The following is a 114,511-nucleotide window of genomic DNA, read 5'->3' as shown; positions in this document are numbered from 1 at the left end:
TGACCCGCCGGGAGATGCGCTACGTCGTCGCCGTCGTCACCCGCTACTACGGGGGGATCAAGCTCGGCGCGGGCGGGCTGATCAGGGCCTACGGCGGGGTGGTCGGCGAGGCCATCGACGCGCTCGGCACCGTCACCCGGCACCGGTTCCGGCTCGCCACGATCACCGTGGGCCACCAGCGCGCGGGCAAGCTGGAGAACGACCTCCGTGCCACCGGCCGCTCGGTCCGCGAGGTCCGCTACGCGGAGGCCGTCGTCATCGGGATCGGGCTGCCGGACGCGGACGTGGAGTCCTTCCGGGGCTGGCTGGCCGACGCGACGGCGGGCGAGGCCACGCTGGAGCTGGGCGGCGAGGCGTACGGGGACGCCTGAGCGGAGCGGTTCCCGGACCCCGCGGACACGGCCGGCGGTGATGCGAGACTGTGAGGGGCCGGCCGCGGCGGACGGGCGGCGGAGAAGAGCGATGCGGGTCGGAGCCGGGTCTTGAGAATTCTGCACACGTCGGACTGGCACCTGGGCCGCTCCTTCCACCGGGTCCCGCTGCTCGACGCACAGGCCGCCTTCCTGGACCACCTGGTGGCGACGGTGCGGGAGCGCGAGGTGGACGCGGTCGTCGTCGCGGGTGACGTGTACGACCGGGCGGTGCCGTCGCTGGCCGCCGTCGCACTCTTCGACGACGCGCTGCACCGGCTCGCCGCCGAGGGCGTACCCACCGTGATGATCTCCGGGAACCACGATTCGGCGCGCCGGCTCGGCGTCGGCGCGGGCCTGATCGGACGGGCCGGGATCCACCTGCGCACCGACCCGGCCGACTGCGCCACCCCCGTCGTCCTGCGCGACACCCACGGCGAGGTGGCCTTCTACGGGCTGCCGTACCTGGAGCCGTCCCTGGTGAAGGACGTCCTCGGGGCGGACCGGGCGGGCCACGAGGCCGTGCTGACCGCGGCCATGGAGCGGGTCCGCGCGGATCTGGCGGCCCGGCCGGGGGGCACCCGGTCCGTGGTGCTCGCGCACGCCTTCGTCGCGGGCGGCGAGCCCAGCGACAGCGAGCGCGACATCACCGTCGGCGGGGTGGCCGCCGTGCCCGCCGGGGTCTTCGACGGAATCGACTACGTCGCCCTCGGCCACCTGCACGGCAGCCAGACCCTCACCGAGCGCGTCCGCTACTCGGGCTCGCCGCTCGCGTACTCCTTCTCCGAGGCCGCCCACCGCAAGACCATGTGGCTGATCGAGCTGGACGCCCCGGGCACCGTCACCGCCGAGCGCGTCGACTGCCCGGTGCCCCGCCCGCTCGCCCGTATCCGCGGACACCTCGACCGGCTCCTCGACGACCCCGCCCTGGAGCGGCACCGCGACGCCTGGGTCGAGGCGACGCTCACCGACCCGGTCCGCCCGGACGAGCCGATGGCCCGGCTGGCCGAACGGTTCCCGCACACGCTCAGCCTCGCCTTCGAGCCCGACCGGGCGCCCGACGACCCGCTCGCCTCCTACGCCCAGCGCCTCAGGGGGCGCGACGACCAGCAGATCGCGGAGGACTTCGTGGCCCATGTACGCGGTGGCGCCGCCGACGCGGCGGAACGCGCCGTGCTGCGCGACGCCTTCGACCACGTCCGGGTGACGGACGGCCTGCGCGAGGTGAACCCGTGAGGCTGCACCGGCTCGCCGTCACCGCCTTCGGGCCGTTCGGCGCCACCCAGGAGATCGACTTCGACACGCTCGCCTCGGCCGGGCTCTTCCTGCTGCACGGCCCCACCGGAGCGGGCAAGACCTCGGTACTCGACGCGGTCTGCTACGCCCTCTACGGCGCGGTGCCCGGCGCCCGCCAGAGCCCGGGCACCTCCCTGCGCAGCGACCACGCCCCGGCGGATCTCGCCACCGAGATCAGACTGGAGCTGACCGTCGGCGGCCGCCGCCTGGAGATCACCCGGCGCCCCGCCCAGCCCCGCCCCAAGAAGAAGGGCAGCGGCTTCACCACGGAGCGGGCCCAGAGCTACCTGCGGGAGTACGGTCCCGACGGCGGCTGGCGGCCGCTCAGCCGCTCGCACCAGGAGATAGGCGAGGAGATCACCGGGCTCGTGGGGATGAGCCGGGAGCAGTTCTGCCAGGTGGTGCTGTTGCCGCAGGGTGATTTCGCCCGTTTCCTGAGGGCCGACGCCGAGGCCCGGGGCAAGCTCCTCGGCAGGCTCTTCGACACCCACCGCTTCGCCGCCGTGGAGGACCGGCTGGCCGAGCTGCGCCGTCGCGCCGAGACCAGGGTCAGGGCCGGGGACGAGCGGGTGCTCGCGGTGGCCCAGCGGATCGCCCAGGCCGCCGGACCCGCCGGGCACGAGGTCCCGCTCCCCGAACTCCAGGCCGGTGACCCGGGGCTCACCGACGGCGTACTGGAGTGGGCGGCGACGGCCCGCAGCGCCGCCCGCGAACGGCTCGACATCGCCGGCTGCGTCCTCGCGGCGGCCGAGGGCCGTCAGGCAGCGGCCCGCCGGACCCTCGACCGCACCCGTGAACTCGCCGCACTCCAGCAGCGCCACGCCGAGACGCTCCACCGCTCCGCCGCGCTGGAGACCCGCCGCCCCGAGCACGACCAGCACCGTGAACGCCTCGCCCGGGCCCGCCGGGCCGAACTGGTCGCGCCCGCCCTGGAGCTGTGCGAGGAGGCCGAGCGCGCCCACCGCACCGCCTGCCGGGACCGCGACCACGCCCGCGCCGCACTCCCCGCCGACCTGGCCGAGGCCGGCGCCGAACAACTGGCGGAGCTGGAACGGCGGCTGCGCCAGGAGCTCGGCGCCCTGGACGCGGCCCGGCGCGCCGAACGGCGCAGCGCCCGGATCGACACCGAGCGGGCCGCACTGGAACACCAGGCCAGGGCCGACGACGAGCTCATCCGCGAGGCCGAGAACTGGCTGGCCGGCTGGGCCGCCACCCGCGACGCCCTGCACGCCCGCATCGAGGCGGCCCAGGACGCCGCCACCCGGGCCGAACAGCTCGCCGGCCGACTGGAACCGGCCCGCGCCCGGCTGGCCGCCGCCCACCGGCGCGACGCGCTCGCCGCCCGGGTCTCGGACGCCACCGACCGGCTGACCGGGAGCCGGGAACGTGCCGCCGCCGCCCACGAGACGTGGCTGGACCTCCGCGAGCGGCGGCTCCGCGACATCGCGGCGGAGCTGGCCGCCGAGCTGGTGGACGGGGAGGCGTGCAAGGTCTGCGGCTCGGCCGAACATCCCCGGCCGGCCCGTGCCGCAGATGGACATGTCGACAAAATGACCGAGGACCGGGCGCTGGCCGCGTACCGGGACGCCGAGGACGCGCGGACCCGGGCCGACCGCGAGCTCGCGGCCGTGCGCGAACAGCACACGGCGGCCCGCGCGGCGGCGTCGGAACCCGGAACGGCGCCGGGGGAGCGGGCTGCCCGCACCGAGGGCCCGGCCGTACCCGCCGACGACCCGACGACCGCCGAACTCGCCGCTCTCGTCGACCGCCTGACGGCCCTGCACGCCGAGGCCCACCGCACCGCGTCCGGCTCCCACGCCGCACGCGAGGCGCTCGCCGCAGCCGAGCGCGAACAGGCCGAACGCCTCGACGGACGCCGCCTCGCCGAACGCCGTGCCGCGGCCCGCACCTCCCAGCGCGAGGCACTGGACCGCGAACAGGCCGCCCTGGAGGCCGAGCTGGCGACCGCCCGGGGAGACGCCGCCGACGTCGGCGAACGCGCGGCCCGGCTGGAACGCCGGGTCGCGCTGCTCGCCTCGGCCGCCGAGGCGGTGCGCCAGGAGGAGGCGGCCGCACAGCGCCGCAAGGAGGCCGACGGCCGGCTCGCGGACGCCGCGTTCCGGTCCGGGTTCGACACCCCGCGGGAGGCCGCCGGGGCTCTTCTCGACGGGGCCGCGCAGCGCGAGCTCCAGCACCTCGTCGACGCCTGGCAGGCCGAGGAGGCGGCGGTGGCCGACCGTCTGGCCGAGGCGGCGACCCGGGACGCCGCCGACCGCCCGCGGGCCGACGTGGCAGGGGCGCAGGCCGCGTACGACTCGGCCGAGCGCTCGCTGCGGGACGCCGCCGCCGCACTGGCCGCCGCCCGCGAACGCGCCACCGAGCTCGACCGGCTCTCCCGGGAGGCCGAGCGGGAAGTACGTGGACTGGGCCCGCTGCGCGAGGAGTACGACCGGGTGGCCCGGCTGGCCGGGCTCACCGCCGGCACCTCCGCGGACAACGAGCGCAGGATGCGGCTGGAGTCGTACGTGCTCGCCGCCCGGCTCGAACAGGTCGCCGCGGCGGCCACCGTCCGGCTCCGGAGCATGTCGTCCGGGCGCTACACACTGGTCCACTCCGACGCCCGCGCCGGCGGCCGCCGGTCGGGCCTGGGCCTTCATGTCGTCGACGCCTGGACCGGCCGGGAGCGGGACACCGCGACGCTCTCGGGCGGCGAGACCTTCTTCGCCTCGCTCGCCCTGGCCCTCGGTCTCGCCGACGTCGTCACCGACGAGGCCGGCGGCGTACGGCTGGACACCCTCTTCATCGACGAGGGCTTCGGCAGCCTGGACGAACAGACCCTCGACGACGTGCTCGACGTACTGGACTCGCTGCGCGAACGGGACCGCAGCGTGGGCATCGTCAGCCATGTCGCCGATCTGCGCCGCCGCGTCCCCGTCCAGCTCGAAGTGGTCAAGGAGCGGCAGGGCTCGGTGGTGCGGCACCACACCGCCGGGGTACGGACCGGCTGACGACGGCGTGCGGGGCGGCCGGGCCGAGGTCCGGTGCGGACCCGGAGCCCGGCCGCCCCCGGGGCGGTCAGAGCCGGGACAGCTCCTCGACGAGGTCGTCGAGCCCGAGCGGACCCTGCGACAGCGCCGCCATGTGCCAGGACTTGGCGTCGAAGGCGTCGCCGTGCGCCTTGCGGGCGTTCTCCCGGCCCAGCAGCCAGGCCCGCTCGCCCAGCTTGTAGCCGATGGCCTGCCCCGGCATCGAGAGGTAGCGGGTCAGCTCGCTCTCCACGAAGTCGGCGGGGCGTCCGCTGTGGCTGCCGAAGAACTCCTGCGCCAGCTCCGGGGTCCAGCGCTCGCCCGGGTGGAAGGGGGAGTCCGCCGGGATCTCCATCCCCGCGTGCATGCCGATGTCCACGATCACCCGGCAGGCCCGCATCATCTGCGCGTCCAGGTAACCGAGCCGGCGCTCCGCGTCCGGCAGGAAGCCCAGCTCGTCCATCAGCCGCTCCGCGTAGAGCGCCCAGCCCTCGCAGTTGGCGCTGACCCCGCCGATCGACGCCTGGTAGCGGGAGAGGCTGTCGGCCACGTGCACCCACTGCGCGATCTGGAGATGGTGACCGGGCACCCCCTCGTGGTACCAGGTCGACACCAGGTCGTACACCGGGAACCGGGTCTCGCCCATCGTGGGGAGCCAGGTGCGCCCGGGACGGGAGAAGTCCTCGGAGGGGCCCGTGTAGTAGGGGGCGGCCGCGCCGCCGGGCGGGGCGATCCGGGACTCCACCTTCCGTACCCGCTCGGCGAGTTCGAAGTGGGTGCCGTCGAGTGCCTCGATCGCCTCGTCCATCAGCTTCTGCAGCCAGGCCTGCACCTCGTCCACCCCCTCGATGTGCGTGCCGTGCACATCGAGGTGGGCCAGCGCCTCCCACGGGCCGGCACCGGGCAGCACCTTCTCGGCCTCGGTCCGCATCTCGCCGAGCAGCCGGTGGTACTCGGACCAGCCGTACGCGTACGCCTCGTCGAGATCCAGGTCGGTGCCGTTGAAGTACCGCACCCAGCGCGCGTAGCGCTCGCGGCCCACCGTGTCGGGCGCGCCCTCGACCGCCGGGGCGTAGACGTCGCGCATCCAGTCGCGGAGGGACGCGACCGCCTCCGTGGCCCGATCGGCGCCCTTGTCCAGGTCGGCGCGCAGCGCCTGCGGGCCCTCGGCCACGAATTCCTGGAAGAAGCCGTCACGGCCCTGGCCCGCCCACTCGTCGAGCTGGCCGATGAACGTGGCCGTGGCGCGCGGACCGCCGTACAGCCCGCGCTCCAGACCGAGCGCCAGCGAGGCGCGGTAGCCCTCCAGGGAGGCGGGCACCGCGTTGAGCCGGTCCACGATCGCGGCCCAGTCCTCGTCGGTGTCGGTCGGCGTCACCGTGAACACCTCACGGACGCTGTGTGCCGGGGAGGACAGGTTGGAGACGGTGCACAGCCCTTCACCGGCCTCGTGAACGGCGAGTTCCGCCGTGAGGCGCTCGCGCAGCAGCCGGCCACAGCGGCGCTCGACCTCGCTGTCCGCGCCGGGCAGTTGTTCGGCGGCGTCGAGCTTCGCCAGGGTGGTCCGGGCGAGCTCGGCGAGGGCCTCCTGCCCGGCGGGGGAGAAGTCGGGAAGGCGGCGCGAACTCTCCGCGACACCCAGATATGTTCCGGAGACCGGATCGAGTTCGATGAACGCGTCGACGTAGGCGTCGGCGACCTGACGGGGCAGCGCGCTGCTGGGAGTGTCTGACATGCGGACATCCTCGTACGGCGACGGCCTCCGCGTCACATCGTTACGCCGCCGCGTCACATGGCCGGGCCGCCGCTTCGCGTCGTTGGGCCCCGGCGGCCCGGCGGCCCGGCGGTCCGGTTGTGCGGCCGTTCGGCCCCCGCGTCATGTTTTTGTCCGGTCCTGCGTCACGTCGTCCGGTCCCTGCGGTCCGGTTCCGGTGGCTCCGCGGCCGGTGGCAGCAGCGGACCGCACTCCCACTGCTGGAATATCAGCCTCGTCTCGACCCGCGCCACCTCGCGGCGGGAGGTGAACTCGTCCAGCACCAGACGCTGCAGATCGGCCGTGCCGGTGACCGCGACATGGACCAGATAGTCGTCGGGGCCGGTCAGATGGAACAGTGCGCGGGACTCCGGCAGTGCCCTGATGCGCTCGACGAACGGGCCGATGAGCTCCCTGCGGTGCGGCCGGACCTGTACGGAGAGCAGCGCCTCCAGACTCCGGCCGAGCCGTGCCGGGTCCAGCCGCAGCTGGTGGCCGAGAATGACGCCCGAGCGGCGCAGTCTGGCCACCCGGTCCAGACAGGTCGACGGAGCCACCCCGACCTCGGCGGCCAGTTCTCGGTACGTGGTCCGGGCATCGTTCTGCAGCAGCCGCAGAATGTGCAGGTCCACCGGGTCGAGAGCGACAGAATCGGCCATTGGCCGAACGTAGCACGGGCGTTGCGCCGGACCGGCCGGTACATGTTCAGAGTGGGGGCATGGACACCGAAACCCCGACGGCGCCCCCGGTTCCCGACCGGTCCCGGGCGCTCGCCACCGAAGCCGTGCACGCGGGCCGCGACGACCTCGCCGCCCTCGGACTGCACACCCCGCCGATCGATCTGTCCACCACCTACCCGTCGTACGACTCCCGGGCCGAGGCGGAGCGGATCGACACCTTCGCCACGACCGGCGCCCGGCTCGAAGGACCGCCCGTCTACGCGCGGCTGGACAACCCGACGACGGCCCGGTTCGAGACCGCCCTCGCCCGGCTCGAAGGAACGGAGAGCGCCGTCGCGTTCGCCAGCGGAATGGCGGCCCTGACCGCCGTGCTGCTGGCCCGCGCGAGCATGGGACTGCGTCATGTGGTCGCCGTCCGCCCGCTCTACGGATGCAGCGACCACCTGCTCGGCGCGGGGCTGCTGGGTACGGAGGTGACCTGGACCGACCCGGCGGGCATCGCCGAGGCGATCCGCCCGGAGACCGGGCTGGTGGTGGTGGAGACCCCCGCCAATCCGACGCTCGCCGAGGTGGACATCCGGGCGGTCGCCCACTCCTGCGGTTCGGTGCCGCTGCTCGTCGACAACACCTTCGCCACGCCGGTGCTCCAGCGGCCCGTCGAGCACGGCGCCCGGATCGTGCTGCACAGCGCCACCAAGTACCTCGGTGGGCACGGCGATGTGATGGGCGGTGTGGTGGCCTGCGACGAGGAGTTCGCGGCCCGGCTGCGACAGGTGCGCTTCGCCACCGGGGGAGTGCTGCACCCGATGGCCGGATTCCTGCTGCTGCGGGGCCTGGCCACCCTTCCGGTACGGGTACGGGCGGCGTCCGCGACCGCCGCCGAACTCTCCCGCAGGCTGACCGCCGATCCGCGTGTCGCCCGGGTCCACTACCCGGAACTGGGCGGTGCGATGGTCTCGTTCGAGGTGCACGGCGATCCGCACCGGGTGATCTCGGCCGTACGGCTCGTCACACCGGCGGTCAGCCTCGGCAGCGTGGACACCCTGATCCAGCACCCGGCCTCCATCAGCCACCGCATCGTGGACGAGGGGGACCGGCACGCCTCCGGCGTCGGGGACCGGCTGCTGCGGATGTCGGTCGGCCTGGAGGACGTGGAGGACCTGTGGGCCGACCTCGACCAGGCGCTCGGCGCGCAGTACGCCGAGCACCCGGTGGCCGCGACCGGCCAGTCAGCGACCGGTCAGTCAGCGGCCGGCCTGCTCGTACGGGGGCAGTGAACGGACCGGCGTCGCGTCCAGCCGGGCCGTGACGACCAGGGTGCCCTCCTCGATCTGGTAGTCCAGCGGAAGGGCGAGCGAGCGCATGGCCGCGACCATTCCGGTGTTCGATGCCTGGGTGACGGCGTAGACGCTCTCGCAACCGGCCTCGATCGCGAGTGCGACCAGTCGGCGCAGGAGCTCGGAGCCGATGCCGCGGCGCTGCCAGTCGTCCTCGACGAGGAGGGCCACCTCGGTCTCGTCACCGTCCCAGAGCAGGTGGCCGAGCGCGACCAGCCGGCCCGAGGCGGTCTGTACGGCGAGGGTGCGGCCGAAGCGGGGGCCGAGGAGGTGGTCGAGGTAGCGGTCGGCGTCCTGGACCGGACCGTGGTAGCGCATCCGCAGCGTCTGGTCGGAGCAGCGGTCGTGCATCGCGCGTGCGGCCGGGAGGTCGGTCGGGTCGGCACGGCGTACGGTGATCTCGTTGCCCTCGGGCAGGGTGAGCACCTGCGCGCCGCGTGGGACACGGGGGCCGAGCCTGGCATCGAGTTCGACCAGGGCACGTGCCCGGGCGAACTCGGTCGGAGTGAACGGAAGATGCGGTCGCTCGACCGTGAGGGCGCCTCCCGAGGGGTCGTGCAGCCGCATCACCGTTTCCTCCAGCACTCCTTCGACGGGGGTGACCGCGCCGGTCCTCCGGCCGGTGGCCGAGACGGCGGGCAGCGAGCGAATGGTGCACCGGCCGAGCAACTGCCGCAGGGCCAAGGGGAGTTCGGCGGCATCGAGTGCTGTACGGGTGGCGAGGCCCAGGACGCGGGTCGGGGCGTCGACCAGATCGTGGGCGTCGGCCCGCTCGATCCAGGTCGAACTGCCCCCGGCCGTGGAGACCGCCCGGCCGAGCTCCCGCGCGGGAAGCCGTGCGGGGGCGCGCAGCAGGAACTCGTCCACCGTGCCCCGGGCCAGCGGGTGGGTCTGGAGGGTGAGGATGTCCACCCGGTGCCGGGCGAGGGCGGCGCACACCACGGCCAGGCTGCCGGGGACATCCCGGACCGTGGTCCGCATCCGCCACAGCGCTGTGCCCTCGACGGTCTGTGCCCGGCCCGCACCGGCCACCGCCCGCGCCCCGGTGCCGGTGTCGGTGCCGGCGCCGGATTCAACCTCGGCACCGGTGTCCGTGTCGGACGGGGACGGGAATGTGGCCGGGGCCGGGGCCGGACTTGCGCCGGTGGTGTCGTGCGGTGGCGGGGCGTGGCTGTGGCGGCGGGCCCACCAGGTGTGGAACCCGGCCGTCACCGCCAGCGCCAGCGCCGAGACGATCAACAGGTACGGCCCGCCCGGCTGGTGACCGATCAGGTTCGCGACGGCGTCGGCCACCGCGACCGCGGTGAAGACCGCGGCCAGCTCGATCACGTCCCGCCGCCAGTGGTGGCGGCGATGGGCGGTCTTCGCGGATGTCGTGTCAGTCATGCACTCACTCTGACCGAGAGTTGTTGCCTGACCACGAACACGCTGTGACCGATGGGTTACATGTGCGCCTGATCCCTTTCAGGTCGATTTCGTCCCTGGGTTCCGAACGTTCCTGGGCCCGAATTTTTCTGGGGCCGAACCTTTCTGGGGCCGAACCTATCTGGGGCCCGGATGCCCGTGGGCTCCGAGCGGCCACCACGGGCATCCGGGGGCGGCCGTCGGCTCCGGGCGCCCCCGGGTTCCGGGCAGTCATCGATCCCGGGTGCACCCGTTCCGAAGATCGCCCTTCCGGAGGCCGCCCTCCCGGGGGCCGCCCCTTCCGAGGGGCGGGGCCGTCACTTCCCCGCGACACCGGCCTTCCACGCCTCCGCCAGCCGCTTGGCCTGCCGGACCAGCTGCGAGGACCCGCCACGCGCGGCGGTCTCCGCGAGCCCCGGTATGTCTCCGGCCCCCGTCGTACCGCAGTGCTCGACGCACTCCGCCGCCACGCCGAGCAGGTCGCCCGCCCCGCGTGGAGCCTTCTCGTGCGCCAGCACCCCGGGCAGCACTCCGATCAGGACGGAGAGCACCGTCCGGTACGCGCCGGTGAGGGCGGCGGTGCGGACGGAGTCCGCGAGACGGTTGGGCTTGATCAGCCCGTGGCCGAGCAGGACCGAGATCCGGTCGCCGAGCAGCGCCGCGTCGAGCCGCTGCTGGGTGGCGAGAATCAGCAGGGCGTCCACCGCGGCCAGACGGTCCTCGGGATACCGGGCACCCAGCTCATAAGCCAGCGTCAGATGAAGGGCCTCGCCCGCCGGGCCGTCGAGCTCGGTGAGCAGTGTCAGCGACCGTATGTCGTTCTCGATCTCCTCGACCACGTCGTTCGCCGCGTGCGGCAGCAGCCAGGCGGCCAGGGTCTCGGCGTCCTCCGGCAGGACGGCGGTCCAGATCTCCTGACGCGCGTCCCAGTGGTAGCACGGGCTGTGCGTCGGGATCCGCGCCTGCCCGAGCCAGTGGAAGGAGCGCGGGAGCACCTCCTTGACGAACGGGCGCTCCTTGGTGGCCAGCAGGATCCGGTGCGACCGCTCGACCGTCTGCCCCCTCCTGATCTTCTTCTCCAGATCGAAACGGTGCACCTCGGCGAGCGGCTCGTCGGCCCGCAGCCAGGCGGTCAGCCGCTCGCCCTCGGACGTTCCCAGCGACTCGGCCTCCGCCGCTGCCCCGTCCTGCCCACGACGCCGCACCCGCAGCAGGGCCTGGGCGAAGTCGGTCTGGCCGGGCCGCAGGCCGAGCCGCCGGTACTCCCGCAGCCGTTCGACCAGTACCGCGGGGTCCAGCGAGCCGGTGTGCCGGGTCGGGGTCGCCACCAGGAACGGGCGATCGCCGGTCAGCACGGCATCGGCGGCATCCCACACCCGGGTCCGCGAAACCCCCTGCAGGGAGTCGTGGATGCAGGACCCCGTACCCGTCCAGGCCGCGAGCTCGTCCGCCACGACCTGGGGTGAGAGATACCCGAGCAGTACGGCCAGGACCGGCTCGATCCCCTCCGCCGCGCGGAACTGCCGTACGGACCAGTGCGGCAGATCGCCCTCCCCCGATCCGCCGGTCATCCACCATTGGCCCGTCAGCGCGTCGCGCAACGCCCCGACCAGTGCCGACCGGTCGGTGTGGGCATGGCGCACCAGGCCGTCCAGTACCCGCTCGAAGACCGGGACCTCCGGCGCGGACGCGCGGCCCAGCACCACCACGTCCTCGACCAGCTCGGGAAGCGACACGGGCGCCGGGTCGAGGCGCCGGGCGACCGGCGCCGGGGGCAGCACCTCCTCGTACTCCTCCGCCTCCGGCTCCCCGACCGCCGAGGTGCCGAACACCTCGGCCACCAGCGCGCGGTGTGCCGGGCCGAGCAGCGATGCCGACAGGGCGAGCTCCTCCCGCACCCCGGCTCCCGTGGCCGGCAGATGACGGCCCACGAGCTTGAGCGCCCGCTCCCGTACGTCGATGTCCTCGTGCTCGAAGGCGCCCACCACCACGGGCAGCAGCTCGTCGGCGGCCGACGGATCACGGCGCAGCGCCTTACCGAGCAGCACGAGCTGGGACCGGACCAGCTTCTTCTCGGTGCGGAACAGCACGGCGCCCGACATCTCCGCCAGCGTCCGCACGGAGAGCCTGCCGCACTCGTCCAGCCGGCCGAGCACCTGCTGGGCATGGGCGGCGACGGTGGACATCGCGTCCGAGGCCATCCCGACCCAGTCCGGGATCCGCTCCGCCTCCTCCTGCTCGGTCAGGGCGAGAAGACGCAGCGTACTGAGGAAGAAGCGCTGCTCACCCGGCTTTCCGCCACGGAGCAGCCGGGTCACGCAGCCGTCGACGAGCGCCGGGCGCTCCAGCAGACCCGCCTCGGGGAGCGAAGCGAGGGTGACGTCCCAGCGGCGCTCGTCATCGGTCTCGTAGGCCCAGAGCATCTGCGGCGGCAGCTCCTGTACCTCGAAGATCCGCGGCAGCAGCACCGGTGCGAACGGGTCGGCCCGGAGCATGTCGATGAACGGCTCCCTCTTCTTCCGCTGCCACTGGTGGGACGACACCGTCTGGAGCCAGCCCCGCACGAAGCCCTCCGTCGTGGGCACCGCGCACTGGGACTTCCGTACCAGCCGGGAGATCAGGTCGTAGGTGATCTCCGCCGTCGTGGGCCGGGCCGCCAGCCGGTGCGCGACATCGCCGAGCCACTCCGGGTCACGGTCCGCCATGGCCGCGACGACCAGGGCGAAGGGAGGGCGGTCCCAGCCCAGCAGGTCCCGGCCCGCGATCCAGGTGGCACAGGCCGCCGCTCCGGTGTGACAGCCCGCACCGGCCACGAGCAGCGGCTTGATGACCTTTCTCTGACTGTCCCAGCTCCAGCCCCGCTTCTCCTTGCGGAGGGCCTTCAACTCGACCAGTGCCGCACGGCGTTGCGCCGTGTCCATCCTGGCCAGCAGAGTCGGCAGCTCGTGTGCGCGCGACTCCCGTACGGCGGTCATCAGCTCGCTCATCGCGCACCTCCGGCGACCAGCGCCCCGCGCCGGACCATCCGGACGGCCAGCGCGTGCTTGCACGGGCCGCGCCGCCCGCGGTAGTCCGCCCACCATGTGCAGGTACAACTCAGCACGCCGTCCTTCTCCCTCACCTGGTACCGATGATCACCCGATGTCACGGCCGCCGTGTCCGCGTCGAGCACCACCGCGCCCGAACCGGCCAGCTGCCGGGCCGCCACGAGACGCGGATTGTGCCGCTCGGCCCGGTCCGCGTCGTACGGCAGCTCCCGGTGGAAGTACGCCGCGTCCGCGAGGTCGTAGCCGACCCGGCCCGCCGTCCCCAGCCGGGTCAGCGCCGCCCGGACCCGCTCCACCGTGAGGCCGGACTGGGCCGCCAGGTCCGCGGTGTCGATCCGGGGCTCCCAGGCCAGCAGCACGGACACCAGCTCGGCGTCGGCCGCCGCGTCGTCGGTGGCCAGCGCCTCCAGCACCCCGCCCTCACCGGAGAACCCGCGCGAGACGTCCGGCGAGAGCGTCAGCGTGAGCCGCATCCCCGGCAGTACGGCCTCCCAGGCGCTCGCGGTCGCGGCCCCGCCGCCGGCCGGCCCGTACACCCGCAGGGAGGTGGCGTGGCGCAGCACCCGCTGCAGTGCGCCCAGCCGCTCGGGGCCCGGCAGGCACACGGCCCCCGCCACCGGCCGGGTCGTCGGCCGGAGCGTCTTTCCGGCGGGCACCACCCACCGGGCCCCGCGCGAGGAGTTCCCCGACGAACGGGGCAGCGAGCGCAGGAACCGCACGGCCTCGGCGGCCGGCAGCTCGGCCCGCAGGTCGAACCCGGCGGAGGCCACCTGCGCCTCCGCGAATCCGCGCAGCCACCGGTCGGGCAACGGCACCTTCTTCTCCACGACCGGACCGTCCAGCGTGGTCACGGCCATCTCCTCCGGGCCCACCCGCAGATGCAGCGGATCGTCCCCCGATATCCGCGAAAGCGCCTCCCGCAACGGATTGTTGACATCCACATTGGTGGTGCCGTGGTCCGTCCGCCCGCCGTCCAGACCCTCCTGGAGCACATCGAGGCGCGCGTACACGCCGCAGCAGCCGGAGAACGACTCGAAGCGCAGACGGTCCCCGTTGCCCGTCACGACCGGGTCGAGCGAGGACGGCAGCGTGCGCTGGTAGTACCGCGCGGACGCGACGTCCGCCACGGCGAGCAACCCCCGGGCCGCGATCGCCGGAGAGGTGAGGAAACCGGAGAAGAACCGCGGGTGGGGCTCGGCGCCCCGGGGGGTGAGGCCCCCGGCGGTCTCCAGCCCGAGGAGCGGCCCGGCCTGCGAGGACTCCAGGGCGGACGAGCGTGCGTAGGCCAGTGCCTGAACGGATCGGGTCATGGGAAAACCGTAGAACCCACCACTGACAATCGACCCCCGGCCGGGGGCCGAACGCCGTTCGTCCGCCGGCGGATCACTGCCCGACGCGCCCCGGCTGCAGCACCTTGGTGAACAGCACGGAACCACCCTGGGCCCGCAGTCGTACGGTCAACTCACCGCTGCCGCCGTCGATGTCGACCTCGCCGAAGTACTGCGGCGCCTCCATCGGCGACACGTTCGGCCGGTCGGGCGCGCGCACGAACACCCGGTCGGGGCCGAAGGTCGCGTCAAGGTCGTTGGCCTGGAACTGGCCGGCCGCGAGCGGCCCCGAGACGAACTCCCAGAACGGTGCGAAGTCCTTGAACGCCGCGCGCTCCGGCGCGTAGTGCTGTGCCGAGGTGTAGTGCACGTCGGCCGTCAGCCAGACCGTTCCGGTGATCCGACGGTGCTTGATGAACCGCAGCAGCTCCGCGATCTGCAACTCGCGCCCGAGCGGCTTTCCGGGGTCGCCCTGGGCCACCGCCTCGAAGTCCGTGGCGCCGTCGGTGACCACCAGTCCGAGCGGCATGTCGGCGGCGATCACCTTCCACACCGCGCGGGACCGGGACAGCTCGTTCTTGAGCCACCTGAGCTGCTCCGCGCCCAGGATGCCCGTCGTGTCGTCGGGCTGCCGGCCGGGGGAGTTGGCGTTGCGGAACGAGCGCATGTCGAGGACGAACACGTCGAGCAGCGGACCGTGCCGGACGACCCGGTGCACCCGTCCGTCCCCGGACCGGGAGTGCAGCGTGGACACCGGGAAGTACTCGCGGAAGGCCCGCATCGAACGGGCCGCGAGCACGTCCACGTTCTTCTCGGTGTACCGGGCGTCGTCGAGGATCTGCCCGGGGTACCAGTTGTTGCGCACCTCGTGGTCGTCCCACTGCACGATCGAGGGCACCTGGGCGTTGAACGCGCGCAGATTGTGGTCGAGCAGGTTGTAGCGGAAGTTCCCGCGGTACTCGGCGAGGGTCTCGGCGACCTTGGCCTTCTCCTCGGTGGTGACATTGCGCCAGACCCGTCCGTCGGGCAGCGTCACGCTCGGTTCGATCACCCCGTCCGCGTAGATGTTGTCACCGCTGCAGAGGAAGAAGTCCGGGGCGAGGCGGCGCATCTCGTCGTACACCACATAGCCGCCGATGTCCGGATTGATGCCCCAGCCCTGCCCCGCGATATCCCCCGACCAGAGGAAACGCACCCCGTCCCGGCGTCGGGCGGGCGCCGTCCGGAAGGTCCCGTGCACCGGCTTCCCGGTGCGCCGGGGGTCGTGGGGGTCGGCGAGGGTCACCCGGTAGTGCACCTGCTCGCCCGGCGGCAGCCCGTACAGCGGTGTCGTCCCGGTGAAGTCGGTGCCGGGGCCGACGAGCGGGCCGTGCCAGGTGCGGGAACGCCGGAACGACTCCGTGGCCGAGGTCTCCACGATCATCCGGGCCGGCCGGTCCGACCGCACCCAGACCAGCGCGGACGAGGAGGTGACATCGCCCACCTGCACACCCCACTCCGCGCGCGGTCGACCGGACAGCGCGAAGGCGGGGGCGGCGGCGCCCACCGCGGGGAGTGCGAGCGCGGCCGACGCGGCGAGCGAACCACGCAGCACACTGCGACGGGCAGGGGACGGGAACGGGGGGCGGTTCGGCATCGGGGCGCCTTTCGGGCAGCGGTCGGCGGAACGAACGGGTGGCTCGTCGGACGCTCCCACCTTCGTGCCCCTCGGCAGCGGGCACGCCAACCTCAGATGAACTCCCGGCGCCGTCGAGAATCGGCCAGTAGCCGTACCCCTGTCCCGATCTCCTGCGGAGACAGATGGGCGTAGCCGACGACCAGCCGGACGGCCCCCTGCCCGGGCGCCGCGGTGCCGCAGGTACTGAGCGGCCGCAGGGCGATTCCGGCCCCGGACGCCCGCGCCAGGAAGAGCGGCTCGGGCCCGTACCGCTCCGGCAGATCGACGATGACGTGGAGACCGGCGGCGATCCCGCTGACCTCGGCCCCGGGGAAGTGTTCCGCCAGCGCCGACGTGAGCGCGTCCCGGCGCTCGCGGTAGGCGCGCTGGCAGCGGCGCAACTGCCGGTCGTAGCCGCCCCGGACGATGAAGTCGGCGAGCACCGCCTGGTCGAGGGAGGGGTTGCCCAGGTCCATGGTGCGTTTACGGGCGACGATCTCCTCGGTCATGGCCGCGGGCGCGAGCAGCCAGCCCAGCCGCAGCCCGGGGGCCAGCGATTTACTGACCGATCCGGTGTAGGCGACATGCTCCGGGTCGAGCCCCTGGAGCGCGCCGACGGCCGCCCGGTCGTAGCGGAAGTCGCCGTCGTAGTCGTCCTCGACGATCAGCCCGTCCACCTCGCGGGCCCACTCCAGAAGCCTGCCGCGACGCTGCGCGGAGTAGGCGATTCCGGTGGGGAACTGGTGGGCTGGCGTGGTGACGACCGCGCGTACGCCCGAGCGCACGAGGGGCTCGACCGCGAGCCCCTCGTCGTCGAGCGGCAGGCCGACGGCGGTGATCCCCGCCGACGCGAACAGGTCGGCGTGCTCGGGGCTTCCGGGGTCCTCCACGCCGACGCTCCGTGCACCCCGTCCGTGCAGGACGAACCCCAGCAGGGTCGTCGCCTGGGCCACGCCTGAGCACACCACCAGGCGCTCCGGATCGGCGACCACCCCGCGGCGCCTGGACAACAGGGCCGCCAGGGCGTCCCGCAGCGCGGGCAGACCGCGCGGGTCGGGGTAGCCGAGCGCGTCGTGCGGCAACCGGCCGAGCACCGAACGGTGGGCGGCGGCCCAGGCGCCGCGCGGGAACAGCGACAGATCGGGAGTGCCCGGCCGGAAGTCCACGCGTACGCCCGGGGCGCGCGGCGCCAGATCACGAGCCCCGGGCGCCGGGGCACGGACCGCGCCACTCACCCATGTTCCCGCGCCGCGTCCACTGCGCAGATAGCCCTCGGCCGTCAACTGCTCGTACGCCTCGGTCACCAGCCCGCGCGAAACCCGCAGATCAGTGGCGAGCGCACGGCTGGACGGCAGCCGGGTGCCCGGCGCGAGACGGCCGGAACGCACGGCCTCACGCAGGGCCGACTGCAGAGCGCGGCCACGTCGGCGAACCGGTGCGTCGGCGGCCGGAAGCAGCAGCTCCCAGGCGGCGGAGCCGAACCCGCCGGCCCGTGTGCCGTCCGTCCGTGGGCCGGTGACGCGTGCACCGGCCGCCTGCGGGCCGGACGCCGAATTGGTCCCCGAAGACGTCATGGAAGTGGACCTTAACCCGGTCCGCCCGGCTGCCTAACGTCGGTCCCATGAAAGCCAGCTCACTGCGCGGGGCCCTCCTCGCGGCCCTCGCCTGCGTCCTCGTGGGCGCCTCCTTCACCGCCAACAGCGTCCTCGGCGACTACCCGTACGCGGGCGGCCAGGCGCTGCGCTACGGCCTGGCGGCACTGCTGCTCCTACCGGTCCTGGCCCGCGACGGCGGCCGCCGGCCGACCGCCGTGCTGCGCACCCTCACCCCACGTCAGTGGGGACGGCTCGCACTGCTGGCCGCCATCGGGATGGTCGGCTTCAACCTGGCCGTGCTCGGCGCGGAACGGTCGGCGGAACCGGCCGTTCCAGGAGTCTTCGTCGGATGCGCGCCGATCGTCGTCGCCGTACTCGTACCCCTCCTGGAGGGGCGTCGGCCCACGCGTACGGTGCTCTGCGCGGCGGGGCTGGTCGCCGCCGGGGCCTTCACCGTCCAGGGGTGGGGCCGCACGGACCTGGCGGGCATCCTCTGCTCGTCCGGAGCGCTGGCGGGCGAGGTCGGCTTCGCGGTCCTGGCGGGGCCGGTGCTGCGTCCGCTCGGGCCACGACTGCTCTCGGCCGTCGTATGCGGCATCGCGGCCGTCGAATCGGCGTTGCTCGGTGTGCTCCTGGACGGCGGTGGAGCGCTGCGCATACCCACCGGGGCCGAGACGGCCGCGCTGTTGTGGCAGGCGGCCGTGGTCACCGTCGTCGGATTCGTCTGCTGGTACACGGGCATGCAGCACATCGGCACCGAGCGCGCGACCCTCTTCTCCGGCCTGATCCCGGTCTCCGCCGCACTCACCGCGCCGGTCGTCGGCACGGGTTCCTACGGTTCCGCCCAGATCTGCGGCAGCCTGCTCGTCGGGCTCGGCGTCGCCCTCGGGGCGGGGACCCTGTCCCGGCGCGCGGCCGCCCGTGGTGCGAATACGCGCATCGGTGCGGATTCAGCGGCTGGTGTCGAGGATGACGCGTGCCACCAGCGCGGGATCGTCGTTCATCGGCACATGGCCGCATCCGGGCAGGCGGACCAGCCGGGCGTCCGGGATGGTGTGCTTCGCCCTGACCCCTTGCCGGCGCAGCAGTATCCGGTCCCGGGTGCCCCAGGCGACGGTCACGGGCAGCCCCGGCACATCACGGGTGAACGCTGCGCTCCGCCCGGCGGCGAGCGTCTGGTCGAATCCGGTGGCCTGCCGCAGGGCGAAGGTCTCCGCGACGACGGCCTCGGGTGAACGGCGGCCGGGCCGGGCGTAGATGCTGCTGGTCAGCGCCGTGCGCCCGGCCGCGCTGCGCGAGAGCCGCTCGATCAGCGGGACCGGCATGGACCGTGCCGCGTGCCTCATGGCCCGCAGCGTGCCGAACGCCAGACGCCGCTCGCCCTCGGTCCAGAATCCGCCGGGCGAGAGTGCGGTCACCGACCGCACCCGCTTCTGCCGCCCGAGCTCCAGCGCCAGCATTCCGCCCAGGGAATTACCCGCCACATGCGGCCGGTCCAGACCGATCTCCGCACAGAACGCGTCGAGTACCGAGACCACGGTCGGCAGGTCGTACGGCAGCCCCTCGGGGAGCTCCGGCGACTCGCCGAAGCCGGGCAGGTCGACGGCTATGACATCCCGCTCCGCGGAGAGCGGGGACAGCACGGGGGTCCACGCCTGGTGATGGTGACCTATGCCATGGAGCAGCAGCAACGGATCGCCGGTACCGGTCCGCTCGTACGCCACGGACACGGTCCGGGGCCCATGGGGCGATTCGACGCTGAACGAGACCGTGCTGGCCATGCTGGGCTCCTGGGGTGATCAGGCATGAACGGGCCATGCCCGAAGGCGACTTAGACGTCTCGTCAACAACAATTACCGCCGAGTAGCCCGCAGTTCAAGGGGGGCGGCCGGTTCGTGCTGGACAGGGTGGGGCGGGTGGGCTGGGATGGGGGAGTGACAGCCGACACCGCGACCGATGTCTTCGAGAACCACCGCCCCGTCCTCACCGGCGTCGCGTATCGCATGCTGGGCCGGATCGCCGACGCCGAGGACGTGGTGCAGGAGGCATGGCTCCGCTGGTCCTCCGCGCCGCGCGAGGACGTACGCGAGCCGCGCGCCTTCCTGGTGAGGGTCGTCACCCGCCTCGCCGTCGACCGGCTGAGGCAGGCGCGGTCACGCCGTGAGACGTATGTCGGGCCGTGGCTGCCGGAGCCGGTCGTCACCGATTTCGGCCCCGCCGCGCCCGACAGTGCGGAGCGGGTCGTCCTGGCCGACTCCGTGTCGATCGCCGTGCTCGTCGTCCTGGAGTCCCTGTCGCCGCTGGAACGGGCCGTCTTCGTGCTGCGCGAGGCGTTCGGACTCCCGTATGCGGAGATCGCCGACACCCTGGACCGGAGCGAGGCGGCCGTGCGCCAGCTGGCGGGACGCGCGCGGCGCCATGTGGAGGAGCGCAAGCCGCGGTACGACGTCGATCCGGCCCAACGCCGTGACCTCACGGAGCGCTTTCTCGCCGCGGCGGCGGGCGGGGACCTCCAGGCACTGGTGGCGCTCCTCGCGCCCGACGTGCGGCTCGTCGGGGACGGCGGCGGGAAGTCCAAGGCGCCGCTGCGGATCATCGACAGCGCCGACAAGGTCGGCCGCTTCCTGCTCGCGGTCGCCCGCGAGCAGGCCGGACGTCTGGACTCCCGGCTCCTGGAACTCAACGGAGGTCCGGCGCTCCTGGTGCTCGTGGGCGGCGAGGTCGACTCCGTCGTCCAGCTGGACGTCAGGGACGGGGCCGTCCAGTGCGTGTACATCGTGCGCAACCCCGACAAGCTTCAGCACTTCTCCGCCCTCCCGTAGCCGTACGCCCCTCGCGTCGCTGCGGACGAAGCCCCATGGCCTCGCCGGCCGTGGGGCTTTGTGCTGCGCGCGTCCCACGGCATCACGAACGTCCTGTGAACGCTCTGCGGCAAGGGTTCGTTCCACTGCGTGACCGACGCAGGATTGGTCTTGACCAAGGGTGTCTACCGTCCTATGGTCTCACCGTTAAGGCAGGAACCTTTAATAAATAACGTCGCGGAATAGCCGCTGGGCGATTGCGGAGGACAGGGTGGGGACCACGCAGCTGGAATCGGTGCAGGAGCCGAAGTACTGGCACCTCAAGACCGTGCTCAGTGAGGCACTCGACTCGGACTTTGCGGTGGGCGAGATCCTGCCCAACGAGCGTGAGCTCGCCGCTCGCTTCGGAGTCGCCCGGGCCACGCTCCGGCAGGCCCTGGAGCAGCTCGAACTCGAAGGAAGGCTCCAGCGCCGCCGCGGCGTCGGGACGACCGTCGCCCCGCCGCGCGTCGGTGTGGCCGTCTCCACGGCCCAGCGGGACTGGACCGGCGGTGGCGCCGCGGAGGCATGGCAGCCCGTGGACGCCACGACGGCCCCCGCCCCGCCCGCGGTCGCCTCCGCGCTCGGGGCGGACGCCGCCGAGCCGGTGCACGTCGTACGCAGGATCCGGACGACCCACGGCCAGACGGTCGCGGCGGAGTTCCTCTACGTCCCGGCGTCCTCGGTACCCGAACTCTCCGCGATCGACGCCCCGTCCGGGCCCGCCCGGGCCCGTGCCGTCCTGCGCGAGCTGCACCGTCTCGGCCTCGACGGGCAGGACCGCTCCGTCGAGCTGGGCTCGGCGCGGGCGGACGACGCCAAGGAGCTCGACCGGCTTCCCGGCGCTCCCGTGCTGGTCGTCACCACCCGCTACCTGGTGGCGGGCGGCACCGCCGCGCTCTCCGTCGCCACGTACCGGGCCGACACCTGCCGGCTCACCTTCGGCGACGCGGGCGATGTCGAGATCAGCCACCACGGCCCGGAGCGCCAGGCCTCCTGAGCCGCTCCGGACGTACGGCAGGAGCGGCCGGAACAGTGACGGCCCGTCGCCCTCAGCGGCGGGCCGTCACCGTTCCCTCCACCGCGAACAACTGCTCCTCCACATGGTCGAGAGCCAGCCGCAGCGCGCCGGTGGCCACGGCCGCCTCACCGAGCATCGACAAGGCGACCCGTGGCGGCCGGAGACAGTAGCGGGCCAGCTCACTGCGGAGGGGATCGAGCAGGTCGTCGAGGCCGGTGGCCCAGCCGCCCACCACGACGAGCTCGGGATCCAGCGCCAGGACCAAGGCGGCGACATCGTGCACCAGCCGCTGGATGAACCGCTCGACCGCCGCCTGGGCCCGGTCGTCTCCTTGCCGGGCCTGCGCGAACACATGGGCCACGGCCGGCTCGTCCAACGGGTCCAGCGGAGTGTCCGTCGTGGACAGCAGCCGCTCCGGAGTCGCCTCCCGCCCGAGCAGATGCAGTGCTCCGATCTCGCCCGCCGCACCGCCGAAACCGCGATGCAGCCGTCCGCCGATCAACGATCCGGCCCCGGGGCTCAGCCCCGCCAGGACGAACACGACGTCGTCGGACTCGGTGGCCACACCCTTCCAGTGCTCCGCGACCGCCGCCGCGTTGGCGTCGTTCTCCACCAGGACGGGGCAGCGGAAGGAACGTCTCAGCCGCTCTCCCAGCGCCAGCCCCGTCCAGCCCGGCAGCGCGGTGCCCAGCCGCACCGTCCCGTCCGCCTCCACGATGCCGGGGCTGCCCACGCCCACCGCCCGCAGACTGCTGCGGGCCACCCCCGTTCGCCGCAGCACGTCGGCCACCACGGCCCTGACCTTGTCGAGCCGGTCGTCGGCGGAGGCGGTCTCCGACACCTCACGGGCGCCCGCACCGATGATCCGGCCGTCCAGCCCCGAGAGCAGCGCCGAGACGCGGTGCGGACCGATCTCGACACCGAGCAGATGGCCGGCCTCGGCACGGAACCGGAACCGGCGCGCCGGTCGTCCCTGACGCCGGGCCTCGCCGCCGTCGGGCAGCGACTCGACGACCAGCCCTGCCTCGAAGAGCCCCTCCACGACTCCTTCGACCGTGGGCCGGGACAGGCCGGTGATCCTGGTCAGGTCCGTCAGAGTGGGGGAGTCGGCTCCACGCAGCGCGTGCAGCACCACTGCGGAATTGATGCGTCGCAACAGTGACGGATCTCCGCCGGTCAGCCGGCCCACAGTGTGTCCTCCCAGCTCAAGCGCATGTCAGGCGGATGGTACTCGCTACCAGGGCGCCGGGCGACCACGGGACGCGACGGCTTTCGGGGCGGCTACCTCAGCCCGGGGCGACGAACCCGGATTCGTACGCCGCGATCACCGCCTGGGTCCGGTCCCGCGCGCCCAACTTGGCCAGTACGGAACTGACATGGGTCTTCACCGTCTCGACACCGACCACGAGCCCGGCGGCGATCTCGGCGTTCGACAGGCCACGGGCCATCAGCCGGAGCACCGCGGATTCCCGCTCGGTGAGAGCCGCCCGCTCCATGGCGGCGCGCGCCTTGCTGCTCCCGTACTCGGTGGCCAGCTGCCGGACCGCCGCGGGGAAGAGCAGGGACTCGCCCTCGGCGACCAGGCGCACCGCGTTCACGATCTCGGTCGGCCGGGCCCGCTTGATCAGGAAGCCGTCCGCACCGGCCCGCAACGCCTCATAGACGTACTCGTCGTTCTCGAAGGTCGTCACCACCAGGATCTTCGGCGGGTCCGGCACCGTCCGCAGCATCGTGCGGGTGGCTTCGATCCCGTCCATCAGCGGCATCCTGACATCCATGGCCACCACATCGGGGCGCAACTGACGCACCAGCGGGATCACAGCGGCTCCGTCACCGGCCTCGCCCACGACCTCGATATCGGGCTGAGCATCGAGGATCGCGCGCAACCCCGCGCGGACGAGGGGCTCGTCGTCTACCAGAAGTACGCTGACCGCCATTGGCACAGCCTAAGGGCTGTCCAGCTAAGGGCTTTCCAGACGGTTCCGGCGGGCGCTCGGGGACGGCGGAGCGATCCGCACCCCGTCCAACGGAAGGACCACGTGGACCCGCCATTCCTTCTCGTGCGGGCCCGCCACGGCTCTTCCGCCGAGCAGCGCCGCCCGTTCCCGGATACCACGCAGCCCGCTTCCGCCGCCCGGGGCTACGGAAGAGTCCGCGAGCGGATTGGTGATCTCCAACTCCAGGCGCCCCTCGGCGACGGCGATCCGTACACGGACGGGGACGGCTCCCGAGTGCCTCAGCACATTGGTGAGCGACTCCTGAAGAATGCGGTACCCCTCGCGGGAGACCGCACCAGGAACCTGTCCCAGAGGACCGGACACGTCCGCGTCGACCTCAGCCCCCGAGCCGCGCGCGGATTCCAGGAGCCGGTCCGATTCCGCGAGCGTCGGTCTCTGCCCCACCGGCGCCTCCGGCTCCCGCAGGATCCGTAGGACCCGCTCCAGATCGTCGAGCGCGTCCCGGCCGGTCTCCTCGATCGCGGCGAGGGCGCGCTCGGTGAACGCCGGATCCCCTGCCGCACGAGCCGCTCCGGCCTGTACGACCGCCACCGTCAGCGCGTGGCCGATCGAGTCGTGCAACTCGCGTGCGATGCGATTGCGCTCCAGCAACTGCTCCGTGCGCTCCTCCAGCTCCGTCAGCCGCTGCGTCGGTGAGGGACCGAGAAGCCACCGGGCGATCGCGGTGATCAGGTGGCCGCTCAGCACGACGACGGGGAACAGCAGGAGAAGGGAGAGCGGCGCGAGCAGGCCGAGCCACCAGTGCGACTCCCATCCCCGGGCGAGCCAGTCGTCGCTCGGGTTCTTTCCGAACGAGGCGAGAAACAGATCCACCGCGGTCGCCGACAGCCACACCGTGACGTACCAGACCGGAGCTGCGAGTATCAGGCGCGCCTCCAACCACAGCACCGTTCGCCAGCGGTCGCCCCAGGTGGACGCCGAGGTCGCGGATATGGAGGGATCGGGTCTGCCACGGTCCTCCGGAACGAGCAGCAACTGCGCCTGCACTCCCTCGGCGAGCCGCATCCCGGGCAACAACCCGACCGGTATCGCGAAGAGCACCGGCACCCACGGCGAGTCCGGCGAGATGAAGATCCACACGCTGTAGCCCGCACCCGGGATGAGCAGATGAAGCCATCGGGTGTAGGTGACGGACGAGGCGAGCGGTCGCAGGAGGCGGAACATGCGGTCATCGTGCCAGTCCGCCGGGTCGCAGCGGCTCCCCCGCGAGAGGGAGGAGAACCCCACGCACGAGTGAGGCGAGCAACGGGGCACCGGCGCGAGGCTGAGGACATGACCAGCATCGACGTCCAGACCCTCACCAAACTGTACGGAAACAAACGTGCCGTGGACGACCTCACGTTCAGTGTGCGCCCGGGGCGCATCACGGGATTCCTCGGTCCCAACGGGGCCGGCAAGTCCACGACTATGCGACTCGTTCTCGGTCTCGACAGGCCCACCCGGGGCAGTGCGACGATCGGCGGCCGACGGTATGCCGAGCTCACCGAACCTCTGCGTCGGGTAGGCGCCCTGCTCGACGCCCAGGCCGCCCACGGCTCGCGCACCGCACGGAATCACCTTTCGGCACTCGCGGTCAGTAACCGGATCGGTGCCCGGAGAGTGGAGGAGGTGCTGGAGGAGGCCGGCCTCGCACAGGTCGGCGGCGCCCGCATCAAGACCTTCTCGCTCGGAATGCGTCAGCGGCTGGGCATCGCGGCCGCCCTGCTGGGAGACCCGGAGATAGTGATGCTGGACGAGCCGTCGAACGGTCTCGACCCGGAAGGCATCATCTGGATCCGCGAGCTCATGAAGCGCTTGGCCCGTGAAGGGCGCACGGTCCTGGTGTCGAGCCACTTGATGAACGAGACCTCGTCGTTCGCCGACCACCTGGTGATTCTCGGCCAGGGGCGGCTGCTGGCGGACCTGCCCATGCAGGAGTTCCTGGAATCCCGCAGCAGTCCCAGGACCCGCGTGCGAACGACCGAGCCGACACGGCTGCGCGACCTTCTGGCTCGCAGGGGCCACACCCCGACGCAGGGCGACGATGGCCGTTTGACCATCGAAGGGGTGAAAGCGGAAGAGATAGGGGCGATAGCCGCTGCCGAAGGTATTCCGGTTCTGGAACTCGCGGACGAGCGAACCACATTGGAACAGGCATATCTCGACCTCACCACCAGCACCGCGGAATTCGCGTCCGCGCCGATCCAATCCGACCCTCAGCAGGAGGCCTGAACATGTCGACCACAGCAGTGCTGCGTTCCGAGTGGATCAAGGTGAGATCGCTCCGGTCCACAGCGGGGTCATTGATAGCGGTCCTGGCCGTGACGCTCGCCGTCACCTTGCTGGTCTTCCCGACCGTCGGTCAGGCGGAGGCGGACAACGCGGGGGCCGACCCCGTCTTCGGTGCCTTTTACGCGCTGAACTTCGGCCAGCTCGCCGCCATCAGTTTCGGAGCGACCGCGCTGTCCTGCGAATTCCTCAATGGCGCGCTGCGGATATCGCTCGCCGCCGTACCGCACAGAAACCTCTTCTACACCGCGAAGATCGCGGTCGTCGGAGCGGCGGCGGGCGTCGTCGGCCTGGTCACGAGCTTCACCACCTTCCTGGTGGGTCAGCTGTTCATGGGTGAGTACGCGATCGGCCTGGGAGATCCGGGCGCACTGCGGGCAGCGTTCGGGGGAGGGATCTACCTGACTCTGATGGCACTGTTCGCGGCCGGTCTCACCGCGTTGCTGCGCAGCGCGGTGACCGTCCTCGGCCTGCTCATCCCGTTCGTGCTCATCGTGCCGTTCGTCATCGGTGATGTCGCGGCCGGTGCCGCGGACTATCTGCCGGACCGCGCGGGGCAGATGGTGCTCCACCAGACCCCGCAGGGAAGTCTCGGGCCATGGAGCGGGCTCGCGGTGACGGCGGCGTGGGCGCTGGCCGCCGTGCTGGCCGGCTGGTGGGCGGTACGACGCAGGGACGCGTAGTTCCCCTCAACTGTGGGGCCTGCGCCGCCCCACGACGAATGAAGCCCTCCGGGGCCAGGTGCGGGGAGCGGGATCCATGGGACGGAGCCAATGGCTGATCCCCGAGGGAAGAGCAGCGGAATACGAGGGATCGCCGACAGACGTGTCAGGGAGCTTCGGGGGTGCAGGCGGTGGCCTCGTCGACGCGGGCGAGGAGACGGCCGTACTCCTCCGCCATCGATTGAACGGTCCAGTGGGCGTTGAGCCCGCTGGGGTTGGGCAGGGCCCAGACCTGCGCGCCGCCAATCGTGTGGTCCTGCGGACCGATCCGCGCGGTGCGCCTGCCGAAGGCTGTGCGGTAGGCCGTGACGCCCACGATCGCCAGCCACTGCGGCCGCAGGGTCTTGACCTTGGCCCGGAGGATCTGCCCGCCCTCCCGGTACTCCTCGGCGGACAGTTCGTCCGCACGAGCGGTGGCCCGGGCGACCACATTGGTGATGCCGAGACCGTAGCGCAGCAGTTCGTTCTGCTCAGCTGGATCCAACTGGCGAGGGGTGAAGCCGGACCGATGGAGAACAGGCCAGAAGCGGTTGCCGGGGTGGGCGAAGTGGTGGCCCGTCGCCCCCGTCATGAGGCTGGGATTGATTCCGCAGAACAGTACACGCAGCCCGCCCGTGACCACGTCGGGAACGGTGCGGTCACGGGCGGCCTGGAGCTCTTCGGGCGTCATCCGGCAGGAAGGCCGAGGCCGTCAGAGGATGGAGCCCGGGGCGTACGCGGCGGCCTCGGGGTGCTGCTTGACGATCTCCTCGATGCGAGAGACCACCGAACCGACCTGATCACCGGCCGCACCGGTGAAGGAGAGCTTGTCGGCCATCAGCGCGTCGAGCTGTTCCCTGTCCAGGGGGATGCGCTCGTCGGCGGCCAGCTTGTCGAGCAGCTCGTTACGCTCGGCACCCTGCTCGCGCATGGCCAGGGCCGAGGCGACCGCGTTCTCCTTGATCGCTTCGTGGGCGACCTCGCGGCCGACACCCGCACGCACCGCGCCCATGAGGACCTTGGTCGTGGCAAGGAACGGAAGGTAACGGTCCAGCTCACGGGCGACGACGGCAGGAAACGCACCGAACTCGTCGAGCACCGTCAGGAACGTCTCCACCAGACCGTCGAAGGCGAAGAAAGCGTCCGGAAGGGCCACCCGGCGGACCACGGAGCAGGACACGTCGCCCTCGTTCCACTGGTCGCCGGCCAGTTCGCCGGTCATCGACGCATAGCCGCGGAGGATCACCATGAGGCCATTGACGCGCTCGCAGGACCGGGTGTTCATCTTGTGCGGCATCGCCGACGAGCCGACCTGGCCCGGCTTGAAGCCCTCGGTCACCAGCTCGTGTCCGGCCATCAGCCGGATCGTCTTGGCGACCGAGGAAGGAGCGGCGGCCAGCTGGACCAGCGCGGTCACCACGTCGTAGTCGAGGGAACGGGGGTAGACCTGGCCGACCGAGGTGAAGGCCTGGGAGAATCCGAGGTGCGCCGCGATGCGCTGTTCCAGGTCGGCGAGCTTTCCGGCGTCACCGCCCAGCAGGTCCAGCATGTCCTGCGCCGTGCCCACGGGGCCCTTGATTCCCCGCAGCGGGTAGCGGGTCAGCAGGTCCTCCAGGCGTCCGTATGCCACCAGGAGCTCGTCGGCGGCGGTCGCGAAGCGCTTGCCGAGGGTGGTCGCCTGAGCGGCGACGTTGTGGGAGCGACCGGCCATGACCAGTTCGCGGTACTCGCCCGCCAGCTTCCCGAGCCTGGCCAGGACCGCCACCGTACGGTCCCGCATCAGTTCGAGGGAGAGCCTGATCTGGAGCTGTTCGACGTTCTCGGTGAGGTCCCGAGAGGTCATGCCCTTGTGGACCTGCTCATGGCCGGCGAGGGCGTTGAACTCCTCGATCCGGGCTTTGACGTCGTGCCGGGTGACCTTCTCGCGTTCGGCGATCGAGGCGAGATCGACCTGGTCGAGGACCCGCTCGTAGTCGGCCAGCGCGTCGTCCGGCACCTCGATCCCGAGGTCCTTCTGAGCGCGCAGTACCGCCAGCCACAGCTGGCGCTCCAGCTTCACCTTCTGCTCGGGGGACCAGAGAACGGCCAGCTCCGTGGAGGCATAGCGGCCGGCCAGGACATTGGGGATGCGAGGCTTCGCAGACACAGCAGTCACGTGTCGGGAGTTTACCCGCCGCCCTCAGCGGCTCCCGAGCGCCCACGGACCTTCTTGGTCACCTACCCAACTCGCAAGGCGCAGGTCGGAGAGGCTGGGCGACCGCCTCGCAACCGTTGGGCGGCACCCGCGTAAGGCGCATGACCCCGGTCCGGTGGTTCCGGTACGGCCGGGCCCGAGAAGAAGTCCCTCGATCCAGGGAGCCGAACCGATGCGGGACCGTGATCTGATCACCGCGCCGAGGGCCACTCCGCGGCCGTCCTCGAAGGGCCTGCCACGCCCGCGTCGGCCACGAAGCGGTGTCCGTCCGTTCCGGCCGGTGATGGTGGTGGCACAGCCGGGGACGGGCTCGGAGGTGGTCCGGGTTCGGCGGTCCCGGCCGGTGGGGACCATGATCCGTCGGCTCGCCCCGGCGTGGGCGAGGTGGAGGGAGACGGTACGTCGCACGGATCTTTCGTGGCGAGGCCGCGGCGGACACCGGGCGGCCGCTCCCGGGCACGAGTCGTTACGCGGGCGGGGCCGGATCGACCCGGTGCCAGGTCGCGACCGGGCCGGGGGACCGGTCGTTCCCGGGCGTGACCCAGAACGCCCCGCCCAGCTCGGAGCTGTACTGGGCGCCCGTACGCCCGTCCCCGGAGGAGCGGCCGGTCAGCCGACGTCCGATCCACGGGAGGAGGTGCTCACGGGCGAAGCGGGCGTCCTCGACCCGCCGGGCGGCCCATGCGGGCGGCACGGAGGGCGGCAGCGGCGTCCGCCAGTCGTTCCGGGGCGGCAGCCCGAGCGTCTGCCAGACCGCCTCGGCCACCCTGTCATGGCCGTCGGCCGTCAGATGGAGCCGGTCGACGTCCCACAGCCGGGGGTCGCCCAGTACCGGTGCCCCGTACAGGTCGACGACCACCGCCCCGTGCCGGGCCGCCAAGTCGTCGACCAGGGAGAAGAGCTCCTCCATCCGCGGACGGAACCGCTCCAGCACCGGGCCGGCGCGCCCCGGGCTCCGCATGAGCACCAGCGTTCCGCACGAGGGCGCGAGCCGTTCCACCGCTTCCTCGAGACGTCCGCGGACCATCCCCATGTCGCACTTGGGGCGCAGCGTGTCGTTGAGCCCGCCGACGAGCGTGACGACATCGGCGTGCATGGCCGCGGCCGCGTCGACCTGTTCGTCGACGATCTGGCCGATCAGCTTGCCGCGCACCGCGAGATTCGCGTAGCGGAACCCCGGTGTGCGGGCGGCGAGCCGTCCGGCGAGTACATCGGCCCATCCGCGGTACGACCCGTCGGGCAACAGGTCCGACATGCCCTCGGTGAACGAGTCGCCGACCGCGACAAGACTGGTGTAGGAGGCATTCGTTTCCATGGCGGAGCGATGGTATCGCGGTGGGCCGGCCCCCTCCGGGGCCCGTGGCCGCCCGAGGGACGAAGGGCGCGGCCGGACCCGTGTCCGGCCGCGCCCCGTACTCCGTCAGCGGGCCCCGCTCCTTCGTCAGGCGGCCTTCGGGCGCCCCACCAGCTCGCGCAGGACATCCTCCATGGTGACCATCCCGGCCGGCCGGCCGTCCTCGTCGAGCACCGCCGCCAGGTGCGTACGGCTGCGCCGCAGCGCGGTCAGGGCGTCGTCGAGCGGTGTGTCCGCCCGGACCCGGGCGATGGGCCGCATCGCGGTCACCGGGAAGGGAACGTCGCGAGGAGCGGCGTCGAGGGCGTCCTTCACATGGAGATAGCCGAGTATCCGCCCTTCCCCGTCCATCACGGGGAAGCGGGAGAAGCCGGTCTCGTACGAGAGCCGCTCCAGCTGCTCCGGAGTGGTCCCGATCCTGGCGTACGTGACCCGGTCCACCGGCATCGCCACCTCCCGCACCGGACGGCTGCCCAGTTCGAGGGCGTGGCGCAGCCGCTCGGCCGAGCGGTCGTCGACGAGCCCGGCATCGCCCGCGTCGGTCACCAGCCGGGCCAGTTCGTCGTCGGAGAACGTGGCGGACACCTCGTTCTTCGTCTCGACCCGGAGGAGCTTGAGCAGGGTGTTGGCGAAGGCGTTGATCGCGAAGATCACCGGCCGCAGCGCCTTGGCCAGGGCCACCAGCGGCGGTCCGAGCAGCAGTGCGGCGCGGACCGGCTCGGCGAGCGCGATGTTCTTCGGCACCATCTCACCGAGGAGCATGTGCAGATATGTCGCCACGGTCAGCGCGATCACGAACGAGATGGGATGGATCAGTCCGTCCGGCATCCCCACCGCGTGGAAGACGGGCTCCAGCAGATGCGCGATGGCGGGCTCGGCGACGATACCGAGGACCAACGTGCAGAGCGTGATGCCGAGCTGTGCCGCCGCGAGCAGCGCCGATACGTGCTCGAGGCCCCAGATCACGCTGCGCGCACGCCGGTTCCCGGCCTCGGCAGCGGGTTCGATCTGGCTGCGGCGTACGGAGATCAGCGCGAACTCCGCCCCGACGAAGAAGGCGTTGACGACCAGAGTCAGCAGCCCGATGAGAAGTTGGACGGCGATCATCGTGCGTCCTCCGTCCGCTCGTCGTCACCGGGGAGCGGCGCGTGCAGCAGGGCGCGCGCGGCACGGCGCCCGGACGCGTCGACCACGTCGATCCGCCATCCCGCCAGCTCCACGGTGTCACCCACGGCGGGGATCCGGCCGACCTCGGTGGCGACGAGTCCGGCGAGCGTCTCGTACGGTCCGTCCGGCACCCGCAGTCCGATCGTCTTCAGCTGGTCGATGCGGGCGGCGCCGTCGGCCGACCACAGGTGTCGTCCGTCCGTGTCCTCGCCCGCCGGTACGAGGTCCGCGGTCTCGTGCGGATCGTGTTCGTCGCGCACCTCGCCGACGACCTCCTCGACGATGTCCTCCAGTGTCACGACCCCGGCGGTTCCGCCGTACTCGTCGATGACGACGGCCATGGCGAGCTGGCCGGACAGCCGGTCCAGGAGCCGGTCCACGGTGAGGGTCTCCGGTACGAGCAGGGGGGCGCGGAGCATCTCCGAGACACGGGTACGGGGACGCTGCTCGGCGGGGATCGCGAGCACGTCCTTGATGTGCGCCACTCCGACGACGGTGTCCAGATTGCCGAGGTACACGGGGAAACGGGAGAGGCCCGTCGCCCGGGTCGCGTTCGCGACGTCCTCGGCGGTGGCCTCCGCCTCCAGGGCGGTGACCTGGACCCGGGGCGTCATCACGTTCTCCGCCGTCAGCTCCGAGAGGTTCAGGGTGCGAACGAACAGCTCCGCCGTGTCCGCCTCCAGCGCGCCCTCCTTCGCGCTGTGCCGGGCCAGTGCCGCCAGCTCCTGCGGGCTGCGCGCGGAGGCCAGCTCCTCGGCCGGCTCCAGGCCCATACGGCGCAGGATCCGGTTGGCGGTGTTGTTGAGGTGGCTGATGAAGGGACGGAAGACCGCGGTGAAGATCCGCTGGGGGGTGGCCACGGCCTTCGCCACGGCGAGCGGGGAGGAGATCGCCCAGTTCTTCGGGACGAGCTCGCCGACGATCATCAGGAACACGGTGGACAGCGCCGTGCCCAGGACGAGAGCGACCGACGAGGCCACGCTCGGGGAGAGGCCGACCGCCTCCACCGGGCCGCGGATGAGCTTGGCGATGGACGGCTCGGAGAGCATGCCGACCACGAGGTTGGTGACGGTGATGCCGAGCTGTGCGCCGGAGAGCTGGAAGGTGAGGCTGCGTACGGCCTTCATGGCGCCGGCGGCGCCCCGTTCGCCGCGCTCCACGGCCCGTTCCAGCTGGCCCCGCTCGACGGTCGTCAGCGAGAACTCGGCCGCGACGAAGGCGCCGCAGGCCAGGGAGAGCAGTACGGCCACGAGCAGCAGGAGCACTTCGGTCATCGGTTCACCTCCGTCCCATGATCGGGCAGGGGGAGAAGGATCGCTCGGTACCGGTCGTGTCGACTGGGAGGCTCGCCCATGGGCGGACGCTCACACCTTTCGGAAGGATGCGGACAGTGGAACAACCATAGTAAAGGATCGGCAAAGTCGGCTGATCGTTCCGGGGGCCGCCCGGTTCGGCGCTGTCGCGGCCGGTGGTCGCCGGTGCGGCGGCAGCGGTCCGGGGGGTGTTCAGCCGGTGAGTGGCTTGACCCAGCGCCGCCAGCGGTCCTCGCGGTGGTAGCCGTTCGCGCCCCACGCGCGATGCGCGCGTCCGTTGGCTTCCAGGACCATGGCGTCGACGCGTCGTCCGCCGAGGGCGAGGAAGCGTTGTTCCGCTGCCCGGGTCAGGGCGGTGCCGATGCCCTCGCGGCGGTGGTCGGGGTGTACGGCCAGTCGGTAGGCCGAGCACCGCCAGCCGTCGAAGCCCGCTATGACGGTTCCCACGAGCCGCCCGTCGCGCTCCGCGAGGAGCAGGGCCTCGGGGTCCCGGCCGATGAGCCGGGTCACCCCGTCGTGGTCGTCGCTGATGCTCGTTCCCTCAGCGGCTTCGCGCCAGAAGTCCAGTACGGCGTCGATGTCACCGAGGTCGGCGTGGCGGATGTGGAGATCGCTCATGGGCCGAGCCAAGCAGAGTGGGATCGGCCGGGCGAGCGTGTTTCGCGCTGTGGACGGTCCGCCGTGGTGCGGACGCCGCGTGGCGTGTGCCGGTACGTACGGCCGGATCAGTACGCCGAGTTGACGTTGTCGATGGAGCCGTAGCGGGCGGCGGCGTAGTTGGCGGCGGCGGTGATGTTGGCCACCGGGTCGGTGAGGCTGTGGGCCGTGCCGGCGACGTGGTAGGCGTTGAAGGTCGGCTGGATGACCTGCAGCAGGCCCTTGGAGGGGGTGCCGTTCTGGGCGTTGACGTCCCAGCCGTTCTCGGCGTTGGGGTTGCCGCTGGACTCACGCATGATGTTGCGGTGCAGGCCCTCGTAGGTGCCGGGGATGCCCTTGGACTTCATGATGTCCAGGGACTCCTTGATCCAGCCGTCCAGGTTGTTCGCGTAGGCATTGCCGGTCTGCCCCGTGTCACCGGCGGTGACCGCGGCGGCGGTCTGCTTGACCTCCGCGGCGTGTGCGGAGGAGGGGACCAGGGTGAGGGCGGCGGCCGCGGCGGCGGTGGTGGTGAGGGCGGTGATGGCCAGGTTGCGGATGCGGCCGGTGCTGGTCAGGGTGCGAGCGGTCATGCGGAAGTAACTCCTGTGGGGTGGGACGAGGCCGCCCGGGTGCCGGTGTCGGCGGTGGGGCGGGGCCCGCGGGATGCGGGACGGGGTGGCGGGTCCGGTGGTGTCGCGTCCGGGCCGTTCGTGGCTCCCCGTGATGACAACCATGGTTAGCGGCGGTCCGTCCAGGGGTCAACGATGTGACGTACTACCCCAATACGGAGCAATGTCCGAAATGGTGCATTTAAGGCTGTTTATCTCGCGCGTCTGCGGCTCCGACGCCTACTACCCCTCTTCGTATGTGATCTGGCCCCTATGGGTGGCATCACATCCTCGGGGCGTTCCCGGGCCCGTCCGGGGCGGGATTCGAGGCCGATGGAAGGTCGGCGCGAGGGTCGTCCCGGACCCGGTTCCCCGTCCCCCGACCCGTGTACGGAGCACCCGGGGCCTTCTCTTGTCGGTGCTAGCGCCCCGGCGCTAGCGTGGTGGGGTGCCCAAGACTCAGCTGAACGTGAGAGTGGACGAGGCCACCGCCGAGGCCGCGCGGCAGCGCGCGCTGCAGAGGGGGATGAGCGTGAACCGCTATATAGAGGAGCTCGTACGTCAGGACGCCGGCGAGGTGGGACACACCTTCGTCGAGGCGGCGGCCGATTTCATGAAGCAGTACGGGTCGGTGTTCGCCGAGGAGTTCGGCCCGGAGCGCGAAGGCAAGCGTTGAACCTGAAGATCGACCTCGCCTGGCTGCTCATGGTGGCCGAGCACAAGACCCCCGGCGATCCGCAGGTCGTCGACTGGGGCGCGCTGGTGGCGGCAGTGGCCCGTCACGAGGCCGAGATCTTCGGCAGCCCCGTGTACAGCGACCCGCACTCCCGGGCCGCCTCGCTCCTCCAGTTGCTGCTGCACGTCCCCGCGCTCGAACACTCCAACGCGATGTTCTCCTCGGCCGTCGCCTACGGATATCTCGTGGCCTCCGGCCTCAAGGTCATCACCTCGCCCGAGCAGGTCCGCGACCTGGCCAGGCTGGTGAAGGAGGGCAAGGCCGACGTACGGGCCATCGCCGACGAACTCCGCCAGTGGAGTCTGTGACCCGGACGGGAGCCGCACGGTTCGTGTGGGCCGCGTCCGCGTGATGCGGACGGGCGGCCCGCACGGCCCCGCGCGCCGAGGTCAGCGGTCCCCGCCCAGCTCCGCCGTGAGCCAGCCCCGGGCCCGCCCCCGGAAGGCGGCCGGCTCCAACGCGCCCGCACCGGCCGGTACCGCACCCAGCAGCGGGGCGCCCGTCACCACCGGCAGATCCGTCAGATTGCAGCGCGCCGCGAGGTCCGGCTCGGCGGGCATGCTGCCCACCACGACCCCCCGGCACTCCAGCCCCCGGGACCGCAGGGCCTCCGAGGTCAGCGCCGCGGTGTTGAGCGTGCCCAGCCCCGCGGCCACCACGACCAGCACCGGGGCGGCCAGCAGCCGTGCGGCGTCGGCGAGGGTCGAGCCCTCGTCGTCGAACCGGACGAGCAGCCCGCCCGCACCCTCGACCAGCACCAGGTCGTGCTCGGTCGCCAGTTTCCGTGCCGCGTCGGCGACATCGTCCGGCCGTACCGGCGGGAGTCCGGACCTGCGGGCGGCGGTCGCGGGAGCCAGGGGCTCGGGGAAGCGGGCCAGCTCGACCGCCGTGACGTGGTTCCCGGCCAGTCGCGCCACCTCGGCGGCGTCGCCCGGCTCGCCGGGGGCGAGGCCGGTCTGCGCCGGTTTGAGCACCGCGACGCGGCGGCCCGCGTGGGCCGCCGCCACGGCCGCCGTCACGATCGTCTTGCCGATCTCGGTGCCCGTACCGGTCACCACCAGGATCGTCATCTCATCCCTCCCGCGCCGCCGCGCGCACGGCCCGGCAGATCCGCGCCACGTCCTCGTCGTCCGTCACGTACGGCGGCATCGTGTAGATCAGGTCGCGGAACGGCCGCAGCCACACCCCTTCCCGTACCGCGGCCCGGGTCGCGGCCGCCATGTCCACCGCGTGGTCCAGTTGTACGACGCCGATCGCGCCCAGCACCCGTACGTCCCGCACCCCGGGCAGTTCGGACGCCGGGGCGAGCCCCTTCCGCAGCCCCGCCCCGACGCGCTCCACCTCGCGCTCCCAGTCCTGGCCGAGCAGCAGATCGATCGAGGCGCACGCCACCGCGGCGGCGAGCGGATTGCCCATGAACGTCGGGCCGTGCGCGAGCACCGGCACCTCGCCGCGCGAGATGCCCTCCGCCACCCGGGAGGTGCACAGCGTCGCCGCCATCGTCAGATAGCCGCCGGTCAGCGCCTTGCCCACACACATCACATCGGGCGAGACACCGGCGTGCCCGGCGGCGAACAGCTTTCCGGTCCGGCCGAACCCGGTGGCGATCTCGTCGAACACCAGCAGCACGTCGTTCGCGTCGCACGCCTCGCGCAGCACCCGCAGATACGCGGGGGAGTGGAAACGCATTCCGCCCGCGCCCTGCACCACCGGCTCCACGATCACCGCCGCCAACTCCTCGGCGTACTCGGCGATCAGTTCCCGCAGCTGTCGCTCATAGGCGGCGTCCGGCTTCGCGTCGAAGCCGGCCGGCGGCTCGTCGGCGAAGACCTGACGGGGCAGGACGCCCGACCACAGCTCGTGCATCCCGCCCTCGGGGTCGCAGACCGACATCGGCTGCCAGGTGTCCCCGTGATAGCCGCCGCGCCAGGTCAGCAGCCGTCGCTTGGCGGGCCGACCGGCCGAACGCCAGTACTGCAGGCACATCTTGACCGCGACCTCGACCGCGACCGACCCCGAGTCGGAGAGGAAGACGTGCCGCAGCGGCTCCGGGGTGATTTCGACCAGCCGGGAGGCCAGTCGCACGGCGGGCTCATGGGTGAGCCCGCCGAACATCACATGGCTCATCCGGTCCAGCTGCCCGCGGGCCGCCTCGTTGAGGACCGGGTGGTTGTAGCCGTGCACCGCGGACCACCAGGAGGACATGCCGTCCACCAACTCGGTCCGTCCGTGGGCAGGTTCGGCCAGTCCGAGCCGTACCCCGGACGCGGACGCCACGACCAGCGGATCCTGACGCCCCGGCATCGGGCCGTACGGATGCCAGACATGGGCCCGGTCCAGGGACCTCAGCTCGGCCGGGGAGAGCGGCTCAGGCATTGGGGGCGAGATCCGTCCCCGCGCCGCGTCGGCGGACCGCCACCAGATCGGTGCGGGCGGCCGGCACCTCGGTGGGGGCGGCCTGATCCGCCTCGGGCGTCCCCTCGCAGGGGGCGCATCCACCGGCGTGCGAGCCGCATCCGCCGCCCTGCTCCGACCGGTGCGCGGGCAGCGTCGTCGTGCCCGCGCCCTCCACCTCGAAACCGGCGTCCGCGATCATGTCCAGATCCGTCTGGCCCGCCTGGCCCTCGCTGGTCAGGTAGTCGCCCAGGAAGATCGAGTTCACCAGGTGCAGGGCCAGCGGCTGCATCGAGCGCAGATGCACCTCGCGCCCGCCGGAGAGCCGCACCTCCACGTCCGGGCAGACGAACCGGACCATGGCCAGGATGCGCAGGCAGTGCTGCGGGGTGAGGTTCCACTCCTTGGCCAGCGGCGTCCCCTCGAACGGGATCAGGAAGTTCACCGGCACCGAGTCCGGGTCCAGCTCACGCAGCGAGAAGACGACGTCCACCAGATCGGCGTCGCTCTCTCCCATGCCCGCGATCAGCCCGGAACACGCCGAGAGCCCGGCGGACTGGGCCTGACGCACCGTCGCCACCCGGTCCGCGTAGGTGTGGGTGGTGGTGATGTCCCCGTACGTCGCCTCGGACGTGTTGAGGTTGTGGTTGTACGCGTCGGCGCCGGCCGACCGCAGCCGCTCGGCCTGGCCGTCGGAGAGCAGACCCAGGCAGGCGCACACCTCGACGCCCTCGTTCTGCTCCTTGATCGCCTCGATGGTCTCCGAGACCCGGTCGACGTCGCGGTCCGTGGGACCGCGGCCGCTCGCTACCAGGCACACCCGCTTGGCCCCGCCCGCCACTCCGGCCGCGGCGACCTTCGACGCCTCGTCCGGCTTCAGCCAGGTGTACTTGAGGATCCCGGCCTTGGAGCCGAGCCGCTGCGAGCAGTACGAGCAGTCCTCGGGGCACAGCCCCGACTTGAGGTTGACCAGGTAGTTGAGTTTCACGCGCCGCCCGAACCACTGACGGCGTACCTTCCCGGCCGCGGCCACCACTTCGAGCAGATCGTCGTCCGAGGTCGCCAGCACGGCGAGGGCTTCTTCACGGGTCGGCAGCTCACGCCGCAGGCCCTTGTCCACCAGTGTGGTCAGGAGGTCCATGGCGAAGATCCTGTCCTACCGGCGTCCCGCAGCCAAGGAGGAACCGGACAACAGTGCCTGTCGAGGGTGTGTGTATTGCCACACCATGACCGGCGGTTCCCACGGTTAGGGTCTGTGAGCTGCCTACAAAAGGGACCGCTCATGCCCTTCGACCCGTTCGGCTGGATCGACGCCGAGGCACGCCGTCGTGCCGATGCCGGACTCGTCCGTGTCCTCCGCCCCCGGCCCGCCGCCTCCGGGCTCCTGGACCTCGCGAGCAACGACTACCTGGGGCTGGCCAGACACCCCGACGTCACGGCGGCCGCGGCGGCCGCCGCACACGAATGGGGCGCGGGTGCGACCGGTTCACGGCTGGTCACCGGCTCCACCGCGCTCCACGCCGAACTCGAACGGGAACTGGCCGAGTTCTGCGGCTTCGAGGCGGCCCTGGTGCTGTCGTCCGGCTACGCGGCCAACCTCGCCGCCGTCACGGCGCTCACCGGACACGGCTCGCTGATCGTCTCCGACGCGGGCAACCATGCCTCGATCGTGGACGGCTGCCGGCTCTCCCGCGCCCGGACCGCCGTCGTCCCGCACGCCGACCCCGAGGCCGTACGCAAGGCCCTGCGGACACGGGACGGGCGGGCGCTCGCCGTCACGGACTCCGTCTTCTCGGTCGACGGCGACGCGGCCCCGCTGGCCGAACTGGCCGAGGTCTGCCGCGCGGAGGACGCCGCCCTGCTCGTCGACGACGCACACGGCCTGGGCGTGCTCGGGCCCGGCGGCCGGGGGGCGCCGGCCGCCGCCTCGCTCGCGGGCACCGCCGGGACCGTGACCACCCTCACCCTCTCCAAATCCCTGGGCAGCCAGGGCGGGGCCGTCCTCGGACCGGCCCGTGTCATCGAACACCTCGTCAACACGGGCCGGACGTTCATCTTCGACACCGGTCTCGCACCGGCCGCGGCGGGCGCCGCCCTGGCGAGCCTGCGGCTGCTGCGCCGCGAACCGGAACGGCCCGGCCGGGCCCGCGCGGTGGCCGCCACGCTCCACGAACGGCTGACCGGGGCCGGGCTGACCGCCGTACGCCCCGACGCGGCCGTGGTGTCGGTGCGCGCCCCCTCCGCGGACGCGGCGGTGCGCTGGGCGGCCGACTGCCGCGCCGCCGGGGTCGCCGTCGGCTGCTTCAGGCCCCCGTCGGTGCCGGACGGGGTGTCCCGGCTCCGGCTGACCGCGCGCGCCGACCTGACCGAGGAGGAGATCGCCACTGCTGTGTCGACCGTCCTGCGCACCGCGCCCGCCGGCTGACCGCACTCGCCCCGTACGTGTCCGTCGGCCGGGGTGCGACGGCGTGCCGCGCGGTCCGGTGAGGACCGCGCGGCCCCTCCCTTCCGTCGGGCCGGACGGGCCGGAGCCGATCAGGGAGGGGGCCGCGCCGGACGGTCCGGCGCCGAACGCGATACGCGGCCGCGACCGCGTGGCGGGCCGGCCGGGGCTCAGCCGACCCGGCCGTAGTAGACGCTCCTGCTCCAGATCTTCTCCAGCCTCACCACGGCGCCGGCCTTCGGGGAGTGCCAGATCCGGTTCTCCCCGGCGTAGATCCCGACGTGGTAGACGCTGCGGCCGGAGTGGAAGAAGACCAGGTCGCCCCGGCGCCGGTCCGAGGACCGGACGTGCTTGGCCCGGTTGTACTGCTGCTGGGCCGTGCGGGGGAGCGTCCTGCCCGCCTTCTTGAACGCGTAGAGCGTCAGGCCCGAGCAGTCGAAGCGGTGGGGGCCCGCGGCGCCCCAGCGGTACGGTGAGCCCTTCTTCGACGCCGCGATGTCGAGCGCCTTCATCGATACGGTCGCGGCCTGGGCCTCCGTAGGGGCGCCCGGCGCGAACATGGTGCCGCCGACGGCGGCGAGAGTGAGGACCGAGGCCGTGCCGGCCCGGGCGAGCAAGGACGGGACATGAACCTGCGCAGACATGCGCAACCCTTCGTCAGCCGCCTGTGAAGGGTGACCTGTCGGGTTCGGGCCTGCGAAGTCGCCCGGCCGCGTGGTGCGGCTTCACCCCGAGGGTCGTCCGGTGTGCCCGGGCCGACCCGTTGTGCTCGGGTCCTCCACTCCTGCCGATCCACTTTCGTCGACCAGGCATCCGGACGGCGGCAGGACTCGGCGTCCACCCGGACCGCCCCGCCGCGGTGGCGGGGGCTTGTCGTCCCAGGGATCTTGACCCACGGGCCGGTGGATTTCCGAGCTGAAAAACGGATATGTGAGGCTCCTCACGGCTGATCCATTCGGGTGGACATCTGTCCTTCCGGACCGTCGCCGGATGATCGGACCGGCGCGGTACCAGCGGCGGAAGCGCTGGTTCCAGCCGTGGTCCACGCGAAACGCGCAAGTCGAGCGGTCTCTTGCGCAGGGGACTTCCTACGCCGAACGAGCGAGGAAATCCGATCACCGTGTCGGGTGTGTCGCCCCCCTGGACGGGGTGCGGGCCGAGGGCGGTGCGGTGGGCCGCGCCGCCCACGGCGGAGCGTACGCTCCGGTCAACCGGTGGGAGCCGGTGGCACGGTGACGCGCCCGGCGCGGCGCTCGCCGTCCAGGACGCGCAGCGCCCGGGCGAGTGTCGCGGCGTGGATGTGTGCCTCCCCACGCTCGTGCATCAGCGTCAGGGCGTCCCGTAGTGCGACCGCGTGCGAGGCCAGCGCCTGTGCGGCGCGCAGGGCGCCGTAGGTGTCGCTGCCCCGGGCCGGGTTGATCCGCCCGACCTGGTCGACGACATCGAGGTAACGGTCGATGAACTCCCCCTCGGCCCTGGTCAGCGCGGGAAGCGGCCGGGGCTCCGGCGGTCGCATCGGGCGGTCACCGCGCGCCGTGCGGTGCGCGGACGGCGTTCCGGTTCTCCAGGACATGGTCCACCAGGCCGTACGCCCGGGCCCCGGCCGCGTCGAGGATCAGATCGCGCTCGATGTCCTCGGCGATCCGCCCGGCGTCCTGCCCGGTGTGCCGGGCCAGCAGGTCGACGAGGAGCGCGTGCAGCCGTTCCATCTCCCGTGCCTCGATGGCCAGGTCGGACGGCTGACCCCGCATCGGCTCGGGAAGTTCGGGTTGGCGCACGAGCACCCGGGCGCCGGGCAGCGCGTGCCGACGGCCGGGCGTTCCGGCGGCGAGCAGTACGGAGGCGCAGGGGCCGGCCTGGCCGAGGCAGAAGGTCTCCACCTCGCAGTTCACGTACCGCATCGTGTCGTAGATCGCGGACATGGCCTCGAACGAGCCGCCGGGGGAGTTGATGTAGAGCGAGAGGGGCCGGTCGGGGGCCGCGTGCTCCAGATACATGAACTGCGCGATCAGGTCCGAGGCGGCGGCGTCGTCGACCGGGGTGCCGAGGAAGACGATCCGCTCGGCGAGCAGCTTGGAGTACGGATCGAAGGTGCGGACACCGTCCGCCGTGCGCTCGGTGAACTCGGGCAGTACATGGCGGGCTGCGGGGCGGAACGGCATGGCGACGCCTCTCTTCCGGAACGGTACGGGCCGGGCCCTGGGCGGGCTTCCGTGAAAAATGTACAGGACGTACAGAAAGAGGAGGGGGTATTCGGCCATCGATCTGGCCCGCCCGCCGACCGGTTCCACGAGGTGGCCGAGGCGCGCGGGAACGCCGTGAACCCGCCGAACGGGCAGGCGTGGAGAGGCGATCCGGCCGTTGCGTGGGCTTCCGGTCCTGGCCGGAAAACCCCGGGCGAGGGGCGTCGACCGGCCGGGAGGGCCGGTCAACGCCCCTGGTGCCTCACGGAGATGTGCGGTCGCACGGCCGGGGCCGTCGCCGTGGTCGGCCGCCAGTCACTCCCGGCGGCGATGGGCTGCGCGCCAGGGGCGCAGTGCCCTGGGCGGCATGCCGAAGGACAGGGTGCCGGTGAGTCGGTGGGCGAAAACAGGGGACGGGGGCGAAGGGGTGGGCGGGGCGACGGCGATCCGGCGCGGAAGCCCGACGGTCAGGCCCCGACCAGGCGGATCGCCGCGGCCGGGCAGACGGCGGCCGATTCCCTGACGTCGTCGTGGTGGGCGGGGTCGGGGGTGTCGGTGAGCAGTTCGACGATGCCGTCGTCGTCCTGGTCGAAGACATCGGGGGCCAGCAGGACGCACTGACCGGAGGCGACACACTTGGGCCGGTCGACTTCCACACGCATCGGCTTCTCGTTTCCGTTCGGGGGAGAGGGGCGGTTCACCAGGTGACGGGCAGCGCGTAGACGCCGTAGACGAAGCCGTCGTGCTTGAAGTCCAGCCGGTCGATACCGGTGGCCGCCCGGAGCGTGGGGACGCGCCGGTAGAGCGTGCTGTACACGCACTGCAACTCGACGCGGGCCAGCGGCTGCCCCAGGCACTGGTGCACGCCGAACCCGAAGGCGACGTGACGGCGGGCGTCGCGGGTGAGGTCGAGACGGTCCGGGTCGGGGAAGGCGTCGGGGTCGCGGTTGGCGATGTCGTTGGCGAAGACGATGCCCTCGCCCGCGCGGATGGTGAGGCCGTCCACCTCGATGTCCGCGAGCGCCACCCTGCGGCGGCCGGAGTGGGTGATGTTCAGGTAGCGCAGCAGTTCCTCGACCGCCGCGGAGACCACCGCGGGGTCTTCTGACTCGCGCAGCAGGGCGAGTTGGTCCGGGTTCTCCAGGAGGGCGAGGGTGCCCAGCGCGATCATGTTGGCCGTCGTCTCGTGCCCCGCGCCCAACAGCAGGACGCCCATCCGCGCGGCCTCGTGCCGAGTCATCTCGCCGGTGGCCACACGTTTGACGGCGAGTTCGGACAGGAGGTCGTCGCCGGGTGCCGCGCTCTTGGCGGCCAGGAGGCCGTCGAGGTAGTCGGTGAGCGCCTCGGTCGCCTCCCGCACCTCGTCGGGCGTCGATGTGCGCCGGACGATGACCTTGGTGCGGCGCTGGAAGAAGTCGTGCTTCTCGTACGGGACGCCCAGCAGCTCGCAGATGACCAGGCTGGGGACCGGAAGCGCGAACGCCTCGACCAGGTCGACGGGTTTGGGTCCGGCGAGCATCCCGTCGATCAGGTCGTCGACGATCCGCTGGATCGCCGGCCGCAGCGCGTTCATCCGCCGGACCGCGAAGGGGGCGGTCACCATGCGGCGCAGCCGGGCGTGTTCGGGATCGTCCATGTTGATGAACGTGGGGTCCCGCTGGTCCCGGTCCCTCATCCCGGCGTTGCGGTGCGGGAAACCCGGGAGCGCCGGGTCGGAGCTGACGCGCGGATCGCCGAGCAGCGTGCGCAGATGATCGTGCCGGGTGATCAGCCAGGGGCTGCTTCCGTCCCAGATCCGGACCCGGGTGACGGGGCTGTCGGCCTGGAGCGACCGCAGCGCGGGCGGCGGGTCGAAGGGGCAGCCCGCCGCCCGGGGGCTGGGGAGTTCGGGAAGTCGGACCGTCGTGTCCGCGGCCTCGGTCATGCGTACCTCCTTGGGGAAGAGGAATCACGTGACTCATTTCTCACAGCATTAGTAGCCTGACGCAACTAAATCACCGAGGGTGATCGGCTGTTGCGTTCTATCCGGCCATCCCCGACACCCACGGCAGGGCGGTCACCCGCTCGGTGCCGACCGGGCCACCGCGCGCGGTGACGGACCCCGGACCGCTCCCCGGCCGCACGGCCGCTCACCCGCCGAATGTGACCGGAACCGACCGCCCTCCCCTCACCCACCGCAACCGGCAAGAGCACGCCGTGCGTCCGGAGCCGGGCCGTACTGCTGGGAAACGGCCCCGACCCGGACCGCACCGTGCGACACCGCCCCGCGTCCCGGGCGGCAGCCGGCACCTCCGCCGGGACCGTCACCCCCGCCACGGGACCACGCCGGACCGGGCGGGCATTACATAAGCTGGAGGGCATGGCCTACGAGATTCCGGTGACGCAAGCCCGGGCGGAGCTCGCCGAACTGATCAACCGAGTCGTCTACGGCGGCGAGCGCGTGGTGGTGACCCGCCACGGCAAGCCGTTGGTGGCGCTCGTCTCGGCCGCCGACCTGGAACGACTTGAGCAGGAGCCGGGAGCGGCCGGGGAGCAGGTGATCAGCTCGATCTCCTCGGTCGGGTCGGCGCCGTCCGTTCCCGGCGAGCGTCAGCGCTTCGGCATCGCGGCGGAGCACCGCGAGCCCGGGGAGCGGCCCGAGCCGGGCCGCTGAACGGCGCCGCGCCGACACCACTCCCGGGGCAAGCTCCGGCCGCCGCCCCTCAGTGCTCCCGGTCGTACGCCGCCAGCCAGGCGTCCTCCGCCGCGTAGTCGAAGAGTTTCTCCCCGTACGCCCGCAGCAGGGCGGGGAAGGCGTCCCGCCAGTCCCGGTCGGCCAGTTGCGCCGCGAGCCACTCGACCGTCTCGGGGAGCGAGCCGGCATAGTCCGTGACCGGCCGGTAGCCCAGCTCACGCCCGGCCGCCGTCATGTCGTACACGATGGGGTGCGCGCCGCTCCACGGGGTCAAGCCGACGAAGCCCTCCTCCGGCATCCCCTCCCGCAGCACCGTCACCGTGCTGCGCCCCAGTACCGCGTCGACGGCCTCGCCGATCTCCGCGACCGTCGGCGCGTACGGGTCACCGGCGTTGAGCACCCGCGAGCCGGGCCGCAGCGCCGCCAGCCGGATCAGCTCGGCCAGATTGGAGACATGGACCGGGTGGAACCGGGCCCTGCCGCCGAGGGCGAGCACCCGCCGCTCCCGGCCGTCCAGCACCCGCTTCACGAAGTACAGCTCACGCGGGGAGCGGCAGTGCGGGCCGTGCACCGCGCCGGCCCGCAGCAGTGTCACCGGCAGGCTCTCACCGGCCGCCAGCAACGCCCGCTCCAGCTGGATCTTCCGCTTCCCGTACGTGGCGTCGCCCGGCGGCAGGGTGCGCTGAGACTCCGGGATCGGCACCGGATAGTGCGGCGCGCCGTCCGGCTCGCCGTGCGTGTCGAAGCTGCGGCCCCGGTCGTCCTCGTAGACCGCGCCGCTGGAGACGACCACCGCCGAGCCGATCCGGTCGGCGAGACCGGTCAGCTGACGGGCATGGCCCCCGTGGAACGCCACCATGTCCACCAGCAGGTCGCACCCCTCGCCCAGCGCCGCCGCGAGCGCCCCGTCCACGTCCCGGTCCAGGGCGACCGTGCGCACCGCCCCGTCCCACCGTTCGTCCCGGCCGCCGCCGAGCGAGGCGGCCGTCACCTCCCAGCCGTCCTCGACGAGCGCCCGTACGGCCACCCGTCCGATCTGTCCCGTCGCTCCCAGCACCCATGCGTTTCCTCGGCTCATGGGAGCGACGGTAGGGGGGATCCACCGGGAACCGCGGCGGTGTTCACCCGGCGCGGATCCGCTCTCGGCGTCACCGTTCCGGGAACTCCGGGGCGGCGCTGCGGACGCCGCCCCGGTCAGTCCGTCAGATGCTCCAGGATGCGGTGCATCCCGCTGTTCCAGTTCTCCTTGAGCGCCGCGACGGCCGCTTCCAGGTCGCCGCGCTGCAGGCACTCGGCGATCCGCTCGTGCTCCTCCGCGGAGCGCTCCAGGATGTCCTGGTCGCCCAGGGCCACCCGCTCGTAGCGGTGCATCGTCACCTTCAGGGAGGTGATCAGCTTCATCAGCCGGTCGTTGGTGCAGCCGGACAGGAGGAGGTCGTGCCAGGCGTCGTCGTACCGCTCTATGACGTCGTGCGGGGCCTGCGGGGCCGAGAAGGCGCGGGCCTCCTCCAGCAGCCGGGGGGCCGCCGCCGCCAGATGCTCCGGATCGCTGGACTCCAGGGCGAGGGCCTCCAGCGTCGCGACGATCGCGGACAGGTCGCGGAACTCCTGCGCGCTGAGCGGCGTGAAGCGGAAGCCCTTGCCGCGCTCGCTGGTGATGACGCCCTCGCGCTCCAGCGTGATCAGCGCCTCGCGCAGCGGCGTACGGCTGACACCGAGCTCGGTGGCGAGCTGCCCTTCGTTGATCGGTGAGTTGGTCGCGATCGTGCCGCGCCCGAGGCGCCTGATCAGTTCCTCCTTGACCTGTTCGCGCAGCGGGCGGTTCTCGATTGGCATGTGCGGCTGCCCTCCCCTTCGGTCCGGTCGATTATCCGCTACCGGAAAGTCACGCGGTACCGGCGCCGTCGACGGGGATGACCGCCCCGCTCAGGAACGCCGAGGCGTCGGAGGCCAGGAACGCCACGGTCTGCGCGATGTCGCGGGGCTGCCCGATCCGGCCGAGCGGCCGGTCGGCGGCGTCGGCGTAGAAGGCGTCGGCGCTCTCGCCGAGCTGGCGGGCCTCGTCGGCGAGCATCCCCGTCGCGGTGTCGCCGGGGCAGACGCAGTTGACCCGGATGTTGTCGGGGCCGTGGTCGATGGCCATGGCCCGGGTCATGTTGACGACGGCACCCTTGGAGGCGCAGTACGAGACGGCCCGGCCGCCGCCCCGGATGCCCCACCCGGAGCCGGTGTTGACGATGGAGCCGCCGCCCCGCGCCGCCATCCCCGGTATCACCAGCCGGCTCATCAGCATCACCGAGCGGATGTTCACCGCCATCACCAGGTCCCAGTCGTCGTCGGTGATCTCGCAGACCGTGGAACGGCGGATGACGCCCGCGTTGTTGAAGAGGACGTCCACCCCGCCGAACCGTTCCTCGGCCGTGCGCACCACGGCCTCGCAGTCCTCGCGCCGGGAGACGTCGCAGCGGACGAAGACGCCGCCGGTGTCCTTCGCGGCGCTCTCGCCGCCGTCCGTGTCGATGTCGGCGACCACCACCCGGGCGCCGAGTTCGGCGAGGACCTGTGCGGTGGCGCGGCCGATCCCGGCTCCGCCGCCGGTGACGATCGCGCGCTTGCCGTCGAGGGAAAACATGCTGGGCTCCTTGGTCACGGTGTCGAGGGACAGGTGGGTGGTCAGCCGGCCAGGCGGTACAGCGCGGAGCTCCGCCGGCCGGTGATGACCGGGCGGTGGCCGGACAGCTCCGCGTCGAGCGCGTCGTCGCCGGTGTCGAGAAGAAGGGGGCGGCCGCCGAGCGCGGCCAGTTTCGCCTCGGTGCACAGGATCAGCAGACGCTCGCGCCCGCCCGTCGCCCGCAGGGCGCGCGGTGAGATCTGCTGGTTGCCCCGCCCCAGGAGGAAGCCCTGGCCGCCGATGGGGGAGAGGGCGACCCAGGCGGGCCCGAGCGTCAGGAGGTCGGCCTCGGCGGCCTCGCGGACCACGACCCGGGGCGGCAGGCCCGGCCGCAGCGCGAGGACATCCACGCCGGTGAGCGAGGTGTCCGCGCCGAGTGCCGCCGCCACCGCCCGGGTGGTGGTGCCGGGGCCGAGCACCAGCAGCCCCGACCCGACCCGCTCGGCCACCTCCGCCGCGATGCCGCCCACCGCCTCCGGCGCCGCCGCGGTGGAACCGGTCTTGCGCTGCTGCACCCGGACCGGTACGTCCGGGACCGCCAGCCACCCGAAGAGCCGGGAGGCGACCCGGCCCCGGTCCAGCGCCTCCTCGTCGCGGTCCATCACCTCGGCGTCCCGCAGCCGGACCGCGCCCGCGCGCTCCAGCCACGCCGCGGCGACCTCGCCCGCGGCGCGCGGGTTGACGGCGAAGACCGCCGAGTGCATCTTCACCCCGGTCGGTACGCCGAGGACCGGGCACCGCACGCCGTCCAGCGCGCCCAGCACGTCCCGCGCGGTGCCGTCGCCGCCCGCGAAGAGCAGCAGCTCCACCCCCTCGGCGACGACGGCCCGCACCGCGGCGGCGGTGTCCGCCGCCGAGGTGTCCCGCCCGGTGCCCGCGTCGTACACCACCCGCCCTGTGAGTCCGGCGGCGGCGACCGGGCCGGCGCCCAGGGGCCCGGCCGCGGTGACGACGACGGGCGCCCGGCCGGCACGGGCGGCGAGTTCGGCCAGGGCGGTGGTGGCCCGTGTCCCCGCCAGCGGGCGGGCGCCCCGCGCGAGCGCGGCGCGCGCCCGGTCCGGGCCGTCGGTGCCGCCCAGCCCCACCCGGCCGCCGAGCCCGGCGACCGGGTTGACCACCAGGCCGATCCGGGTCACCCCCGGTCCGTTTCGCCGAGCACCTTGCGGCGGTAGGCGCGCCAGGAGACCGCCCAGGTCTCCGGGGAGTCCAGCGCCTCCGGGCGGACCCGGTGGATCGTCGAGCGGTGCGGTGCGGTGCGCACGGTCTCCGGGTCCTCGTACGCCTCGCGGGCCACCTCGGCGAGGATCGCCGCGTACTCGTCAAGGTCGGCGCGGGTGTAGGACTCGGTGGGCTCCAGCGTCATGGGCTCGGGCACCACGTAGGGGTGGTGGCTGGTCCAGTAGTGCGTCCCGAAGTCGGCGGCCCGCAGACCGAGGTCCTCGGAGTGCAGCCCGGTGTCCCGGTGGAGCTTCTCCCAGCTGTAGCGGACCTGCTCCACGCGGGGGCGGCCCTGCGCGTACGGCACCGACACCCCGGGGATCCGCCGCACCTTGTGGAGCAGGTAGTTGTTGTTGAGCACGGCCGTCTCGGCGGCGGTCCGCAGCCCCTCGGCGCCGAGCGACATGATCCAGGCGTAGGCGCGGACCAGGTTCGGCACCACTCCGTAGAACGGCCGCATCTTGCCGACCGACTCCGGCCGGTCGTCGTCCAGCCGGAACAGCCCGGTGTCCGGGTCGCGCTCGACCGTCGGACGCGGCAGGTACGGGGCCAGCTCCTCGGTGACCGCGCAGGCCCCCGCCGCCGGGCCGCCGCAGGCGTGCGGCGTCGAGAACGTCTTGTGCAGGTTGAAGTGGCACAGGTCGAATCCCGCGTCCCGGGCCCGGGTGATGCCGAGGATGCCGTTCGCGTTGGCCTGGTCGTACGAGCACAGGCCGCCCGCCTCGTGGACGATCCGCACGAACTCCTCGATGCGCGGGTTGTAGATGCCGGTGTCCTCGGGGTTGGTGATGAGGAGCGCCGCCGTGCGCGGGCCGACCGCCGCCCTGAGTGCCTCGATGTCCGGGTAGCCGTCCGCGTCCGGGTGGAGGGTGACGACCTTGAAGCCCGCCGTCTTCGCGCAGGCCGCGTTCGACGGATGGGAGAAGATCGTCGTGATGACCTCGTCGCGCTGCTCCAGCTCGCCGCGCGCGGCGAAGTAGGCGCGGATCATCGCGACGTTGGTGTAGATCGCGGCGGAACCGGCGCCCGGCTGGAGCGAGACCCGGTCCATGCCGGAGATCTCCTTCAGCAGCTCCTCCAGGCCGTGGACGATCCCGAGGACGCCCTGCACGGTGTCGGCGTCCTGGAGCGGGTGGAGCGCGGCGATCCGGGGGTCGCGGACGAACTGGTCGTTGACCTTGGGGCTGTATTTCATAGTGCAGGTGCCCTGGCCGACGTCGATGTTGAGGTCGGCGCCCAGGTTCTCCTGCGAGAGGCGCAGATAGTGGCGGAGGACCTGCTGCTGGGACAGCTCCGGCAGGGCGGGGGGTTCGGCCCGGCGCAGCGCGGCCGGGACCGGGACCGGCTCGACGGCCGGGTCCGGGACGGGGACGAGCACGCCGCGCTCGCCCGGGGAGCCCAGCTCGAAGATCAGCTCCTCGTCCCAGGAGGCCTGCCGGAACCTGCGCAGCGGCGGTCTGGCCGCGATGCGCGCCTGCTCGGGCTCCACGGAAACCGGTGTGTGGGCGGTCACTTGACGATCTCCTCCAGGGTCGCGGCGAGCCGGTCGATGTCGGCCTTGGTGTGGACTTCGGTGACGCAGTACGCGGCCTCGCGGGTGCCGGTCGGGGTGCCGCCGTAGATGCCCCGCTCCTTGAGCCCGGCACTGATCTCGGCGGCCGTACGGGCACCCGAGTAGCGGACGGTGAAGTCGGCGAAGTGCAGGGCGTCGCCGTACGGGACCTCGATGCCGGGGACCTCGGCCAGGCGCCGCCGGGCGTACGCGGTGAGCGCGAGGATCGTGTCGCCGATCTCCCGCATGCCCTGCGGGCCCATCAGCGCGAGGTAGACCCCGGCGCCGATGCCGTGCAGCGCGGCGGCGGTGCCGACCCACTCCTTGCCCTCCTCGCGCAGCGCGAACGAGGTCCGTTCATAAGCCACGTCGCCGAACCCGTACTCGCCCTCGACCGCCGTGGGCACCAGCCCGAACAACCGGGAGGGGTACTCCGCGACGAGCCGCTCCTCGTCCCGGGTGGCGATGAAGCCCGCGTTGGATCCGCCGAAGCTCTGGTGCAGGCCGAGCGGCTGGATGTCGCCGCAGGCGATGTCCGCGCCGTACGCGGAGGGCGGGGCGAGGACCCCGAGGGTGAGCGGGTTGCAGCCCACCACGTACAGCGCGCCGGCGTCGTGGGCGAGCGGGGCGAGCAGCGGCAGCGCCTCGTCGACGATGCCGAGCGCGGAGGGCGCGTCCGCGTACACCGCGGCCGTGTCACCGGCGGCGAGCGCCTCGCGGACCGCGTCGAGGTCGGCGCGGCCGGTCGCCGGATCGACCGGGACCACCGTCACGTCGTGGTCGGGGCGTACGTAGTCCCGGATGCGGGAGAGCTTGTCCGCGTCGATCGCCGTGGCGACCACCAGCCGGCGGCGGCCGGTGATCCGGCCGGCCATCCGCAGGGCCGTCCCGGCCGCCTGGAAGCCGTCGTACACCGGGACGTTGACGACCTCCACGTCGAGCAGCTCGGCCATCATCGACTGGTACTCCCACAGCGCCTGGAAGCGGCCGTGGTCCTCGTAGGGCTCGCCCGCGTAGGCGGTGAGGAACTCGCTGCGGTTGACCACCTCGTCCACGACGGCCGGGACATGGTGCTGGTAGCAGCCCGACCCGAGGAAGCTCAGCACCTGCCGCGTCGAGGTGTTGCGGCCGAGCAGTCCCTCCATGTGCCGGGTGAGTTCGGCTTCCGAACGCAGGGGTGCGGGCAGGTCGAGGGGGCGGTGCAGCCGGACGGAGTCCGGGATGTCGGCGTAGAAGTCCTCGACGCTCGCGGCGCCGATCTCGTCCAGCATCGCCTGCCGCACGGCCGGTACGGCGTTGGGGATGTACGGATGGGTGAACGGGGGGACCGGTTCCTGGGGTGGCGTCATGCCGCGCCTTTCGCGTGGGCCGACTCGGGCGGGTCGGTCGTGGACACAGCAGCAAAAGTCTTTGTGTGTACACCTCTTGACGGCAGCCTCCGTCATTCAGTGTTCTGAATACAGCATTAGGCATTCAGGCTCCAGGAGGCAAGAGTGTCAACACGACCCACCCGACGGGCCGTTCTGTCCACCGGGATCGCCATCGCCACGGCCGCCCTGGCCGGCGGATGCGCCATGGGAGGCACCGGCGGTGGCGCGAGCCGCGACCTCGGCGGCGGGAAGAAGGACGGAGGGGGCAAGGTCAGCGGGAAGATCACCGTCTGGTCGTGGGACGTGGCCGCCAACGCCCTCAAGCGCCTCGCCCGCACCTTCGAGAAGCGCCATCCCGGCACCACCGTCGCCGTCACCGACATCGGCTACGACAACGCCGCCGACAAGATGACCGTGGGCCTGCGCGGCGGCTCCGGCCTCGCCGACGTCCTCACCATCGGCGGCAACCAACTGCCCCGGTACGCGGGCAACTTCCCCCAGGGCTTCTACGACCTCGGCGCCCTCGGCGGCCGCTACGGAGGCGACTTCGACCGCGCCTCCTGGCGCACCGTGACCGGCCCCGGCCACGAGGTCTTCGGCCTGCCCTGGGACATCGGCCCCTGCGCGCTGTACTACCGCAAGGACCACTTCCGCGCCGCCGGGGTCGACCCGCGAGCGCTCCTCACCTGGGACGACTACGTGGCGGCCGGCGTCCGCGTCAAGAAGGCCACCGGCCACAAGCTGCTCATCATGGACACCACCAACACCGGGATCCTGCCCCTGCTCCTCCAGCAGCAGGGCCAGGCCTACTTCAAGGACGGCCGGGTCGCGGTCGACAGCCCCGAGGCCGTGAAGGCCCTCACCCTGATGAAGGCCCTGCACGACCGGGGCCTCGTCGACTACGAGAAGGGCTGGAGCGGGCTGGTCACCGGCACCAAGGAGGGCAAGGCCTCCACCACGCCCACCGCCGCCTGGTGGACCGGCACCCTCACCGACGAGATGCCGGAACTGAAGGGCAGGTTCGGCGTGGTGCCGTTGCCCGGCTTCACCGCCGACGGCCCCCGCACCTCCAACGAGGGCGGCTCCACCCTCTGCGTCCCCGCCCAGAGCAAGAACCCCGAGCTGGCCTGGGCGTTCATCGAGTTCGTCCTCACCGACCGGGCCAACCAGGTCTCCATGCTCAAGCAGGAGGGCCTCTTCCCCGCCTACCTGCCCGCACTCGACGACCCGTACGTGGGCGCCGGGCAGGAGTACTTCGGCGGCCAGCGGGTCCTCGACCTGTTCGCCGGTCTGACCCGCACCATCCCGCCGGTCGAGTACACCAAGGACGACGCGAAGGCCGTGGACATCATGGTCGCGGCCGTCACCGGGGTGACACTCCGCGGCAAGGACCCGCGCGCCTCCCTCGAATCGGCGGCCCGGCAGATCGCCGCGGCCACCGGCCGGGAGAGGATGAAGTAGCCCGATGGCCGTCACCACCGCCCCCGACCGGGCGGCCACCCCCACCCCCGCCCGCGCCCCGGCCCGCCGCACCCGGCGCCGCCCCACCGCGTGGATCTTCGCCGGGCCCGCCGCCGCGCTCTTCGCGCTCTTCTTCGCCTACCCGCTCGGCGCGAGCCTGCTGCAGAGCTTCACCGCCGAGGAGGCCGGCTCCAGCCGCTGGGTCGGACTCGACCAGTACCGGCGGATGATCGACGACCCCGTGTTCCTGAAGTCGCTGGTCAACACCGGGGCCATCCTGGTCGTCCAGGTCCCCGTCATGATCGGGCTCGCGCTCGTCCTCGCCGTCCTGCTCAACCAGTCCTGGCTGCGTTTCCGGGGCACCTGGCGCGCCCTCTACTTCCTGCCCGCCGTCACCACCCTCGTCGCGTACGCGGTCGTCTTCCAGGTGCTCCTCAAGACCGACGGCGGACTGGTCAACCAGATACTCGGCGGCGTCGGCATCGGAGAGATCGACTGGCTCAACAGCCCCACCTGGGCCCGGATCTCCCTGATCCTCTCCCTGACCTGGCGCTGGACCGGCTACAGCACCGTCATCCTGCTCGCCGGACTCCAGGCCATCGGCAAGGAGCAGTACGAGGCCGCGGCGATCGACGGCGCCGGCACCCTGTCCACGTACGCCCGCGTCATCCTGCCGCAGCTGCGCCCCATCGTCCTGTTCTGCGTGATCACCTCCACCATCGGGACGCTCCAGCTCTTCGACGAGAACTACGTCCTCACCAAGGGCGGCCCCGACGACGCCACCCTCACCCCGGTCCTCTACCTCTACCGGATCGGCTTCCAGCAGTTCGACTTCGGCTACGCCGCCGCCATCGCCTGGGTCGTCGTACTCCTCATCGCCGCGGTCTCCGCCCTCCAGTACCTCGCCTTCGGAAGGGAGCGCCGCCGGTGACCGCCCTCCCGCAGAACCCCGTGCGCGTCCACCCGGCCCTGCGCGCGGGCCGCCTGTTCGTCCGGCTGCTCCTCGCGGCCGGTGCCGTCGTCAGCCTGGTGCCGTTCCTCTGGATGGCGATCGCCTCGACCCACTCCACCTCGGAACTCTTCCACTCGCCGCCGCCCCTCCTGCCCGGCGGCCGGCTCCTCGACAACCTCGTCCGGCTCCAGGACACCATCGGTTTCGGCCGGGTCCTGCTCAACAGCGCGGGCGTCGCCGTCGTCCACACCGTGCTCAGCACACTGATCTCCGCCATGTGCGGCTACGGCCTCGCCAAGTTCCGCTTCCGCGGCCGGGGCCTGCTGCTCGGCGCGGTGCTCGCCACGATGATGATCCCGTTCCAGGTCTTGCTCGTACCGCTGTTCCAGATGATGGCGAGCGTCGGCTGGATCGACTCCTACCAGGCGGTGATCCTGCCGTTCCTGGTCAACTCCTTCGGCATCCTGCTGATGCGGCAGGGCTTCGTCGACTTCCCCGACGAACTCCTCGAATCGGCCCGCATCGACGGTTCCGGCGAGGTGCGTACTTTCTACCAGGTGGTACTGCCCTGCGTACGCCCCCAGCTCGGCGCCCTGGTCATCTTCACGTTCATGGCGCAGTGGAACAGCTTCATCTGGCCGCTGCTCATGCTGAACTCCGAGGAGAAGTACACCGTGCCCGTCGCACTCAACACGCTCACCGGACTCACCCACGTCGACTACTCCGGACTGATGCTGGGATCGCTCCTCGCCACCCTCCCGCTGATGCTCCTCTTCCTCCTCTTCCAGCGGCAGTTCGTCGCCGGACTCCTCGGTGGGGCGGTGAAGGGATGAACGGCCTGACCCGCGTCCCCGGCCTCCTGTACGGCGGCGACTACAACCCCGAGCAGTGGCCGCAGGAGGTATGGGCCGAGGACGCCCGGCTGATGCGCGAGGCCGGCGTCACCATGATCACCGTCGGCGTCTTCTCCTGGGCCCGGCTCCAACCAGGCCCCGACACCTGGGACTTCGACTGGTTCGACCGGCTCCTGGACCTGCTGCACGCCCACGGCATCGCCGTCGACCTCGCCACCGCGACCGCCTCGCCGCCCGCCTGGCTGGTCCGCGCCCACCCCGAGATCCTGCCGGTCACCGCCGACGGCGTACGCCTCGAATTCGGCTCCCGGCAGCACTACTGCCCCTCCTCGCCCGACTACCGCGCCGCCGCGCTCCGTCTCACCCGCACCCTCGCCGAACGCTACGCGCACCACCCCGCCCTCGCGCTCTGGCACATCCACAACGAGTACGGCGACCACGTCACCGAATGCTTCTGCGCCCGCTCCGCCGCACACTTCCGCAGCTGGCTCACCGAGCGCTACGGCCCGATCGACGCCCTCAACCACGCCTGGGGCACCGCCTTCTGGTCCCAGCACTACGGCACGTACGAGGAGATCGAACCGCCCCGCACCGCCCCCGGACCGGTCAACCCGACCCAGCTGCTCGACTGGCGCCGCTTCTGCTCCGACGCCCTGCTCGACTGCCACCGCGCCGAACGCGAGGCCCTGCGGGAACTCAGCCCCGACACCCCCGCCACCACCAACTTCATGTCGATGTTCAAAGCACTCGACTACTGGGAGTGGGCCCGCCACGAGGACTTCGTCTCCGACGACGCCTACCCCGACCCCGCCGACCCGCAGGCCCATGTCAACGCCGCCCTCACCTACGACCTGATGCGCTCCCTCAAGGGCGGCCGCCCCTGGCTCCTCCTCGAACAGGCGCCCTCCGCCGTCAGCTGGCGGCCCGTCAACGTCCCCAAACGGCCCGGCCTGCAACGCCTCTGGTCCCTCCAGGCCCTGGCCAGGGGCGCCGACGGCATCATGTACTTCCAGTGGCGGGCCTCCCGCGCCGGAGCGGAGAAGTACCACAGCGCGATGCTCCCGCACCGGGGCACCGCCTCCCGGGGCTGGCGGGAGACGGTCCGCTTCGGCGCCGAACTCGCCCGCCTCGCCTCCGTTGCGGGCGCCACCACCACCGCCGACGTGGCGATCCTCCTCGACTGGGACTCCTGGTGGGCGCTGGAGGCGGACGACCACCCCTCCGCCCGGATGCGCTGGCGCGACCTCCTGCGCCCCTGGTACACCGCGCTCCACGCCCGCGCCGTCACCGTCGACTTCGTCCCCCCGCGCGCCGACCCGACCGGCTACCGGGCGGTCCTCGCCCCCAACCTCCATCTGCTGCGCACCGAGGACGCCGCACGGATCGCCGCCTACGTCCACGGCGGCGGCCACTTCGTCTGCGGCCCCTTCAGCGGCGTCGTCGACGGCCACGACCACATCCACGACGGCGGGGCGCCCGGCCCGCTGCGCGCACTGCTCGGCGTCTGCGTCGACGAGTTCTGGCCCCTCCCGGACGAGGAGTCGGTGCCGCTCGCCTCCGGCGCCCGCGCCACCCTGTGGAGCGAGTGGATCGAACCCGAGGACCCGGACACGGAGGTCCTGGACACCTACGCGACCGGTGAGCTGGCCGGCTGCCCCGCCGTCACCCGCCGCCGGCACGGCGCCGGCACCGCCTGGTACACCGGCGCCCACCTCGGCGACTCCATCGCCACCGTGCTCGGCCCGGCGCTGGACGCGGCGGGCGTACGCCCCGTGCTCCCCGACGTCCCCGACGGCGTCGAGGCGACCGTACGCACCGGCGAGCACGGCAGCCACCTCTTCGTCCTCAACCACCGTGACCACCCGGCCCGCACCCCGCTCACCGGCCCCTGGGCCACCGGCGCCACCGACCTGCTCACCGGCGCCCCCGTCCACGGTCACCTCGACCTCGGCCCGCTCGGCGCCGCCGTCCTGCGCCTCCCCACCCACCCAGGAGAGACCGGAAAATGACCCGCTGGAGAGACCGGCACCTGTCCACGCACCGTCCGGTGAGCGCCCTCACCGCGCTCCTCCTCGCCGGCTGCGCCCTCGCCGTCCCGCGGACCGCCGCCGCCCACGAACGGCCCGCGCCCCCGCCCGCCTACGCCGACGTCCTCGACCTGCGCGGCACCCCCACCGCCGCAGAGCCCGGCGACGGCGAGGACAACAACCCGGTCAACGTCTTCGCCGACCAGGGCGCCTGGCACGCCTACGCCCTGCCGAAGACCGGCGACACGGACAGCTACGGCGGCTTCACCGGCCCCCTTTACATCGCCCAGGAATACCCCTGGTGGCTCAGCGGCTCCTTCAGCCGCATCCGGCTCACCGAACACGGCCGCCCCCTCGACCTGGCCGCCGGCTCCGCCCCCCGCTTCACCTCGCTGCCGGGCCGCCTCGTCCAGTCCTACGACCTCGGTGGCGGCCTGCGCCTCACCCTCGAACTCCGCTTCGCCACCGACCGCACCGCCCTGGTCGGCGCCGAACTCAGCAACACCGGCCGCACCCCGCGCACCCTGGACGCCGCGTGGACCGGCAACCTGCTGCGCCCCGCCGACCGGCCCATGCGCGACGCACCCTCGCTGACCGCCACCCCCTCCGGCGTCGGCGTCGACTTCGCCGAGGTCCGCGAGACCTGGGACTACCTCACCGACGGCACGGAACGCTTCGAGGTCACCCACAAGGACCGCGTCCGCACCACCGTGCACGGCGACACCTACCGCACCGAGGCCGAGAAGCCGGTCACCCTGGCCCCCGGCCGCTCGCACCGCTTCGACTGGACCGAGTCCTACACCTTCACCGCCGCCGAACGCGCCACCGAACGGGCCGGAGTCCGCTCCGTACTGGCCCGCCCCGAAGCCGTCGGCGCCGCCGCCGACCGGCGCTGGCGGGGCTACGTCGCCGGAGTCACCCGGGGCGTCCCCGCCGAGCGGCGGCGCACCGCCGTGAAGTCGCTGGAGACGCTCGTCACCAACTGGCGCAGCGCCGCCGGGCGGATCAAGCACGACGGCATCACCCCGTCGATCTCCTACAAGTGGTTCACCGGCGGGATCTGGGCCTGGGACACCTGGAAACAGGCCGTCGGCACCGCGCGCTTCGACCCCCGGCTCGCCCAGTCGCAGATCCGCTCCATGTTCGACTGGCAGATCACCCCGGACTCCGCCACCCGCCCGCAGGACGCCGGAATGATCCCCGACGCCGTCTTCTACAACGACCCCTCGCGCGGCGGCGGCAACTGGAACGAACGCAACTCCAAGCCCCCGCTGGCCGCCTGGGCGGTCTGGGAGGTGTACGGGAAGAGCCGGGACAAGGGCTTCCTGCGCGAGATGTACCCGAAGCTCGCCGCCTACCAGGCGTGGTGGTACCGCAACCGGGACCACGACGGCAACGGCCTCGCCGAGTACGGCGCCACCGTCGACCCGGCCAACGAGTCCGCCGCCGACCAGCGCCTGGCCGCCGCCTGGGAGAGCGGCATGGACAACGCGCCCCGCTTCGACGCGGCCCTCGGCACCGGGGTCGTCGCCAACCGGGCCGCCGACGGAACGCTCCTCGGCCACTCCCTCGACCAGGAGTCGGTCGACCTGAACGCCTACCTCGCCGCCGACCAGGGGTACCTGGCGTCGATCGCGGGCGCCCTCGGCCGGACCGCCGACGCCCGGCACTGGAAGCGCCGCGCGGACGCCACCGCCACCGCCGTACGCACCCGGATGTACGACGCCGCCGACGGCTGGTTCCACGACATCGCGCTCGGCACCGGCGCCCCGCTCACCGCCCGGGGCCGCGGCATCGAGGGCGCCGTCCCGCTCTGGACCGGCACCGCCTCCGCCGCCCAGGCCCGCGCGGTGCGCGCGAAGCTCACCGACCCGGCCGAGTTCGCCACCACCGTCCCCTTCCCGACCGTGGCGAAGAGCTCCCCGTACTTCGCGCCGACCGCCTACTGGCGCGGCCCCGTCTGGCTCGACCAGGCGTACTTCGCCCTCGGCGGGCTGCGCCGCTACGGGTACGCGAAGGACGCGGACGCCCTGACGGACCGCCTCCTGGACCGGGCCTCCGGTCTCGCGGGCAACGGGCCGATCATGGAGAACTACGACCCGACCACCGGCGCACCGCTCAACGCGCCCAACTTCAGCTGGTCCGCGGCCCTGCTGCTGCCGATGCTCACCCGGGACCGGTAGGAGCCGGGAGGTACGGGGGCCGGCCGCCGCGCCCCCGTACCGCGGGTCCACGAGCGCACTCAGCCCTTGAGACCGCCCGCGAAGCCCTTGATCACATAGCGCTGGAGCACCACGAAGACGATCAAGACCGGCAGCGCGGCGAGCACCAGCCCGGCGAAGACGAGCCCGTAGTCCGAGACGTACTGCCCGACGAAGGCGAAGACGCCGACCGGCACGGTCTCCCGGGCGGAGCCGCCCAGGTACAGCAGCGGGGTGAAGAAGTCGTTCCACACGAACACCGCGTTCAGGATGATCACGGTGCCGGTGATCGGGCGCAGCAGCGGGAACACGATCCGGGTGAACGCCTGCCGGTGGTTGCAGCCGTCGATCAGCGCGGCCTGTGCGTAGTCCTGCGGCAGGGCGCGGACGAACCCGGTGTACAGGAAGACGGTGAAGGGCAGCTGGATGCCGGTGTAGAAGAGGACCATCCCCTGGTACGTGCCGAGCCAGCCGAGTCCGTCGACCAGTTTGTACAGCGGGATCATGCCGAGCTGGAAGGGCAGCACGATGCCCAGCAGGAACAGGACGTACAGCCCGTAGCCCAGCCCCCGGGCGCAGCGGGCGAGGTAGTACGCCCCGGTGGAGCCGAGGACGACCAGGAGCAGCAGGCTGACGGCGGTGATGACGGTGCTGTTGACCAGGGCGGGCCCCAGCGAGGCGGAGGACCAGGCGTCGCCGAAGTTGCCGAAGGTGGGCGGCGAGGGCAGCGACAGCGGGGACTGGGAGATCTGCCGGGGGTCCTTCATGGCCAGGGTGATCAGGGCGTACACCGGGAACAGGAAGACGACGGCGACGGCGGCCATCACCAGTTCCAGGGCGTATCGCCCGACGGGCAGTGCGGGGCGCCGCCGTCCGGCGGCCGTGGGGGTGCTCATGCGGTGACCTCCCGCGCGCGCAGATAGCGGAGCTGGACCAGGGAGACCGCGGCGACGAACAGCGCGAGGACCAGGGCGACGGCGGTGCTGTAGCCGAACTTCCCGTAGACGAAAGCCTCCTTGTACAGGACGGTCGACAGGGTCTCGCTGGAGGTGCCGGGGCCGCCGTTGGTGGCGGCGTAGACCTGGTCGAAGAGTTTGAGGCCGCCGATGGTCGACAGCATCAGATTGATGGTCAGCGCCGGGGCCAGCAGCGGCCAGGTGACGTAGCGGAAGCGCTGCCAGGAGCCCGCGCCGTCGATCCGCGCGGCCTCGTGGAGTTCGGCGGGCACCCCCTGGAGCCCGGCGAGGAAGACCACCATCGAGTAGCCCGCGTACTGCCACACCACCATCGCCGCGACCGACCACAGGGCGAGCGAGGGATCGCCCAGCCAGTCCTGGCGCAGCGAGCCGAGCCCGACGGCGCCGAGGAGGCCGTTGAGACCGGCGCCGTTGTCCGGGTTGTAGATGTACTTCCAGAGGATCGCGACCATGACGGGGCTGACCACGGCCGGGGCGAAGAAGATCAGCCGCAGCACGGCCCGGGACCTGATGTTGGCGTGGACACCGAGCGCGAGCAGCAGCCCGATGCCGTTCTGGACGACGACCACGGCGACGGTGAGGAGCAGGGTGTTGGCGACCGACTCCAGGGCCCGGTCGTCGGCGAGCAGCTCGCGGAAGTTGGCCAGGCCGGTGAAGGAGAAACCGCCGATCCCGGACCAGTCGGTGAAGGCGTACATCACCCCGGCGAGGCTCGGGTAGAGCACGACGACGGCGTAGACGACGAGCGCGGGCGCGACGAAGAGCCACGGCGGCACGGTGTGGTCGCGGCGCCGGGTCCGGCCGCCGGTACGCGGACCGGCCGCGTCCCGCCCCGGCGCGTCCGGGGTGGTCTGTTCGAAGGTGCTGGTCACGACTGCTTCCCGTACGCCTCGTCCATCTGGCCGAGCGCCCCGTCGACGTCCGTCTTGCCCGCGAGGAGGTCCTGCACGGCGGCGAAGTGGGCGGGCTGCACCTCGGCGTTGGGCCAGCTCTGGTCCATGAACGGCACCGCCCGCCCGGCGTCGATGACGGGCAGGAAGCCGTCGAGAGCGGGATCGGTCTTCGTGGTGGCGCCGCGTTTGAAGGGGATCGCCGCCACGGACTGCGCCCAGCGGTCGATGTTCTCCTGTTTCCCGAGGAATTCCACGAACTCCTTCGCCCCGTCCTTGCGGGACCGCGCGGAGACCCCGAGCCCCACGACGATGCCCGCCGGGATCCACAGCTTCCCGGGGTCGTCGCCGCCGGGGAAGGGGAACATCCCCAGGTCCTGCGGATCGCGCGCCGCCTGGCGGAAGTTGGCCAGTACCGCGGAGACCTGCACGGCCATCGCGGCCCGGCCGCTCGCGACCATCGAGGTCTGCTGCTCGTACGTCGTGCCGTTGGGGTTCTCGTTGAAGAAGCCGCGGCGCTGGAGCTCCTGGTACCTGCCCAGCGCGTCGGCCCACCCGGAGCCGCGGAAGTGCGCCGTGCCCGAGGCCATGTCCGCGTCGAAGCCGGGGTTCTTCGCGTAGACGGCGTTGGGGACGAGGGCGTACGTGATCAGTTGGGTGACCCAGGGGGTCTGGGTGCCGAGCGCGATCGGGACGATGCCCTTGGCCTTGAGCTTGGCGCAGACGTCGAGGAGTTCGTCCCAGGTCCTCGGCTGCTCGACCCCGGCCCTGGCGAAGGCCTTCTTGTTGTGGATGGCCCCGATGACGCTGCTGCCCGCCGAGTAGAGATACGTCTTGCCCCGGTACCGGTACGCCGGATGGAAGTTGGCCGGGACCTCCTTCGTCCAGGGCTGGTCGCTCAGGTCGGCCAGCAGCCCGGCCCGGGCCAGCTCGACCATGGACATGGCGCTGCCGCTGCCGGGGTAGAGCACGTGCACATCGGGGGCGTTGCCGCCGGCGAGCTGGGTGCGCACCACCGTCTGGACCTGGTCGGTGGGGGCGAAGGAGGTGGTGAACGCGGAGTCGGGGTGCGCCTCGCGGTAGCGGGCGATCAGCTCCTCGACCGGTTTCTGCTGGTCGGCGACGCCGACGACGCGGACCTTTCCGGAACCGCCGCCGGAGGTCGAGCAGGCGGTCAGCGTGGGCGGCAGGGCGGCGAGCGCCGCGGCCCCGCCGCCGATCCGGAGGAAGCCCCGGCGGCCGACCGTGCGGTGTTCCGGCCAAGAGCGAGAACCCGTCGTCATGGTGTTTCCTCCTCGTGCGAGCCTGAAGCGCGTCGGCCGGGTACGGGCGGCGCGGACGGCCGGCGGGCCCCGGGTGTTCCGGAGCGGCCCTCGGCCGGGGGATGGGCGGCGGTGAAGCGGTAGGAACCCGAGGCCACCTGGTAGAGCACATGGTCGGCGGCGACCCGTATCCGGGTGAGGTGCGGGTCGCCGGGGTCCGGCACCAGCCCCGATTCACGGACCGAACCGGGGTCCGTGGTCGGCAGGTGCACCTCGGCGGTGGCCCCGGGCGGCACCGTGAGGCGCAGGGCGATCAGTCCGCCGCGCCGCTCCCAGGTCACCATGACGGTGCCGCGCACCGATTCGTGGCGGGCGCTCGCGTGGCGCAGACCGCCGGGACGCGGCCTGATCCGCAGCTTCCGGAACCCGGTGGAGTCCGGCGCCTGGTCCAGTCCCGCGACGCCCCGGTACAGCCACTCGCCGATCGAGCCGAGCGCGTAGTGGTTGAAGGAGTTCATCGACGGCGCCCGGAACCCGGCGTCGGGCGTCCAGCCGTCCCACCGCTCCCAGATCGTGGTGGCACCGTGCCGGAGCGGGAACCGCCACGACGGCACCTCCTCGCGCAGCAGCAGCGCGTGGGCGAGGTCGGCCCGGCCGTGGGCGTCGAGGACGGGAGCGGCGAGCGCCACCCCGAGGAAGCCGGTCCGCAGCGCGGGCCCGGCCGACTCCACGAGCTCGGCGAGCCTTCGGGCGGCTCCGGCGGCCGGCCCGTCGGGCAGCAGCTCGAAGGCGAGCGCGAGGAGGTAGCCGGTCTGGGTGTCGCCCGCGATCCGTACGCCCGCCCCGTCGCCCGCTCCGTCGACGGTGACGAAGCGTTCGGCGAACGTGCGGCGGATCTCCTCGGCCAGCCGGCGGTAGCGGCGCTCCGGCTCCGGCCGGCCCAGCACCCCGGCGGCCTCGGCGGTCAGCCGGGCGCTGTGCGCGAAGTACGCGGTGGCGACGACCTCGCGCGGGGTGGGCGTACCGGGGGCGAGCCAGTCCGCGAAGTGCGGCCCGACCCGGTGACGCCAGACCAGGTCCGGATTGTGACGGTGCACCAGATCGACCCAGGCGCACATGGCGTCCAGGGACCGGGCGAGGAATCGGGGGTCGTCGTAGCTGCGGTACAGGTGCCAGGGCATGATCACCCCCGCGTCGGCCCAGCCGGGCGCGCCCTCGTCGGCCACCCCCACCAGGCGCGGGGCCACGTTGGTGAAACCGCCGTCCGGGGTACGGGCGTCCTCGATGTCGCGCAGCCACTTGGTGAAGAAGGCGGCCACGTCCGCGTTGAGCGCGGCGGTCGGAAGGAAGACCTGGGCGTCGGCCAGCCAGCCGAGCCGCTCGTCGCGCTGCGGACAGTCGGTGGGCACGCTGACGAAGTTCGAGCGCTGCCCCCAGGCCACGCAGTCGTGCAGCCGCCTCAGCCCCGCGTCCGAGCAGTCGAACTCCCCGGCCCACGGGGTGTCGCTGTGCAGGACCACGGCCACCACGTCCGCCTCGGCCAACTCGGCGAGGCCGCTGATCTCCGCGTACCGGAACCCGTGGTACGTGAAGCGGGGCTCGAACACCAGGTGCTCACGGCCGTCCCCGACGAGCACATCGGTCGCGGCGGCGGTGCGCAGGTTGGCCGTGTACAGCCGCCCCGCCCCGTCCAGCACCTCGGCGTGCCGGACCACCACCCGCGCTCCGGCCGCCAGGTGACGGACGGTCAGCCGCAGCCGTCCAGCGAGGTTCTGGCCGAAGTCGACGACGTGGACGCCGGAGGAGTGACGTTTCACCGAACGGGGGCGCAGCTCCGCCATCGCCCGGACCGGCTCGTCGGGGGAGGCCACGAGGGATTCGTGACCGGTGTCGGTGACCACGGCGGACGGCCAGCCGGAGTCGTCGAAGCCGGGCAGCTCCCAGCCCTCGGCGGCGTGGCGCAGATCGTGGCACTCGCCCATCAGCAGATCGGCGTGGCGGATCGTTCCTGTGGCGGTGCGCCAGCTCGCGTCGGTGGCGACCACGGCCTCCGCGCCGTCCGGCCCGGTCAGCCGGAGCTCGGCCAGGAACTGCGGGAACGAGCCGTAGTGGGCGCCCGCCCGGCGCGGCTCGAACCCCACGAACCCGCTCCACCAGCCGTCGGCCACGGTGGCCGCGAGGACGTTCTCGCCCTCCCGGAGCAACGCGGTGACGTCGTACGTCTGGTACTGGACGCGGTGGCGGTAGTCCGTCCAGCCGGGGGCCAGCTCCGCGTCGCCCACCCGCTCCCCGTTGAGCCGCAGCTCGTACAGGCCGCGCGCGCTGACGTGGACGCGGCCGCGGGCACCGGCCGGGGCGGTGAAGGACCGGCGTAACAGGGGGCAGGGGGCCAGCCCGTGGTCGTCGAGCGCGAACTCGCCCTCGGTGGGCGCGTCCATGACGTCGACGGGGCGCGGCCCCTGGGCGATCCACACGGCGCGCCACTGATCCGCCCGGGTGAATCCGGTCTCGAACCACGAGTCGGCCTCGGCGGGCGCGCCGGAACCGGCCGACCATACCGACACCCGCCAGTGGAAGCGCGTGAGGCCCGCCAGCACCGGTCCCGCGTAGTCGACCGCCACCGCACGAGTGTCGGCCACCCGGCCGGTGTCCCAGAGGAGTTGACCGCCGCTGTCCAGATCCTCGGCACGCCCCGCGACCCGGACCCGGTACGCCACCGGGTCGTCGCCCCGGAGATCGGAGGCCAGCCGCCAGGAGAGCCGGGGGGCGGGCTCGTCGATTCCCAGCGGGGTGGTGCGGTGCTCGCAGCGCAGCGCGTACGGCCGCAGCCTCCGGACACCGGACACGAGCACGCCCTTTCTTCGTACCGAATTTTCCGATGTGAAATCTAACGTTAATTCTGTGGCGTGGAGACTAGGAGCAGGTCCAAAGGGTGTCAAGAGTGTCGCCGCGCCGTTGCCGACCACTCCGGAAATGGTCGATGTATCCCCAACTAACCGCCCGCGAACGGCAAAATGACCATGCGCGAGTAGTCTTGTGGCGCATGATTCCCCTGTGATATTCACGCTGTGATTACCACATGGACGGGCGTGAAATCACGCGCCGATCCCACCTCGTACCGGACGGAATTCCGTTCGACGAAGGGACGAGTTTCATGCAAATGAACAGTGGGTCAGGTGGTACTGGAGTGTTCGGAAGACGATTGATGCTCGGCGGAACCGTCGGGATGGCCCTCGCCGCCGCCGGAATGTCGGCGAGCCGGGCCTGGGGCGACAGCCGCTTCCGCGAGAACCCGTTCGCTCTGGGGGTGGCGTCGGGCGACCCGTGGCCGGACGGCGTCGTGCTGTGGACCCGGCTGGCCCCCCACCCCCTCACCCCCGACAGCAGCGGGGGCATGCCGCCGTACGCCGTCGACGTGCAGTGGGAGGTCGCCCGGGACGACCGCTTCCGCCATGTGGTCCGCCACGGCCGGACCCGGGCGGTGCCCGAACTCGCCCACTCCGTCCATGTGGAGGTCTCCGGGCTCCAGCCGGACCGGCACTACTACTACCGCTTCCGGGCGGGCGGCGTCCTCAGCCCCGTCGGCCGCACCCGCACCGCGCCCCCGCCCAACAGCCTGCCCCGGAAGGTCGACTTCGCCTTCGTCTCCTGCCAGGCCTGGTTCGAGGGCTTCTACACCGCCTACCGGCATCTCGCCGAGGAGGACGTCGACCTCGTCCTGCACCTCGGCGACTACATCTACGAGAACCCCATCGACGCCATGGGTGGCGTCCGCAAGGTCCCGGTCGACGCGGCGCTGCGCCCCGAGCCGATGGACCTCGTCCAGTACCGCAACCGCCACGCCCTGCACCGCTTCGACCCCGACCTGATCGCCGCCCACCAGAACCACCCCTTCGCCCTGGTCTGGGACGACCACGAGGTCGAGGACAACTGGGCGGCCGACAAGTCCAAGACCGACAACGAACCCGACCAGGACCCGGCCGTCTTCCGCCGGCGCGCCGCGGACGCCTTCCAGGCGTACTACGAGCACCTGCCGCTGCGGCTCCCGAACAAACCGCACGGATTCCAGGCCCGGATGTACCGGCGGCTGCGCTACGGCCGGATGGCCACCTTCCACATCCTCGACACCCGGCTCTTCCGTGACGACCAGCCCTGCGGCGACGGCACCAAGAGCGGCTGCGACGAACGGCTGACCCCCGGCCGCACCATCCTCGGCCCCGAGCAGGAGCAGTGGCTCTACCGGGGCCTCGGCCGCTCCGACACCACGTGGAACATGATCTCGCAGCAGATCCCGGTGACCCAGGTCGACACCGACCCCGGCCCCGGCCAGTCCTTCGTGATGGACTTCTGGGACGGCTACGTGGACGCCCGCCGACGCCTCTTCAAGGAGCTCGTCGACCGCGACGTGAGCAACCCCGTCGTCCTCACCGGCGACATGCACCGCCATCTGGCCGCCAACCTCAAGCAGGACTTCGACGACCCGGGCTCGCGCACGCTCGGCGTCGAATTCGTCGGCTCGTCCATCTCCACCACCAAGGACGGAATGGACCTGGACCCCTCCGGAGCCAAGCTGCTCGCGGCCAACGAACACATTGAGTTCACCAACTTCCAGCGCGGTTACGTGCGCTGCTCACTGACCCGGGAGCGGTGCCGGGCCGACTTCCGGGTCCTCCCGTACGTCACCACCCCCGGCGCCCCGGTCTCGACCCGGACCTCCTACGTGACCGAGTCCGGCCACCCGGGGCTCCAGCGGGCCTGAGGAAACGCGGCCGCCCCCCGCCGCCGGAGCGACAGGGGGCGGCCGCGTCCGGGCGGGCCCCCACCACGACCCGGACGGACGACGCCGGCGGTCAGGCCAGCGGCGGGTAGGCGTTGCGCAGCAGCTCCTGGAACTGCGCGGAGAACCAGTGGCCCGCCAGCGGGGCGCCCGGCAGGGCCCCCGACGGGTTGTAGCCGTTGCGCCCGTTCCCGGTGTACGTCGGGTCGCACATCCGGTCGAAGCCCTTGCCCTCGTCGTTGTCGACGGGCTGGCTGTTGCCGTCCGACTCGCCCGGCGGCTTCGCCCAGACGTACGCGTCGATGCCGGGTTCGGGGGCGGCGGTCGGCCGCTCGCCGACGCCCGCGCCGCTCTGGTTGCACCAGTTCCCGGCGTGGATCCGCCGGTCCACCCGGCCGCCGTCGACATAGGCGTCCACACTGGTCTGCGGTCCCGCCGCGGTGGGCCGGGCGGAACCGCCCCAGCCGTTGCGGGCCGTGTCGATCAGCATCCCGATGCCCGGGGCGAAGCCCTGGTTCACCAGCTCGGTGCGGAACGCCTGGGCGAAGGACAGCTCGTCGACGTAGTAGTTCCAGTCCACCCACTTCGACTGGCGCACCGTCGTCCCGTTCACGGCGTCGGTGATCCTGACGTAGGGCTCCTTCAGGGCCGAGTAGTTGGCCGTGTTGACGATGAAGCCGTGCACGTCGGAGACCGACGCCCCCTCCGTGGTCGCGGCCCGCTTGAACTCCTGCGCGGCCGGCGTGAAGTTGGAGTCCCAGCCCAGCCAGCCGTGGTGGGCGGCGTCGACGTAGTTGTAGACGTTCGGGATCGCGCCCAGGGTGTGCAGGGCGTAGCCGACCCCCTTCTCGTAGTTGCCGTTCGCCTTCATGGTCGCGCAGGCCGCGGTGGAGCCGTCCGAGCCGCCGGCGTTGGTCACCAGGTTCGGCAGCGAGTCCGGCTCGATGAGGGCGACGATGCGCAGGCCCGCGTAGGCCGGGTCGGCGAGGATGGCGGCGATGGGGTCGATGTACTCGTTCTTGTACCGGTCGATCTCCGTGGCGCCGAGTTCGCCGTTGGAGGCCAGGGCGGAGCAGTCCCGTCCCGGCAGGTCGTAGATGACCACCTGGAAGAGGTCGGCGCCCTGGGCCAGCGCCGTGTCGAGGTGCGCGCGCAGCCCGCGTGCCCCGCTGGTGCCCGTGATCGCCGCGATGCGGTCCATCCAGACGAACGAGGGCTCGTTCGCGATGGCTCCGCCGCCCGGTTCGGCGGCGGCCCTGGCCGACCAGTCGGGATTCACGTACGGGGTGGCCCCCACGTAGGGGTTGTCCACCCGGGCCGCGGCCGAGGCCGGTGCGGGGAGGGCGACCGTCAGCGCCGCGCCCAGGGCGAGGGCGCAGAGCGCGGCGGACCTTCGGCGTGCGCGGTGGGAGGTGGTACCTGTCCTTCTCATTGCGGCTCCGTATGTCTCTCGGGTGCCCGCGGGAGGTCGGCCCACGGGCCTCGGGGATGGTGCCGTACCGGGGCGGCGGCTCGGGGAGCGCCGCCCGTACCGGGCCCCGGGGAGGGTGGGACCCGGCGTTCAGGGATGCTCCCGGGGACGGTCGTCCGGCCGTCGCCGTGTGCGAGTCTTGATTGTGGGAGCGCTCCCAAGGTGACGTGGTGTCACGCACCTGTCAAGAGTTGAAGCGCAACGCCTTCCGCGCCGGGGGCGGGGCGGGGGCCGGTGCGCGGGGAAGGACCGCAGGTCGCGGCAGGTGGGCGGGGAACCGGAGAAGAACGTTCGGTACCCGGCGTGCGGCGGGGACCCGCGGGATGCCCGAAGCCCCCTCCATCGACGGATGAAGGGGGCTTCGTGACGGAAGGGGGCGGCCTCAGGATTCGCGCGTCGCCGCCATCCCCAGGGTGATCAGGCCGAGCACCACCCACCCGAACCAGAGCCAGCCGCTGCTGCCCAGGGCCACCGTGTAGGCGGTGACCACGACCAGGGCCGCCAGGGTGATCGCTCCCATGGCCTTCGTGGATCCGGACATGCCCGCACCCTCCTCGTCGGCCGGGTGGCCGTGAAGGCCATCGTCACCCCTGAGGCGTCCCCGGCGCTACTGCCCGCGCGCCTGCAAAGAGGCGAGATACGCGTTGTACGCCTCCAGCTCCTGGTCGCCGTCCCGGTCGGCCGCCCGGTCGGAGCGCTTCGCCATCCGCTGCTCGGAGTGGTACCACTGGTAGACGAGCGCGATCAGCACCAGCACCGACGGGATCTCGCTGAAGGCCCAGGCGATCCCGCCTGCCCAGCTCTGGTCGCTCAGCGCGTCGATGCCCAGCGAGGCGGGCGGGTGCTGGTACGTCCCCACCATCGGCGTCGACGCCATCATCAGCGCGATCCCGAAGAAGGCGTGGAACGGCATCCCGGCGAACAGCTCCAGCATCCGCATCACATAGCCGGGCCGGTGCGGTCCCGGGTCGACGCCCATGATGGGCCAGAAGAAGACCAGGCCGACCGCGAGGAAGTGCACCATCATCGCGATGTGCCCGGTGGTCGAACCCATCAGGAAGTCGAAGAGCGGGGTGAAGTACAGCGCGTACAGGCTCGCGATGAACATCGGGATCGTGAAGGCCGGATGCGTGATCACCCGCATGTACCGGCTGTGCAGCAGCTTCAGCAGCAGCTCGCGCGGACCGGTCCGGCCGCGGCCCGCGACCGGCAGCGCGCGCAGCGCCAGGGTCACCGGAGCGCCCAGCAGCAGCAGGATCGGCGACAGCATGCTGATCACCATGTGCTGCACCATGTGCACGCTGAACATGACCATGCCGTAGTCGTTGAGCTTGGTGCACATCACCAGGGCGATGCTCAGCACGCCGATGACGAAGAACACCGTCCGGCCGACCGGCCAGCCGTCGCCGCGTGCCCGCAGCCGCAGTACGGCGTACACGTACAGGCCGATGGCGAGGACGCAGCCGATGAGGAAGAAGGGGTCCGCGGAGAACTGGAGCCCTCGTCCCAGCGTGAACGGCGGCAGGTCCATGTTCATGCCGTGCCCGCTGTGATCCATCTGTTCACTCCCGCCGGGGGCTTCCCCGTTTCGTGCCGGTTGTCCCGACCAGAGTAGAACTGCCCCCGGTCGCGTTCGCGGCCGGGGGCAGTGCAGGGAAGCGGGTGTCGCTCAGAGCACGCACTCGGCCTCGGCGTACCGCTCGGCCGGGACGGTCTTCAGCGTCTCCACGGCCCCGCTCAGCGGCGCCATCACGATGTCCGTGCCGCGCAGCGCCGTCATCATCCCGAACTCTCCCCGGTGCGCGGCCTCCACGGCGTGCCAGCCGAAGCGGGTGGCGAGCACCCGGTCGTACGCGGTCGGCGTGCCGCCGCGCTGGACGTGGCCGAGTATCACCGGACGGGCCTCCTTGCCGAGCCGCTGCTCCAGCTCGGAGGAGAGCCGGGTCGCCATGCCGGCGAACCGCTCGTGCCCGTAGATGTCCTTGGTGCCCTGCTCGACCTCCATCGCCGAGCCGGGGCGCGGCTTGGCGCCCTCCGCGACCACCACGATCGCGAACTTCTTCCCGGCCGAGAACCGCCTGCCGACCACCTCGGTCAGCTCGTCTATGTCGAAGGGGCGCTCCGGCACGACGATGGCGTGCGCACCGGCCGCCATGCCCGAGTGCAGGGCGATCCAGCCGGTGTGGCGGCCCATGACCTCGACGATCAGCACCCGCTGGTGCGATTCGGCGGTCGTCTTGAGCCGGTCGAGCGCCTCCGTCGCGACCCCGACGGCGGTGTCGAAGCCGAAGGTCACATCGGTGGAGGCGATGTCGTTGTCGATGGTCTTCGGGACGCCGACGATCGGCAGGCCCGCCTCGGAGAGCAGACTGGCCGCCTTCAGCGTGCCCTCGCCGCCGATCGGGATGATCGCGTCGAGACCGAGGTCGGCGACATGGCCCCGGGCCTGCTCGACACCGCCGCGCAGATGGGCGGGCTGGACCCGGGAGGAGCCGAGGATCGTGCCGCCGAGGGCGAGGATGCCGCCCACCGCGTCGAGATCCAGCTTGCGGTAGTCGCACTCCAGCAGCCCCTTCCACCCGTCGTGGAAGCCGATGACCTCGTCGCCGTGGTCGACCACCGCGCGATGCACGACGGAACGGATGACGGCGTTCAGGCCGGGGCAGTCGCCGCCGGAGGTGAGCACACCAATTCGCATTGCCCGGGAAACCTTTGCAACGTGGGCCGACGACCGGACCCCGTCGTCCGGCTGGTTCCCCGCCACCCTACCGGCGTGGGGTGGCGGGACCGAACCAGGCGTCCACCTGCTGGAATCCGCTCAGAAGAGCGAATCCGGCCTCATCAGGCGGGCTGTGTCGCGGACGCGATGCGCTCGGAGCGCAGCGCCTCGTACCAGCGGTCGTCCGTGGGCGGCAGCGCGTTGACATCGAGGGCCAGCTTCAGCAGCAGGTCCGCGATCTGCGGGTTGCGCGCCATCACGGGGCCGTGCATGTACGTACCGAAGACGGTGTCGTTGTACGCGCCCTCGGTGCCGTCGCCGGTGCCGTTGCCCCGGCCGAGCTTCACCCGGGCGAACGGCCGGGCCGTCGGGCCGAGGTGGGTGACGCCCTGGTGGTTCTCGAAGCCGGTCAGCGGCGGCAGTCCGAGCTGCGGGTCGATGTCGGCCAGTACGTCGCCGACGCACCGGGCGCCCTCGCCCCGGGTGGAGACCACGTCGAGCAGGCCGAGGCCGGGCTCGCGCTCGCCGAGGTCGTTGATGAACTCGTGGCCGAGGATCTGGTAGCCCGCGCAGACCGAGAAGATGATCGCGCCGTTGGACGCGGCCCGGCTGAGCCCGCCGTCCCGGCGCAGCCGCTCCGCGGCCAGCCGCTGCGGCCGGTCCTCGCCACCGCCGACCAGATAGATGTCACCGGACGTCGGAACCGGCTGGTCGCTGCGGACGTCGACGCGCTGCACGTCGAGCCCGCGCTGCCGGGCCCGGCGCTCCACCACCAGGGCGTTGCCCTGGTCGCCGTAGGTGCTGAGCAGGTCGGGGTAGACCCAGACCAGGCGCAGACCGTTGTTGCTCATGCTTCGTCCTCTCCGGAGTTGCCCGGGCCCGGGGTCAGTTGCCGACACGGCGGCGCAGATCCTGGAAAGCGGTGTAGTTGGCGATGACCTCGATGCGGCCGGGCGGGGCCTGCTGCACGGCCTCGTCCAGGGTCTCGCAGACCCGGAAGTCGAGCCCGGCCACTTCGAGGCGGACCGCCAGGTCCAGCTTGCGGTCGCCGAGCACGAAGATCGGGTGCCCGGCCAGCTGGGTGTAGTCCACGTCCCACAGCCAGGAGGTGTCCGTGCCGTCGGCGCCGCGCGCGTTGACGGAGAGGATCACCGGCGTGGGCGGCGGGTCGATCAGCGAGAACGTCTCCAGCCAGCCCGCCGGGTTCTTCGCCAGCAGCAGCCGCAGCTCACGGCCGAGGAAGGACACCACGTCGTACCGGCCGGCCACCGCCTGCACCTGGTACATGCGCTCCAGCGCGACCTGCGGCGGCACACCGAAGACGGCGGCCACGGCGGCGGAGCTGGTGGCGTTGGCCTTGTTGGCGCGGCCGGGGAGCTGGAGGTGGATCGGCCAGGCCGAACCGTGCGGGTCCAGGACGTAGTCGCCGTGCAGCACCCAGCTCGGGGCGGGCCGGCGGAATCCGCACTCGCCGCAGAACCAGTCGTCGCCCGGACGCTGCATGACACCGCCGCAGGAGGGGCAGGACCAGGCGTCGTCCTTCCACGCCTGGCCGGCCGCCACCCACACCACGTTGGGGGAGGAGGAGGCGGCCCAGACGATCAGCGGGTCGTCGGCGTTGGCCACGATCACGGCCTTCGAACCGGACAGCCCCTCACGCCACTTCTCCGCCAGCATCCGGGTCTCCGCCGCGCGGTCCAGCTGGTCGCGGGAGAGGTTGAGCAGCGCGATCACCTTGGGCGTGGTGTCGCGGGCGACCCCGGCGAGGTACTTCTCGTCGACCTCGATCACGCCGTACTGCGCGTCCGAGCCGCCCGCCAGCGCCGAGGTGATGCCCGCGGGCATGTTCGCCCCGAGCGCGTTCGACACGACCGGGCCGGCGGCCCGCAGCGCCTCGGCGATCAGCCGGGTCGTCGTCGTCTTGCCGTTCGTCGCCGACACGAGGATCACGTCCAGGTGCTGCGCCAGCCGCCCCAGCAGGTCGGGGTCGAGCTTGAGCGCCACCCGGCCGCCGATCACCGATCCGCTGCCGCGCCCCGCGGCGCGTGAGACCGCCGCCGCGGCTTTGCCCGCCGTCACGGCCAGCTTGGCCCGTGGCGACAGCGGCTCCGTGTTGCCTGCCATCGTCCTAGATCCTCCTTGCATCGGTCCGCCGCCCAGCCTATCGATGTCCGGAGCGAAGGCCGCACCCTGGCACCGCCGCGAGGGCCGGGCACCTGCGGAACGTACGATTGCGGGCATGCGAAACCGCCCGATCCCCGGCAGTTCCGGACTGATTCGTGCCATGAGTCTGCTCGGCGATCCGGTGCTCCACCAGGCATGCGAACCCGTCACGGAGTTCGGCCCCCCGCTCGCCCGGCTCGTCGAGGACATGTACGCCACCATGTACGCGGCCGAGGGCGTGGGCCTCGCGGCCAACCAGATCGGCGTCCCGCTGCGGGTGTTCGTCTACGACTGTCCGGACGACGACGAGGTGCGCCATCTCGGCCACCTGGTCAACCCGAGGCTCGTCGAGGCCGACGGCGTCACCGTGCGCGGTCCGGAGGGCTGCCTCTCGCTGCCGGGCATCGAGGCGGGCACCGAGCGCTTCGACCGGGCCGTCGTCGAGGGAGTCACGGTGACCGGTGAGCCGGTCCGGGTCACCGGCACCGGTTTCTTCGCGCGCTGCCTCCAGCACGAGTGCGACCATCTCGAAGGCACCGTCTACACCGACCGGTTGACCGGACTGCGCCGCCGCAGGGCGCTGCGCGCGGCCGGCCGGGCGCCCTGGGCGCGCGAGGGCTGACCGCCTCCGGCGCGCCGCGGTCTCAGAAGCCGGGGCCGCCCGGCCGGTCGGCCGCCGCGGCCACCCCGCCCCACAGCAGGTCGGCCAGGCTGCGGACCAACTGTTCGCGGGAGCACGGCCGTTCCCCCAGCCACCAGTCGCCCGCGGCGTGCATCATGCCGACGATGCCGTGACCCCAGATGCGGGCCATGGCCGCGCTGTCCGGCCCCAGGTCCACCCGCTCGGCGATCACCTGGGCGAGCTCCTCGCCGAGCCGACGCAGCAGCGGGGCCGAGTGCCGTCCGACGTCGAAACCGTGCTCCGCCGAGGGGGCCGCGTCGTCGGACGGGTGCATCAGGAAGCGGTAGACCTGCGGGCGGGCCTCGATGGCCGCGAGGTAGGTGTCGAGCGTCGACTCGACGCGCCGACGACGGTCGGAGGGGGCGTCGAGCGCGGCGCGCAGGGCGACCAGCAGGGCGTCGGTGTGGCGCTTGGCGAGGGCGCGGTAGAGGCCGCCCTTGTCCCCGAAGTGCCGGTAGAGGATGGGCTTGGTGATGCCCGCCTCCGCCGCGATGGCGTTCATCGAGGCCCCGGGGCCGTCCCTGAGCACCACGCGGTCGGCGGCTTCGAGCAACTCGCGGCGGCGGTTCTCGGCCGCCGTCCGCTGGCGCTCCGCCTGTCGTGTGCTCTCCATGTCGTCTCTCCCCGCCCCTGGCCGTGCGCCTGCGTCCTGCCTGCGCAACGTAACACTCCGCCCAGCTCGGCGCGGATGGGGACCGGGGCGGTTGACAGAGGCTACTTGTCGGTAACAGACTGCGGTTACCGCAAGTAACGAGTGGTTTTTCACAGCAGTACGTGGAGGGGAAGATGGCGGAGTTCACGCTCGAACTCAACGACGACCAGAAGCAGGTCCGTGACTGGCTTCACGGCTTCGCCGCGGACGTGATCCGTCCGGCGGCCTCGGAGTGGGACGAGCGCGAGGAAACGCCCTGGCCGGTCATCCAGGAGGCCGCCAAGGTCGGCATCTACTCCCTCGACTTCTACGCCCAGCAGTTCTTCGACCCGACGGGACTCGGCATCCCGATGGCGATGGAGGAGCTCTTCTGGGGGGACGCGGGCATCGCCCTCTCCATCGTCGGCACCGGCCTGGCGGCCGTCGGCGTCCTCGCCAACGGCACCGAGGAGCAGATCGGTACCTGGATACCGCAGATGTACGGCGACGCCGAGGACGTCAAGGTCGCCGCCTTCTGCTCCTCCGAGCCGGACGCGGGCTCCGACGTCGCCTCGATGCGCACCCGGGCGGTCTACGACGAGGCCAAGGACGAATGGGTGCTGAACGGCACCAAGACCTGGGCGACCAACGGCGGCATCGCCAACGTCCACGTGGTCGTCGCCGTGGTCGACCCGGAGCTGGGCTCCAAGGGCCACGCCTCCTTCATCGTGCCGCCGAACACCCCCGGCCTGTCCCAGGGCCAGAAGTTCAAGAAGCACGGCATCCGCGCCTCGCACACCGCCGAGGTCGTCCTGGAGGACGTACGGGTGCCCGGCCACTGCCTGCTCGGCGGCAAGGGGAAGCTCGACGAGCGCCTGGCGCGGGCCCGCGAGCGCGCCAAGGCCGGTGGCGGCGAGCGGGTGAAGAACGCCGCGATGGCCACCTTCGAGGCGTCCCGCCCGGCGGTCGGCGCGATGGCGGTCGGCACCGCCCGCGCGGCGTACGAGGTGGCGCTGGACTACGCGAAGACGCGCACCCAGTTCGGCCGCCCGATCATCGACAACCAGGGCGTCGCCTTCCAGCTCGCCGACATGCGGACGCAGATCGACGCGGCCCGGCTGCTGGTCTGGCGCGCCTCCTGGATGGCGACCACCGGCAAGCCGTTCACCTCGGCCGAGGGCTCCATGTCCAAGCTGTACGCGAGCGAGACGGCCAAGAAGGTCACCGCCCAGGCCATCCAGATCCTCGGCGGCAACGGCTTCACCCGGGAGTACCCGGTGGAGCGGATGCACCGGGACGCGGCGATCTACACCATCTTCGAGGGCACCAGCGAGATCCAGCGCCTGGTCATCGCCCGCACCCTCTCCGGCATGCCGATCCGCTGACCGCACGCCACCCCGCGCGAACCGACCCGGCCGCCGGGCGGGACCGGACTTCCGGACCCGCCCGGCGGCCGGGCGTACGACGGGTCAGGAGGGCAGCTGCGCCTCGATGGCCGCGACGAGTTCCGGAGCCTCCGGGTCCGTACCCGGGCGCAGCCGCGCGACCGGCAGCCCGGCCGGGGAGATGAGGAACTTCTCGAAGTTCCACTGGACGTCACCGGCCTCGCCGTCCGCGTCGGCCAGCTGGGTCAGCTCCGCGTAGAGCGGGTGCCGGCCCTCGCCGTTCACCTCGGTCTTCTCCAGCAGCGGGAAGGTGACGCCGTAGGTCGTCGAGCAGAAGGTCCCGATCTCCTCCGCCGTCCCCGGCTCCTGGCCCGCGAACTGGTTGCAGGGCACGCCGAGCACGGTGAATCCGCGCCCGCCGTAGGCCTTCTGGAGCCTTTCCAGGCCCGCGTACTGCGGAGTGAGCCCGCACTGGGACGCGACGTTCACCAGGAGGACCGCCTTGTCGCGGTAGTCGGCCAGGGAGGTGGGCTCGCCGGTGAGGGTGCGCAGGGGGATGTCGTGCAGCGTCATGTGGGTCTCCTCATAGGTATGGCTACCGGGATCATTGTCCCGTCCCGGACGACCCGTCGGAAGCCGGTCGCCCGGCCGCCGGGGCGCCGGTACGCCTCCTGCCTGCGTGTTCCCGCTCCGGCACCGACCCCGGCGGCCGGGCGGACGGATGCGACGAACTGCCGTTCCCCATACTGGAGTTCGGGCCCTCAGAGGGGGACCGGACCGATCTCCTTGTAGTAGAGCGTCGTCGGACGCAGCACCCCGGTCGGGTCCGCCGCGTAGCCCGGGATCGAGCCGCACTCCGTCCAGCCCGCGGCACGGTAGAGCCGCTCGGCCGGGCTTCCGCTCTCGGTGTCCAGGACCAACAGGGAGATTCCCGCGTCGGCGGCCGACCGCTCCGCGGTGTCCAGCAGCGCCCGGCCCAGCCCCTGGCTGCGGGCCGAGCCGCGCACCATCAGCTTGGCGACCTCCGCGCGGTGGCGGGCGTTGGGCAGGGTGGCCCGCGTCAGGCTGATGGTCCCGGCGATCCGTTCGCCGTCCCGGGCGATCCAGATCCGCAGCGGCCCGTCCTCGACGCTCCCGGCCCGCTCCCGCCACCAGGCGGCGGCCGCCGCCCGGTCCAGCGGAGCGAGGAAGCCCACCGACGCGCCGTCCGCCACGGCGTCGATCAGGAGCGCGGCCAACTCGTCGGCATAGGTGATCAGTTCGGGTCCGCTCACCGGAACGATCTCGGTCATGCGCGGGGTCCTTTCGCGGGGGTCGCGGTCGTCGTCGGGAACCATCATCGCCGTGCCCCGGGCCTCACGCGGCACCCGGTGCGGCGGGCGGGGGAGCGAGGAGCACGGCGGTGTCGCCCGGCCGGGGCTCGGGGACACCGGTCCGGGTGACCGGGTCGAGGCCGCCGTCCGCGCGGACCACGAACAGCACCTCGTGGCCCGCCGGGACGGCCCCGTCGGCCCGTCGCGCCAGCACCCGGGCCCCGGCCTCGTACCGGCGGGCCAGCTCCGGTCCGGTCAGCCCGGGACGGAACAGCGGCTCGCCCCCGGTGTACGGCGCCACCACGCCCTGGTCGCCCGCGGCGGGGGCGAGGCGGTGCACCCGGCCCTCGACGCTCTCCCGGAGCGTCATCGCGGCGAGCGCGTTGAAGTCGTCCTCCCCGGTGAGCAGCAGCACCCCCGTGATCCCCTCCAGCTCCGCCCCCGCACCGGAGGCCGCCGCGAGCAGTTCGCCCGGGGCCAGTCGCAGCCCTGCCTCCTCGATCCGCGTCCGCTGCCGCCCGGCGCCCGCCCACATCAGCACGTCCAGCCCCGCCGAGCGCAGCGCCAGCCCCAGATCGACCGCCCACGGCTCACCGCCGACCAGCAACGGCCGGGAACGCGAGGGACGCAGCACCCCCAGCCACCGGGCCACCGGAAACGCCGTCAGCCCGTACAGCGTGACGGTCGCGACGATCACCACGAACGTCGCGGGCAGGATCCGCTCCGCGCCGCCGACGCCCCGCGCCACCAGGGTCTGCGAGAACGTGGCGGCGGTCGCGGCGGCGACGATGCCGCGCGGGGCCATCCACCCGATGAACCACCGCTCCCCGCCCCGCACCCCGGTGCCGGCCGTCGACAGCAGCGCCACCGACGGACGCACGACCAGCACCAGGAAGGCGGACAGGGCGAGCGCGGGCAGCACCACATGGCGCAGCGAGGCGGGGGTGACCGTGGCCGAGATCGAGACGAACAGCAGGCCGATGATCAGCGAGACCAGGGTGTCCAGGAACGGCCGCCGGGCCGGGAGGTCCAGCCCCGGCAGATTGGCCATGGCCACGCCCATCACGATCGCGGAGATGAGCCCGGTGTCCTCCCGGACCGCGTCGCACACGGCCGCCACCCCGACCACCGCGGCGATCTGCGCCGACGCCGCCAGCTCCTCGGTGAGCCGGACGCGGCGCAGCAGCAGCCACAGCAGCCCGGCCCCGACCACCCCGCCCAGCACCCCGACCGCCGCACTGGCCGAGAACTGCTCCACCTGGCCCCCGAACCCCCTGACCTCGTCGGCGGCCACCGCATGGAAGACCAACGCCCCCAGGATGCCGCCGACCGGATCGATCAGCGCGCCCTCCCAGAGGAGCACCCGCCGCACCCGCTCCCGGGGCCGTACGAAATTGAGCAGCGGCCCGACGACCGTCGGCCCGGACACCACCAGGATCGCCCCCAGCATCACCGCCGCGCCCTTGGACATGCCCAGCACCGGTGCCGCGAACAGCGCGCCGGAGATCCAGGTGACCAGCGTCCCCAACCAGAGCAGCCGCACCACCACCCGCCGGGTGTCACCCCGCAGCCGGGCCGGTTCCAGGCCGAGCCCCGCCTCGTAGAGGATCACCGCCACCGCGAGCGAGACCAGCGGGGAGAAGGCCCCGCCGAGCAGCTTGTCCGGATGGACGGTGTCCGTCAGCGCACCGGCGACGAACCCCACCGGCAACAAAACCAGCAGCGGGGGCACCCGCAGCCGGCTCGCCAGCACCTGCGAGCCGACCGCGAGCACCACGATCAGACCCGCCCCCACCATGACCTGATCGGCCGTCATGCCCGTCCCTCCTCCGCAGCGCAGGCGCGATCATCGCCGCACCCCGGCACCGGCGCCGGGCGCGGCTCGCACCGCTCGGCCATCGGGAGGACCCGTCGTCCCTCCGACGGAGCAACCGGCCCGCACCGGGGTCCCGGCCACGGCCGAGATGCGTACCGGCCCGCCCCCTGTTCCAATGACCAGGGCACAGGCCCCGGGCCCGACCCGGGGCGGTCGAGACGCCAAGGAGCCGGTGTGAGCAGCGAGACCGACGAGACGGGGCCGGTCGACTACCTGGTGGTCGAGTTCCCGGGAAACCGGATGACGGGCGAGGGACTGCCGCTCCTGGTCGATCTGGTCGACCGGGGCATCATCCGCATCCTGGACCTGGTCTTCGTCAGGAAGGACCGGGACGGCACGGTCGCGGGGGTGGAGCTCGCCGAGCTGACCGGGGACGGCCACGACGGACTGGCCGTCTTCGAGGGAGTCTCCTCCGGGCTGGTGGGCCGCGACGACATCGACGAGGTGGGCGCCGTCCTCGAACCGGGCAGCTCCGCCGGGATCGTCGTCTACGAGAACACCTGGGCCGGGCCGTTCGCCGCCGCCCTGCGCCGCTCCGGCGGACGCATCGTGGCGGGCGGGCGCATCCCGCTCCAGGAGGTCCTCGCCTCCCTGGACGCCGCCGAGGCCGCGGCCAGGTCCTGAACCGCCCACACGAGCCGGCCAGAGGAGAACGCACCATGCCAGGACTGCTTCGCGGCGTCGCCCGCACCGCGGTGATCGCCGGAACCGCCACCTCCGTCTCCAACCGGGTCTCCCGGCGCCAGGCGGGCCGCTGGGCCGAACAGGACGCCCTGCGCGGCCAGGAGGCGGGCTATCAGGCAGCGCCACCGCCGCCGGCGCCCACCACCGTCGCGCCGGAGGACGAGATGAGCAACAAGATCGCCCAGCTCAAGGAGCTCGGCGACCTCAGGAGCCAGGGCGTACTGACCCAGAGCGAGTTCGAGGCCCAGAAGGCCCGCATCCTCGCCACCTGACCGGCACCCGGCTACTTCTTCGCCCTCCCGGTCCTCTTCCGCTCCTCCTTCTCGTCGTCCCAGGGCGAGCCCAGCCAGCCGTCGAAGGAGCGGATCAGGGCGCTCAGGGCCGCCGCGAGCCGCTGGTCGACCCAGTGCGCGCGCACCTGGATCTCGTCGCCGTCCGAGCGGAACTCCAACGGCACCTCGCCACCGGCCCGCCAGACGACGCGCCGGGGCCCGCGCGCCACCTCGCCCCCGTCGTTCAGCAGACTGCCCACCGCGATCGCCACCTGGACGCCGGACAGCAGCCACCACACGTACCACCAGAAGACGCGGCCCTTGTAGCCGACCGCTTCCGGGCAGCCCGCCTGCGCGACCGTCCAGCGGGTCCGCAGCCCCTTCCCGCGGAGGGCCTGCTCGCGGACCACGGTGCCGATGAGCCCGCCGTGGGTGTCCAGCACCCGGTACGTCGCGACGCCGTGTGTCGCGGAGGCGGTGACCACGGTGGCCATCCGGGTCCGGCGTCCGGGGTCGGCCCAGAGCACGAAGGACCGCGCCCCCGACTTGCGGGCCGCGAGGTACGCGGGTATCCCGCCCTCCGGGAGTTCGCGCTCCACATGGGCCACGACCCGGGGCCCGCCGCCGGCCGAGTGGGCCAGCTCGACGACATGGCCGACGTCCCCCTCCGCCGCCGTGGCCCGCCGCAGCGTCACCACCCTGCTCACTCGCCGATTCCCTCCCTCTGCTCCGCTCCGACGTCGCACGGGCGACGGACGGCCTGGGAAGATCGACGCGTGGAATCCGCCGAGCTCTTCCCCGAGCCCCTCCCCGCCCCCGGCGCCCCGACCGGGGACGCGCCGGACGAACCCGCCGCCCGGCGCAGGGTGGTGCGCTGCCGCCTGTGCGGCCGTCCGCTCACCGGTACGGCTTCACGCCGCACGGGCCTCGGCCCCGCCTGCGACGCCAAGCTCCACCCGGCGCCCCCGGACATCCGCACCCGCCGCCACGAGGTCGAACAGGACCCGCTGCCCGGCACCTGATCCGCCGGACGTGTCCTACGACCCCAGCCGCCGGAACAGCCCCTCCTGTACCACGGACACCAGCAGATGGCCGTCGCGGTCGTAGATCCGCCCGCGCGCCAGCCCCCGCCCACCGGTGGCGACCGGCGACTCCTGGTCGTACAGGAACCACTCGTCGGCCCGGAACGGCCGGTGGAACCACATGGCGTGGTCCAGGGAGGCCATGTCGAAGCCGCGCGGACCCCACAGCGGCTCCACCGGGATGCGGACGGCGTCCAGCAGCGTCATGTCGCTCGCGTACGTCAGCGCGCAGGTGTGCACCAGCGGGTCGTCGCCCAGCGGACCGACCGCCCGCATCCACACCGCGCTGCGCGGGTCGGCGTCCCTGACCTCCTCCTCCGTCCACCGCAGCCGGTCGACGTACCGGATGTCGAAGGGCTGGCGCCGGGCCATCCGCTCCAGCGCCTCCGGCAGCGCGCCCAGGTGCTCACGGACCTCCTCGGCGACGGTCGGCAGCCCCTCGGGATCCGGGACCTCGCGGGACGGCGGCAGCTGGTGCTCGAAGCCCGCCTCCTCCGGACGGTGGAAGGACGCGGTCAGGTTGAAGATCGTCCGGCCCTGCTGGATCGCCGTGACCCGGCGGGTGGTGAACGACCGGCCGTCCCGGACGCGCTCCACCTGGTACACGATCGGCACCCCCGGCCGCCCCGGCCGCAGGAAGTACGCGTGCAGCGAATGGACCGGCCGGTCGCCGTCGGTGGTCCGGCCCGCCGCGACCAGCGCCTGCCCGGCGACCTGGCCGCCGAAGACCCGCTGGAGCGACTCGTGGGGGCTGCGCCCCCGGAAGATGTCCACCTCGATGCGTTCCAGGTCGAGCAGATCGACCAGACGCTCGGCGGGATTCGTCATACGGTTCCCCTCCACTTCCGCTCCCGTCCCACAGCCGCCCCACGGATCACAGCTGCCCCACGGAGGTGACCCTGACGACGGCCCGGCCCTCCTCGTCGGAGGCGGCCAGATCGATCTCCGCGCTGATGCCCCAGTCGTGGTCGCCGTTCGGGTCGGCGAAGCTCTGCCGCACCCGCCACAGCCCGTGCGCCGGGTCCTCCTCGATCCGCAGCAGCTTCGGGCCCCGGGCGTCCGGGCCGGTGCCCAGATCCTCGTACTCGTCCCAGTAGGCGTCCATCGCCTCGCCCCAGGCGTCCGCGTCCCAGCCCGCTTCGCCGTCCAGCTCGCCCAGCTCGTCCACCCGGTCCAGCGCGGCCAGCTCCACCCGGCGGAACATCGCGTTGCGGACCAGCACCCGGAAGGCGCGGGCGTTCGCCGTCACCGGCTTCACCTCGTCGGCCTTCTCCTGGGCCTCCTCCGCGGTCTCGACCTCCGGGTTGGCCAGCTGCTCCCACTCGTCGAGCAGGCTGGAGTCCACCTGGCGCACCATCTCGCCCAGCCAGGCGATCAGATCCTCCAGGTCCTCGGACTTGAGGTCGTCCGGAATGGTGTGCTCCAGCGCCTTGTACGCGCTCGCCAGATACCGCAGCACGATGCCCTCGGTCCGGGCCAGCTCGTAGTGCGAGGTGAACTCGGTGAACGTCATGGCGCGTTCGTACATGTCGCGGATGACGGACTTCGGCGACACCGGATGGTCGCCCACCCACGGGTGGCTCCTGCGGTACACGTCGTACGCGTGCCACAGCAGCTCGCTCAGCGGCTTCGGGTACGTGACCTCCTGGAGCAGCTCCATCCGCTCCTCGTACTCGACCCCGTCCGCCTTCATCCGCCCCACGGCCTCGCCGCGCGCCTTGTTCTGCTGCGCGGCCAGGATCTGCCGGGGGTCGTCCAGCGTCGACTCCACCACGGAGACCATGTCCAGCGCGTACGAGGGCGAGTCCGGGTCCAGCAGGTCGAACGCGGCCAGCGCGAAGGTGGACAGCGGCTGGTTGAGCGCGAAGTCCTGCTGGAGATCGACCGTGAGCCGGACGATGCGGCCCTCCGCGTCCGGCGCGTCGAGCTGCTCCACCACACCGCCGTCCAGCAGCGAACGGTAGATCGCGATGGCCCGCCGGATGTGCCGCAGCTGCGCCCGGCGCGGCTCGTGGTTGTCCTCCAGCAGCCGCCGCATCGCCTCGAAGGCGTTGCCGGGGCGGGCGATCACGGACAGCAGCATGGTGTGCGTGACCCGGAAACGGGAGGTCAGCGGCTCCGGATCGGACTGGATCAGCTTGTCGAAGGTGGTCTCGGACCAGGCGACGAAGCCCTCGGGGGCCTTCTTGCGGACCACCTTGCGCTTCTTCTTCGGGTCGTCGCCCGCCTTCTTGACGGCCTTCTCGTTCTCGATGACGTGCTCGGGCGCCTGGGCCACCACGAAGCCCGCCGTGTCGAACCCGGCCCGGCCCGCCCGGCCGGCGATCTGGTGGAACTCCCGGGCCCGCAGCGTACGGACCCGCGTCCCGTCGTACTTGGTGAGCGCGGTGAAGAGCACGGTGCGGATCGGGACGTTGACCCCGACGCCGAGGGTGTCCGTACCGCAGATCACCTTCAGCAGACCGGCCTGGGCCAGCTTCTCCACCAGCCGCCGGTACTTCGGCAGCATGCCGGCGTGGTGCACCCCGATGCCGTGCCGGACGTAGCGGGAGAGGTTCTTGCCGAACTTGGTGGTGAAGCGGAAGTTGCCGATCAGATCGGCGATCTTCTCCTTCTCCTCCTTGGTGCACATGTTGATGCTCATCAGCGACTGGGCCCGCTCGACCGCCGCGGCCTGCGTGAAGTGCACGATGTAGACCGGCGACTGCCGGGTGTCCAGCAGCTCGGTCAGGGTCTCGGTGATCGGGGTCAGCCGGTACTCGTAGCTGAGCGGCACCGGCCGGGTCGCCGAGCGCACCACGGAGGTGGGGCGGCCGGTGCGGCGCGTCAGGTCCTCCTCGAACATCCGGACGTCGCCGAGCGTGGCCGACATCAGGACGAACTGGGCCTGCGGAAGCTCCAGCAGCGGGATCTGCCAGGCCCAGCCGCGGTCCGGCTCCGCGTAGAAGTGGAACTCGTCCATCACGACCTGGCCGATGTCGGCGTACTTGCCGTCACGGAGCGCGATGGAGGCCAGCACCTCGGCGGTGCAGCAGATCACCGGGGCGTCGGCGTTGACCGAGGCGTCGCCGGTGAGCATGCCGACGTTCTCCGTACCGAACAGCTTGCACAGGTCGAAGAACTTCTCCGAGACCAGCGCCTTGATCGGCGCGGTGTAGAAAGTGACCTTGTCCTGGGCCAGCGCGGTGAAGTGCGCACCCGCCGCGACCAGGCTCTTCCCGGAGCCGGTCGGGGTGGAGAGGATCACGTTCGCGCCGGAGACCACCTCGATCAGCGCCTCCTCCTGGGCCGGATAGAGGGTGATGCCCCGGTTCTCGGTCCATGACGAGAAAGCCTCGAAAAGGGCGTCGGGGTCGTCGGTCGGGGGCAGCTGATCGATAAGGGTCACGCCCCCATCTTGCCTTCCTTCCGCCCGGATGAGGGAACCGGACGACCGTATGAAGATCATGAGCGATACGCTTCGCACTCAACTCGGCCATGCCCGGGCGGCCATGGCGGCGAAGCGAAAAGACTCTTGGGGGCGGGAAGAACCATGATGGGACCGGCACACTCTCTGTCCGGGGCGGCGGCCTGGCTGGGGGTGGGTGCCGCGGCTTCCGCCGCGGGCCATCCGATGCCCTGGCCCGTCCTGGTCGTGGGCGCGCTCATCACCGCCGGAGCGGCGCTCGCCCCGGACCTCGACCACAAGTCCGCGACCATCTCGCGCGCCTTCGGTCCGGTGTCCCGGGGACTCTGCGAGATCGTCGACAAGCTCTCGCACGCCGTGTACAAGGCGACCAGGATGCGCGGCGACTCCAACCGCAACGGCGGGCACCGCACCCTGACCCACACCTGGGCCTGGGCCGTCCTGATCGGCGCCGGGGCCTCCGCCGCGGCGATCACCGGCGGCCGGTGGGCCGTCCTCGGGATCCTCTTCGTCCACCTGGTGCTCGCGGTCGAAGGGCTGCTGTGGCGGGCGGCCCGGGTGTCCAGCGACGTCCTGGTGTGGATGCTCGGCGCGACCAGCGCCTGGATACTGGCCGGTGTGCTGGACGAGCCGGGCAACGGCTCCGACTGGCTGTTCACCGGCCCCGGCCAGGAGTACATGTGGCTCGGGCTGCCGATCGTGCTCGGCGCCCTGGTCCACGACATCGGGGACGCGCTGACCGTCTCCGGCTGCCCGATCCTGTGGCCCATCCCGATCGGCCGCAAGCGCTGGTACCCGGTCGGCCCGCCGAAGGCCATGCGGTTCAAGGCCGGCAGCTGGGTGGAGCTGAAGGTGCTGATGCCGGTGTTCATGGTGCTCGGGGGAGTGGGCGGGGCGGCCGCCCTGAACGTCTTCTGAGGGCCGGGAAGCTCCGCGGCGGGCGGGCCGGGGGTGCGCACCCCCGGCCCGCCCGTTCACGTGCACCGATTGGTCAGGCCGGCTCCGGGTTCTCCGAGTCCATGCCGGGGCGGGCCTTCTTCCACTCACCCCGGGTGAAGTCCGGGATCTGCTGCGGGGCGCCCTTCGCCCTGATGGACAGATGGCTCAGCGGCACCGGCGCCGTCCAGGTCGCCGCGTCGTACACGTCGAAGTCCGGGACCAACCCCAGCCGCATGCACTGCATCAGCCGGAACACCAGCATGTAGTCCATCCCGCCGTGACCGCCCGGCGGATTGGCGTGCTCCTTCCACAGCCAGTGGTCCCACTCCCGGTACTTCCCGAAGTCGCCCCAGTTGTCGTCGGTGTGGTCGGGCTCGATGTAGATCCGCGCGGGATAGTCCTCGAAGACGCCCCTCGTACCGCCGAGGCTGTTGATCCGCGAATAGGGGTGCGGGGTGGAGACGTCGTGCTCCAGCCGGATGACCCGGCCCTTGGCGGTCTGGACCAGGCTGATCGTCCGGTCGGACTCGATGTACGTCTCCTTCCAGCTCGGATCACCGGCCGGCATGTGCTTCTCGCGGTACTCGGCGAGACCGAGGGCCGGGGAGCCCACACTGGTGATGCTCACCGCGCGGTCGCCGCGGTTGATGTCCATGTAGTTGGCGACCGGGCCGAAGCCGTGGTTGGGGTAGAGATCGCCGCGCAACCGGGTGTGCCAGAGCCTGCGCCAGGGGCCTTCGTAGTAGTCCGGATCGAACATCAGGCCGCGCAGGTCGTGGTTGTAGGCGCCCGCCCCGTGCAGCAGATCGCCGAAGAGACCGGCGTGCGCCATGCGCAGCACCCGCATCTCGTTCTGCCCGTAACAGCAGTTCTCCAGCTGCATGCAGTGACGTCTGGTGCGCTCGGAGAGGTCGACCAGCTCCCAGAGCTGGTCGAGCTGGAGCGCGATCGGACACTCCACGCCCACGTGCTTGCCGTTCAGCAGCGCGGTCTTCGCCATCCGGAAGTGGAAGTCCCAGGGCGTCGCCACATAGACGAAGTCGATGTCCCCGCGCTCGCAGAGCTTCTCGTAGTCGTCCTCGCCCTTGGTGTAGACGGCGGGTGCGGGCTGGCCCGCGGCGGTCACCTTGGCGGCGGCCCGCTGCGCCTTCTCCTTCACCGGGTCGCAGACGGCGACGACCCGTACGCCGCCGACGGCGAGGAAGAGGTCGATCATGCTGCCGCCGCGGTTGCCGAGGCCGACGATGCCGACCCGGACGGTGGAGCGCGGCTCGAAGGGCACCCCCACCATGGTCCTGCCCCGGCGCTCCGGGGTCCCGGCGGCCGGTGCGTCCGTGGGGGATGCGGCGTGCGCGGTAGGGTTGCCGACGGCGCCGAGCCCCAGGCCGGCACCGGCCACTCCGGCGGTCGTCCGGAGCACCGAGCGGCGGCTCATCGCGCCCTCGCCGCCGTGCTCCGTACCGTCGTTCCGATGTGCTGCGTCGTTCATCGATCCTCCGTAAGGGGGGTCTGACGTGCGCGGCTTGCTCATGAACTTCGGTGACGACCTTGGTAGTTGGTGCAGGTGCTGCGCAAGGGGAGCGATTGGACTCCCGTGCCGAAACCATGGACTTTCGTGACCTCCGCCGGCCTGCGGGCATACGGAAGCCGGGCGGGCCCGGGGACAGCGGGCCCGCCCGGCTACCTTCCGGGGCGGGGGGCGTACGGGGCCGAGGACCCCGGCCGTCAGCGCGTCGCGGCCCCCGGCCGGGTCGCCCGTTCCAGCTCCATCAGCACCGAGTAGTACGAATGGCCCGTGGCACGGTCCATACCGACCTCGCACATGCGGTTGGCCGAGAGGTACACGTCGTACGCCCGCTCGTTCACCTCGGCGGCCTCCTTGGCCGTCGCCGAGGCGGTCAGCTCCTTGTGCAGCATCCCCCGGTCGCCCGCGAAGGCGCAGCATCCGGCGTCGTCGGGGACGACGACCTCCTCGGCTACGGCCTCCGCGACCGTACGCAACTGCTCCACGTCGCCCAGATGCTCCATGGAGCACGTCGGGTGCAGGACCGCCGAGCCGGTCTTCCGGACCACCGTCAGCTCCGGCAGCAGTTCGTCGGCCGCCCAGACCAGCGAGTCGACGATGGTCAGCTCCTGGTGCAGCTCCAGGTTGTCCTCGGTGAGATACGGCACCACCTCGTGGGCGATGCCCAGGGTGCACGAGGAGGCGTCGACGACCAGCGGCAGCCTGCCGCCGGCCGTCCAGCCCCAGGCCGCTTCCACGATGCGGTTGGCCATGACCCTGTTGCCCTCGTCGTACCCCTTGGAGTGCCAGATCGTCGCGCAGCAGGTCCCGGCGACGTCGTCGGGGATCCAGACCGGCTTTCCGGCCCGGGCGGAGACGGCGACCACGGCCTGCGGCAGCGAGGGGCCCCGATGGCCCTCGGGGCCGCCGAAGATGCGGTTGACGCACGCCGGGTAGTAGACGGCACTCGCCCCGACGCGGGAGGTACGGGGGAGTTTCCGGGCGGCGGCGCCGGGGATCTCCGGCAGCCACTCGGGCACCAGGTCGGGGCGGACCGCCTTGCGGGCGAGCCCGGTGACGGCCTCCAGCGGACCGTTGCCGATGCGCGCACCGATCCGGCCGGCGGCGGCCACCGCCAGCCGGGCCGCCGCCTCCACCGCCTTGAAGTTCTTCGCGGCACTCGCCGCGATCCGTTCCTCGCGCGGCGAGTGCCGCCGGTGGCGGAAGTCCTTCATCAGCGCCCCGGTGTCGATCCCCACCGGGCAGGCGAGCTTGCACGTCGAGTCGCCCGCGCAGGTGTCGACGGCGTCGTACCCGTACGCGTCGAGCAGCTGCGTCTCCACCGGTGAGCCGTCCGGCTGGCGCATCATCTCGCGGCGCAGCACGATGCGCTGGCGCGGGGACGTCGTCAGGTCGTGGCTGGGGCAGGTGGGTTCGCAGAACCCGCACTCGATGCAGGGATCGGCGACCGCCTCGACCTCGGGGATCGTCTTCAGCCCGCGCAGATGGGCCTTCGGGTCGCGGTCCAGGACGATCCGGGGGGCCAGCACCCCGTCCGGGTCGATGACCTGCTTGGTGCGCCACATCAGCTCGGTCGCCTTGGGGCCCCATTCCAGCTCCAGGAAGGGGGCGATGTTGCGGCCGGTGGCGTGCTCGGCCTTCAGGGAGCCGTCGAAGCGTTCCACCGTCAGCCGGCAGAAGTCGTCCATGAATGCGGCGTAGCGGTCGACGTCGGACGGCTTCGCCGCGTCGAAGGCGAGCAGGAAGTGCAGGTTTCCGTGGGCCGCGTGGCCGGCGACGGCGGCGTCGAAGCCGTGCCGCGCCTGGAGCCCGAGCAGGGCCTCGCACGCCTCGGCCAGCCGGGAGGGCGGTACCGCGAAGTCCTCCGTGATCAGCGTCGTGCCGGAGGGCCGGGAGCCGCCGACCGCCGTGACGAACGCCTTGCGGGCCTTCCAGTAGCCGGAGATCACCTTGGCGTCACGGGTGAACGCGTTGGTCACGGAGGCGACGGGCGCGACCAGGTCGAGCCCCTCGACGACGGCGGCCGCCGCCTGCTCGTACGCCTCCTGGCCGGATTCGTCGGGGGCGCGGAACTCCACCAGCAGCGCCGTCGTCTCCTTGGGCAGCTCCGCCCAGTCCGCCGGAACGCCCTGGACGCTCACCGAGGCGCGCAGCGTGTTGCCGTCCATCAGCTCGACGGCGATCGCCCCCGCCTGGTTGAAACGGGGCACCGCCGCGGCCGCCGCGGTCAGCGAGGGGAAGAAGAGCAGGGCGGTGGAGACCCGGCGGTCCAGCGGCAGGGTGTCGAAGACGACCTCGGAGATGAAGCCGAACGTGCCCTCGGAGCCCACCATCAGACCGCGCAGGATCTGCACCGGCGTCGAGCCGTCCAGGAAGGCGTCGAGGCGGTAGCCGTTGGTGTTCTTGATCTCGTACTTGGCGCGGATCCGGGCGGTCAGCCCGGCATCCGCCTCGATCTCCGCCTTGAGGGCCAGCAGCGCCTCGCACAGCCGCGGCTCGGCATGGGCCAGCTCCTCGTCCGCGTTCGGAGCGGCGGTGTCGACGACGGTGCCGCTCGGCAGGACGAAGGTGAGGGAGGAGACCGTGCGGTACGAGTTGCGCGTGGTGCCCGCCGTCATCCCCGAGGCGTTGTTGGCGACGACCCCGCCGATCGTGCAGGCGATGGCGCTGGCCGGGTCGGGGCCCAGCAGGCGGCCGTGCCGGGCGAGGGCGGCGTTGGCCCGCACGACCGTCGTACCCGGCTTGACGCGGGCCCGCGCGCCGTCGTCCAGGACCTCGATCCCCGCCCAGTGGTGGCGGACGTCGACCAGGATGTCCTCGCCCTGGGCCTGACCGTTCAGGCTGGTGCCCGCCGCCCGGAAGACGACCTCCCGGCCCTTCCCGTGCGCGTACGAGAGGATCGCCGAGATGTCGTCGATGTCCTCCGGGACCACGACGACCTGGGGGACGAAGCGGTACGGGCTGGCGTCCGAGGCGTACTTCACCAGGTCGGAGACCTTCCACAGCACCTTCTCCGGCCCGAGCAGGGCGACGAGGTCGCCGCGCAGCGGCTCCGGCGTACCCGGAGCCTGCCGGGCGGCCACCCGGTCCACGGAGGGGGTACGCGCCGCGGGGCGGAGGGCTTCCGGCTTCGGCTCCAGCAGGGGCATGGCGAGGTCTCCTCGGCTGTTCGGTCAGGCGTACGGGCGGATGCGTGCCACCCGGGCGGACGCTAGCAGCGACGCTCCGGCATCCCGTTGACCAGGGCGGTCAGAAGATCGCCGAGCACTTCGCGCTGAGCGACGGTCAGTGGGGCCAGGATCTCCTCCGCGGCGGCCCGGCGCGCGTCGCGCAGCGACCGGAGGGTGGCGATTCCCTCCTCGGTGATCTCGATCCGGATCACCCGGCGGTTGTCCGGATCGGGGGCGCGCCGCACCCGACCGCTCGCCTCCAGTCCGTCGACCAGGGTGGTCACGGCGCGGGGAACGACATCCAGGCGCTGCGCGAGATCGGCCATCCGGGGCGGGCCGTCGTAGTGGGCGACGGTGCGCAGCAGCCGGAACTGCGCGGGCGTGATGCCCATCGGCTCCAGCTGGCGGCCCTGGATGCGCTGAAGTCTGCGGGTCACCCGCAGCAGCTGCTCGGCGAGCACGCCGTCGACGTCGGAGGATTCCATGGAGGGAACAATATCAGGACCTCGTTCATTGTGAGTATAGGTAACAATGAGCTAGGCTCTCAAACCACCGGCCGGCCCAGCCCGGCCCCGCGTGCGCCCCCGGACCCGGGCCGCCGCGGTCGCACCCCACGAAGGAGCTCATGAAACCCGATCGGATCGACTGGACACCTCCGCCGAAGGACGCCGACCGTCCGCCCGCCGAGGTGCGCCGCATCCTGCGTCTCTTCCATCCCTACCGGGGCCGTCTCGCCCTGGTGGGCCTGCTGGTCGGCGCCTCCTCGCTGGTGTCGGTCGCCTCGCCCTTCCTGCTCCGCGAGATCCTGGACACGGCCATCCCCCAGGGGCGCACGGGGCTGCTGTCGCTGCTCGCCCTCGGCATGATCCTCACCGCCGTGACCACCAGCGTCTTCGGTGTCCTGCAGACGCTGATCTCCACGACGGTCGGCCAGCGCGTCATGCATGACCTGCGCACGGCGGTCTACGCCCAGCTCCAGCGGATGCCGCTCGCCTTCTTCACCCGGACGCGCACCGGCGAGGTGCAGTCCCGCATCGCCAACGACATCGGCGGCATGCAGTCGACGGTCACCTCCACCGCGACCTCCCTGGTCTCCAACCTCACCGCCGTGGTCGCCACGGTCGTCGCCATGGTGGCACTCGACTGGCGGCTCACCCTCGTCTCGCTCCTGCTGCTGCCGGTCTTCGTCTGGATCAGCCGCCGGGTCGGCCGCGAGCGCAAGAAGATCATCACCCGGCGCCAGAAGCAGATGGCCGCGATGGCGGCCACGGTCACCGAGTCGCTCTCCGTCAGCGGCATCCTGCTCGGCCGGACGATGGGCCGGGCGGACTCCCTCACCAGGGGTTTCGCCGAGGAGTCCGAGAAGCTCGTCGACCTCGAAGTGCGTTCCAGCATGGCCGGGCGATGGCGGATGTCCACGATCGGCATCGTCATGGCCGCCATGCCCGCGGTCATCTACTGGGCCGCCGGGCTGGCCCTCCAGGGCGGCGGGGCCGTCGTCTCCATCGGTACCCTGGTCGCCTTCGTCTCGCTCCAGCAGGGTCTCTTCCGGCCCGCCGTGAGCCTGCTCTCCACCGGGGTCGACATGCAGACGTCCCTGGCGCTCTTCCAGCGGATCTTCGAGTACCTCGATCTCGACGTGGAGATCACCGAGCCGGAGAACCCGGTCCGCCTGGAGCACATACGCGGGGAGGTCCGCTTCGAGGGCGTCGACTTCAGCTATGACAAGAGGAGCGGGCCGACCCTCAGCGGCATCGACCTCACCGTCCCGGCGGGCAGCAGCCTGGCGGTCGTCGGGGCGACCGGCTCCGGCAAGTCCACCCTCAGCTACCTGGTGCCCCGGCTCTACGACGTCACCGGAGGCCGGGTCACGCTCGACGGGGTCGACGTGCGCGAGCTGGACTTCGACACCCTGGCGCGGGCCGTCGGCGTGGTCTCCCAGGAGACCTACCTCTTCCACGCCTCGGTCGCCGACAACCTGCGCTTCGCCAAACCGGACGCGACCGACGCCGAGATCGAGGCGGCGGCCCGCGCCGCGCAGATCCACGACCACATCGCCGGTCTGCCCGACGGCTACGACACGCTGGTCGGCGAGCGCGGCTACCGGTTCTCGGGCGGGGAGAAGCAGCGGCTCGCCATCGCCCGCACGATTCTGCGCGACCCGCCCGTCCTGGTGCTCGACGAGGCGACCAGCGCCCTCGACACGCGTACGGAGCTGGCGGTGCAGGAAGCGATCGACGCGCTCTCCGAGGGTCGCACCACGATCACCATCGCGCACCGGCTCTCCACCATCCGGGACGCCGACCAGATCGTCGTCCTGGACGGCGGCCGCACCGTCGAGCGGGGCAGCCACGAAGAGCTCCTCCAGCAGGGCGGCCGCTACGCCGCGCTGGTCGGGCGGGACACGCAACCGGACCCCGTGGCCGGCTGACCCGCCCGGACCGGCCCCGCCCCCACACCCGTGCGGACGGACCGGCCCCGCCCCCACACCCGTGCGGACGGACCGGCCCCGCACGCGCACCCGTGCGCAGGGACCGGAAACGCGGCGACGCCGCCGCTCCCGTGGGACGGGGAGCGGCGGCGCCGTGCGGAGCAACGGTCAGACGAGCCAACCCACGAAGTGGACGATGCCGGCGAGCAGGTTGGTGAGGATGTTCATGTCGGTGTTTCTCCTTGTGCGTGATGCATATGTGGGACAGCGCGATCGCGGTCTGCAGCCCGTCGCTTGCGCCCTGTAATCATCCTTCGCCGTAAGGGAGTTGAGCAACGAATGACGGGACGATCACGCGTTCCAGCGAACACACGATCCCCTGTTCGTATGTTCCATTGACGGGAGGGGCGGGGTGCCGAGAGGAACGGGAGCGGTCCCGTGTCCTCCCGTCCGGCTTCCGGACGCCGGGATAGCGTGCCCGCATGGTGAACGAGCCCACGCCCGCACCGCCCCGCCGCGGACTCCGTCCGACCCGGCGCGGCCGCCTGGCGCTGTTCATCGGCCTCGTGCTCGTCCTCGCCGTGGCGGCCGCCGTCCTCGTACCGCTGCTGACGAGGGGGCCCGAGGTCGAGCGGGCCCGTTCGCTCGTGATCCCCGAGGGGTGGCGGGCCTCCCAGGTGTACGCGGCGGTCGACAGATCGCTCGCGGTCGAGCCCGGAACCGCCGAGAAGGCCGCAGGCACGGCGGACCTGCCGCTCCCCGCCGAGGCGAAGGGCAACCCCGAGGGCTACCTCTTCCCGGCGACGTACCCCGTCACCTCCGCCACGACCCCGCGGGGACTGCTCCGCTACATGGTCGACACCGCGCTCCAGCGGTTCGGCGCGGACCACATCGCCGAGGGTGCCCGGCGCAACGGCGTGTCGGTGTACGGGACGGTGGTGATCGCCAGCATCGTCCAGGCCGAGGCGGACAGCGTGGCCGACATGGGCAAGGTCGCCCGGGTGATCCACAACCGGCTGCGCCTGGGCATGCCGCTCCAGATGGACTCCACGCTCAACTACGCCCTGAACCGCAGCACCCTGCACACGACCAAGGGCGACACGAGGATCGACAGCCCGTACAACAGCTACGAACGCAAGGGCCTGCCGCCCACGCCCATCGGGAATCCGGGGGAGCAGGCGATGACGGCCGCGATCGACCCCACCCCCGGGACATGGCTGTACTTCGTCACGGTCGCGCCCGGCGACACCCGCTTCACCAGCAGCTATACGGAACAGCAGCGGAACGTCGAGGAGTTCAACCGCAACCATCGCAGCGGCTCCGGCGGCTGAGTGCCCGGCCCCTCAGGCCGTGACGGGCGTCGCCGCCCCCGAGCGTCCCAGCAGCCGGCCGATGTCGTGCACCGCGGCCCGGCCCGCCCGGTTGGCGCCGATCGTGCTCGCGGAGGGCCCGTACCCGACGAGATGGACGCGGGGGTCGCGCACCGCGCGGGTGCCCTCGACCTGGATGCCGCCGCCCGGCTCGCGCAGTTTCAGCGGTGCGAGGTGGTCGATCACGGGCCGGAAGCCGGTGGCCCAGAGGATGGTGTCCGCCCCGACCCTCCGCCCGTCGTCCCAGGCGACCCCGTCCGGGGTGATCCGGTCGAACATCGGCAGCCGGTCCAGCACCCCCGACGCGCGGGCGCGGCGCACCGCGTCCGTGAGCGGCAGCCCGGTCACGCTCACCACGCTCCTCGGCGGCAGCCCGCGCCGTACCCGCTCCTCCACCAGCGCCACCGCGGCCCGCCCCCGGGCGGCGTCGAAGGGCCCCTCGCGGAAGACCGGCGGCCGTCGCGTCACCCAGTACGTCTCGGCAGCCACCTCGGCGATCTCCATCAGATGCTGCGTCCCCGAGGCGCCGCCGCCGACCACCACCACCCGCCGCCCGGCGAAGGCGTCCGGGCCCGGATACCCCGCCGTGTGCACCTGCCACCCCCGGAAGCTCTCCTGACCCGGATAGCGCGGCCAGAACGGCCGGTCCCAGGTGCCGGTGGCGTTGATCAGCGCCCGGGTGGCATACGTACCCTCGGAGCTCTCCACCAGCAGCCGCCCCTCGGGCCCCTCCCGTACCGCGGTCACGTCGACCGGGCGGTGGACCCGCAGGCCGAAGGCGGACTCGTACCGGTCGAAGTAGGCGCCGATCACCTCGGAGGACGGGCGGCTGTCGTCGGCCCCGGTCAGCTCCATGCCGGGCAGGGAGTGCATGCCGTGCACCTTGCCGTAGGTCAGCGAGGGCCAGCGGAACTGCCAGGCGCCGCCCGGGCGCGGGGAATGGTCGAGCACGACGAAGTCGCGGTCCGGCTCCAGGCCGGTGCGGCGCAGATGGAAGGCGCCGGACAGTCCTGCCTGCCCGGCGCCGATCACGACGACCTCGGTCTCGCGTGCGGTGGCCACCCCAGAATCGTTCACGTTTCTACTAACCGTGCGGGGTGGGGAGATCTTCCCGGCCGGACGTCCCCGTTCAGCGCCCCCCGGCGACCAGCAGCGGCGCCCCGCCCGGCGCCGACGCCGGCCCGCCGTTCACGGCGGGCGCCCCGAGCAGCGGCGAGGCGGGGACGGTCGACAGCAGACCGCGGGCGGCCAGCTCGGGCGTGACACCCTCACCGAACCAGTACGCCTCCTCCAGATGCGGGTACCCCGACAGCACGAAGTGCTCCACCCCCAGGGCGTGGTACTCCTCGATCCGGTCGGCGACCTCCGCGTGGCTGCCGACCAGCGCGGTGCCCGCACCGCCCCGGACCAGCCCGACGCCCGCCCACAGGTTCGGCGCGATCTCCAGCCCCTCGCGCGAACCGCCGTGCAGGGCCAGCATCCGCTGCTGCCCGACCGACTCGCTCCGCCCCAGCGCCTGCTGCGCGGCGGCGACCGTCTCCGGATCGAGGTCGTCCAGCAGCCGGTTCGCCGTCGCCCAGGCCTCGCGCGAGGAATCCCGCGAGATCGTGTGCAGCCGGATCCCGAAGCGGACCGTACGCCCCCGTTCCTCGGCGAGGCCACGGATCCAGTCGATCTTCTCCTTCACCGCGGCGGGCGGTTCCCCCCAGGTCAGATAGACGTCCGTGTGAGCGGCGGCCACCGGACCGGCCGCCGCGGACGAGCCGCCGAAGAAGATGTCCGGAACCGGGTCCGGCGGCAGCGCCGTCAGCCCGCCCTCCACCTGGTAGTGCTCCCCGCGGAAGTCGAAGGGGCGACCGCCCCACACACCCCGCAGCACCGACAGGAACTCCGCGGTGCGCGCGTACCGCCGGTCGTGGTCCAGACGGTCGCCGAACCGCCGCTGCTCCGTCGAGTCGCCGCCCGTGACGACATTGAGCAGCAGCCGCCCCCGGGTGATCCGCTGATACGTCGCGGCCATCTGCGCGGCGAGCACCGGCGAGATCACCCCGGGCCGGAACGCCACCAGGAACTTCAGCCGCCGGGTGTGCTGGGACAGCGCCGCGGTCGTCAGCCAGGCGTCCTCGCACCAGGTCCCGGTGGGCGTCAGCACGGCCTCGAAGCCCAACTGCTCGGCCGCCCTGGCGATCTGCGCCAGATACTCGATGTCGGGTGCGCGCACCCCGCCGACCGGGGTGATCCGGCTCCGCTTGATTCCGCCGTCGGTGTACGCGTGCCGGTCGACGAGCGTGCGGCCGTCGCCGCCGGTGGGCAGGAACCAGTGCAGATGGACGTTCATGACGTGGCCTTTCCGTACGAACGGGGAGCGGTGGTGGACGGGGGCAGGTCGCGGTTGAAGCGGGTGTCGACGAAGTCCGCGAAGTCGAAGCGCCGCGGGACGAGTCCGAGATCGGCGAAGGTGTCGGCGATCCGCTGCTCGGAGGCGACGGCGGCCGGATCGACCGCGACCGACACCCGGGTCCCGTGGCTGCGCTCCACCGAGTCCAGGGCGACCTCGTAGGGCAGCCCGGTCTCCTTCGCCCAGACCTTCGCCCACTCCTCCGGATGCTTGAACACCCACGCCTGCGCCCGCTTCAGGCGCAGCAGCAGATCGCCGATCGCCCGGGACTTCCCGGGATCCTTCAGCGCGGCGGGCGAGGCCACCTGGAATCCGAGTCCGTTCACCACGCCCTCGCCGGTGGTCAGCACCCGGGCCCCGGTGCTCCGGAGCACCTGCGAGGTGTACGGATCCCAGATCGCCCAGGCATCGACCCTGCCCCGGCTGAACGCGGCCAGCGCGTCGGCCGGCTGGAGGTACTTGAGCTTCACGTCGTCGATGCCCAGCCCCGCCCTCTTCAGCGAGGCGATCAGCTGGTAGTGGGCCGAACTGCCCTGGGCCACCGCGACCGACCGGCCCCTGAGCTGCTTCGGGGAGGTGAGCGGGGAGTCCTTGGGGACCACGATCGCCTCACCGGCCGACGAGCCGTGGGTGGCGCCCACCACGGTGATCCGGGAGCCGGATCCCGCCGCGAAGACCGGAGGCGTGTTGCCGACACCCCCGATGTCCACGGCCTCGGCCTGGACCGCCTCCAGCAGGGGCGGGCCGGAGGAGAAGGTGGACCACTTGATGCGGTAGTCGAGTCCGTCCAGTTCACCGGAGGCGCGGAGGATGGCCTCGTAGCCGCCCTTCTGGTCCCCGACGCCGAGGACGACGTCGCCCGTTCCGTCGGTGGCGCCGGCGGACGAGGCGGACGAGGCCCCTCCGCAGGCGGTCGCCAGCAGGGCCAGGGGCAGCAGCAGGGCGGCCAGGGCACGGATTCTCATCGGTTGCTCCTTCGCTGCGACGCGCGTCGTGATGCGTGATGCGTGCGTCGCGTGTCGGATTCGTGGTTCGTTCGCTTCGTACGTCGCGGGTCCTGCGTCGGGTTCGTGTCGTGCTCCGAGCGGGCGTGCGCGCGGGGGCGTACGCCGTACGCCCCGTTCAGGCGGTGCCGCCCTCGACACCCAGCTCGGCCAGCAACCGGGAGCGCAGCGCCGTGAACTTCGGGCCGCCCGCACCGCGCGGCCGGTCCAGCGCGACCGGTGTCTCGTACGCGATCACCCCGTCCCGCATCACCAGCGCCCGGTCGGCCAGCAGCAGCGCCTCGTCCACGTCGTGGGTGACCAGCAGCACGGCGCAGCCGCGCCGCTGCCAGACCTCGGCCACCAGCCGCTGCGCCCGCAGCCGGGTCAACGCGTCCAGCGCCCCGAACGGCTCGTCGAGCAGCAGCAGATCCGGTTCGCGCACCAGGGCACGGGCCAGCGAGACGCGCTGCGCCTCACCCCCGGAGAGCGTCCTCGGCCAGGCCCCGGACCGCTCCCCGAGCCCCACCTCCGCCAGCGCCCGCTCGGCGAGCGCCCGTCCGGGCTTCCCGGGGAGCCCGAGCAGCACATTGCGCCAGACCCGCTTCCACGGCATGAGCCGGGGTGCCTGGAAGGCGACCGCCCGCCGCTTCGGCACGAGCACCGTGCCCTCGATCTCACGGTCCAGCCCGGCGAGCACCCGGAGCAGGGTCGACTTCCCGCAGCCGCTGTGCCCGAGCAGCGCCGTGAACTCCCCGGCGCGCAGGGTGAGATCGAGCCCGTCGACGACGGCCCTGCCGTCGAAGGACCGGGTCAGCCCCTCGACCCGTACGGCGACGGTCGCCGGGTCGGCGGGAGCTTCGGGGCTCACTGCCCCGTGAAGGTCGGTCGCCATTGCAGCAGCAGCCTTTCGAGTACGCGGACGACGGCATCGGCGGTGAGGCCGAGGAAGGCATAGACGACCAGGCAGACCACGATCACGTCGGTACGGAAGAACTCGCGGGCCTGGTTCATCAGGAAGCCGATCCCGGCGTCGGCGTTGACGGACTCGCCGAAGACCAGGGCCAGCCAGGCGGTGGCGAGCGAATAGCGGAGCCCGGTCATGGCCCCGGGCAGCGCGCCCGGCAGCACCACGTGCCGGACCAGCCCCCACCGGCCGAGCCCCAGCGACTCGCCCGCCTCGATGAGCTGGGCGTCGACGCCGCGGATCCCCGCGTAGACGTTGAGGTACAGATGGAAGGCGACACCGAGCGCGATCAGCGCCACCTTCGGCGCCTCGCCGATTCCCAGCCAGATGATGAAGAGCGGGATCAGCCCGACCCAGGGCACGGTGCGCAGCATCTGCACGCTCGCGTCCACCAGGTCCTCGCCGAGCCGGGAGAGCCCGGACACCAGCGCGAGGGCGGTGCCGACGACGCCGCCGATCAGCAGCCCGGCGGCGACCCGCCGGAGCGAGATCCCCATCGCGGACGGCAGCGTCCCGTCGGCCACCAACCGCCCTCCGGCACGGGCGATGGTGCCGGGCGAGGCGAGCACATCGGCGTGCAGGACGCCGGTGGAACTGAGCACCTGCCAGAGCGCCAACAGCAGCAGCGGCCCGGTGGCGCGCCGGATCCAGCGCGGTACGGCGCGCAGACGTGTGGCACGCGCGGAAGCCGGGACAAGGGGCTCCAGACCGAGTGGCCGGGGACCTGACAGGGCAGATGATTTACTGCGTTCAGGTGATATGTCCGGTGGTGCGACGGCATGGTCGAGGGTCATGGGACCTCCGTGAACAGTCCGGGAAGGGCGAGCCCGGCGCCCGGGGCGCGGAACGGCGTCGCGCGGGGAGCGTTACGGTCCGGGACGCGTGAGGGCAGCCGCGTACGGCGGGCGGAACGGGCGGCGAAGGCCCCCGCTCACCGGCGGCGGAAAGACTGCGGGAACGTCAGCGGCCGCGGCGACACGCGGCGGAGGCCACCCGCAGCAGGTCGATGTGACCGCGCGAAGTGAGCAGAGCTGAACGGAACATGGCGCCGAACGTAGCGATCCCCGAGCGGAGCGGTCAACGGTGTCTCGGCAGCCGGACGCGCGGCATCCGCGTGCGGGCGGGAAGATGGGCCCATGCCCCACGCCTTCGCCACCAGCGTTCTGCACGTCGTCACCGGCACGACGGAGACCGTCACCGACCTGACCGCCGACTGCGAGCGCTTCCTCGCCCAGCACGCCGGGTCCGGGGACGGCCTGCTCAACGTCTTCGTACCCCATGCGACCGCCGGCATCGCCGTCCTGGAGACCGGGGCGGGAAGCGACGACGATCTGCTGGCCGCCCTCCACGCCCTCCTGCCCGCCGACGACCGCTGGCAGCACCGCCACGGCAGCCCTGGCCACGGCCGCGACCACGTCCTCCCCGCCCTGGTGCCACCGCACGCGACGCTCCCGGTGATCGGCGGCCGACTGGAGCTGGGGACGTGGCAGTCGGTGTGCCTGGTCGACACGAACAAGGACAATCCGGAGCGGCAGGTGCGGCTGTCGTTCCTCGGGTAGCTGCCGGCTCGGCGTTTCATGTGCGCAGCAGTGCGCTGCCGCCAGGCGCTGCACGCGCGGAAGGGCTCCGCCGGGTTCCGTCGCCACAGGCGACCCGGCGGTTCACGGAGTCGGCCGGAAGCGGTTGCTGACGGGCGGGTGCACCGGTCGGCGTTGGTCAGCGCGAGAGGTCGGCGTACCGCACGACCTGGACGGCGAGGGCGGTGACCATGACCGTCTCCGCCACCGAGATCGTGAGGAGCGGCCAGTCCTTCGGGCCGAGCGCCCAGTAGATGATGAGTGCCGCGAGCGGGGCCACGCAGAAGGTCAGCAGATCCACGGCGAGCTGGAACCGCTTGCGGGAGTTCCGTCGGTCGTCGCGGCGGTGCGCCGACTCCCAGCCGAAGACTTCGGCCCCTTCCGGGGCGAGGTCCTTCAGTCGAGGGCCCAACTCGTCCCGTATGTACCGGCCGACGGCCGAGATCTTCTCGTCGTTGACCAGATAGGTCCAGCCCAGGATGACCGACATCGGCGGCAGCAGAAGCAGCAGTTCGAGATGGTCGGTCCGGGCCAGCGTCGAGCCGACGACCGCTGCCATGACGCCGAGGGTGGCGTAGATGAGATTGTCGCGGAAGCCGATTCGGGCCCGCTGCTCCTGCTTGATCTGGTCGTACTCGGCGAGCAGGAGTTGGCTTATGTCGATCACTTCGGTTCTTCCTCCAGTCGGGCCAGCTGGGCCGCCAGGCCGCTCAGGCCGGTCTTCTCGGCGCCGCCGCGGAGTGTGGACAGGTCAGGAATCTCCAGGTCCAGCTGGCGGGACAGGCGAGCGATGAGGTCTTCGGCTTCCCGCCGGGTGACCTGTCGCCGAGAGCCGAGGCGCTGGTCCAGGCGGTCCAGCAGAGCGCGCTTGCGGGGCGTCTCGGCGGGGCACCACACGCGGAAGAAGCGGCTGCCCACCATGCGGTACGTGCCGATGCGGCTCACCGGGAGGCCGTTGTCCCCGAAGGCTGCGGCGGGCAGCGAGACCGACCAGGCGCCGTCGTCGTCCTGCTCGGGGGCGACCGAGGTGAACTCCTGCTTGCGGAGCCAGTTCTGGGCCGCCCGCCGGATGCGATCGCCCGCCTCGTCCTCCTTCTCCTCGTTGTCGAGGGTGTGGGTGAGTTCCGGAGCGCGGGCGCAGAGCTCGCTGAGCTCCGGGTCGTGTGCGAGCCCCGCCCCCGCCTGGCCGTAGACGAGCAGCCCCTTCCGGCCGCGCACCAGATAGACCGGCAGGAAGACGAGCTGCTCGTCCACGCTTTCCAGCGTGTCCAGGGCGGCCGGCAGATTGAACCGGGCCCGGTCCTCGCGGTTCCTGAGGCGGTCCAGGGCCAGGCGGTCGAAGCCGGACGTCACAAGGAGCGGGGTGAACCGCGGGTAATGGTCGCTCCCTGTCACCTGGGACAGTCTGTCGCCGGACAGCAGGGTCACGACCTCTTCGTCGTAGTGGGCCCGGGTCAGCGGGGTACAGCTCAGGGCCTCGAAAAACAGCTTGCGGCGGTCCTGGCGGGTGACCACATAGCGGATGTCGTCGTCCACCGAGCGCTGCCCCAACGACGTCAGGGCCAAGCGGCCCCCGGACTCCCGCACATGGCCGATCGCGGTCAGGAAACGTACGGCCTGCGCGACCAGGGCACGGTCCAGGGCGAAGAACGAGGCGAGCTCGTCGACGGTGTGCAGACGCCCGTGGCGCAGCCCGCGCCCCAGGAAGCGGTCGATGAGGAAGAAGTCCTCGCCCTCGGTGATGTCGGCGCGGATCTCCACCTGCCAGACCGGCAGCAGCAGGGCGTAGAGCCGGGTCGGGACAATGCCGTGGCCGAAGGCGGCGTCCTCCAGGACCCGCTCCTGGGGGAAGGGCATGAGGCGCTGGGCGGTGGTCATGGACGGTCTCCTTCCGAGGCCGCGGAGGCATCGTGCCCCGGATCCGGCACGGTCTCGTCGAGCGCCGCCATGACCTCCCGGTAGTTCCGCAGGTCACCGCGGTCCAGCAGATGCTTGTGCAGGTCCTCCGCGAGAGCGCGGAAGCCGGGGTCGTCCGCACTGAGCAGGGTGCCCAGGTCACCGGTCAGGACCAGTTGGCTCTTGGCGCGGGTGAAGGCGACGTTGGCGCGGCGCAGCTCCTTGAGGAATCCGATCCGGCCCTCGCGGTTGCTGCGGGTGAAGCCGTACAGGACGACCTCGCTCTCTCCGCCCTGGTAGGAGTCGACGCTGCCGACCGAGGCGTCCGCGAGCTGCGAGTCGCCGATCAGGGGAGTGAGGTGGCGGACCACCTCCAGGCGCTGGGCGACGTAAGGGACGATCACCACCCACTCGGAACCCCGCCGGTGGTAGAAGGCGGCGAGGCGGGCCAGGAGGCGCGCCTCGCAGAGGTTGGAGGAGCCCTTGCGTCCGCCGCGCTCGGTCCGGCGTCCGCCCGACTCGCGGCGTACGCGCTCGGGCAGCGCGGCGGTGTCGACGAAGGCCATCGGGCTCGCGAACAACGGGTCGGTGTGCCGGTGTTCCTTCTCGGTGAGCAGCTCTCCCCGGTAGAAGACTGCCGAGATGAAGTCGGCGATCTCGGCGGGCATCCGGCGCTGCCGGGTCAGCTGGACGACATGGGAGGCGGGCAGACCGGCACGCAGCTGCTCCAGGGCGCTCTGTGACGTCAGGCGGAGGAGCGCGGGGTCGCCGGTGTCCCGGGCCCACTCGGCCACCGTGCTGTCCAGGAAGGGCGGCAGCTGCCGGTCGTCGCCGACCAGGACGCCGCGGCGTACCCGGGTCAGCGGCACCAGCGCGTCCGGGACGCCGATCTGGCCCGCCTCGTCGACGATCCCCAGGTCGAAGTCGACGCCGGACAGCTCGGGCCGGGACGCGGCCCCGATGCAGGTGGCGCCGACCACCTGGGCGTAGCGGACGAGTTCGGGCACGAGCTGGCTCGTGTCCTGGCCGATCGCGGCCCGCCACTGCTCGCTGAGTTCGCGGCGCTGGGTGAGGAGCGGCAGCGACGCCTCCAACTGTCGGCGCAGGGCGTGCAGGGCGGCTGCCGCGTCGGCCGGGTCCCGCAGCCGCGTGGGCGCGGGCACGTCCGGCATGACGGCGCCGAGCGCGCTCACGGCCATGTCGGCGGCCTCGTAGGCGGAGTGCATGCCCGCGCCGAGCAGGTTCTCCGCCGTCCGGCGGGCGGTCCGGGCCGAGGCGACCGCGGGGTCGTCGCGCACCGCGCGGTCGACCTCGGCACGTGCGGCTGCGGTCTGCCGCTCCAGCTCGGGGCCCAGCGTGTCGAGTTGGTGCAGCTCGTGCCGGACCGCGGTGAGCTTCTCCTCTCCGCGGCGAGCCCTGAAGCGGTGCAGCCGACCGGTCAACCAGGCGTCGGAGCGCTGCTGTTCGGCCCGCACCGTCGCCTGCAGGCGTGCGGCCCGCTCGGCGAGCGAGGCCCGGGCCGAACTCCGTGCGCTCTCCTCGTGCTGGAGCGCGGTGAGGTGTTCCTGCGCCGATGCGCCGGCCGCGCGGACGGCGTCCCGCAGCCGGAGGGCGGCGGCCTCGTCCCGCTGGGCCAGGTCGTCGACCTGGACGAGCCGGGTGGCGAGTTCCGCCGTCCAGGGAGCGGCGGCCTCCGCCACCCGGTATGCCTGCATGCGCTGGGCCATGGTGTGGCGGATTCCCTCGGAGAGGTTCTCCGACTGCTCCTCCAGGAGCAGGGGTTTCACATCGGCGTGGACCTTGGTCTCGTCCCCGACCCGGATGACGACGAGATCTCGCGGCAGCCGGGCCAGTACGTTGTCCACGGCGCGGTTGGTGTGGGACGTGACGAGGACCCGGCCGCCGGCGGAGTCGGTCGCGAGCGCGGTGGTGCGGGCGATCTCGGTGATGGTCCGGGTCTTGCCTGTACCGGGCGGTCCGAGCACCACCAACAGGTCCTCGGTGGTCAACGACTTGCGGAATGCTTCGAGTTGTTCGGGGTCGAGCTCCTCGTGCGGCCGCGCGGTCGTCGGCGGGATGGTACGTACCCGATGCTCGACGAGGGCCGCGAGCAGGCCCGGATTCCTGGTGTCCCCCGCGCGGAGGCTCGCGACGGCCTGCCGCTGCTTGTTGAAGACCACGGTACTCGGGACGAGTTCCAGGGCACCGCGAGCGGGGATCCGGTCCCACGACACGGGCTGGTCGAAGCGGAGGGTGACGGAACTCCCCGCGGTCCTGCTCACCTTGCCGCGGGTCTCCGTGTCCCCCTGGATGCGGACGAGGCTGCCGGCCGGCGGCAGCTCGGGCCCTATGAGCTGGAACTCGTACACCGACTGCGGAGTGTTGCCGCGCCGACCACCCGTGGCCGTCACACGCTGGTACGGGAAGGGGGCGGCCTCGCGCTCGTCCCGGGTGGTGATCTCCTCGGTCGCGTCGATCAGCCGGTCCAACGTGGCGAGGAACTCCGCCTGGGCTTCGCCGACGGTGGCCTCCGGCTGCTGGGGCTCGGTCTCGCCGAGACCCTCCCAGGCTTCTTCGAGGTCCCGCCACTGGGCGTCCGAGCCCTCGGGCACCGCCCTGAGTTCGAACACCATGTGCCAGGCGGGCGGATGCACCAGAAGACAGGACCGGGCGAGGCGCGCGTGGTCGGCGAGGCGCAGCGGGTCGATGTGCTTGACGAAGTAGCCGGTACCCCGATTCGTCGATTCCAGGCGCAGCCGGTACGCACGCGTGTGGACCAGCAAGGACGGCCTGTACGTGCCGTTGCCCGGGCTGACAATGACGGGGGCGCCGCCTTCGAGCTGGTTCAGGTCGTGGACGATCTGCGTGACGTCGGACGGCAGCCCGGCGCTGGACTCGGACTTTGTCCGGAGCTGTTCGTCCAGCTTGATTCCCGGTACGAGTACCAGGGGAGCGCGCAGGGCGACGGTGGTGACGGACATCGACGGCGCTCCTCAGCGCTGGGGCGGCGGGACGGACGACAGCTCGGGGAGCGTGCCGAGCAGGGCGTCGCGGAACGCACGGATCCTTGGGCGCTCCTGCGGGTCCTCCCGCAGCGCACTGGCGACCGCGTGGACGAGACCGACCGGCACAGCCTCCGTGGTGGGGCGGTAGGGCGGCAGCCCGGGGGCGGGGTAATGTCCGGTCAGGGCCCGGTGGAGCAGCGTACCCAGTTGGTAGACGTCGGTGGCGGGTCCGGGGCGGAAGCGGGAGCCGTACCGCTGCTCGGGCGCCTGACCGGGCCCGGGGTTCTCGCCCGTCCGGGGTGGCACCGCTGCGAGACCGAGGTCGCGCAGCACCGTCCGCTGCCGCTTCATGACGACCGCGGTCGGCTGGAGCGCCCGGTGCGAGTATCCCGCGCGGCTCAGCCGCTCCAGGGCCACGGCCACCTCGGCGAGCCCCTTCACGATCGACCACAGCCGCATCGGGTCCACCGGCGCGGGCGCCTCGGGCAGCAGTTCGTGCAGGGTCTCCAGGGGGTGGCCGAGCTTCGGGTCGGCCGGCCAGGCCAGGGCGAGCGTAGCGGTGTTCCTGCTTCCCGCCAGCTGTACGACGCCCGGGCCGCGGACCTCACGGCACAGCTTGGCTTCCCGCTGGAACACGGCCAAAGGGTCGGGGTGCGGGAGGCGGAGCGACCTCGGCCACTCGACCTGGCGCAGCCAGACGTAGGCGCCGGGGGAGCCCGAGTCGGACAACAGGCGGGCCACGGCCTGACGCCGTACCACGTCGCCGTCCCGCGATTCGTGGAGGAGGTCCCCGGGCCCCTTGTACAGCAGATACCGGTGGTCCCCGACGTCGACGACGGGCTGACTGTCCCAGGCCGCGGGTCCGGCCGCGCGGTGCGGTCCGGGCACCACGACGACAGCGGGTGCCGTGGCCGGCTCCGGGGCGGACGGCCGGGCGGGGCGCAGATCGCGCAGCACCCGCACCGCGAAGGCGGCGGCGTGCCGGGACGCTGTCTCCTGGGAGCCCGCGGCATCCGCGGAGGCCTTGCCGGGGCCGGCGTGGTCGCTGATGCCACGGATGGCGAGCATGCGCACGGTGCCGCGCATGGCCGCCGCTCGTGCGACGCCCTGGCTCTCCATGTCCACGGCCACGGCGTCGTTGTAGTGGCTCCGAATCCGGCGGACCGTCTCGGAGTCGTGGGAGCCGACCAGCACGTCCCCCGAGGCGATCGGCTCGATGTGCACCCTGGGCACCGGGGTGGGGCGCGCGTCGGGGGAGAGGAAGGCCCATGGATCGTTGCCTTCCCGGCGGGCGGAGCGCACCAACTGTTCCATGGCATGGGTCGGTTCCCAGGCCTCGGGCCGCGCGCTGAAGCCGTCCACGCTCTCGCGGCCGCCGTGATATCCGTAGATCTTGCTGGCGACGACGACATCACCGAGCCGGATGTGGTCCTTGAGCGCACCGGCGACGCCGACGAAGAACACCGCCTCGGCGTCGAAGTGCTCAATCGCTGGCTGCGTGACGAGCGCGGCGCGGGTGTTGGTGGGGCCCGTCTCGGCCAGGGCCACTTCCCAGTCGAGGCCCGGTATCCGGCCGACGTCGAGCAGGGTGCCCTGCGGCAGCTCGACCTCCCGTACGTTCTCCAGGTGGCGGCGGACCGCCTCGTACTCCACCTGCAGGGCGGTCAGCACGACCACGGTGGGTCGCCGACGCCTTGTTCCCCCCAACGGAACCCCTCGCATCTCCGGGATCTACGACTCGACCACGACTCCCGCCAGGGCATCCGCCCGGCACCTGAGGTGGAGTTCGAGGATCACACTAGCCCGTATGTTCCGGAGGTCATTCGGTAATCGGTTGACTCCTTAGCGTACTTCGGCGACCCCATAGCAACGGCACCGTTCCGGTGCAAACTCGCCCAGGAGTCGGGGGTCGGTGCGGGAGAGGAGCATCTCGGTCCGGGGGCGGAGCATCGGGTCGAGCTGGTCGGGCTGCGGGACCACCCAGAAGTGGCGGTCTCGGTGGTGCGCGCGGTGGAGAAGATCTCGCTCTTGACCGATCCGGGGGTCACCACCGACACCTGGACCGGGGCCCCGCGCATCCGCATTTCGAGGTGGAGGCTCTCGGTGAGCGCGAGGTTGGCGAACGTGGTGGCGCTGTAGGGGCCCGGTGCGGTGACCTTTTTCAAGGCGTCTGTATCGCGTCGGTCGTGGGTCTGGTGAATTCATTCTGAATTGCAGTCGTGGCAGGGCTGTCCCATGCGCTCGATTCCACGACCGGCCTCCGGGGCGGTAATTCGGATCAAGTGATCACCCATGCCGACGGGCAGGGCGAGACTCAGGAATAATGGCCTAGACCATCTATGGGTGTCAAGCCCTCCACCTGGGGTGGCGCCGTCGAACGTCCAGCGGGTGAAGGCGAGTTGGCGCTCGTGTCCGGAGGGCCGGGGGGCGGTTGACAGTGGCGGCGTGCACGCGCCACGATGCGTCGCATTGCTCCACGAATTCGCTTTGCCTTGCCAGCCGAACCGAGGAGAGAGATGTCCCCCAGGACGAGTCGCAAGCTCACCGACAAGGAATTCGCGGACATCAAGCAAACGGTCGCGATTCGCTCTGCTTCCCGGGCAGGATTACGTGCCGACCGTTCCTACGCGGCGGATATTCCGCGTGAGGTGAGTCTGCAGCTCACCTACAAGTGCAACCTTCGCTGCACGCACTGCTACCAGTGGAACGAGCAGGGATTCTTCCGGGACTGGGGAATCGACAAGCAGCGGCAGGAGCTCGCCCCGGAACTGATCGAGAACATCCTGCGGGAGACGTCGGGGGTGCCCGGGCGGCTGTACATCTGGGGCGGCGAGCCCCTGATGCACAGCAGGTTCGACGAGGTGTCGCGTCTGATCGAACGTTATCCGCGCACCGTGACCATGTGCACCAACGGTCTGCTCTTCCAGCGCCACATGGACGATCTGCTGCGCATCGGGGAGCATCTCAACCTTCTCGTGAGCCTGGACGGGCTGGATTCCGACCACGACGAACTGCGCGGCCGCGGCACGTTCAAACGGACGATGAAGAACATGGAGGCCATGCTCGACCTCCAGCGGAAAGGCGAGTACCGCGGCCAGGTCTCCGTCGGATGCATGGTTTCCCATGTCACCGTGCACCGGATGTACGAGTTCATGGAATGGGCGGAGGAAGTCGGGGTCAACACCGTCTACTTCCAGTTCCCCTGGTACATCGGCCCACAGGTCGCCGAGGCGATGGACGACGTCTACCGCGAGTACTTCGCCTGGCTGGAGCCCGACACCGGCACCGCCCGTCCCACCTGGCACTCCTACACGTACCGGCTGCCCGAGGAGCTGCTGCCGGTGCTGCGGGAGTCCATGGCGCGACTGGCCTCCCGCACCTGGTCGCCCCGGATCCGCTATCAGCCGGAACTGACGGAGGACGAGGTGGAGCCGTTCATTCTCGGCACCTCGCGCCCGGCGCAGAGCCGCACCCGCTGCCTGGCCGTCACCAACCGCATGGAAGTGCACGCGGACGGAAACGTGAGTTCGTGCAAGTTCTTCCCGGAGTTCGTCGTCGGGAATCTCTACGAGACGCCGACGCTGCAACTGTGGCAGAGCGAGCGGTTCCGCCGCGTCCGGACCATCCTCGCGGAGACGGGAATGATGCCGGTCTGCTCGAAGTGCATTCTTCTCTACATGAACGGGGTGTGAACGGTGCAGGAAATGAACGACATCGAGACCCGTGTGATGCACGTCCTGGCCAAGGCGCTCAGCCGTAGAACCGAGCCCGTAGAGATATCGCCCGAAGTCGACATGGTCGCCGGCCTCGGCCTGGATTCGCTGGAAGCCATCGAATTCCTTCTGCAGATCGAGGACGAGTTCGACATCGAGCTGGACTTCGAGAACCTGAGCCTGCAGCAGCTCAATTCGGTCCGTACCTTCAGCGCCGAGGTCGTCGCGCGCCGGGAACCCTCCCGGTGACGGCCGGAGCGGGCTCGCGGCGGCCCCGGGGCACCGCCCGCTTCGGCACCTTCGACGCGGAGCGGTTCTGGCGCCCCGCCTCCCTCGCCCGGTTACCCAGCCTGGCGGGCGCCGGGGCCCACTCGGTGGTCGCCGGCCTGGACGAGACGCTCGCCGCGGCCTGCCGGCCCGACGACCTGCTGGTCACCCGGGGCGCCCTGGCCCCGGCCCAGCTCGACGCACTCGGCGAGGCAGGCATCACCTTCCGGTCCCTGGCAGCCGGAGAAGCGACGACGGGCGACGCCGGAGCCGTCGTGGAGCAGGCGCTCGCCGATGACCCCGCCCTGTGCGCCGCCCTGGCCACGACCGCGGACATCCGGCCGTACGCGGTACTCCCGGCGACCGCGCGGCTGCCGCGGCGGCATCCCGGAGGAGCCGGCGAGCTGCCGCCCCCCTCCGTGGTCCAGCAGGTCAACGGCAAGGCGTGGTCGTCGGAGCTGGCGGCCGCGCTCGGACTCCCCGGAGCGGGCACCGTGGTCCGCTCCGCGGACGAACTCACCGCCGCCGTGGAACGGCTCGCGGGCACGGTCCTGGTGAAGGACCCCTACGGGGTGGCCGGTCGGGGCACCGTCGAACTCACCGGGCCGGGGGCGCTGCGCCGGCTGGTCCGCAGACTGCGGACCCAGGAGAACGAGGGGCTGCACACCGAACTGGTGGTGCAGCGCCGCTACGAGCGGGCCCACGACTTCTCCGCCCACCTGGAGGTGCGCCGCGACGGCACCTGGTCCCTGCGCGGCCTTCAGGGCATGACCAACGGCGGCTACCGGCACGCGGTCTCCCACCCGGTGCCGCCGGAGCTGCCCGCCGAACTCGACCGGCGCGGCTATCCGGCCGTCCTGGAGCGAGTGGCGGGCGCCCTCGCCGCGGCCGGCTACTTCGGCCCCGCCGGAATCGACTCCATGCTGCTGGCCGACGGCGGCTGGCTGCCCGTGCTGGAGATCAACGCCCGGATGTCGATGGGGCTGCTCACCCTGGAGCTCGACGAACGCGTCCGGCCGCACGGCCTGCGGGCGCATCTGTGGCAGCAGGACATGTTCGTGGAACCCGGAGCCGACGTGACCTCACTCCTGTCCGCGCTGCGTACGGCGGGACTGCTCTACGGCGGCGGCGCCCGGCCCGGGGTCCTGCCCCTGTCCGGCGGCACCCTGCGCACCCCGAGGGGCCGGCTCGTCTGCGCCGCGCTCTGCGCACCGGGCGACTTCCCGGCGCTGCGCGCCCGTACCGAGGGCTGCGCGGCGACCGCCGGGATCTCCACGACACGTGCGGAGGTGCCCGCCGGATGATCGCCGTCCTCACCTCCGGGGTGGCGCTGGGCGCCCACGTCCCGGGTCTGCGCCTCGCCCAACGGCTGCGCGAGCGCGGCGCGGACGTCATGGTCGACGTACTGGAACGCCGGCTGCCCGCCGACCGGCTGGCGGCCGTCGTGGAGTCCCGCCGGCGCTTCCAGCGGGACCTGCGCTTCGCGGTGGCCGCCCAGGGCCTGGCGACCGACCCGGTCGACGACATCGCACCGCGGACCGTGGCGGCGCTGGAGAAGCACTGGGAGGACCAGGGGGTGGAGACCTTCGTGGTGTTCTCCGGCTTCTGGCTGCGCCTCCTCGACGGCTACCTCGACCGCCGGCCGACCCGCACCATCGCCTGCCATGTCGACGCCGTGATCTCGCCGTCGTACCGGCGGGCGGGCCGCTTCGCGCCCGGCGCCGAGCATGTGTGGCTGGCCCGCGAGGACGGCACCCTGCCCTGGACCATCCCCGTCGACACCCGCCCGCCGGTCCCCTGGCCCGCGCGCGGGGGACGGCTGCTGGTCCACGGCGGCGGCTGGGCCATCGGCAGCTACCGGGAGCGGGCGCGGGAACTGGCGGGGGCCGGTCTGCCGCTCGACCTGATCGTGCCCGAGGCGTCCGCGGCCGTCGAAGGGGTCCGGTGCCTCACCCTCGACCCCGACTGGCATCCCTGGCACGACGACGGTCTGCCGCCGCTGCTCGAAGTCCCCACGGAACCCGGGCGCCCGGCGGATTCCCGGGGGCGGGGGCGGCAGCTCTCGTACGAGCTGGCCCGGTCGGCGAGCGCCATCGTCAGCAAACCCGGCGGCGGGACCCTGCTCGACAGCCTCTGGACGGCCACCCCACTGGTCCTGCTGGAGCCGGCGGGCGGCCACGAGGCCGCCAACGGAAGGCTGTGGCGGCGGCTCGGCTTCGCCCTGTCCTACGACGACTGGCGTGCCGACGGCTTCGCCCCCGAACGCCTGGAGCCCTTGCACCGGGCACTGCTCGGTGCCGCCGCCCGGCCGCGCAACCTGCTCGACGGCCTGCTGACCCCGCGAACCTGAGGCGAAGGCGGAACACCCATGACCACCACCATCCACGACCAGGACCTGCGGGCCGCACAGCAGATCTGGGACTACCTGCTCCTCGACGGGCCGGTCCGCCCCTGCTCCGCCGCGATCGGACTCGGCAGCCACGACCTCGGGGTCGCGACGACCGCGGCCGGCCACTACCGTGCCGGGCTCTTCCCGACGCTCGTGTTCACCGGCGGCAACAGCCCCACCACCAAGGACCGGTTCCCGCGCGGCGAAGCGGTGCACTACCGGGAGCACGCGATCGCCCTCGGCGTCCCCGAGGGCGCCGTGCTGGTCGAACCGCGCGCCGCCAACACCGGACAGAACATCACCTACACGCGGGCGTTGCTGGACCAGCGGGGCCTGGCCGTCGACTCCGTACTGCTCGTCTGCAAGCCGTACATGGAGCGACGGGCGTACGCCACCTGCCGCAAGCTGTGGCCGGAGGTCGCTGTCGGGTGCGCGTCCGAACGCATCGGCCTGGCGGACTACCTGGAGGTCATCGGAGACCGCAAGCTCGTCATCGACATGCTGGTCGGGGAGTTGCAGCGCATCCAGGAGTATCCGCGGCTCGGCTTCGCGACCGAGCAGCCGGTCCCCGCCCCGGTCCTCGGGGCCTACGACCGTCTGGTGCGCGCCGGGTACGACAGCCGCCTGGTCAAGGCGTGACCGGACGGCCGTCGCACGGTCCGTCTCAGCCCCGGCCGTCGATCCGGCGCAGCCGCCGGATCGACGGCACGGCGAGCAGCGCCGCCGACACGGCGACGGTGCACACCGCACCGGCCAGCAGCATGGACCGCCGGCCGAACAGCTCCGCGGCGGGCCCGGCCAGCGCCTCGCCGACCGGAAGGAACGCGATCGAGCCCGCGATGTCGTAGGCGTACACGCGGTTGACCACCTCGTGCGGCACCTGGGTCTGGATGCTGGTCGCCCACATCACCCCCCAGAACGCGATCCCCAGACCGCCGACGGCCGCGCCCGCCGCGATCGCCGGTACCGGCAGCCCGCTGCCCACCACGAACGGGAGGACGGCGAACAGTCCCACCCCCACCGCCCCGGCCCGCAGTGGGAAGACGGGCCGGAGCCGCATGGCGAGGAGACCGCCGGCGACGGTGCCGCAGCCGAGCGCCGAGTTGACGAGGCCGTAGTCGGTCACACCGTGCCGCTGGACCATCTCCGTGGCGACCAGCGGGGCGGTGGGGCCACGCGCCGTCAGCGCGAAGAAGCTCCACAGCGCCAGGACACCCCACAGCCACGGCCGCACCCGGACCGCCCGCCAGCCCTCTGCCAGCCCCTGGCGCATGGAGCCGGTCGCGGACCGCGCCGTCCCCGATTCCCCGGCCCGCTTCTCCGGCCGCGCCGTACGGCCCGGCAGCCGCATCGCCCACAGGCACAGGGCGCTGGCCGCGTAGGTCCCGGCGTGCACGGCGAAGACGCTGCCTGCCGACGCCACGGCGACCAGCAGCCCGGCGGCCGTGGGCCCGGCGAGCGACATCACGGCCTCGACGGTGCGGATCGCCCCGTTGCCCCGCTGGGTGTCCGAGGACAGCTGGCGTACCGTGCCGGCCACTCCGGGCTGGAAGACCGCGGCGGCGCCGCCGTTGACGAGACCGATCACCACGATCTGCCAGAGCGCCACCCGGCCGGAGAGGAAGAGACCGGCCGCGCAGGACTGGCTCACCAGCCGGACCAGGTCCGCCCCGATCATCAGCCGCCGGGGATCGACCCGGTCGGCGATCACCCCGGCGAAGACGACCAGGACGGCCCAGGACACCGTGGGCACCGCCATGGCCACACCGACCGACGTGGTGCTGTGGCCCTGTTGCAGCAGCCCTCCGGCCAGCGCCACCGGCAGCATCGTGTCGCCGAGCCGGGCCACGGCACGGGAGAGGAAGAACAGCCCGAAGTCCCGTGACCACAGCCGCCGGTCGCGCTCTTCCACCGCCACGTCACCGCCGGCTTCGGGGTGCGCCCGCGCACTCACCGCGGCAACACGCTCTCGACCAGGGACGCGACCGTGCCGTCCGCGTCGCGCGCCGCACCGGCCAGCAGTGCCAGTACGTCGTCGGCGATTTCCTCGGCCACGGCCGGCCCGCCGGGCGGACCCCCGCAGAAGGCCCGCGCGGTCGTCGCCTCGGGGGTGAACTCGAAACGCAGGGTGGTGACGCTCAGGTCCAGGGCCGGGCGGAACGGGCCCAGATCGCGCGGAGTGCGCTCGTCCGGTTCCGGGACCGGGCCGATGCCGCCCGCGAAAGGCGTCGCGGCCCCGCCCGCCGTCCCCACGTGCAGCTGTACGTAGTCGACACCGTCGGAGAGCAGCGCCGCGCCCAACGGCGGTACGGCACAGGCGAGATCCGCGACGCTCAGCGCGGAGAAGCGGAGGGCGGGCAGATTCTGGCCCATGACGGAGGCGAAGCAGTCCTTCACGGCCTGGTCGGGATCGATGCGGCAGACCACCGGACGGTCGTGCACGAAGCAGCCGGCCGCGACGTCGAACCCGGACCGTTGCCGCGTGGAGACCGGCGTGAACAGCGCGAGCGTACGCGGCCCGCCGCGGTGCCAGATCGCCGCCGCGGTCAGCGCCGCCAGGACGGCGAAGGCGGTGGCCCCGTGGGCCCGGCAGACGGTGTCGACCAGCGTGTGCAGAGCCGGCCCCCGGTAGAGCTTCTGGACCTGGCCCAGTAAGAGGTCGCCCGCCCCCTCGGCGCCCGGCCGCCCGGGACGGGGGATCAGCCCCGCAACCGGTTCGAGGCCGTCCAGGGTGCGGGACCAGTACCGGGTCTCGCGCTCGGCCCGTGTCGCGGCCTCGACCCGCTGTTCGCACAACTCCCGGTATCCCACCGGAAGTTCCGCCGGTCCGTTGTCGGTCCGTCCGGGCTCCTCGGCCAGCAGGGCCGCCAGCTCGGCCGTCAGGACCCGCTCGGCATGCCCGTCGCAGACGAGATGGTCGAGGGTCACCAGCAGGAACCGCTCCGGCCCGGCCGAGTCCTCGATCAGCTCGTACTCCGCACGGCCGGGGATCTCGCGCACCTGCGGCGATCCCAGGCAGGCGGCCTTCCGAGCGGCCAGCAGCTCGCCCGCGCTCCCACCGGGGCGCGCGACGACGGTGCGCAGCCGGGGCGTGACGTCCTCGATCCGCTGGAGATAGGGCGCCCGCCCGACCAGGGCGCTGCGCAGCGCCTCCTGCCGCCGCTCCAGACGGGAGATCGCGGACCGGATCCGGGCCCCGGTCACCTCTGGCCGCAGAGGGAGGGAGATCAGTGTGTTGCGGAAGATCCCGGGGCCGAAGAGGCCCTCCAGGAAGAGCATGCTCCGTTGTTCCGGAGCGAGCGGGAACGGGGGCAACGAGATTCTCCCGACGTGGAGTTCAGCCTCGAACCAGAATGGACTGGACCAATTTTGTCGATCGAGAGGGGATGCTAGGTCCTCGTCGGGATCACGGCAAGAGCCACGGACGGCACCTCTGCCGTCCGTGGCTCCTGTCCGGTCGTTGTCCCCGGGGCGCGCTACCTGCGCATCACCAGGAAGGTGATCAGCGCGGCGAGGGCCAGCCCGCACAGCACCGCCGCGGCGATCTTGACCTTGCTGTAAGGGCGTTCGCCGATGACCTCGGCGGTGCGGGCGTTCACCATGACCTGCCAGCTGGTTCCCGCGTACAGATAGGTCAGGAACCACACGGGCAGCAGCATCAGCTTGAACGTGAGCGCCGAGTAGTGCGTGTCCAGCGAGCTGACCCGCTGCTCGTCACCGCCGATGTCGGCCCGGCAGTCGGACCTGATGACGGTGGCCATCCGCTCCTTGGCCGTCACCAGCCCGTCCTCGGGCTCGATGTCGTACCGCACGGTCTGGAACCCGGCCAGGTACTCCGCCTGGAACGGCCTGGCCTCCTCCAGCGGCCACGGGGTGAGCTTGTCGAGCTGCTCGTTGCC

Annotated in this window: 97 protein-coding genes, 1 pseudogene and 1 riboswitch (2 of these 99 only partly in view); of the genes and pseudogenes, 33 read left to right on the top strand and 65 right to left on the bottom strand. The window is 72.2% G+C overall.

Annotated features, from left to right (window positions below; all coding sequences use genetic code 11):
* The 3 genes from ACF08W_RS19155 to ACF08W_RS19145 form a co-directional block, all read left to right on the top strand.
* Window positions 1-371 carry the 3' portion of a YigZ family protein gene (locus ACF08W_RS19155; protein ID WP_385213894.1) on the top strand. It extends 256 nt beyond the left edge of the window, so 371 of the gene's 627 nt are visible here — the last part of the coding sequence; its start codon lies off the left edge, out of view; the stop codon is at window positions 369-371.
* Between the two features lie 111 nt (window positions 372-482).
* The gene (locus ACF08W_RS19150; RefSeq protein ID WP_392279921.1) at window positions 483-1,646 is read left to right on the top strand and encodes an exonuclease SbcCD subunit D; all 1,164 of its coding nucleotides are present in this window, start codon (window positions 483-485) and stop codon (window positions 1,644-1,646) included.
* Window positions 1,643-4,714: an AAA family ATPase gene (locus tag ACF08W_RS19145; RefSeq protein WP_392279920.1), complete on the top strand. Its 3,072-nt coding sequence runs from the start codon at window positions 1,643-1,645 to the stop codon at window positions 4,712-4,714. Before ACF08W_RS19150 ends, ACF08W_RS19145 begins: the two co-directional genes overlap by 4 nt.
* Window positions 4,715-4,781: 67 nt before the next feature.
* On the opposite strand, the gene ACF08W_RS19140 is transcribed toward ACF08W_RS19145, so the two are convergent.
* Both ACF08W_RS19140 and ACF08W_RS19135 read right to left on the bottom strand, forming a co-directional pair.
* Complete coding sequence (locus ACF08W_RS19140) at window positions 4,782-6,467, bottom strand: DUF885 domain-containing protein (RefSeq protein ID WP_392279919.1); 1,686 nt, start codon at window positions 6,465-6,467, stop codon at window positions 4,782-4,784.
* Window positions 6,468-6,631: 164 nt separating this feature from the next.
* Window positions 6,632-7,144 (bottom strand): Lrp/AsnC family transcriptional regulator, encoded by a 513-nt coding sequence (locus ACF08W_RS19135; protein ID WP_392279918.1) that lies wholly within the window; start codon window positions 7,142-7,144, stop codon window positions 6,632-6,634.
* A gap of 59 nt (window positions 7,145-7,203) precedes the next feature.
* Here ACF08W_RS19135 and ACF08W_RS19130 point away from each other — a divergent pair, with 59 nt between their 5' ends.
* Window positions 7,204-8,442, top strand: a complete 1,239-nt coding sequence (locus ACF08W_RS19130) for a trans-sulfuration enzyme family protein (RefSeq protein WP_392279917.1) — start codon at window positions 7,204-7,206, stop codon at window positions 8,440-8,442.
* On the opposite strand, the gene ACF08W_RS19125 is transcribed toward ACF08W_RS19130, so the two are convergent.
* From ACF08W_RS19125 to ACF08W_RS19105, 5 genes are all read right to left on the bottom strand, one after another.
* Window positions 8,410-9,888: a GNAT family N-acetyltransferase gene (locus ACF08W_RS19125; protein WP_392279916.1), complete on the bottom strand. Its 1,479-nt coding sequence runs from the start codon at window positions 9,886-9,888 to the stop codon at window positions 8,410-8,412. The two genes, ACF08W_RS19130 and ACF08W_RS19125, sit on opposite strands and share 33 nt — an antisense overlap.
* A 335-nt stretch (window positions 9,889-10,223) precedes the next feature.
* Entirely contained in the window at window positions 10,224-12,893 is a 2,670-nt protein-coding gene (locus ACF08W_RS19120) for a DUF6493 family protein (RefSeq protein WP_392279915.1), read from the bottom strand.
* Window positions 12,890-14,263, bottom strand: coding sequence for an SWIM zinc finger family protein (locus ACF08W_RS19115; protein WP_392279914.1), 1,374 nt, complete (start codon window positions 14,261-14,263; stop codon window positions 12,890-12,892). Before ACF08W_RS19115 ends, ACF08W_RS19120 begins: the two co-directional genes overlap by 4 nt.
* Window positions 14,264-14,336: 73 nt before the next feature.
* Window positions 14,337-15,917, bottom strand: coding sequence for an alkaline phosphatase D family protein (locus tag ACF08W_RS19110; protein WP_392279913.1), 1,581 nt, complete (start codon window positions 15,915-15,917; stop codon window positions 14,337-14,339).
* A 92-nt stretch (window positions 15,918-16,009) separates the two neighbouring features.
* Window positions 16,010-17,512 carry a PLP-dependent aminotransferase family protein gene (locus ACF08W_RS19105; protein WP_392279912.1) on the bottom strand — a complete coding sequence of 501 codons (1,503 nt, stop codon included), beginning with the start codon at window positions 17,510-17,512 and terminating at the stop codon, window positions 16,010-16,012.
* 47 nt (window positions 17,513-17,559) lie between these two features.
* Between ACF08W_RS19105 and ACF08W_RS19100 the strand changes: the two are divergent.
* Window positions 17,560-18,408: pseudogene (locus tag ACF08W_RS19100) on the top strand (DMT family transporter); the annotation flags it as partial.
* Window positions 18,409-18,483: 75 nt separating this feature from the next.
* Here ACF08W_RS19100 and ACF08W_RS19095 read toward each other — a convergent pair.
* Window positions 18,484-19,314 carry an alpha/beta fold hydrolase gene (locus tag ACF08W_RS19095; RefSeq protein WP_392279911.1) on the bottom strand — a complete coding sequence of 277 codons (831 nt, stop codon included), beginning with the start codon at window positions 19,312-19,314 and terminating at the stop codon, window positions 18,484-18,486.
* A gap of 153 nt (window positions 19,315-19,467) precedes the next feature.
* Between ACF08W_RS19095 and sigJ the strand changes: the two genes are divergently transcribed.
* Both sigJ and ACF08W_RS19085 read left to right on the top strand, forming a co-directional pair.
* Entirely contained in the window at window positions 19,468-20,355 is an 888-nt protein-coding gene (sigJ, locus tag ACF08W_RS19090) for an RNA polymerase sigma factor SigJ (protein ID WP_392279910.1), read from the top strand.
* A gap of 250 nt (window positions 20,356-20,605) precedes the next feature.
* Complete coding sequence (locus tag ACF08W_RS19085; RefSeq protein WP_385213861.1) at window positions 20,606-21,373, top strand: GntR family transcriptional regulator; 768 nt, start codon at window positions 20,606-20,608, stop codon at window positions 21,371-21,373.
* 52 nt (window positions 21,374-21,425) lie between these two features.
* Here ACF08W_RS19085 and ACF08W_RS19080 read toward each other — a convergent pair whose 3' ends face one another.
* The 3 genes from ACF08W_RS19080 to ACF08W_RS19070 form a co-directional block, all read right to left on the bottom strand.
* Window positions 21,426-22,583: an ROK family protein gene (locus ACF08W_RS19080; protein ID WP_392279909.1), complete on the bottom strand. Its 1,158-nt coding sequence runs from the start codon at window positions 22,581-22,583 to the stop codon at window positions 21,426-21,428.
* A gap of 97 nt (window positions 22,584-22,680) precedes the next feature.
* A complete protein-coding gene (locus tag ACF08W_RS19075) occupies window positions 22,681-23,331 on the bottom strand; it encodes a response regulator transcription factor (protein ID WP_352274325.1) in 651 nt (216 codons plus the stop codon).
* Between the two features lie 24 nt (window positions 23,332-23,355).
* On the bottom strand, window positions 23,356-24,576 hold the full coding sequence (locus ACF08W_RS19070) for a sensor histidine kinase (protein ID WP_392279908.1): 1,221 nt from the start codon (window positions 24,574-24,576) through the stop codon (window positions 23,356-23,358).
* 108 nt (window positions 24,577-24,684) lie between these two features.
* Here ACF08W_RS19070 and ACF08W_RS19065 point away from each other — a divergent pair, with 108 nt between their 5' ends.
* Both ACF08W_RS19065 and ACF08W_RS19060 read left to right on the top strand, forming a co-directional pair.
* On the top strand, window positions 24,685-25,623 hold the full coding sequence (locus ACF08W_RS19065) for an ABC transporter ATP-binding protein (RefSeq protein ID WP_392279907.1): 939 nt from the start codon (window positions 24,685-24,687) through the stop codon (window positions 25,621-25,623).
* A gap of 2 nt (window positions 25,624-25,625) precedes the next feature.
* The gene (locus ACF08W_RS19060; RefSeq protein ID WP_392279906.1) at window positions 25,626-26,363 is read left to right on the top strand and encodes an ABC transporter permease; all 738 of its coding nucleotides are present in this window, start codon (window positions 25,626-25,628) and stop codon (window positions 26,361-26,363) included.
* Between the two features lie 145 nt (window positions 26,364-26,508).
* On the opposite strand, the gene mug is transcribed toward ACF08W_RS19060, so the two are convergent.
* The 7 genes from mug to ACF08W_RS19025 all read right to left on the bottom strand — a co-directional run bounded on the left by mug (window position 26,509) and on the right by ACF08W_RS19025 (window position 33,638).
* Window positions 26,509-27,072 carry a G/U mismatch-specific DNA glycosylase gene (gene mug, locus ACF08W_RS19055; protein WP_392279905.1) on the bottom strand — a complete coding sequence of 188 codons (564 nt, stop codon included), beginning with the start codon at window positions 27,070-27,072 and terminating at the stop codon, window positions 26,509-26,511.
* Window positions 27,073-27,093: 21 nt separating this feature from the next.
* On the bottom strand, window positions 27,094-28,536 hold the full coding sequence (gene purB, locus ACF08W_RS19050; protein WP_352274330.1) for an adenylosuccinate lyase: 1,443 nt from the start codon (window positions 28,534-28,536) through the stop codon (window positions 27,094-27,096).
* Window positions 28,537-29,041: 505 nt separating this feature from the next.
* A complete protein-coding gene (locus tag ACF08W_RS19045; protein WP_385213838.1) occupies window positions 29,042-29,890 on the bottom strand; it encodes an SGNH/GDSL hydrolase family protein in 849 nt (282 codons plus the stop codon).
* A 126-nt stretch (window positions 29,891-30,016) separates the two neighbouring features.
* On the bottom strand, window positions 30,017-31,036 hold the full coding sequence (locus tag ACF08W_RS19040; protein ID WP_352274332.1) for a hemolysin family protein: 1,020 nt from the start codon (window positions 31,034-31,036) through the stop codon (window positions 30,017-30,019).
* A complete protein-coding gene (locus ACF08W_RS19035) occupies window positions 31,033-32,370 on the bottom strand; it encodes a hemolysin family protein (protein ID WP_385213834.1) in 1,338 nt (445 codons plus the stop codon). The genes ACF08W_RS19040 and ACF08W_RS19035 overlap by 4 nt, the downstream gene beginning before the upstream one ends.
* Window positions 32,371-32,601: 231 nt before the next feature.
* Window positions 32,602-33,027 carry a GNAT family N-acetyltransferase gene (locus ACF08W_RS19030; RefSeq protein WP_352274334.1) on the bottom strand — a complete coding sequence of 142 codons (426 nt, stop codon included), beginning with the start codon at window positions 33,025-33,027 and terminating at the stop codon, window positions 32,602-32,604.
* Window positions 33,028-33,134: 107 nt separating this feature from the next.
* Entirely contained in the window at window positions 33,135-33,638 is a 504-nt protein-coding gene (locus tag ACF08W_RS19025) for a transglycosylase SLT domain-containing protein (protein WP_385213830.1), read from the bottom strand.
* Window positions 33,639-34,104: 466 nt separating this feature from the next.
* Here ACF08W_RS19025 and ACF08W_RS19020 point away from each other — a divergent pair, with 466 nt between their 5' ends.
* Window positions 34,105-34,332, top strand: a complete 228-nt coding sequence (locus ACF08W_RS19020; RefSeq protein WP_352274336.1) for an antitoxin — start codon at window positions 34,105-34,107, stop codon at window positions 34,330-34,332.
* Complete coding sequence (locus tag ACF08W_RS19015) at window positions 34,329-34,700, top strand: fic family toxin-antitoxin system, toxin component (RefSeq protein WP_352274337.1); 372 nt, start codon at window positions 34,329-34,331, stop codon at window positions 34,698-34,700. The genes ACF08W_RS19020 and ACF08W_RS19015 overlap by 4 nt, the downstream gene beginning before the upstream one ends.
* An 81-nt stretch (window positions 34,701-34,781) precedes the next feature.
* On the opposite strand, the gene bioD is transcribed toward ACF08W_RS19015, so the two are convergent.
* Genes bioD through bioB form a run of 3 tightly spaced genes read right to left on the bottom strand, consistent with a single transcriptional unit; the run spans window position 34,782 to window position 37,927 of the window.
* Window positions 34,782-35,462 (bottom strand): dethiobiotin synthase, encoded by a 681-nt coding sequence (gene bioD / locus ACF08W_RS19010; protein ID WP_392279904.1) that lies wholly within the window; start codon window positions 35,460-35,462, stop codon window positions 34,782-34,784.
* Between the two features lies 1 nt (window position 35,463).
* Window positions 35,464-36,768, bottom strand: a complete 1,305-nt coding sequence (locus ACF08W_RS19005) for an adenosylmethionine--8-amino-7-oxononanoate transaminase (protein WP_392279903.1) — start codon at window positions 36,766-36,768, stop codon at window positions 35,464-35,466.
* The gene (gene bioB / locus ACF08W_RS19000) at window positions 36,761-37,927 is read right to left on the bottom strand and encodes a biotin synthase BioB (protein ID WP_385213820.1); all 1,167 of its coding nucleotides are present in this window, start codon (window positions 37,925-37,927) and stop codon (window positions 36,761-36,763) included. The genes ACF08W_RS19005 and bioB overlap by 8 nt, the downstream gene beginning before the upstream one ends.
* A gap of 141 nt (window positions 37,928-38,068) precedes the next feature.
* Here bioB and ACF08W_RS18995 point away from each other — a divergent pair, with 141 nt between their 5' ends.
* Window positions 38,069-39,211 (top strand): 8-amino-7-oxononanoate synthase, encoded by a 1,143-nt coding sequence (locus ACF08W_RS18995; RefSeq protein WP_392279902.1) that lies wholly within the window; start codon window positions 38,069-38,071, stop codon window positions 39,209-39,211.
* A gap of 188 nt (window positions 39,212-39,399) precedes the next feature.
* Here the strand turns inward: ACF08W_RS18995 and ACF08W_RS18990 are convergent, their stop codons facing one another.
* The 5 genes from ACF08W_RS18990 to ACF08W_RS18970 form a co-directional block, all read right to left on the bottom strand.
* Window positions 39,400-39,873: a C40 family peptidase gene (locus tag ACF08W_RS18990; protein ID WP_385213815.1), complete on the bottom strand. Its 474-nt coding sequence runs from the start codon at window positions 39,871-39,873 to the stop codon at window positions 39,400-39,402.
* Between the two features lie 3 nt (window positions 39,874-39,876).
* Window positions 39,877-40,043: riboswitch (cyclic di-AMP (ydaO/yuaA leader) on the bottom strand.
* A gap of 393 nt (window positions 40,044-40,436) precedes the next feature.
* Window positions 40,437-40,745, bottom strand: coding sequence for a hypothetical protein (locus ACF08W_RS18985; protein ID WP_352274343.1), 309 nt, complete (start codon window positions 40,743-40,745; stop codon window positions 40,437-40,439).
* 7 nt (window positions 40,746-40,752) lie between these two features.
* Entirely contained in the window at window positions 40,753-41,391 is a 639-nt protein-coding gene (locus ACF08W_RS18980; protein WP_352274344.1) for an ATP-dependent Clp protease proteolytic subunit, read from the bottom strand.
* 488 nt (window positions 41,392-41,879) lie between these two features.
* Complete coding sequence (locus ACF08W_RS18975) at window positions 41,880-42,074, bottom strand: ferredoxin (RefSeq protein WP_352274345.1); 195 nt, start codon at window positions 42,072-42,074, stop codon at window positions 41,880-41,882.
* A gap of 35 nt (window positions 42,075-42,109) precedes the next feature.
* The gene (locus ACF08W_RS18970) at window positions 42,110-43,336 is read right to left on the bottom strand and encodes a cytochrome P450 (protein WP_392279901.1); all 1,227 of its coding nucleotides are present in this window, start codon (window positions 43,334-43,336) and stop codon (window positions 42,110-42,112) included.
* 435 nt (window positions 43,337-43,771) lie between these two features.
* Between ACF08W_RS18970 and ACF08W_RS18965 the strand changes: the two genes are divergently transcribed.
* Window positions 43,772-44,065 carry a type II toxin-antitoxin system Phd/YefM family antitoxin gene (locus ACF08W_RS18965; protein WP_352274347.1) on the top strand — a complete coding sequence of 98 codons (294 nt, stop codon included), beginning with the start codon at window positions 43,772-43,774 and terminating at the stop codon, window positions 44,063-44,065.
* A gap of 49 nt (window positions 44,066-44,114) precedes the next feature.
* Here the strand turns inward: ACF08W_RS18965 and ACF08W_RS18960 are convergent, their stop codons facing one another.
* From ACF08W_RS18960 to gcvPA, 6 genes are all read right to left on the bottom strand, one after another.
* Window positions 44,115-45,164, bottom strand: coding sequence for an NAD-dependent epimerase/dehydratase family protein (locus tag ACF08W_RS18960; protein WP_392279900.1), 1,050 nt, complete (start codon window positions 45,162-45,164; stop codon window positions 44,115-44,117).
* A gap of 116 nt (window positions 45,165-45,280) precedes the next feature.
* Complete coding sequence (locus tag ACF08W_RS18955; protein ID WP_385213797.1) at window positions 45,281-45,922, bottom strand: GntR family transcriptional regulator; 642 nt, start codon at window positions 45,920-45,922, stop codon at window positions 45,281-45,283.
* Window positions 45,923-45,971: 49 nt separating this feature from the next.
* Window positions 45,972-46,718, bottom strand: a complete 747-nt coding sequence (locus tag ACF08W_RS18950) for an SDR family NAD(P)-dependent oxidoreductase (protein WP_385213795.1) — start codon at window positions 46,716-46,718, stop codon at window positions 45,972-45,974.
* A gap of 41 nt (window positions 46,719-46,759) precedes the next feature.
* Window positions 46,760-47,893: an ATP-NAD kinase family protein gene (locus ACF08W_RS18945; RefSeq protein WP_385213791.1), complete on the bottom strand. Its 1,134-nt coding sequence runs from the start codon at window positions 47,891-47,893 to the stop codon at window positions 46,760-46,762.
* A complete protein-coding gene (gene gcvPB / locus ACF08W_RS18940) occupies window positions 47,890-49,488 on the bottom strand; it encodes an aminomethyl-transferring glycine dehydrogenase subunit GcvPB (protein WP_392279899.1) in 1,599 nt (532 codons plus the stop codon). The genes ACF08W_RS18945 and gcvPB overlap by 4 nt, the downstream gene beginning before the upstream one ends.
* The gene (gene gcvPA, locus ACF08W_RS18935) at window positions 49,485-50,876 is read right to left on the bottom strand and encodes an aminomethyl-transferring glycine dehydrogenase subunit GcvPA (protein WP_392279898.1); all 1,392 of its coding nucleotides are present in this window, start codon (window positions 50,874-50,876) and stop codon (window positions 49,485-49,487) included. Before gcvPA ends, gcvPB begins: the two co-directional genes overlap by 4 nt.
* A gap of 144 nt (window positions 50,877-51,020) precedes the next feature.
* Here gcvPA and ACF08W_RS18930 point away from each other — a divergent pair, with 144 nt between their 5' ends.
* Genes ACF08W_RS18930 through ACF08W_RS18910 form a run of 5 tightly spaced genes read left to right on the top strand, consistent with a single transcriptional unit; the run spans window position 51,021 to window position 58,374 of the window.
* Entirely contained in the window at window positions 51,021-52,358 is a 1,338-nt protein-coding gene (locus ACF08W_RS18930) for an ABC transporter substrate-binding protein (RefSeq protein ID WP_392279897.1), read from the top strand.
* Window positions 52,359-52,362: 4 nt separating this feature from the next.
* Window positions 52,363-53,289: a carbohydrate ABC transporter permease gene (locus tag ACF08W_RS18925; protein WP_392279896.1), complete on the top strand. Its 927-nt coding sequence runs from the start codon at window positions 52,363-52,365 to the stop codon at window positions 53,287-53,289.
* Window positions 53,286-54,143: a carbohydrate ABC transporter permease gene (locus ACF08W_RS18920; RefSeq protein WP_392279895.1), complete on the top strand. Its 858-nt coding sequence runs from the start codon at window positions 53,286-53,288 to the stop codon at window positions 54,141-54,143. The genes ACF08W_RS18925 and ACF08W_RS18920 overlap by 4 nt, the downstream gene beginning before the upstream one ends.
* On the top strand, window positions 54,140-56,173 hold the full coding sequence (locus ACF08W_RS18915; protein WP_392279894.1) for a beta-galactosidase: 2,034 nt from the start codon (window positions 54,140-54,142) through the stop codon (window positions 56,171-56,173). Before ACF08W_RS18920 ends, ACF08W_RS18915 begins: the two co-directional genes overlap by 4 nt.
* Complete coding sequence (locus tag ACF08W_RS18910) at window positions 56,170-58,374, top strand: trehalase family glycosidase (protein WP_392279893.1); 2,205 nt, start codon at window positions 56,170-56,172, stop codon at window positions 58,372-58,374. The genes ACF08W_RS18915 and ACF08W_RS18910 overlap by 4 nt, the downstream gene beginning before the upstream one ends.
* Window positions 58,375-58,433: 59 nt before the next feature.
* Here ACF08W_RS18910 and ACF08W_RS18905 read toward each other — a convergent pair whose 3' ends face one another.
* The 4 genes from ACF08W_RS18905 to ACF08W_RS18890 are packed head-to-tail and all read right to left on the bottom strand — an operon-like array spanning window position 58,434 to window position 64,367.
* A complete protein-coding gene (locus tag ACF08W_RS18905; protein WP_352274358.1) occupies window positions 58,434-59,288 on the bottom strand; it encodes a carbohydrate ABC transporter permease in 855 nt (284 codons plus the stop codon).
* Window positions 59,285-60,241: a carbohydrate ABC transporter permease gene (locus ACF08W_RS18900; protein ID WP_392279892.1), complete on the bottom strand. Its 957-nt coding sequence runs from the start codon at window positions 60,239-60,241 to the stop codon at window positions 59,285-59,287. Before ACF08W_RS18900 ends, ACF08W_RS18905 begins: the two co-directional genes overlap by 4 nt.
* Window positions 60,238-61,542, bottom strand: coding sequence for an extracellular solute-binding protein (locus tag ACF08W_RS18895; RefSeq protein ID WP_392279891.1), 1,305 nt, complete (start codon window positions 61,540-61,542; stop codon window positions 60,238-60,240). The genes ACF08W_RS18900 and ACF08W_RS18895 overlap by 4 nt, the downstream gene beginning before the upstream one ends.
* Complete coding sequence (locus ACF08W_RS18890; protein ID WP_392279890.1) at window positions 61,539-64,367, bottom strand: family 78 glycoside hydrolase catalytic domain; 2,829 nt, start codon at window positions 64,365-64,367, stop codon at window positions 61,539-61,541. The genes ACF08W_RS18895 and ACF08W_RS18890 overlap by 4 nt, the downstream gene beginning before the upstream one ends.
* Window positions 64,368-64,726: 359 nt before the next feature.
* Between ACF08W_RS18890 and ACF08W_RS18885 the strand changes: the two genes are divergently transcribed.
* Window positions 64,727-66,280, top strand: a complete 1,554-nt coding sequence (locus tag ACF08W_RS18885; RefSeq protein WP_352274362.1) for an alkaline phosphatase D family protein — start codon at window positions 64,727-64,729, stop codon at window positions 66,278-66,280.
* Between the two features lie 91 nt (window positions 66,281-66,371).
* On the opposite strand, the gene ACF08W_RS18880 is transcribed toward ACF08W_RS18885, so the two are convergent.
* From ACF08W_RS18880 to ACF08W_RS18855, 6 genes are all read right to left on the bottom strand, one after another.
* Window positions 66,372-67,730, bottom strand: coding sequence for a glycoside hydrolase family 6 protein (locus ACF08W_RS18880; protein ID WP_385213765.1), 1,359 nt, complete (start codon window positions 67,728-67,730; stop codon window positions 66,372-66,374).
* A gap of 421 nt (window positions 67,731-68,151) precedes the next feature.
* Window positions 68,152-68,310: a hypothetical protein gene (locus tag ACF08W_RS18875; protein ID WP_352274364.1), complete on the bottom strand. Its 159-nt coding sequence runs from the start codon at window positions 68,308-68,310 to the stop codon at window positions 68,152-68,154.
* 66 nt (window positions 68,311-68,376) lie between these two features.
* Complete coding sequence (locus ACF08W_RS18870; RefSeq protein WP_392279889.1) at window positions 68,377-69,327, bottom strand: cytochrome c oxidase assembly protein; 951 nt, start codon at window positions 69,325-69,327, stop codon at window positions 68,377-68,379.
* Window positions 69,328-69,438: 111 nt separating this feature from the next.
* Complete coding sequence (locus ACF08W_RS18865; RefSeq protein ID WP_352274366.1) at window positions 69,439-70,467, bottom strand: 6-phosphofructokinase; 1,029 nt, start codon at window positions 70,465-70,467, stop codon at window positions 69,439-69,441.
* A gap of 143 nt (window positions 70,468-70,610) precedes the next feature.
* Complete coding sequence (locus ACF08W_RS18860) at window positions 70,611-71,339, bottom strand: glutamine amidotransferase (RefSeq protein WP_352274367.1); 729 nt, start codon at window positions 71,337-71,339, stop codon at window positions 70,611-70,613.
* A 34-nt stretch (window positions 71,340-71,373) separates the two neighbouring features.
* Window positions 71,374-72,612, bottom strand: a complete 1,239-nt coding sequence (locus ACF08W_RS18855; RefSeq protein WP_352274368.1) for a MurT ligase domain-containing protein — start codon at window positions 72,610-72,612, stop codon at window positions 71,374-71,376.
* A 115-nt stretch (window positions 72,613-72,727) separates the two neighbouring features.
* Here ACF08W_RS18855 and def point away from each other — a divergent pair, with 115 nt between their 5' ends.
* Window positions 72,728-73,273: a peptide deformylase gene (def, locus tag ACF08W_RS18850; protein ID WP_352274369.1), complete on the top strand. Its 546-nt coding sequence runs from the start codon at window positions 72,728-72,730 to the stop codon at window positions 73,271-73,273.
* Between the two features lie 22 nt (window positions 73,274-73,295).
* Here def and ACF08W_RS18845 read toward each other — a convergent pair whose 3' ends face one another.
* Complete coding sequence (locus ACF08W_RS18845) at window positions 73,296-73,946, bottom strand: TetR family transcriptional regulator (RefSeq protein ID WP_352274370.1); 651 nt, start codon at window positions 73,944-73,946, stop codon at window positions 73,296-73,298.
* Between the two features lie 173 nt (window positions 73,947-74,119).
* Between ACF08W_RS18845 and ACF08W_RS18840 the strand changes: the two genes are divergently transcribed.
* Entirely contained in the window at window positions 74,120-75,349 is a 1,230-nt protein-coding gene (locus ACF08W_RS18840) for an acyl-CoA dehydrogenase family protein (protein ID WP_352274371.1), read from the top strand.
* 84 nt (window positions 75,350-75,433) lie between these two features.
* Here ACF08W_RS18840 and ACF08W_RS18835 read toward each other — a convergent pair whose 3' ends face one another.
* The 3 genes from ACF08W_RS18835 to ACF08W_RS18825 form a co-directional block, all read right to left on the bottom strand.
* On the bottom strand, window positions 75,434-75,922 hold the full coding sequence (locus tag ACF08W_RS18835; RefSeq protein ID WP_352274372.1) for a glutathione peroxidase: 489 nt from the start codon (window positions 75,920-75,922) through the stop codon (window positions 75,434-75,436).
* 188 nt (window positions 75,923-76,110) lie between these two features.
* Entirely contained in the window at window positions 76,111-76,641 is a 531-nt protein-coding gene (locus tag ACF08W_RS18830) for a GNAT family N-acetyltransferase (RefSeq protein WP_385213754.1), read from the bottom strand.
* Window positions 76,642-76,705: 64 nt separating this feature from the next.
* Window positions 76,706-78,478, bottom strand: a complete 1,773-nt coding sequence (locus tag ACF08W_RS18825) for a cation:proton antiporter (protein WP_385213751.1) — start codon at window positions 78,476-78,478, stop codon at window positions 76,706-76,708.
* Between the two features lie 234 nt (window positions 78,479-78,712).
* Here ACF08W_RS18825 and ACF08W_RS18820 point away from each other — a divergent pair, with 234 nt between their 5' ends.
* Window positions 78,713-79,162, top strand: coding sequence for a DUF6325 family protein (locus ACF08W_RS18820; RefSeq protein WP_392279888.1), 450 nt, complete (start codon window positions 78,713-78,715; stop codon window positions 79,160-79,162).
* Window positions 79,163-79,197: 35 nt separating this feature from the next.
* Window positions 79,198-79,494, top strand: a complete 297-nt coding sequence (locus tag ACF08W_RS18815; protein ID WP_385213746.1) for an SHOCT domain-containing protein — start codon at window positions 79,198-79,200, stop codon at window positions 79,492-79,494.
* A gap of 11 nt (window positions 79,495-79,505) precedes the next feature.
* On the opposite strand, the gene ACF08W_RS18810 is transcribed toward ACF08W_RS18815, so the two are convergent.
* Window positions 79,506-80,201, bottom strand: coding sequence for a hypothetical protein (locus ACF08W_RS18810; protein WP_392279887.1), 696 nt, complete (start codon window positions 80,199-80,201; stop codon window positions 79,506-79,508).
* A 69-nt stretch (window positions 80,202-80,270) separates the two neighbouring features.
* On the opposite strand from ACF08W_RS18810, the gene ACF08W_RS18805 reads away from it, so the two are divergent.
* Entirely contained in the window at window positions 80,271-80,516 is a 246-nt protein-coding gene (locus ACF08W_RS18805) for a DUF6011 domain-containing protein (protein WP_385213741.1), read from the top strand.
* Between the two features lie 15 nt (window positions 80,517-80,531).
* Here the strand turns inward: ACF08W_RS18805 and ACF08W_RS18800 are convergent, their stop codons facing one another.
* Both ACF08W_RS18800 and ACF08W_RS18795 read right to left on the bottom strand, forming a co-directional pair.
* Window positions 80,532-81,404, bottom strand: a complete 873-nt coding sequence (locus ACF08W_RS18800; RefSeq protein WP_385213738.1) for an acyl-CoA thioesterase — start codon at window positions 81,402-81,404, stop codon at window positions 80,532-80,534.
* A 46-nt stretch (window positions 81,405-81,450) separates the two neighbouring features.
* Complete coding sequence (locus tag ACF08W_RS18795; RefSeq protein WP_385213735.1) at window positions 81,451-84,024, bottom strand: DEAD/DEAH box helicase; 2,574 nt, start codon at window positions 84,022-84,024, stop codon at window positions 81,451-81,453.
* An 84-nt stretch (window positions 84,025-84,108) separates the two neighbouring features.
* Between ACF08W_RS18795 and ACF08W_RS18790 the strand changes: the two genes are divergently transcribed.
* Window positions 84,109-84,900, top strand: a complete 792-nt coding sequence (locus ACF08W_RS18790) for a metal-dependent hydrolase (RefSeq protein ID WP_392279886.1) — start codon at window positions 84,109-84,111, stop codon at window positions 84,898-84,900.
* A gap of 73 nt (window positions 84,901-84,973) precedes the next feature.
* Here ACF08W_RS18790 and ACF08W_RS18785 read toward each other — a convergent pair whose 3' ends face one another.
* The 3 genes from ACF08W_RS18785 to ACF08W_RS18775 all read right to left on the bottom strand — a co-directional run bounded on the left by ACF08W_RS18785 (window position 84,974) and on the right by ACF08W_RS18775 (window position 90,101).
* Entirely contained in the window at window positions 84,974-86,410 is a 1,437-nt protein-coding gene (locus ACF08W_RS18785) for a Gfo/Idh/MocA family protein (RefSeq protein WP_392279885.1), read from the bottom strand.
* Between the two features lie 236 nt (window positions 86,411-86,646).
* Window positions 86,647-89,595 (bottom strand): FAD-binding and (Fe-S)-binding domain-containing protein, encoded by a 2,949-nt coding sequence (locus ACF08W_RS18780; RefSeq protein WP_392279884.1) that lies wholly within the window; start codon window positions 89,593-89,595, stop codon window positions 86,647-86,649.
* A gap of 62 nt (window positions 89,596-89,657) precedes the next feature.
* Window positions 89,658-90,101, bottom strand: a complete 444-nt coding sequence (locus ACF08W_RS18775) for a MarR family winged helix-turn-helix transcriptional regulator (RefSeq protein ID WP_392279883.1) — start codon at window positions 90,099-90,101, stop codon at window positions 89,658-89,660.
* 140 nt (window positions 90,102-90,241) lie between these two features.
* On the opposite strand from ACF08W_RS18775, the gene ACF08W_RS18770 reads away from it, so the two are divergent.
* Together ACF08W_RS18770 and mltG are read left to right on the top strand one after the other, a co-directional pair.
* The gene (locus tag ACF08W_RS18770) at window positions 90,242-92,047 is read left to right on the top strand and encodes an ABC transporter ATP-binding protein (protein WP_392279882.1); all 1,806 of its coding nucleotides are present in this window, start codon (window positions 90,242-90,244) and stop codon (window positions 92,045-92,047) included.
* 482 nt (window positions 92,048-92,529) lie between these two features.
* The gene (mltG, locus tag ACF08W_RS18765) at window positions 92,530-93,378 is read left to right on the top strand and encodes an endolytic transglycosylase MltG (protein WP_352274386.1); all 849 of its coding nucleotides are present in this window, start codon (window positions 92,530-92,532) and stop codon (window positions 93,376-93,378) included.
* A gap of 12 nt (window positions 93,379-93,390) precedes the next feature.
* On the opposite strand, the gene ACF08W_RS18760 is transcribed toward mltG, so the two are convergent.
* From ACF08W_RS18760 to ACF08W_RS18735, 6 genes are all read right to left on the bottom strand, one after another.
* Entirely contained in the window at window positions 93,391-94,479 is a 1,089-nt protein-coding gene (locus ACF08W_RS18760) for an NAD(P)-binding domain-containing protein (protein WP_385213719.1), read from the bottom strand.
* 67 nt (window positions 94,480-94,546) lie between these two features.
* Window positions 94,547-95,755 carry an LLM class flavin-dependent oxidoreductase gene (locus tag ACF08W_RS18755; RefSeq protein ID WP_392279881.1) on the bottom strand — a complete coding sequence of 403 codons (1,209 nt, stop codon included), beginning with the start codon at window positions 95,753-95,755 and terminating at the stop codon, window positions 94,547-94,549.
* Window positions 95,752-96,780: an ABC transporter substrate-binding protein gene (locus ACF08W_RS18750; RefSeq protein WP_392279880.1), complete on the bottom strand. Its 1,029-nt coding sequence runs from the start codon at window positions 96,778-96,780 to the stop codon at window positions 95,752-95,754. The genes ACF08W_RS18755 and ACF08W_RS18750 overlap by 4 nt, the downstream gene beginning before the upstream one ends.
* Before the next feature lie 157 nt (window positions 96,781-96,937).
* Complete coding sequence (locus ACF08W_RS18745; protein ID WP_352274390.1) at window positions 96,938-97,693, bottom strand: ABC transporter ATP-binding protein; 756 nt, start codon at window positions 97,691-97,693, stop codon at window positions 96,938-96,940.
* Window positions 97,666-98,559, bottom strand: a complete 894-nt coding sequence (locus tag ACF08W_RS18740; RefSeq protein ID WP_352274391.1) for an ABC transporter permease — start codon at window positions 98,557-98,559, stop codon at window positions 97,666-97,668. Before ACF08W_RS18740 ends, ACF08W_RS18745 begins: the two co-directional genes overlap by 28 nt.
* 166 nt (window positions 98,560-98,725) lie before the next feature.
* Entirely contained in the window at window positions 98,726-98,809 is an 84-nt protein-coding gene (locus ACF08W_RS18735; RefSeq protein WP_352274548.1) for a putative leader peptide, read from the bottom strand.
* Window positions 98,810-98,901: 92 nt separating this feature from the next.
* On the opposite strand from ACF08W_RS18735, the gene ACF08W_RS18730 reads away from it, so the two are divergent.
* The gene (locus tag ACF08W_RS18730; RefSeq protein WP_392279879.1) at window positions 98,902-99,324 is read left to right on the top strand and encodes a YjbQ family protein; all 423 of its coding nucleotides are present in this window, start codon (window positions 98,902-98,904) and stop codon (window positions 99,322-99,324) included.
* A gap of 157 nt (window positions 99,325-99,481) precedes the next feature.
* Here ACF08W_RS18730 and ACF08W_RS18725 read toward each other — a convergent pair whose 3' ends face one another.
* From ACF08W_RS18725 to ACF08W_RS18710, 4 genes are read right to left on the bottom strand one after another with little or no spacing between them, the layout of a single operon-like run.
* On the bottom strand, window positions 99,482-100,009 hold the full coding sequence (locus tag ACF08W_RS18725) for a hypothetical protein (protein ID WP_392279878.1): 528 nt from the start codon (window positions 100,007-100,009) through the stop codon (window positions 99,482-99,484).
* Window positions 100,006-101,220 carry a hypothetical protein gene (locus tag ACF08W_RS18720; protein ID WP_392279877.1) on the bottom strand — a complete coding sequence of 405 codons (1,215 nt, stop codon included), beginning with the start codon at window positions 101,218-101,220 and terminating at the stop codon, window positions 100,006-100,008. The genes ACF08W_RS18725 and ACF08W_RS18720 overlap by 4 nt, the downstream gene beginning before the upstream one ends.
* The gene (locus ACF08W_RS18715) at window positions 101,217-104,219 is read right to left on the bottom strand and encodes a DEAD/DEAH box helicase (protein WP_392279876.1); all 3,003 of its coding nucleotides are present in this window, start codon (window positions 104,217-104,219) and stop codon (window positions 101,217-101,219) included. Before ACF08W_RS18715 ends, ACF08W_RS18720 begins: the two co-directional genes overlap by 4 nt.
* Window positions 104,220-104,231: 12 nt before the next feature.
* Complete coding sequence (locus ACF08W_RS18710) at window positions 104,232-105,914, bottom strand: hypothetical protein (protein WP_385213698.1); 1,683 nt, start codon at window positions 105,912-105,914, stop codon at window positions 104,232-104,234.
* A gap of 977 nt (window positions 105,915-106,891) precedes the next feature.
* Between ACF08W_RS18710 and ACF08W_RS18705 the strand changes: the two genes are divergently transcribed.
* Genes ACF08W_RS18705 through ACF08W_RS18685 form a run of 5 tightly spaced genes read left to right on the top strand, consistent with a single transcriptional unit; the run spans window position 106,892 to window position 111,251 of the window.
* Window positions 106,892-107,935, top strand: coding sequence for a radical SAM protein (locus ACF08W_RS18705; protein WP_392279875.1), 1,044 nt, complete (start codon window positions 106,892-106,894; stop codon window positions 107,933-107,935).
* A gap of 12 nt (window positions 107,936-107,947) precedes the next feature.
* Window positions 107,948-108,205, top strand: coding sequence for an acyl carrier protein (locus ACF08W_RS18700; RefSeq protein WP_385213695.1), 258 nt, complete (start codon window positions 107,948-107,950; stop codon window positions 108,203-108,205).
* On the top strand, window positions 108,202-109,527 hold the full coding sequence (locus ACF08W_RS18695; RefSeq protein ID WP_392279874.1) for a hypothetical protein: 1,326 nt from the start codon (window positions 108,202-108,204) through the stop codon (window positions 109,525-109,527). Before ACF08W_RS18700 ends, ACF08W_RS18695 begins: the two co-directional genes overlap by 4 nt.
* Window positions 109,524-110,573, top strand: coding sequence for a hypothetical protein (locus tag ACF08W_RS18690; RefSeq protein WP_392279873.1), 1,050 nt, complete (start codon window positions 109,524-109,526; stop codon window positions 110,571-110,573). Before ACF08W_RS18695 ends, ACF08W_RS18690 begins: the two co-directional genes overlap by 4 nt.
* A gap of 18 nt (window positions 110,574-110,591) precedes the next feature.
* Window positions 110,592-111,251, top strand: a complete 660-nt coding sequence (locus ACF08W_RS18685; RefSeq protein WP_385213687.1) for a YdcF family protein — start codon at window positions 110,592-110,594, stop codon at window positions 111,249-111,251.
* Between the two features lie 25 nt (window positions 111,252-111,276).
* On the opposite strand, the gene ACF08W_RS18680 is transcribed toward ACF08W_RS18685, so the two are convergent.
* The 3 genes from ACF08W_RS18680 to ACF08W_RS18670 all read right to left on the bottom strand — a co-directional run.
* On the bottom strand, window positions 111,277-112,530 hold the full coding sequence (locus ACF08W_RS18680; protein ID WP_392279872.1) for an MFS transporter: 1,254 nt from the start codon (window positions 112,528-112,530) through the stop codon (window positions 111,277-111,279).
* Between the two features lie 32 nt (window positions 112,531-112,562).
* Window positions 112,563-113,891 (bottom strand): condensation domain-containing protein, encoded by a 1,329-nt coding sequence (locus ACF08W_RS18675; protein ID WP_392279871.1) that lies wholly within the window; start codon window positions 113,889-113,891, stop codon window positions 112,563-112,565.
* 197 nt (window positions 113,892-114,088) lie between these two features.
* A protein-coding gene (locus ACF08W_RS18670) for a hypothetical protein (protein ID WP_392279870.1) crosses the window boundary here: on the bottom strand, window positions 114,089-114,511 show its final stretch. 693 nt of this gene lie beyond the right edge of the window; only the last 423 of its 1,116 coding nucleotides appear in the window; the start codon falls outside the window, past its right edge; it ends in the stop codon at window positions 114,089-114,091.

It is taken from the genome of Streptomyces sp. NPDC015144 (genome assembly GCF_043079735.1).
GTDB lineage: Bacteria > Actinomycetota > Actinomycetes > Streptomycetales > Streptomycetaceae > Streptomyces.
This window is presented reverse-complemented; position numbering and strand designations above follow the sequence as displayed.

Coding starts and splice junctions, on each gene's coding strand:
- ACF08W_RS19140 (WP_392279919.1), bottom strand. CDS start 6,467: ATGTCAGACACTCCCAGCAGCGCGCTGCCCCGTCAGGTCGCCGACGCC.
- ACF08W_RS19135 (WP_392279918.1), bottom strand. CDS start 7,144: ATGGCCGATTCTGTCGCTCTCGACCCGGTGGACCTGCACATTCTGCGG.
- ACF08W_RS19130 (WP_392279917.1), top strand. CDS start 7,204: ATGGACACCGAAACCCCGACGGCGCCCCCGGTTCCCGACCGGTCCCGG.
- ACF08W_RS19125 (WP_392279916.1), bottom strand. CDS start 9,888: ATGACTGACACGACATCCGCGAAGACCGCCCATCGCCGCCACCACTGG.
- ACF08W_RS19120 (WP_392279915.1), bottom strand. CDS start 12,893: ATGAGCGAGCTGATGACCGCCGTACGGGAGTCGCGCGCACACGAGCTG.
- ACF08W_RS19115 (WP_392279914.1), bottom strand. CDS start 14,263: ATGACCCGATCCGTTCAGGCACTGGCCTACGCACGCTCGTCCGCCCTG.
- ACF08W_RS19110 (WP_392279913.1), bottom strand. CDS start 15,917: ATGCCGAACCGCCCCCCGTTCCCGTCCCCTGCCCGTCGCAGTGTGCTG.
- ACF08W_RS19105 (WP_392279912.1), bottom strand. CDS start 17,512: ATGACGTCTTCGGGGACCAATTCGGCGTCCGGCCCGCAGGCGGCCGGT.
- ACF08W_RS19095 (WP_392279911.1), bottom strand. CDS start 19,314: ATGGCCAGCACGGTCTCGTTCAGCGTCGAATCGCCCCATGGGCCCCGG.
- ACF08W_RS19075 (WP_352274325.1), bottom strand. CDS start 23,331: ATGGCGGTCAGCGTACTTCTGGTAGACGACGAGCCCCTCGTCCGCGCG.
- ACF08W_RS19070 (WP_392279908.1), bottom strand. CDS start 24,576: ATGTTCCGCCTCCTGCGACCGCTCGCCTCGTCCGTCACCTACACCCGA.
- ACF08W_RS19065 (WP_392279907.1), top strand. CDS start 24,685: ATGACCAGCATCGACGTCCAGACCCTCACCAAACTGTACGGAAACAAA.
- ACF08W_RS19060 (WP_392279906.1), top strand. CDS start 25,626: ATGTCGACCACAGCAGTGCTGCGTTCCGAGTGGATCAAGGTGAGATCG.
- mug (WP_392279905.1), bottom strand. CDS start 27,072: ATGACGCCCGAAGAGCTCCAGGCCGCCCGTGACCGCACCGTTCCCGAC.
- ACF08W_RS19045 (WP_385213838.1), bottom strand. CDS start 29,890: ATGGAAACGAATGCCTCCTACACCAGTCTTGTCGCGGTCGGCGACTCG.
- ACF08W_RS19040 (WP_352274332.1), bottom strand. CDS start 31,036: ATGATCGCCGTCCAACTTCTCATCGGGCTGCTGACTCTGGTCGTCAAC.
- ACF08W_RS19035 (WP_385213834.1), bottom strand. CDS start 32,370: ATGACCGAAGTGCTCCTGCTGCTCGTGGCCGTACTGCTCTCCCTGGCC.
- ACF08W_RS19030 (WP_352274334.1), bottom strand. CDS start 33,027: ATGAGCGATCTCCACATCCGCCACGCCGACCTCGGTGACATCGACGCC.
- ACF08W_RS19025 (WP_385213830.1), bottom strand. CDS start 33,638: ATGACCGCTCGCACCCTGACCAGCACCGGCCGCATCCGCAACCTGGCC.
- bioD (WP_392279904.1), bottom strand. CDS start 35,462: ATGACGATCCTGGTGGTGACCGGTACGGGCACCGAGATCGGCAAGACG.
- ACF08W_RS19005 (WP_392279903.1), bottom strand. CDS start 36,768: ATGCCTGAGCCGCTCTCCCCGGCCGAGCTGAGGTCCCTGGACCGGGCC.
- bioB (WP_385213820.1), bottom strand. CDS start 37,927: ATGGACCTCCTGACCACACTGGTGGACAAGGGCCTGCGGCGTGAGCTG.
- ACF08W_RS18995 (WP_392279902.1), top strand. CDS start 38,069: ATGCCCTTCGACCCGTTCGGCTGGATCGACGCCGAGGCACGCCGTCGT.
- ACF08W_RS18990 (WP_385213815.1), bottom strand. CDS start 39,873: ATGTCTGCGCAGGTTCATGTCCCGTCCTTGCTCGCCCGGGCCGGCACG.
- ACF08W_RS18985 (WP_352274343.1), bottom strand. CDS start 40,745: ATGCGACCGCCGGAGCCCCGGCCGCTTCCCGCGCTGACCAGGGCCGAG.
- ACF08W_RS18980 (WP_352274344.1), bottom strand. CDS start 41,391: ATGCCGTTCCGCCCCGCAGCCCGCCATGTACTGCCCGAGTTCACCGAG.
- ACF08W_RS18975 (WP_352274345.1), bottom strand. CDS start 42,074: ATGCGTGTGGAAGTCGACCGGCCCAAGTGTGTCGCCTCCGGTCAGTGC.
- ACF08W_RS18970 (WP_392279901.1), bottom strand. CDS start 43,336: ATGACCGAGGCCGCGGACACGACGGTCCGACTTCCCGAACTCCCCAGC.
- ACF08W_RS18965 (WP_352274347.1), top strand. CDS start 43,772: ATGGCCTACGAGATTCCGGTGACGCAAGCCCGGGCGGAGCTCGCCGAA.
- ACF08W_RS18960 (WP_392279900.1), bottom strand. CDS start 45,164: ATGAGCCGAGGAAACGCATGGGTGCTGGGAGCGACGGGACAGATCGGA.
- ACF08W_RS18955 (WP_385213797.1), bottom strand. CDS start 45,922: ATGCCAATCGAGAACCGCCCGCTGCGCGAACAGGTCAAGGAGGAACTG.
- ACF08W_RS18950 (WP_385213795.1), bottom strand. CDS start 46,718: ATGTTTTCCCTCGACGGCAAGCGCGCGATCGTCACCGGCGGCGGAGCC.
- gcvPA (WP_392279898.1), bottom strand. CDS start 50,876: ATGACGCCACCCCAGGAACCGGTCCCCCCGTTCACCCATCCGTACATC.
- ACF08W_RS18925 (WP_392279896.1), top strand. CDS start 52,363: ATGGCCGTCACCACCGCCCCCGACCGGGCGGCCACCCCCACCCCCGCC.
- ACF08W_RS18915 (WP_392279894.1), top strand. CDS start 54,140: ATGAACGGCCTGACCCGCGTCCCCGGCCTCCTGTACGGCGGCGACTAC.
- ACF08W_RS18910 (WP_392279893.1), top strand. CDS start 56,170: ATGACCCGCTGGAGAGACCGGCACCTGTCCACGCACCGTCCGGTGAGC.
- ACF08W_RS18905 (WP_352274358.1), bottom strand. CDS start 59,288: ATGAGCACCCCCACGGCCGCCGGACGGCGGCGCCCCGCACTGCCCGTC.
- ACF08W_RS18895 (WP_392279891.1), bottom strand. CDS start 61,542: ATGACGACGGGTTCTCGCTCTTGGCCGGAACACCGCACGGTCGGCCGC.
- ACF08W_RS18885 (WP_352274362.1), top strand. CDS start 64,727: ATGCTCGGCGGAACCGTCGGGATGGCCCTCGCCGCCGCCGGAATGTCG.
- ACF08W_RS18880 (WP_385213765.1), bottom strand. CDS start 67,730: ATGAGAAGGACAGGTACCACCTCCCACCGCGCACGCCGAAGGTCCGCC.
- ACF08W_RS18875 (WP_352274364.1), bottom strand. CDS start 68,310: ATGTCCGGATCCACGAAGGCCATGGGAGCGATCACCCTGGCGGCCCTG.
- ACF08W_RS18870 (WP_392279889.1), bottom strand. CDS start 69,327: ATGGATCACAGCGGGCACGGCATGAACATGGACCTGCCGCCGTTCACG.
- ACF08W_RS18865 (WP_352274366.1), bottom strand. CDS start 70,467: ATGCGAATTGGTGTGCTCACCTCCGGCGGCGACTGCCCCGGCCTGAAC.
- ACF08W_RS18860 (WP_352274367.1), bottom strand. CDS start 71,339: ATGAGCAACAACGGTCTGCGCCTGGTCTGGGTCTACCCCGACCTGCTC.
- ACF08W_RS18855 (WP_352274368.1), bottom strand. CDS start 72,612: ATGGCAGGCAACACGGAGCCGCTGTCGCCACGGGCCAAGCTGGCCGTG.
- def (WP_352274369.1), top strand. CDS start 72,728: ATGCGAAACCGCCCGATCCCCGGCAGTTCCGGACTGATTCGTGCCATG.
- ACF08W_RS18845 (WP_352274370.1), bottom strand. CDS start 73,946: ATGGAGAGCACACGACAGGCGGAGCGCCAGCGGACGGCGGCCGAGAAC.
- ACF08W_RS18840 (WP_352274371.1), top strand. CDS start 74,120: ATGGCGGAGTTCACGCTCGAACTCAACGACGACCAGAAGCAGGTCCGT.
- ACF08W_RS18835 (WP_352274372.1), bottom strand. CDS start 75,922: ATGACGCTGCACGACATCCCCCTGCGCACCCTCACCGGCGAGCCCACC.
- ACF08W_RS18830 (WP_385213754.1), bottom strand. CDS start 76,641: ATGACCGAGATCGTTCCGGTGAGCGGACCCGAACTGATCACCTATGCC.
- ACF08W_RS18825 (WP_385213751.1), bottom strand. CDS start 78,478: ATGACGGCCGATCAGGTCATGGTGGGGGCGGGTCTGATCGTGGTGCTC.
- ACF08W_RS18815 (WP_385213746.1), top strand. CDS start 79,198: ATGCCAGGACTGCTTCGCGGCGTCGCCCGCACCGCGGTGATCGCCGGA.
- ACF08W_RS18800 (WP_385213738.1), bottom strand. CDS start 81,404: ATGACGAATCCCGCCGAGCGTCTGGTCGATCTGCTCGACCTGGAACGC.
- ACF08W_RS18795 (WP_385213735.1), bottom strand. CDS start 84,024: ATGATCTTCATACGGTCGTCCGGTTCCCTCATCCGGGCGGAAGGAAGG.
- ACF08W_RS18790 (WP_392279886.1), top strand. CDS start 84,109: ATGATGGGACCGGCACACTCTCTGTCCGGGGCGGCGGCCTGGCTGGGG.
- ACF08W_RS18785 (WP_392279885.1), bottom strand. CDS start 86,410: ATGAACGACGCAGCACATCGGAACGACGGTACGGAGCACGGCGGCGAG.
- ACF08W_RS18780 (WP_392279884.1), bottom strand. CDS start 89,595: ATGCCCCTGCTGGAGCCGAAGCCGGAAGCCCTCCGCCCCGCGGCGCGT.
- ACF08W_RS18775 (WP_392279883.1), bottom strand. CDS start 90,101: ATGGAATCCTCCGACGTCGACGGCGTGCTCGCCGAGCAGCTGCTGCGG.
- ACF08W_RS18770 (WP_392279882.1), top strand. CDS start 90,242: ATGAAACCCGATCGGATCGACTGGACACCTCCGCCGAAGGACGCCGAC.
- mltG (WP_352274386.1), top strand. CDS start 92,530: ATGGTGAACGAGCCCACGCCCGCACCGCCCCGCCGCGGACTCCGTCCG.
- ACF08W_RS18755 (WP_392279881.1), bottom strand. CDS start 95,755: ATGAACGTCCATCTGCACTGGTTCCTGCCCACCGGCGGCGACGGCCGC.
- ACF08W_RS18750 (WP_392279880.1), bottom strand. CDS start 96,780: ATGAGAATCCGTGCCCTGGCCGCCCTGCTGCTGCCCCTGGCCCTGCTG.
- ACF08W_RS18745 (WP_352274390.1), bottom strand. CDS start 97,693: ATGGCGACCGACCTTCACGGGGCAGTGAGCCCCGAAGCTCCCGCCGAC.
- ACF08W_RS18740 (WP_352274391.1), bottom strand. CDS start 98,559: ATGACCCTCGACCATGCCGTCGCACCACCGGACATATCACCTGAACGC.
- ACF08W_RS18735 (WP_352274548.1), bottom strand. CDS start 98,809: ATGTTCCGTTCAGCTCTGCTCACTTCGCGCGGTCACATCGACCTGCTG.
- ACF08W_RS18730 (WP_392279879.1), top strand. CDS start 98,902: ATGCCCCACGCCTTCGCCACCAGCGTTCTGCACGTCGTCACCGGCACG.
- ACF08W_RS18720 (WP_392279877.1), bottom strand. CDS start 101,220: ATGACCACCGCCCAGCGCCTCATGCCCTTCCCCCAGGAGCGGGTCCTG.
- ACF08W_RS18715 (WP_392279876.1), bottom strand. CDS start 104,219: ATGTCCGTCACCACCGTCGCCCTGCGCGCTCCCCTGGTACTCGTACCG.
- ACF08W_RS18700 (WP_385213695.1), top strand. CDS start 107,948: ATGAACGACATCGAGACCCGTGTGATGCACGTCCTGGCCAAGGCGCTC.
- ACF08W_RS18690 (WP_392279873.1), top strand. CDS start 109,524: ATGATCGCCGTCCTCACCTCCGGGGTGGCGCTGGGCGCCCACGTCCCG.
- ACF08W_RS18685 (WP_385213687.1), top strand. CDS start 110,592: ATGACCACCACCATCCACGACCAGGACCTGCGGGCCGCACAGCAGATC.
- ACF08W_RS18675 (WP_392279871.1), bottom strand. CDS start 113,891: ATGCTCTTCCTGGAGGGCCTCTTCGGCCCCGGGATCTTCCGCAACACA.